Raw genomic sequence first — 115,343 nt, forward strand, 5'->3', positions numbered from 1 at the left:
GACGCATGGTTTTCATCCATGTAAGAGGGGTTCGATTCCCCTACGGGCTACAATTAGTTGTAAATAAGTTTTGTAAAATAAGAGTTAGTGTCTCTAGTTTTTATTTTATTAGTTAAAACCAAAGTGATTGTTTGTTCAATTATGGGAGGTTTTTCTTTTTTAACTAGTAGTTTATAAATAAAATTATTACAATTAAATTAAGAAAAAATGGCAAATCACAAGTCAGCATTAAAGAGAATTAGAACAAGCGAGAAGAAAAGAGTAATCAACAAATATCAGCATAAGACTACGCGTAATGCTATTAAAGCAATTCGTATGGCTACTGATAAAGCTGATGCAACAACAAAATTGAACGAAGTATTTTCAATGATTGATAAATTAGCTAAAAAGAATATTATTCATTCTAATAAAGCTTCAAACTTAAAATCTAAGTTAACTAAATATGTAGCTTCTTTATAAGAATTTACAAGTTTTAATAATATAAAGTCCTCTTTTTGAGGACTTTTTTTATGGATAAAAGTTAAGAAACAGTAAATATATCTAAAGTAATGCGTTGGTTTGTATTTTATTACAAAATAAGTATTACCTTTGCACCACTAAAAAAATAAGATGGAATCTATCAGAAACATTGCAATTATTGCACACGTTGACCACGGTAAAACTACTTTGGTTGATAAAATTATGTATCACTGTCAATTATTTCGTGACAACGAAAACACAGGTGATTTAATATTAGATAACAATGATTTAGAACGTGAAAGAGGAATTACGATTACCTCTAAAAACGTTTCTGTACAATATAAAGGAACAAAAATCAACATTATTGATACACCTGGCCACGCGGATTTTGGTGGAGAAGTAGAACGTGTATTAAACATGGCTGATGGTGTTTGTCTTTTAGTAGATGCTTTTGAAGGGCCAATGCCTCAAACGCGTTTCGTATTACAAAAAGCAATTGACTTAGGATTAAAACCATGTGTTGTAATCAATAAAGTAGATAAAGAAAACTGTACTCCAGAAGAAGTACATGAAAAAGTTTTTGACTTAATGTTTGAATTAGGTGCAGAAGAATGGCAATTGGATTTTCCAACTGTTTATGGTTCTGCAAAAAATAACTGGATGTCTGACCATTGGGAAAACGTAACTGATAATGTTGAAGCATTATTAGATATGGTTATCGAAAATGTACCAGCTCCTAAAGTTTCTGAAGGAACGCCTCAAATGTTAATTACATCTTTAGACTTTTCAAGTTTTACAGGTCGTATTGCTATTGGACGTCTTGAAAGAGGAGTTTTAAGAGAAGGAATGCCTATCTCTTTAGTAAAAAGAGATGGTACGATTTCAAAATCACGTATTAAAGAATTACATACTTTTGAAGGTCTTGGACGTAAAAAAGTACAAGAAGTTATTGCTGGAGACATTTGTGCAATTATTGGTGTGGAAGGTTTTGAAATTGGTGATACTATCGCTGATTTTGAAAACCCAGAAGGACTAGCTTCTATTGCAATAGATGAGCCTACAATGAGCATGTTGTTTACAATTAATGATTCTCCTTTCTTTGGAAAAGAGGGTAAATTCGTAACATCAAGACACATTAGAGATAGACTGACTAAAGAATTAGAGAAAAACCTAGCCATGAAAATGGGTGAGACTGATTCTGCTGATAAATTTATGGTTTTTGGTCGTGGTGTACTTCACTTATCTGTACTTATTGAAACAATGAGAAGAGAAGGATATGAATTACAAATCGGTCAACCACAAGTTATCATCAAAGAAATCGATGGTAAAAAATGTGAACCAATTGAAGAATTAACAATCGATTTACCTGAAAATCTTTCTGGTAGAGCTGTTGAATTCGTTACGATCCGTAAAGGTGAAATGCTTTCAATGGAAGGTAAAGGTGAACGTATGATTATTAAATTCAACATTCCATCTCGTGGAATTATCGGATTACGTAATCAATTATTAACTGCAACTGCAGGTGAGGCAATTATGTCACACCGTTATATTGGATATGAGCCTTTCAAAGGAGCAATTCCAGGACGTAATAATGGTTCGTTAATTTCTATGGAAAACGGAAAAGCAATTCCTTATTCTATTGATAAATTACAAGATAGAGGTAAGTTCTTCGTTGAACCAAATGCTGAAATTTATGAAGGTCAAGTTATTGGTGAAAACTCTCGTTCTGATGATATGTGTATCAACGTAACGAAAGCTAAGAAACAATCTAACGTTCGTTCTTCTGGAAATGATGAGAAAGCTAGAATTATTCCTCCAATCATTTTCTCTTTAGAAGAGGCTTTGGAATACATTCAAAAAGATGAATATGTTGAGGTTACACCAAAATCTATTCGTTTAAGAAAAATCTATTTGACAGAAACAGACAGAAAACGTTTCAAAATATAATTAAATTATTAAAATGTCTCACTTTTTTAGTGGGACATTTTTTTTATATGCCTATTTTTGCATTTCAACACAATTACTATGTATCGTTTATTAATTCGTCCTATCTTATTTAAGTTTGATCCAGAAAAAGTACATCACTTTACTTTTTCTTTAATTCGTTTTTTACATAAAATTCCTTTCGTAGGTACTTTAATCAATTCGTATTACGAAGTAAAAAGTCCAAAATTAGAAAGAGAAGTATTTGGATTAAAATTCAAAAACCCAGTGGGTTTAGCAGCAGGATTTGATAAAGATGCCAAATTATATAATGAATTATCAAATTTCGGATTCGGATTTATTGAAATCGGAACCTTAACTCCAAAAGCACAAGACGGAAATCCTAAAAAGCGACTTTTTAGATTGCAAGAAGATTCAGCAATTATTAATAGAATGGGTTTTAATAATGGTGGAGTTGAAGATGCAATAATTCGACTTAAAAAGAATAAAGGAGTTCTTATTGGTGGAAATATTGGAAAAAATAAAATCACTCCAAACGAAGAAGCAGTTAACGATTATGTAATTTGTTTTGAAGCTTTGTTTGATTATGTAGATTATTTTGTGGTGAATGTAAGTTCCCCAAACACACCAAATTTAAGAGAACTTCAGGAAAAGGAACCATTGAAAGCGTTGTTGAATACCTTGCAAAATCTTAATTTAAAGAAAGATAAACCAAAACCAATACTTTTAAAAATTGCCCCAGATTTAACAAACGAACAATTAGTAGATATTATTGAAATCGTAAATGAGACTAAAATTGCAGGAGTTATTGCTTCTAACACAACGATTTCACGCGATGGATTAGAATCTGCAAATAAATCAGAAATGGGTGGATTATCTGGAAAACCTTTAACTAATCGTTCTACAGAAGTCATTCGTTTTCTTTCGGAAAAAAGCAATAAATCATTTCCAATTATTGGAGTAGGAGGTATTCATTGTGCAAAAGATGCTTTAGAAAAATTAGATGCTGGTGCAAGCTTAGTGCAATTATATACAGGTTTCATCTATGAAGGTCCAAAATTGATTAAGAAAATCAATAAAGCATTGCTTAAGAAAAACTAATTCGAGTAAAAAATTCAACTACCAAACCAGCTAAAATTGCAATTCCAAAGCTTAATAACGTTCCAATAAGAACATACTCTGTGAGTTTTCTGTCTTTTGCTTCTTTCAAATCACCAAATCTAAAAATGGATTTTGCGGCCAATAAAAAGCCAATAGCTTCAAAATGATTGGTTATGATGAAACAAAATACAAATAAACGTTCTAAAATCCCAATGTAATTTCCAGCGTTTTGTAACGAATTATCTTCTTTATTCTTACTTTCTGGTGTCCAAATTGAAATAATATTCTTAATAATTATCGAAGTTGGTTTCGTCAATAAAACAATTCCAGTTATAAAAATCCAAATGTTACTGTTTAGATTTTGGAAATCAATTGAAGTATTATTATAAACCAAAACAATTATAAAAATCATTAGCAAATGCATTAGTTGATCTACTGAAAACCAAATTCGTTTCGTTTTTTTCTTTTGAAATTTTAGTTTAATTAAATCAATAATTCCATGTGAAACAGCTAATAAAACTCCATAAATTATAAAATCTGTTTTGGCTACAAAAAGCAATATCAATGCCAAATGTAGAGCAGTATGCAAATACAAATAAATACTTTTCTCTTTCTTTTTTTCTTTATCTGCAACCCATTTGTTAGGTTGTAATATAAAATCACCAATCAAATGAGCTAATAAAAGTTTTGTAAATAGAATCATACCTCAAGCATTTTTAATTTTTCAATATAAGCCGAATTTATTTCCATTAATAAATCAAAATTAGCTCTTTTTCGCCTTTTACTAACAGCTGCTTGGTTAATTTTTAGTATTTCACCAATTTCTTCTTGCGATAATTTTGAATTCTGAATAGCTAAAACAACAAATTCTGCTTGTTGACTTAACCAATTATCCATAAATGAAAGTCCTAAACGCAGTAATAAATTCATTTCTTTATTGAATGCTGCATTTGAAGATTGTAAAACTAAATTTGTTTTATTTTTCTTCATCAAGTCAAAAGCTTCTCCAGAATTTATAAAGGCACTTCCATTGCTTTCAGAAATTCGTTTGGCTTTATATGTTTTATCACCAATACCAATGCTCATTCTGGCATCTAAAGATATTTTTCGCAAATGTGCTTTTATTAGGAATGTAGCTAATAATGCTTCCTCGGTATTTTTTATTTCAATTTGAAATTCATCTCCACGATATATTTCCCAATCCATTGGGCTTTTCCCAAATTGAAGAAAAAGTTTCTTTAAACCTTCTAACCAATTGGCCGATTTTGCTCTGCGTGAACCTTTTACATCTCCTGTAATGATACAAATCATGACTTAAATTTTTATAACTCATTTTATGGTATGAGTTAAAATATAATTCAAATATATGTATTTATTTTAATTATTCCAATAAAAGGGAATATTATCAATTATTCCACATTTAAGGAATATATGCGTTTATTCCATATATAAGGAATGTTCTATTTTTTTTTATCAATCAAATTCTTCCTATCTTAGCACTTTAAAAGCAAATCATTGAATCCAAAAGTTAAAATAATCGAATGTCCAAGAGATGCTATGCAAGGCATCAAGGCATTTATTCCTACAGAAAAAAAAGTGCAATACATTCAAGCTTTGTTGCGTGTAGGATTTGATACAATTGATTTTGGAAGTTTTGTTTCTCCAAAGGCAATTCCACAAATGGTTGATACTGCCGAAGTATTAGCACAATTAGATTTGTCGCAAACTCAAAGTAAACTTTTGGCAATTATTGCTAACACACGAGGTGCAGAAATGGCTGCTAAACATAAAGAAATTCAATATTTGGGATTTCCTTTTTCGATTTCAGAGAATTTTCAAATGCGAAATACCCATAAAACTATTGCTGAATCGATTGTAACTTTAAGTGAAATTCTTGAAATTGCTGATAAAAGTAATAAAGAAGTTGTAGCTTATTTATCAATGGGTTTTGGAAATCCTTATGGTGATCCTTGGAATGTGGAAATCGTAGGAGAATGGACTGAAAAAATGGATAAAATGGGAGTAAAAATTCTTTCACTTTCTGACACTGTTGGTACTTCAAATCCTGAAGTAATTGATTATTTGTTTTCAAACCTAATTCCAAAGTATCCAAATATCGAATTTGGAGCACATTTGCATACAACTCCAGATAAATGGCATGAAAAAGTTGACGCAGCTTACAAAGCAGGTTGTCATAGATTTGATGGAGCTATTCAAGGTTTTGGTGGTTGTCCAATGGCTGCTGATGACTTAACTGGAAATATGCCAACGGAAAAATTATTATCGTATTTCACAGCAGAAAAAGTAGATACCAATTGTCATGCTATGAGTTTTGAAAGTTCTTATAATGAGGCTCTTAAAATTTTTACTAATTATCATTAAAATTTAATAAAGATTACTTTACACGATATCCAAATCTTCTCTTCTAAATAAAGTATAATAACTTCTTTTAAAAATTTAAACTAGACATTAAAATAATTTGTTAATATTATTTTAATTTATTCTAAATAAAGTTTGCGTAGTAGTTTTTAGCGTATTATTTTTGCATTATAATTTTTATGCAATCTAAATAACAATAACAATTTAAGAAATGAAGAAATTACTACTTTCATTAACTATTATGACAGCGGCATTTATAAATGCACAAACAGTTGGTGACTCAATTCAATTAGATCCTCAGAAACAACAAAATGCTGCTCAACGTATTTTATCAGGTAATTATGGTAAAGCTGTAACAATAGGTGGTTATGGTGAAATGTTATACAATCAGCCAGAAGGTGATAATGGAACGCTAGATGTTCAACGTTTAGTGATATTAGCAGGATATAAATTTGATGATAAAATTCAATTTGTAACTGAAATAGAGTTTGAGCACGTAGAAGAAGTATATGTAGAACAAGCTTTTGTTAATTATAATGTTGCTAATAATGTTAATTTACGTGGAGGACTAATGTTGGTTCCAATGGGAATCATAAATGAATACCATGAACCAACAACTTTTAACGGAACAAACCGTCCTTCTATGGATAAATCTATAATTCCAACAACTTGGAGAGAACTTGGAGTTGGTGTTTCTGGAAAATTTAATAGTTTGTCATTAGGATATCAAGCTTATGTTTTTAATGGTTTTAAATCGGTAAACTCAGATGAAAATGGAATCGTAACTGGTGGTTTATTAGGTGGTTCGAATGGTTTAAGAGGTGGAAGACAAAAGGGAATAGAATCAACTATTAATACACCTAACTTTTCATTAAAATTTGATTATTATGGTCTATCAGGTTTACGTTTAGGGTTATCAGGTTATTTTGGTAAGACTCAAGCTCCAGATGATGTTGATATGGTTGATGGAGCAGATGTTGGACTTACAATGGTAGGTTTAGATGCTCGATATGCTTATAAAAAATTTATGGCTAGAGGTCAATACATTATAGCTGATATTTCAGGAACTAATGAATATAATGCTCTTACAGGTCAAAACTTAGGAAGTCAATTATCAGGTTATTATGCAGAAGGTGCTTACAATATATTGCCTTCTAAAAAAGCTCAAAAATTATATGCATTTGCTCGTTACGAAAATTACGATACGCATGCAAAAGTGGGTGCAATTACAGAAAACTTAGGATACGATAAATCAGATATTACTTTAGGAATAACGTATCACTTAACTTCTGGAGTTGTTGCAAAAGCAGATTACCAATTTAAAGATAATGCAGCTTTATCAAGTAAAGATGTACCAAACCAATTGAATTTTGGATTAGGTGTTTGGTTCTAATAAAACATTAGTTTAGTTATAGTTATGAAACAACTAAAGAATAATGTTATTATCGTTTTTTAGTTGTTTCTTTTTAATAAATCAAGTATTTTTGTATCATGAAAATTAGAAGTCTTTTTACAATAATTTTATCGGTATTAATTTTTTTATTATGTTCTTTTGAGATACCAAAAAATCTCCAAAAGAAAGTAGCTAAAGAAATTAAAGCTAGTTATGGAATAGAAAATTATACATTGACTAACCTAACAGTAAATACTACAGTAAATAACACATTACCAATTAAAGTTACCAATGATAATTTTTATAAAGTTGTAGTTTCAAGTAAAGTTATAGGATATGTTTTTTTAGACAAAGCACCTAGTAAAACAGCTGAATTTGATTACCTAATTCTATTAGACGCTACTGGTACAATTAAAAAGTCTAACGTATTAATCTATAGAGAAGAATACGGTGGAGAAATAGGAAGTACGCGTTGGTTGCGTCAATTTATTGGAAAAAATATTAATGATGATTTAGTGTATAGAGATAATATTGATGCCATTTCTGGAGCAACAATTTCTGTTCGTTCAATGATAAATGCTACAAATAATGTGCTTAAAACAGTAAAAATTCTAAAAGAAAATAAAGTTATATAATGCAATTAGACGGACTTTTAGCTACTTTACCAAAACAGGCAAGAATATTTAGCGCTGCTTTTATTATTGTCTTAAGTATTGGTTTTTTTACTGGATTAACATTTGTTTCTCAAACAACTAACAACTCTTTAAAAGGAGTAGAAGAAAATTACCTAGGAAATGAAGAGGATTTAGAATCAGATATAATGATCTTCAAAAAGGGTGAAAGAGAAATGATAACGATTATTCACACGCATATTTTGTCACTTTCATTTATATTTTTTTTACAAGGAATTTTTGTTTTAATGACAAGTTTACCTAAAAAATTAAAAGGCTTTTTATTAGTAGAACCATTTGTTTCTATTATTGTAACTTTTGGGGGAATTTATGTTCTTTGGCTAGGTTTTACTTGGGCAAAATACTTTGTAATTCTTTCTGGAATAACTATGACTTTGTGTTTTACAATTAGTTCTATAGTTGTTTTGAAGCAACTATTAATAGTGAAGTCGAAAGAATAATTTTTTTTTATTTTAAAAAATTGACAACTAAATTCCTAATTCTGCCTTATTTTAATTAACTTTGCATGCAATTTAACTACAAATTGCAACATGAACGCACACACTACAAAAATCATCGGAGAAGGACTTACTTATGACGATGTATTATTAGTTCCTAATTACTCAGAAGTTTTACCACGAGAAGTTAGTATTAAATCCAAATTTTCTAGAAACATTACATTGAATACTCCAATTGTATCTGCAGCTATGGATACAGTTACCGAAAGTGCAATGGCAATTGCTATGGCTCAAGAAGGTGGAATAGGTGTTTTGCATAAAAATATGTCTATCGAAAAACAAGCAGCCGAAGTACGTAAAGTAAAACGTGCTGAATCTGGAATGATAATCGATCCTGTTACCTTACTTTTAACAGCAACAGTTGGTGATGCCAAAAGAGCAATGAAAGAACACGGAATTGGTGGAATTCCAGTTGTGGATGAAAGCATGACTTTAAAAGGAATTGTTACGAACAGAGATTTACGTTTTGAACGTAGAAATGATCGTCCAATTACGGAAGTAATGACCTCTGAAAATTTAGTTACTGCAAAAGAAGGAACAACTTTACAACAAGCCGAAGAAATTCTTCAAGATCATAAAATTGAAAAACTTTTAGTGGTTTCAGATAATAACAAATTGGCTGGATTAATCACTTTTAGAGATATTACAAAACTGACTCAAAAACCCAATGCTAATAAAGATAAATACGGACGTTTGCGTGTGGCTGCTGCTCTTGGAGTAACGGCTGATGCTGTAGAACGTGCAACGGCTTTAGTAAACGCTGGTGTTGATGCAGTAATTATAGATACAGCTCACGGACATACAAAAGGAGTGGTAGATGTTTTAAAATTAGTTAAAGCTTCATTTCCTAATTTGGATGTTGTAGTTGGAAACATTGCTACACCAGAAGCGGCTAAATATTTAGTTGAAAACGGTGCAGATGGTGTAAAAGTTGGAATTGGACCAGGTTCAATTTGTACAACTCGTGTTGTAGCTGGAGTTGGGTTTCCTCAATTTTCTGCTGTACTTGAAGTTGCTGCTGCTATAAAAGGTAGTGGTGTTCCTGTAATTGCTGATGGTGGAATTCGTTACACAGGTGATATTCCAAAAGCTATTGCTGCTGGTGCAGATTGTGTAATGTTAGGTTCGTTATTAGCTGGAACAAAAGAATCTCCAGGTGAAACAATTATTTTTGAAGGAAGAAAATTCAAGTCATATAGAGGAATGGGTTCTATTGAAGCTATGGAAGATGGTTCAAAAGATCGTTATTTTCAAGATGTGGAAGATGATGTTAAGAAATTAGTTCCAGAAGGAATTGTTGGTCGTGTACCTTATAAAGGAGAATTAAACGAAAGTATGCAACAATTCGTTGGTGGTTTAAAAGCCGGAATGGGTTATTGTGGTTCAAAAGATATTGCAACATTACAAGATACAGGTCGTTTTATTAGAATTACAACCAGTGGAATAGGGGAAAGTCATCCTCATAATGTTACAATTACTAAAGAAGCACCGAATTATTCAAGATAATTTAAGTTTTTTAAAACTAAATGGCTCGATTTAAAGAAAACGATTTACCTAAATCAAAGCTTAACGCTAGTACGTTAAGTAAAGCTCTTCAAATTTTTAAGTATGCAGATAATCATAAATGGAAATTTTATGTAGGGCTGCTATTTCTACTTTTAACTGGTGGAACTGCCTTGGCTTTCCCAAAGTTACTGGGAATGTTGGTAGATTGTGTGAACAATAAAGATTTAGTCAAAGCTAAAAACATTGCTTTAGGGTTAATGGTAATTTTGTTATTGCAATCCTTTTTTTCGTTTTTTAGATTATCCTTGTTTATTAATTTTACCGAAAATACCTTAGCTAATATTCGATTGGCTTTATATAGTAATTTGATTAAGTTACCCATGACGTTCTTCTCGCAAAAAAGAGTGGGAGAATTGAATAGTCGAATTAGTTCAGATATTACTCAAATTCAAGATACTTTAACGACAACTATTGCTGAGTTTTTAAGGCAATTTATTTTAATTATTGGTGGCGTTATTTTTCTAGCAACTATAAGTTTAAAACTAACCTTAATGATGCTTTGCATTGTTCCTGTTGTTGCGGTTGCAGCTGTAATTTTTGGTCGATTTATTAGAAAATTTTCTAAAGCTGTTCAAGATCAAGTAGCCGAAAGTCAGGTTATTGTGGAAGAAACTATGCAAGGAATTTCTAATGTAAAAGCGTTTGCTAACGAATGGTACGAAATTGCACGTTACAGGGGAAAAATTAACGAAGTGGTTAAATTAGCCATCAAAGGTGGAATTTATCGTGGTTATTTTGCTTCATTCATCATTTTTTGTTTGTTTGGAGCCATTGTAGTGGTTGTTTGGTATGGTGTTGTTTTGTGTATTGAAGGAGAAATAAAAGGAATTGGAGAATTAATTTCATTTGTGTTATACTCCACTTTTATTGGAGCTTCTTTTGGTGGAATTGCCGAATTGTATGCACAAATTCAAAAAGCCGTTGGAGCAACCGAACGTGTTTTTGAACTTTTAGATGAAGTGCCTGAAAAAATAAATGCTACTCAAAATCATTCTACTCAAAAAATAAAAGGTACGGTAAGTTTTAAAAACGTTGGTTTTTCATATCCTTCACGACCAGAAATTGAGGTTTTAAAAGACGTAAACTTTTCAGCAGGTTTTGGTCAAAAAATTGCCATTGTTGGACCAAGTGGTGCAGGAAAATCTACTATTTCGTCTCTTTTACTTCGTTTTTATGCTATTGATAAAGGAGAAATTTTAATTGATGATAAAAATATTTACGAATATGATTTAGAAAATCTTAGAGGAAATATGAGTATTGTTCCACAAGATGTAATTCTTTTTGGTGGAAGTATTCGTGAAAATATAACTTACGGAAAACCTGATGCGTCTGAAGAAGAAATTCTTATCGCTGCCAAACAAGCCAACGCTCTAGATTTTGTAAATGGTTTCCCTGAAAAATTTGATACACTTGTTGGAGAACGAGGCATAAAACTTTCTGGTGGACAAAGACAACGTATTGCAATTGCTCGTGCATTGTTAAAAAACCCAAGTATTTTAATTTTAGACGAAGCTACTTCTTCTTTAGATAGTGAAAGTGAAAAACAAGTACAAGAAGCTTTAGAAAATTTAATGAAAGGCAGAACAAGCATTATCATTGCGCACCGACTTTCAACGATTAGATCAGCTGATGCCATTTTGGTTTTAAACGATGGAAAAATAGTAGAACAAGGAACTCACAAAGAATTAATAGAAATTGAAAATGGAATTTATAAAAATTTAAGTAATTTACAATTTAGTGAATACTAGTTTTTGATTCAGTTGGCAGTGTTCAGTGAATAATACAAATAAAAAATCCTCTTGATTGAGGATTTTTTTTAGTTTTTATATTTTGTTTTTTATTAACCCGATTAAAAGAATTATACTTAAAAATGTTAAAGTAATTAGTATAATTGTTGTTATAACATCTCCATTTGTAAAATTATCTTTTTTATAAAATTTTACTTGTTCAAGTATTTCGAAAATAAAAATAAGAATTCCAATTAGAACTAATATTATACTAGATGAATTTAAAGTTTTTTTAATTACAGTTTCATTATTTGCTGTATTTTTAAATATCGTCAATACAATAGGTGTAAGTATAATAAATCCAAAAAAAGAAAAGTCTAAAAATTTTAAATTTGGATTATGTCCAGCAGTTCCAACAATAAAAACAGCAATAATATATAAAGGTAAAAAAAGAAATAATATTATTCTGTAAATTTGAAAAGTTAGTATGTATGTTTTTTTCATCGAAATTTTTATATAATAACTGCTGTTATACTCAGTCCCAGTGCAAGCTAATCAGTTTTGTTTTGGAAATTTTCAATAAATTAATTCTCGTTCATTTTTTTGTTTTAGATCGGTTTATGTCTTTTGTACCAACATGTTCGTGTATTGTTAGTTGCGTTGGCTAGAATTAAGTTAGTAAAATTGAGCGAACCAGAGGAATTTCCAAGTAGGCGAGAACCGAGCAATTAATTACACACGTTTTTTTATTCAATGGTTAATTCAATCGTTTCATTAGAGTAGCTTGAAAACCCTCCTTTTTCTCCTTTTGTTAAATCGACTTCCAATTTCAATTTCGAGTCATAATCTTTATACTTATCAATTAATTCTTTTGAAAATACTACTCTAATTTCAGTTTCTTCGTTTGGGTTGATTGTTTGTTTGTTCCAGCTTAAATAAGCAATCTGTTTGTCTATCTCAATATCAGAAATGTAAAATTCTTTTTTACCTCTGTTTTTTAAGATGAAAACGTAAGGTTTAGAGAAATCTTGCTTAAGTTTATTGAACTTTAATTTTCTGTCGGAAAACTCAAAACTAATCTCTTTTGAAGGTGCATTGTATTTAATTCCAAATTGGATTCTATTCCCATCATTTGAATTAATGCTCGTCATAGAATAACTTCTGTTTTCTGCTTGTTCAGCGATTAATATTATTTTTAATTCTCTTGTTTCTCCTACTTGCAAAGGTTTATCGCCTAAATCAAATTTAATGGCTTCGTCTCTGAAAAATGTTGGTCTGTCAAACGTAATTTCTTTATTTGAGTTGTTTTTTACTTGTATTATTTTAGTGATGTCTTCTTCTCCATTTGTTTTTCCAAAGTCGATTAGTAAATCTCCTATATTATTTTCTTGATCTATAGCGAGGTCAGTCAAGTTAAGAATTTGTAATCCGTATTTATCTTTAAACTCTTTTTCGAATTTTTCAAATTGTTCAGAAGTTGATTCATTTTTACCCCTATTTTCAATTTCCTCAATCACGTAAGAACCTAAATTTTGTGACCATTGCATCAAGGGTAAATTCAATTCCTCTAATATAATAGACTGTTTTTCTGTGATTAATTTTCCCGTTTTTGAATTAAAGAAATTTAGAAGGTTTTCGATTTCCGATTCTGTATAGTTTTTGGAATAAATAGGGCTAACTATTGTCTTAAGTTCATTGAGAGATTTTTTACGTACTTTTTTTTCCAATGAATCCCAAAAACTATCAGAAATTCCAGAATTATTTTGTTTCTGGTATTCGATAGTTTGAGTAATTAGTGTTTCGATATTACTAATAGTTCCGTCTAATTCTAAAAGGTTTTCAATTTTATCATCAAGAGATTGAGCGTTTATTTGAAATGCAAATAATGTTAAAAATGCTAAAATTAAATTGTTTTTCATATGTGTGGTAAATGGTAGATATTTATGACAATCATCAAACTTTTTTGTTATTCCAAATATAATAAAAATCCTGCAAATAAAACTAAACTAAAAAAAATATTTAATCTATATCTTTCCCTTTCAAACAACTACCTCTAGGTTGATTATTTTCTTGTAATACAATATCAGAATGTAGAAATTGTGCAGCTTCGGCTGAGTCTTTTACTTTTTTGGCACTTCGTTTTAGCATTTCAGTTTCAAAATCCGTTAAGATACTTTTTCTGATTCCAGCTTTTTTCCAATTTGAAAATGGGCCACAACCTTTGTAGATTCCTTTTGCTAATGAAAGTGCATCTAACAAAGCTTGGTTTGCTCCTTGTCCTTTAAATGGACTCATAGGATGTGCTGCGTCACCAATTAAGGTAATTTGTTTTCCTTTTTCTAATAATTCGGGTTTCAATAATTCTCGGTCATAAACAGGATAACCCGAAACTTGAGAAGCTTCAGTAGCTTTTAAAATCTGTGGAATAGGTGAGTGCCATTTTGTTCTTTGGCAAGCTTCTTCTTTTAAGGCTTCACAACCTTTGGCACTTAAGGCTTTTGCTTCTTCTTCTGCCATTGGAAAACTTAATTGCCACATCACAGAATTAGCATCATAAGGCATAATGTAAATTCGTTCGTTACCATTTCCTGTTTGGAAAACCGTTGCTGAATCTAACAATGAACTGTCAACACCTTCAAGAGCTGATAAAGGGCAAATTCCTAATATCACAATGCAATCTAAATAACGTAAAGGAGTAATTTCATCAGCGACTATTAGGTTTCTTACAGCACTTCGAATGCCATCTGCTCCAACTACCAAATCGGCTTTGGTGTTTTTTATAATTCCGTTTACTTGAAAACTTAAGTCAACCGTTTGATCGTCATTTTCCTTAAAATCAACTAATTGATGATTCCATTGTACAGCATCATTTCTTCCTAGTTGTTCTAATAAAGCTAAACGCAACGATTGTCGTGCAATATGAATATTAGTTCGTTTTGGAGTTTTTTTAGGTTCAGATTGCATCCATTTTCGCATTCCCCATTCACCTACAATTTTTCCTTCTGTAGTATGAACCAAATGTCTTGTAGAAACAACACCTTCTTCTAAAGAAAAAATTCCGAATCCTTCAATAGCTTTACTGGCTTGTTGTAAGGTCAGACCATAACCTTGAGAGCGTGCTTCAAAGTTAGCATCGCGTTCGTAAAGTATAAAAGGAATTCCACGATGTAAACAAGCAACTGCCAATGCTACACCACCAATTCCACCACCAATAATGGCAACATGTGGATAATTTTCTGAATCTGGAATAGGATGATTTTTACTTTGGATTAATCCAGAACCTGAACAATTTAAGCAAGAACTTAAATGTGCTTTTGGTTTAATTGGAGCAATTCCTTGATTATCCAATTTTTCAAATTCTTCTAGTTCTCTTTGGAAATTTAAACGCACTTTCTTTTTAAGCTTCTGACTTTTTTTGCCACGACCTTTACATTCGGGACAAATGGTCCAATTTGCTTTTTTGTTGGGTGCGTTTTTCATTTATGTTTTAAATTTTTACCGCAAATTCGCAAATTTTTTAAACAATTTACGAATTTGCGGTTTGTATTTGTTTCTTGTGAATTATCCAAAAAAAGCAGCAATCTTTTTGCGATCACCAACTACCCAAATAACATCATTTTTACTTAAAATAAAATTAGATTCTGGATTTAGAATTCGTTTTCCGTTGTGTTCTACACCAACAACTAAACCTTTTGTTTTTTCTCTTAATTCAGATTCTCTAATGGTTCTTCCGATAAAATCTTGTTGTTCTAATTCAAATTGTTGTAATACAATATCTGAATCTTCTTCATGAAGTACTTTAAATTCGTGTTTTTTTAAATAGTCACCAAATTCTTTAACTTGAATGTCTGTTCCTATTACATAAATTTCATCACTTGGATAAAGTTTTTCATATTTTGTAGGAACATTAATGTGTAGATTACCACGTTTTATGTAAGCAATATTAACTCCAATATCTTCTCTAATTTTAATTTCTTCCAAAGGTTTCCCAACCAAATCAGATTCTGGAACAATTAGAAAATTTGCCATGTGACCATCCCAAGGTGATAAATTATTTCGATTTATTTTTTTAACAGAAAGCTCTCTTTGATTATAATTTTTGACAAATCTATTTTCAATTTTTAAATATAGTTTATTAATTTTTTTTGGAAATAACATAATAATTACAACAGAAAGGACAAAAGCTAAAACTGCAATTCCTGGTGAAAGAAAGTTGTTTAACATCATTCCAATAAAAAATAAACCAATTACCATTCTAATGAAGATTAGGACTAAAATTGGACCGTGATGCTTTTTGTTTTTTAATAATTCTTGTACTTCTTCTGTAGCAATTCTACGTAAGGATACAGCCCATAGAAATGGTGCAATAATAATGAACGTTATAACAGCTGTAACAATATTTCCATAACTATAATCATCCATTAATGGCATTAAAAATCTTTTAGACAATTGAATAATTGCTAATAATATAATCGAATGAATAGCTACTTGAAAAACATATTCTTTAATTGCTTTTCTCCAAGTACTAACCGTTTTTATGGCTTGCGCATTGGCACTATAAATCTCAATTCGTTTAGCCCATCTTTTAGGTAATTTCTTTTCAATAAAACCAGCAACTGGAGTTGAGTATTTTATCATGTAAGGTGTTGTAAATGCTGTGACTGCTGAAACGGCAACAACAATTGGATACAAGAAATCACTAGTGACATTTAACGAAGCACCAAGTGTTGCTATAATAAACGAAAATTCACCAATTTGCGATAAACTCATTCCAGTCTGAATGGATTCTTTTAAAGGTTGACCAGAAATTATGGTTCCAATAGTGGAAGTTATAGATTGACCAAAAATGGTAATTAAAGTCAAAATCATTACTGGAAATGCGTATTCTATTAACGTATCAGGATTTATTAACATTCCAACAGATACAAAGAAAACAGCTCCAAATAAGTCCTTTACAGGTTTTACTAGATGCTCTATATGTTCAGCTTCATTTGTTTCAGCAATAATTGAACCCATTATAAAAGCACCTAACGCTGGAGAAAATCCGACACCAGCAGCAAAAATCACCATAAATAAACATAACGCTAATGAGATTATCAATAGTGTTTCATCTGTAAAAAGAGGTTTTAATTTTTTTAATAAAGTTGGAATAAAAAAGATTCCAGATACAAACCAAATGATTAAAAAGAAGCCTAATTTAAACAAAGATTGTATCAATTCTGTACCAGAAAACTGTTGACTTACTGCAATGGTTGAAAGTAAAACCATCATTAAAATGGCTACAATATCTTGAACAATTAAAGCACCAATTACGTTACCCGTAAATTTTTGAGATTTTACTCCTAATTCATCAAAAGCTTTCAAAATAATTGTTGTAGACGAAATGGATAATATTACACCTAAAAAAATAGAGTTCATTTCGTTCCAACCCATAAATTTTCCGGCATAATAACCCAAAATAATCATGGAGACGATTTGAGTTAATGCTGTAATAGAAGCAGTACCTCCAACTTTTAGTAGTTTTTTGAAACTAAATTCGAGTCCCAAACTAAATAAAAGAAATATTACACCAATTTCTGCCCAAACAGTTATGCTGTTCGTGTCCTTTACAGATGGGAAAAATGAAAAGTGTGAACTGGCTAAAAACCCTGCAACTAAATATCCTAAAACCAAAGGTTGTTTTAATTTTCTGAAAATCAACACAGCAATTGCTGCTGTTATCAGAATTAATCCTAAATCATTTATTAAATTTGGTATATGAACAGTAGTTGTCGCAACTAGAGATATCGGCATTTTTTTTCGTTTTGATAAAAATAATATTTTGCTTCTTTTGCTACAATTGATTTGCAAAAAATTAACATTCTAATATAATAAAAAAATCCACAAGTAATGCTAAGTGGTTTGTTGAATTTATAAATAAAAAGTATACTACTAAATCAATAGCATAATTTTTTAAACAAATTATATTTTTTACTTTTATAAAAAATATTTAACCAGTGAGATATATAATTTTTTGTACTTTTTTTCTAGTATGTTTATTTACACTAAATTCTTGTAATAGTTTAAATTATAAATATAGATCTCAAATTTTAATGAGGCCTTTAGATGTCAATCCATTAAAAGGAAAGTGGTTAATTGATAAGCCATATTTAAATAAAATTGATAAAAGTTATGAGGAATTAATTATTAAAGAATTTAAAGATAATCTAAGTAATAAAACAGAAAAAGTAGATTGTATTTTAGATTTTAATAATGTGATGACTTTTCAAAATTCTAATACAAAAATAGAAGATGTATTGGGCCTTTATAAAGAACAATTAGATTATGATTATTTAATTACAATTGAATTATCTTTAATAAAAAACATAACACCAGAAATTTCATATGCACCAGAAAAAGGACTGTATAGAGAATTAAATAGTAAGATATATGTTTATGATTTAAATTCTAAAAAATTAATCTTTGAAAAAGAATACTTTACTTCTGAAAAAATTTTGATGCAAAAAGATCGTATTAATATTATTGGAACTAAATTAGAAAAATTTATTTTTTGGACCGTTGAAAAAATGACTAAAGATTTTCAAGAACCTCATAATTGGTCTTTAGTGTTTTAAAATTAGGTAAAAAAAATCCTGCTAAATGAATAACAGGATTTTAAAAGTTCTAAGTAAAGTCTATTTATATACCTAAATAATTACTTGGAGTAATTTGTTTTAATTCGGTTTTAATTTCATCTGAAACATCCAACGTTTCAATAAACGCGTGAATAGATTCTTTATTGATTACCGTATTTGTTCTTGTTAAATTTTTTAAAGCTTCATAAGGGTTTGGATAAGCTTCTCTTCTTAAAATGGTCTGAATTGCTTCTGCAACAACAGCCCAATTCTTTTCTAAGTCTTCTGCAAATTTACTTTCATTTAGCAGCAATTTGTTTAAACCTTTTAAAGTCGCTTCAAAAGCAATTAAAGTATGACCTATTGGAACGCCAATATTTCTCAAAACTGTACTATCCGTTAAATCTCTTTGTAAACGAGAAACTGGTAATTTGTTTGAAAGATGTTCGAAAATCGCATTAGCAATTCCTAAATTTCCTTCACTATTTTCAAAATCAATTGGATTTACTTTATGTGGCATTGCTGAGGAACCAATTTCTCCAGCTTTAATTTTTTGTTTGAAATATTCCATAGAAACATAGGTCCAAATGTCTCTGTCTAAATCTAGAACTATATTATTAATACGCTTTAAAGCATCAAAAAACGCTGCAAAATGATCGTAATGTTCAATTTGTGTAGTTGGAAATGAATGATGTAAGCCTAAAGCATTTTCTACAAAATCAGTTCCAAATTGTTTCCAATCTTGGTTTGGATAAGCTACTTTGTGAGCGTTATAATTTCCTGTCGCTCCACCAAATTTAGCAGCAAAAGGCACATTGAATAACGAACGCATTTGTTCTTCTATTCGTTCTACAAAAACTAAGATTTCTTTTCCTAATCGAGTAGGAGAAGCTGGTTGTCCGTGCGTTCTTGCTAACATTGGAATATCTTTCCATTCAATACTTAATTCTTTTAATTTTTGAACTAATGAAATTAAAGTTGGTAAATAACAATCTTCAAACGCTTCTTTAGTGGAAAGTGGAATTGCAGTGTTGTTAATGTCTTGAGAAGTCAACCCGAAATGGATAAACTCTTTGTATTGTGATAACCCTAAAGCTTCAAATTTTTCTTTGATAAAGTATTCAACAGCCTTAACATCGTGATTTGTAGTTTTTTCAGTCTCTTTAATCCAAAGTGCATCTTCTGTACTGAAATTTTTGTATAAATCACGCAAAGCTTCGTATTTCTTAACGTCAACGCTTTCAAGTTGAGGCAAAGGCAATTCGCACAAAGCAATAAAATATTCTACTTCTACTAAAACTCTATATTTAATAAGAGCTTCTTCAGAAAAATAAGGTGCTAATGATTTTGTTTTGTTTCTATAACGTCCATCAATTGGAGAAATAGCGTTTAGTTCTGTAAGTTTTTGCATTTTTTTTGTGTTGTGATGTAAAGAAATGCAAATTTAGTTATAAGTTGTAAGTTATGAGTTATAAGTTCAAAACTTTTTATAACTAAGTAATTTTAATAGTAAGAAAGCAATTTAGTATTTCAAACTAAACTATAACCTATAACCCAAAATTATTTCAACCTTTTCAACTCCTCACGAACAATCTTGATTCCTTCTGTTGCAGAAAGCGGAATTACTTTTAAAGGATTATCTAAATCATAAATTGTTGCTGGTTTTGGGTCAATATAATAAACTAATACATCTTCAGAAACATAATTAATCAATCCAGCAGCAGGATACACTTGCAATGATGTTCCAATAACTATTAAATAATCGGCTTCTTCTAAGATTTCCATAGCTCTTTCAATTTCTGGCACTTCTTCTCCAAACCAAACAATGTGTGGACGCAATTGGATGTTATTACTATCGAAATCTCCTAGAATAATATCTTTTTTCCATTCAATTATTGAGTTTATATCTTGTTCATTTCTAGCTTTTAAAAGCTCACCGTGCAAGTGAATCACTTTTGTACTTCCTGCACGTTCGTGTAAATCATCTACGTTTTGGGTTATAATTGTGATGTCAAAATCAGTTTCTAATTCAGCTAGAATGATGTGGGCTAAATTTGGTTTTACTTCTAAAAGTTGTTTTCTACGTTTGTTATAGAAATCAAGAACTAATTCAGGATTATTAAGATATCCAATAGGAGAAGCAACTTCCATAATATCATGTCCTTCCCATAAACCATCTGCGTCTCTAAAGGTTTTAATGCCACTTTCGGCACTTACACCAGCTCCAGTAAGTACTACAATTTTTTTCATTTGCTACGATTTTGATATAAAGTTAAAAAAAAATCCCTCAGAATAATTAGAATTATAATGAGAGATTTTAAATAATCGTTGAAAGGTTTTAAACTTTACCTAAAGTGTATAATTGTTCTAATGTTGGAGATATACTTCCGCCAGCTGGTTCTAATGTAATTCCGAATGCTTCTGCATCTTGTGCGTTATCAACCTTAAAAACTTTTGAATTATCAGCAGTAAAGTTGTCTAAAACCCCAATACTTGTTGGCGTTAAAGGACTTAATTTTAATGCCCAAACTTGATAAACCTTTCCTTCTGGAGGAGCAGGTAAACCAGCCACATCAACATAAACTTCTTTTGTTACTTTATTATAATAGGCTTTTGCATAAGATTCTGGAGCAACAGCTTGTCCGGCTAAGGCAATAGCTTGATTGTTATTATCTCGAACAATGGCTAAAACAGTTTCAGCTTCTTTTTTCTTTAATTCTAAGTCAACTATTGATTCTTGCATAACTGATTTTTCAGCTCCTAATTTATCAATAACTTGATTAGATTCATTTAGTTTATTGAATTGTAATCCAAATCCAACTACAAGTACTGCAGCAGCTGCCCATCCAATATAAGTTGCCCAACCTGATTTAGGTTTCATGTCAATTACTTTGCGTTTTTCTAAGATCTGATTTCTAATTTTCTCATAATTTGTTGCAGATAGTCTAGGGGCAACGCTTTGTGATAAATCAATTACAGTGTCTTCAATGGCAATTACTTCTTGTCTTACAGCAGGATAATCTGCCATCATTTGTTGGACTTCATTATTTTCTGCTTCGGAAAGTTTTCCAAAAACATATAATTCTAAAATTCCAGATTCGATATATTCTTTACTAGTCATGGATCATTTTTCTTAATTCGTTCATACAATTTCTATTGTTTGTCTTCACTGTACCTAATGGCATTTCTAATTCATCTGACGCTTCTTGTTGGGTATAGCCCTGAAAGAACAAAAGATCAATTATTTGTACACACTTTGGTTTCAGCTTCATGATAAACTCTTTAATACCAATGGCATCGATTCTACTGGTTGTTCTCGAGCTATCTTCAAGTACATGTACGAAATTATCGGCAGATAAGTTTTTTTGACTGTTGTTAAAGTTTTTAGAACGTAATTTATCAATGGATGTATTCCTAGCTATATTAAGCATCCATGTATATAAACGTCCTTTAGATTCATTATAAGAATCTATGTTTTTCCAAATTTTAACGAATACTTCTTGAAGCACATCTTCGGCTTCTTCTGTATTTCTAATAAGATTATAAATCACTCCAAATAGACTTTTTGAATAGTTGTCATATAATAGAGTAAAAGATTTATCATCTTTTTTTAGTAATTCCTTTATTAATTCTTCTTGTTCCATGACGGTAAATGTAGTAAAAAAAATAAAGATTAAGTTTTTTTTGCTTTTTTTAAAACCAAAAAGAAAGTTATCTCGTAACTGTAGTTATAAATCTATTATTAAAATGTGTATCGCATACATTTAATAATGATGAAAAAATAAATTAATAATTTAAAAACTAACAAAATGAAAAAATCAAAAATTTTATTAGGGTTGGCTTTAACAGGAGTTTTAGCGATTACTTTAATTGCAGCGGATCACATTGATGCTCCAGCTGTTCAAGGTGGAAAATCAGACATTACTGATTTCTATGCATTTCAAGGTGCAAATACAGACAATATGGTGTTTGTAGCAAATGTTCAAGGTTTAATTACTCCAGGAGCAAGTTCTTCTGCATCTTTTGATGAAAATGTGATGGTAGAATTTAACATTGATAACAATGGAGACAATGTTGAAGATTTAGTAATTCAAGCAATTCCAAGAAATGGAGTAATGTTTTTCTTTGGTCCAGTAGCACCAGGAACTCCAGGAACATCTAGTATGGTTAAAACTGAAAGCCCTTTAGGAAGTATATCTATTACTCCATATGGAAGTGAAGCAATTATTACTTCAAACAATGGAGCAAAAATGTTTGCAGGTTTACGTGATGATCCATTCTTTTTTGACTTTGGCCAATATTCAGCTATAATTGGTGGAACAGCGACTTCATTTAATAATCCTGGAACAGATACTTTTGCAGGTTCAAATGTAATGTCAATAGTTGTTGAAGTTCCTAAATCTACTTTAGGTGGAACAGGTACTTTAAACACTTGGGTTGAAACTAAGAAAAAATAATTTTTAAAAATACTTAAAACAATAATATTATGAAAACAATAAAAAACATATTGGCTACGGCTACAATTCTTACTGCTACTTTATTTGTTGGATGTAGTGATGATGATAGTGTTGCTCTACAATCTACTGATATACAAACACAAATTGATTTTAGTGGAACTTATGCTCAACAAGATCAAATGGGTAGACCAGCGATTAATACAGTATTTGTGAGTTCTGGAAATAAAGATAGTTTCAATACTACTACACCTTCAACAATGGGAGCTAATTTTCAATCAGCTTTTCAATCGAGACTTTTAGCTTTAAACCCAGGATATTCTACAAATTTATTAGGGTTAGATGCTCCAACTTTTACAGGTGTTTTAGCTACTGATGTATTAAATGTTTCTACAACAGCTCCAACGACTTTCTTTGATGGTACAAACGTTTTAACTGGTAGAGCATTGGCAGATGACGTAATTGATGTTGAATTAATCTTAATTTTTGGTGGACCAAATGCTACAGCAAATCCAGGATTAACTTCGGATAATGTAGGTTCAAATGATAAAACGTTTTTATCGTCTTTCCCATACTTAGCATCTCCTTGGTAGAATTACCTTTTAAAAGAGCGTAGTTTTTAATTACGCTCTTTTATTTTCAAACAAAATAAAACAAAATAAAAACCTACCTACAATGAAAACTAATAAAATAATTAAACTGACTTTACTTTTAGTAATACCATTAGTTTTATCTAATTGTACTTCTAAAATTTCAAATCAAGTTACTAATAAAGAAGATTATAAAGCTTATTTAGAAGTAAATGATAATAAAAAATTACAAGACATAAATAAAGAAATCGAGTTTTGGCAAACGAAATTTGATGCTGCACCTAACCAATCTTCTTATTTAATCACATTAGCTTCACAATATTCTCAATTATTTGAAATATCAGGAAAAATTGATGATTTATACAAAGCTGAAAAATTATTACTAGAAGCAAATGAAAAATTTGTGGAACAAAATGCAGGAATTCACAGAGCAATTGCTCGTAACTATATTTCTCAACACCGTTTTAAAGAAGCTTTGACACATTTAGAAAAAGCAGATGAACTTGGAGAAAATAAAATAGGAACTCAAAAAATGCTTTTTGATGTTTACATGGAATTAGGAAACTATGATTTAGCTAAAGAAAAATTAACAGCTATTCAATTACCTAATGATTTTGATTATTTAATTCGTTCAGCAAAATGGAATGATCACAAAGGTGATTTAGATACAGCTATTTCTTCAATGGAAAAGGCTTTGAAAATTGCTGAAGACGAAAATAATAAAGGATTAAAAATATGGGTTTATTCAAATATTGGAGATTTTTATGGTCATGCTGGTAGAATTGAAGATTCATACAAATATTATTTAAAAACTTTAGAAGAAGATAACCACAACACTTATGCTTTAAAAGGAATTGCTTGGATTTCATTCTCACACGAAAGAAACCCAGAACAGGCTTTAGAAATTATAAATGCTATTGAATCAAAACATTTAGTGCCAGACTTGTATTTATTGAAAGCTGAAATTGCAGAATTTCAAAATAATAAAGTTGAAGAAACTAAAGCAATTAATAAATATAACGAAATTTTAGCTTCTCATGATTACGGTGATATGTACAACAAATACAATGTTTTACTTATGGCTGAAAACACAAATCAAGTTGATGCAGCCATAAAAATAGCACAAAAAGAAATTGAAAATAGACCCACTCCTGAATCTTACGATTTATTAGCTTGGACTTATTTTAAAATTGGTGAAAAAGAAAAAGCACTTGAAATAATTCAGAAATATACTATTGGAAAATCATTTGAACCTACAATCGTTTATCATAATGCAGAAATTCTAAAAGCAAACTCTCGAACAGCTGAAATTGTTCCCATGAAAAAAGAATTATTAGGAAGCATTTATGAATTAGGTCCAACTTTAGAAAACAAAATCAAGAACTTATAAACTAATCGTCATGAAATTTTATATAACAGTATTGCTGTTGTGTTGTTACTCGATAGTTTCAGCACAAATAGCGAAAGGGAAAATTATAGATTCTGATGAAAGTGTTTTAAGTGAGGCTTACATCATAAATTTAAATTCAGATTCACATTCACATACTAATGATTTAGGTGAGTTTAGTATCGAAAAAACGAATAATGGAGATGTTTTACGAATCAGCAAATTAGGATATAAAACTAGTATTGTTTCTGTTGATGATGTTAATAAAGGACTATCAATTACATTAGAAGATGATATCATTCAATTAAATGAAGTGGTTTTAAGTTCAGGAATAAATACAACCAATAACATCGCAAAAATTGATTTAATGACAAACCCAGTAAACTCTTCTCAAGAAATTCTTAGAAAAGTGCCAGGTTTATTTATTGGTCAACATGCAGGTGGTGGAAAAGCAGAACAAATATTTTTAAGAGGTTTTGATGTAGATCACGGAACTGATGTTGCATTAAGTGTAGATGGAATGCCAATTAATATGGTTTCTCATGCTCACGGACAAGGATATTCGGATTTACATTTCATAATTCCAGAAACGGTAAATAAAATTGATTTTGGAAAAGGACCTTATAAAGCCAATCAAGGAAATTTTGCAACAGCAGGTTACGTTGGTTTTCAAACTAAAGATAAATTAGAGTCAAGTTCGATTAGTTTAGAAGCTGGACAATTTAATACAACTCGTATGGTTGGACTTTTTAATCTGTTGGAAACTAATAAAAAACAAAACGCTTACATAGCGACAGAATACATTTTAACGGATGGACCTTTTGATTCGCCTCAAAACTTTAACCGATTTAATATTTTTGGAAAGTATAATATGCAATTAGATAATTCGTCAAAATTAACGTTACAAGCTTCACGATTTACAAGTCGTTGGGATGCTTCAGGACAAATTCCAAATCGTTTAGTTGAAAACGGAACAATATCAAGATTTGGTGCTGTTGATGATACAGAAGGTGGTTTTACTAGTAGAACAAATTTCATCGTTTCTCATCAAAAATCTATAGACGAAAATACCTATGTAAAAACAAATGTGTTTTACTCAAAATATGATTTTACGCTTTTTTCAAATTTTACATTTTTCTTAGTTGATCCTTTAAATGGTGATCAAATTAAGCAAAAGGAAAGCCGTAATTTATTTGGAGCAAATACAGAATTCAATAAAAAAATATTTTTAGATAATTCAGTTGTTTCCTTACAAAGTGGAGTAGGATTTAGAGCGGATGAAATTGATGGAATAGAATTATCTCGAACTTTAAACAGACAAGAAGTTCTTGAAAACATTCAATTAGGTGATATTGACGAATCAAATATGTATGGTTATTTTAATTCAGAATTCAAATTCAATAAATTTAAAATTGCTCCGGCCGTTAGATTAGATTATTTCAAATTCAATTACCAAGATGCTTTAGAACCAATGTTTAAAACCTTGTCAACTACAGCAGTTAAAGTTTCTCCGAAATTAAACTTGAGTTATTCTCAAAATAACAATGTAGAATATTTTATTAAATCTGGTTTTGGATTTCATTCTAATGATTCAAGAGTAGCCTTACAAGAAGATAAAGAAGTTGTGCCAAGTGTTTTTGGAGTTGATGTTGGAAATGTATGGAAACCAACCAACAATTTGATTGTAAATACAGCTTTATGGACTTTATATTCACAACAAGAATTTGTCTATGTTGGTGATGCTGGAGTAGTAGAAGCTTCAGGAAAATCAAGACGTTATGGTGTTGATTTAGGGTTTAGATACCAATTAAGTGATTATGTTTTTGCTGATTTTGATGGAAATTATGCGTTTGCAAGAACAGGAGATAATTATGAAGAATATATTCCATTAGCTCCAAAATTTTCTTCTACTGGAGGAATTACGTTAAAAGATTACAAAGGTTTTTCAGCTGGAATTAAATATAGATATTTAGGAGATAGAGCAGCAAATGAAGATAATTCAGTAGTTGCAAAAGGATATTTTGTTTCCGATTTTAATGTGAATTATAAAATAAATAATTTCAACATAGGAATAGTTGTAGAAAATATTTTCAACACAAAATGGAATGAAACACAATTTTTAACCGAATCAAGATTGAAAAATGAAACACAATCGGTTGAAGAAATACATTTTACACCTGGAACACCATTTTTTGCAAAAATAAAGATTGGATATAATTTTTAGTAGTCAGTAGGTGATTATTATAGATTAGTTTTTATTTTGTTTGCGTCAGTTTAAGTAATGTTTATTCATCTTAAGCTGACGTTTTTTTTTGTAATAAAACCGAATTATCTATCTTTGACCAAATGGAAAAATTAGATTTACTTACTTACCTAGAAGGTTTTCTTACTGATAATAGAAAACAACGTTTTTTAGATGTTTTATCAAAAAGAACAAAGCACTTTACAATTGCGGTTGAAGATGTTTTTCAAATGCATAACACAAGTGCTGTAATGCGCAGTTGTGAAGTTTTTGGTATTCAAGAATTAAATGTTGTAGAGCAAAGATTTGGAAAAGCTATTGATAAGCAAATTGCAATGGGTGCTCAAAAATGGGTAGATATTAATGAACATTCTTCTAGTCAGGCCTGTATTGATTCTTTAAGGCAAAAAGGGTATCAAATAATTGCTACAACGCCTCATAATGAATCATGTACAATAGAAAATTTTGACATTACTAAACCATCTGCTATTTTTTTTGGTACAGAAATCGACGGATTATCCGATGAGGTAATGCAACAAGCCGATGGTTATTTAAAAATTCCAATGGTTGGATTTACTGAGAGTTTGAATATTTCGGTTTCAGCAGCAATTATCATTCAAGATATTACAAATAGATTGCGTAATTCAAATATTGAATGGCAATTATCGGATGAAGAATTACTTGAAAAACGTATTGATTGGGCTAGAAAAACAATAAAAGACATTAAGAATGTTGAAGGTAGGTTTTATGAAAATCTATAAACGCTTCAACATTTTATATTCTTCATAACAACCACTAATTGCATCAAGAATTTGTAAATCATTGGCAGATTTTATAAAGTCTTGCGAATAATTACATTTTTCTAAAATTAATGGAATATCATCTTTACTAATTTCTAATAAAGAAGCTAAGGTTTCTCTGTCATATTTAGTGGCTAAAAGTTTTCTAATGTCGTCATTAGCTTTCATTTCTTTAAGCTTTTTCATTTCCTTAGTTTTTTTACTAAACGTATTATATAAAAAATCTGCAGGATTTAAAACTGAACGCACAACTCTTCCTAAAGCATTTGGAGAACGGTCACCAACTTCATAAGCAGCTAGTAAACCAGCAATGTTTGCTCTGTAATTTTCGTTAACCGGAATGATTTTAGTATCAACTTCCAAATAACCAGTAAGATTGTATTGCGAAAGCTTAATTTCGTCTAAGACATAAATTTTTTCGGTAAGTTTAATTTTTGTAGTGCTATTTTTAATCCAGTCGTTTGTGATTACTGTTTTTACAGTTTCAAAACCTAAGTAAGTAAAAATTATAGTATCATTTACAACGCCTTCTATTTCAAATTGTCCGCTACCGTTTGTAACAGAACCTTTTACTTGAGTCGTGTTAATAACATGCACATTATTCATTGGAAGTAATGTTTCAATATTTACGACTGTACCTTTAACTTTTTCAACAGTCGCTATAGTATCATTTTTAGTTTGAGAAAAACCAAAAGAGGTAACAAAAAGGCATAAAAAAACTACAAAATATCTCATATTTTAAATATTGATTCAAAAATACGAATCAATTAGAGATATTTTGCAGTTTTATAAGAATATTAACTATTTATTCGCTTCTTCTTGAGCGTTTAGCTTTTTCAAAAAATCCTTTTGATTCTCCTTCAGAGCTTCTTCTTTCTCTTTTTGGAGCATCTGATGAAGATGAAGAACTTCTTCTTCTTTCACCACTTCCAGAACTTGAATCTCTTTTAGTGAAATTTCTGCTTCCACCATCACGATTTCCACCGTCACGACTTCCTCTAAATCCACCACCAGAACTTCTTCCACCACCAGAACTTCTTCCGTTGTGATCTCTTCTTCCAGAATTTCTTCCGCCACCACCTTCGTTTTTAGAAATTTCAACGTTGATTCTTCTTCCGTTCATGTCGTAACCGTTGATTACAGACATAACTTTTTCCATGTGTTCAGCGTCTGTGTTAAAGAAAGAGAAACCTTCTTTTACATCTACTTTGAAAACATCATCACGACCTAAGTCAAGTGTTTCTTTTAAGAAATCTTTTAACTGCATCCAATCGAAATCATCTCTAGATCCAATGTTGATAAAATACCTTACATCATCACCAGCTTTAAATTCTCTTGGTTCAGAACTATTTCTTTCACTTCTTTCCCCAGAACCAGATAAATCACGTTTCTTTTTGTAATATTCTAAAAATCTATTGAATTCTACAGAAACTATTTTTTTAATTAATTCTTCTTTATCTAATCCAGATAAAACATCATTAATAGCAGGTAAATAGTTGTCAATTTCATGATCAACTTCTGTGTCGTTAATTTTATTAGCTAAATGCAATAATTGTATTTCGCATATTTCAATTCCAGAAGGAATAGTTTTTTCTTCAAATTTTTGTTGAATGATTCTTTCAATTGATGAAATCTTACGCAATTCACTTTTAGTAATAATTACTATTGAAGTTCCTGATTTTCCAGCACGACCAGTTCTACCTGAACGGTGATTATAAGTTTCAATTTCATCTGGTAATTGATAATTAACTACGTGAGTAATATCATCAACGTCAATTCCACGAGCAGCAACGTCAGTAGCTACAAGCATTTGAATTTGTCTACCTCTAAAAGATTTCATAACTCCATCACGTTGTGCTTGAGATAAATCTCCATGCAAAGCAGCAGCGTTATAACCATCTTCAATTAATTTTTCAGCAACAGATTGTGTATCACGTTTTGTACGACAGAAAACCACAGAAAATATATCTGGATTTGAATCGGCTAAACGTTTTAAGGCTTCATATCTATCACGAGCATTTACTACATAAAATTCATGTGATACAGTTTTTGATCCTGCATTTTTGTGTCCTACAGTAACTTCTGCTGGATCTTTCATAAACTTTTTAGCAATACGTGCTACTTCAGCAGGCATTGTTGCAGAGAATAACCATGTGTTTTTATCTTCTGGAGTATCTGATAATATAGAAACTATATCTTCATAAAATCCCATGTTTAACATTTCATCGGCTTCATCAAGAACACAAATATTTATGTTTTTAATGTTAACCAACCCACGATTAATCATGTCTTGCATTCTACCTGGAGTTGCTACAATTACATGTGCTCCACGTTTAATTTCTCTTGCTTGTTCTGAAATGCTTGCACCACCATAAATTGCAACGGTGTTTAAACCTTTAATGTATTTTGCATAATTCTTCATTTCGTTTGTTATTTGCAAACAAAGCTCACGAGTTGGCGATAAGATTAAAACTTGAGTGTTTCTATCTTCTACATTAATTTTTTGGATTGCTGGAAAACCAAATGCTGCTGTTTTCCCTGTACCTGTTTGTGCTAAAGCAACTAAATCTGTGTTTTTTTCTAATAAAACCGGAATCGCTTTTTCTTGCACTTCTGACGGATTTTCAAATCCTAGATCCTTAATCGCCAGCAGTAACGATTCATTCAGACCTAATTGTTCAAATTTATTCATAAGTATTTTTAAATTGAGTGCAAAGGTACTGATTATAAGTGAGATATGCTAATTGTTTGTAAAATGTTCAATTTCAGTACTTTTAATCTTTAAATTTGACATAATTGATACTTTATAAAGTAAAATATTATCTACTTTTGTTGGCTTTTAATTAATTGTTTTTAGAAATGTTTCAAATTTTAGATGTTATAGGTGTTTTTGTTTTTACGGTCTCTGGAGTTTTGTCTGGATTAAATAAAAAATTAGATGCTTTTGGCGTTTTTATTATTGCTTTTGTTACTGCACTAGGAGGTGGAACTTTGCGAGATATGCTTATTGGTAAAACCCCAGTAGGCTGGATGGAAGATCTAACTTATCTATATATAATTGTGTTAGCTTATTTTATAACCATATTTTTTAAAAGACATTTAGAAAAATTGAGAATTTCTTTGTTTCTGTTTGATTCAATAGGATTAGGTGTTTTTACCATAATTGGAATAGAAAAAGGAATTAAATTTGGATTGCATCCAATAATATGTATAGCACTTGGAACAATAACTGCAAGTTTTGGCGGTGTTATTAGAGATATACTTTGTAATGAAATTCCAGTTATTTTTAGAAAAGAAATTTATGCAACTGTATGTATTTTTGGAGGAATTATGTTCTTTGTGTTGCAAAAAATAAATTTAAATCATGATGTTTTGTATGTAATAACATCATTGTTTATGATTTCTTTTAGGCTTTTAGCTGTGAAATACAAATGGTATTTGCCTTCGCTGTATAAAAAAGGTTAAACTTTAGAAAGAAAATCTATAAGTTGTTTAACTGCGATTCCTCTGTGACTTATGATTGCTTTTTCTTTCATTGATAATTGCGCAAATGTTCGAGTATCATTTTCTGCTGCAAAAATGGGGTCATAGCCAAAACCTTGAGTTCCAATTTTTTCTTTGATGATGTTTCCTTTGACAATTCCAGTAAAAAGAAGCTGTTCTTTGTTAAGATTTAGAGCAACTACGGTTTTAAATTGAGCTTTTCTGTTGCTTTTGTTTTCCAAATTGAAAAGTAACTTATCCATATTGTCATTAGAATCCTTTTGTTCTCCTGCATATCTTGCCGAATAAACTCCTGGTTCACCGTTTAAAGCATCAACTTCTAAACCTGTGTCATCTGCAAAACAATCGTAACCATATTTTTCTGTGACATAATTTGCTTTTAAGATTGCATTCCCTTCAATAGTATCAGCAGTTTCTTCAATTTCTTCTGTGCAACCAATGTCTTCTAAACTTAAAATAGTAATCGATTCAGGTAGCATTTGCTGAATTTCTTTGATTTTATTTTTGTTGTTGGAAGCGAAAACGAGTTTCATGATATTAGATTTTCAGATATTGGATTTTCAGAAACAGAACTTACTATAAAGTACAAAAGCCGATCTGGAGCGATCGACTTTCATGATGAACGTGTAACCACATTGCTGTGTCGTTCGGGTGCAAATATACATTCATTATTTAATATAAATCTAATTTTTTATTCTTTTTTTCGAGTTAGTGATAGAAACGGCATCCTTTTGTAATTTATTTTTTTGATAAAATAAATAAATTATAAAAGATATAGTGTATAGCGCGTTGCAAAACAGTTGGTTAGTGTTTTTTAATAAATTTTGATGTTTTGCAAACTCCTAAAAATAAATTAGCATAAACTTTTTTTTATTTGTACTTTTGCCGAGTTTTTAAAACTATATTTTAAGATATTATGGTAAAAGATTTATTTGCAAGAATACAAGAAAATAAAGGTCCATTAGGAAAATGGGCATCGCAAGCTGAGGGTTATTTTGTTTTTCCAAAATTGGAAGGTGAACTTGGTCCAAGAATGACGTTTAAAGGAAAAGAGGTGCTTAACTGGTCGATTAATGACTATTTGGGTTTAGCAAATCATCCTGAAGTTAGAAAAGCTGATGCTGATGCTGCTGCTCAATATGGTGCTGCTTATCCAATGGGTGCTCGTATGATGAGTGGTCATACTGATATGCACGAACAATTAGAAAATGAATTAGCAGCTTTTGTACAAAAAGAATCGGCTTATTTGTTAAACTTTGGTTATCAAGGAATTATGTCATGTATTGACGCTTTGGTTACTAAAAATGATATTATTGTTTATGATGTAGATTCACATGCATGTATCATTGATGGTGTGCGTTTGCACATGGGAAAACGTTTTACTTACAAGCACAATGACTTGGAAAGTATGGAAAAAAACCTGCAACGTGCTACTAAAATGGCTACTGAAACTGGTGGTGGAATCTTATTCATCACAGAAGGTGTTTTTGGAATGCGTGGTCAACAAGGAAAATTGAAAGAAATTATTGCCATGAAGGAAAAATATAATTTCCGTTTATTGGTTGATGATGCTCATGGTTTTGGTACTTTAGGTAAAACTGGTGCTGGAGCAGGTGAGGAGCAAGGTTGTCAAGATGGAATTGATGTGTATTTTTCTACATTTGCTAAATCTATGGCAAGTATTGGAGCTTTTTTAGCTGCTGATAAAGAAATTATTGATTATTTAAAATACAACTTACGTTCTCAAATGTTTGCTAAATCATTACCAATGATTCAAACTGTTGGTGCTTTGAAGAGATTGCAATTATTAAGAGATAATCCAGGTTTAAAAGATAAACTTTGGGTGAATGTAGATGCTTTACAAAACGGTTTAAGAGCAAGAAATTTTAATATTGGTGATACTAATACTTGTGTAACTCCAGTTTATCTTGAAGGAAGTGTACCTGAAGCAATGGTTATGGTAAACGATTTAAGAGAAAATTATGGTATTTTCTTGTCGATAGTAATTTATCCTGTTATTCCAAAAGGAATTATATTGTTGAGAATGATTCCAACGGCTTCTCATACTTTAGAAGAGATTGAAACTACTTTAAGTGCTTTTGAAATTATTAGAGAAAAATTAGTTAACGGAACTTATAGAAAAATTGCAGATGCAACTAAGGTTGATATGGATGCGTAAATTATAGATTTTCTGATATTTGGATTTTAGATTTTCAGAAAGTCGCTTAAAAAAACCCAATGCTATTTATTTAGTATTGGGTTTTTTATTTCAAAAATTACATTGTTTAGGTTCCCTTCATCTTTTTTACCCAAAATAAGTTTGAAGTTATTTCTTGCTAATAAAGTTTTAGAATTCTCATTTTTTTGATGAGTATAGGCTTCAATTATATCTAAATTTAGATTTTTAAATCCATATTCGAGTACAGATTTTAACGATTCACTCATTATTCCTTTTCCTTGAAAATCGGGTTCTAAATCATATCCAACTTCTGCTACTTTATGGTTTTCAGAAAAATTCCACAAACAGATTGTTCCAATAATTTTAGGGTTATTTTTTAAAGTTATTCCCCAAGAAATTGATTTGTTTGTTTCAATATTTTCATTTAGTTGTTGGATGAATTTTATAGCATCAGAACTATTCCTAGTTTTTCTGTTTTCTGGTCTTTCAATGAATTTATTGATTGTTTCATCAGAACGTAGATATAAAATAGCTTCATAATCTGTTTCCAATATTTGTCTAAGAATAAGTTTTTTTGAATTTATTTCGGGAAAAGGATTAAATTTTATCATCTCATCTTGTTTTCTTAGATTGCTTATAATTTCTTACTATACGTTCTTCTCCGTTTGGTAATTTTAGTATTAAAATTTTTCCAAAGATTTTGAATAGCTGTATTTTCTTCTAATTCTGGTGTTCTTACGCAAGTTTCAATACCTTTTGCCTGACAAACAGTATAATATTCATCAAAAATAATAGCTGTTACACCTTTACTTTGATATTCAGGAGCAACACCAATTAAATAGAAAACAACCTCTTTTGAATTGTTTTTAGCTTTTAATAAATGATAAAATCCAAAAGGAAACAACTTACCATTTGCTTTTTTTAAAGCTTCACTAAATCCAGGCATAACAATAGCAAAAGCAATCATTTTATCATCTTTATCTACTATGAATTTGATAAATTCAGGATTTATGAAACTAATGTATTTCTTTTTAAAATATTCTTTTTGAACATCATTTATAGCCACAAATGATTGAAGTTTTGCATAGGTATCATTAAACAAATCAAACATTTTGTCTACATAAGACATTATGTCTTTTGTTTTAGTAAAATTAAGACATCGTAAACCGTAGCGTTGTTTGATTAAAGCGCTAGCTTTTTGAAAAGGTTCTGGATTGATGTTACTAAACGAAAAATTGCTTTCAATATATTCTTTTTCTTTTGTTAAGCCCAATTTTTCAAAATGGTCTTTATAGTAAGGCAAACTATACCAAGTCACCATATTACCTACTTGGTCAAAACCTTCAATTAGTACTCCAACTTTGTCTAGATTAGAAAAACCAATTGGCCCTTCAACCATCTCTAAATTATGTTTGTTACCTAATTCGTAAACTTTTTCTAGCAAAGCTTTAGTTACTTCAATGTCATCAATAACATCAAACCAGCCAAAACGGACTTTACTTTTTCCAGCAATTTTTACTTCATCCCAATTAATTATTGCTGCTAGTTTACCAACAATTTTGCTGTCTTTGTAAGCTAAATAAAAATGCGCTTCAGCACTTTGAAAAGCTGGGTTTTTATCTTTGTCAAAAGTTTCTAATTCTTCTGCAATAATTGGTGGAATCCAATAGGGATTATTTTTATATAATTCGAAAGAAAACATGACATAATCTTTCATTTCTTTTTTTGACTTGGCTTCTTTTATTTCAATCATTGTGGTTGGGTGAAATTATTCTTCGTCTTTAGACTTTTTTAATTTCTTTTCTTTATTCTTATTTAATTTAGGCTCTTTTTTCTTAGCACTTTTATTTGCTTTATCTTTCTTTCTGTCTTCAGGAGATTTTATTCTTACCTCTTGATAATTTTTATCAAAACGCCATGAAATTCCAACTCCACCGTACATTATTGAAGGTGTGTCTTTTATGTTCTTAGAAAATGAAGCGTCAACTTGCATGTTAGGCGAAATAAGATATGCTCCACCAGCTCTAAAAACAATATCACTATATAAATCCCCTTTATAACCTTGATTTTCAACAAAAACTGACCATTGTTGGTTTATTCCATGTGTAAGGGTTGCGATATATTCTAATGATTTAAAATCAGAAGTAAACTTGTTGTAGATTAAATTTCCAACTAATACCCAACGTGTACCAAAAGTGTTTTGTGTAATCAAAGCCACTTTAGGACTGATTTTATTTTCAATTAATTTCGAATTATAATTATAAGGATTATCAGAAAAATTTAGGTTTAGACCACCAAAAACACCAACAGAAGGAATTAATTGTCTCCATTTAAAACCTTGATTGGCCTTCCAACTTCTAATATTAACTTTCTGTTCATAATATTTATTTGGGTCATAAACTAAATATTTAGCACCTAGAACGGTAGTTCTTAAAGCACTTCTTTTATATTCTTCAAGTGGACTTGTATAGGTGTCATTTTGATATTGAATTTCTACAACAACTTCCATTTCTTCTTTAATAACACCCCAACGCAAAGCAAAATCTACTCCAAAACCATTGGCATCATAACCAATTAAGTCATGATTTTCTTTAATACCAAAAACTCCAGATTCTAGTTGAATAATCGATTTTCCAACAGAGAAAGCCATCATGGATTTTCCTGGTCGATTAGAATTAATTACATCTGTATATTGGGCAGAAGCCAATTCAACAAATAAAACAGAGATTAAAAGGAGAAATTGTGTTGATTTTTTCATAACTGGCTTAAATAAGTTTTTCAAAAGTAGTTATTTTATCATAAATTTAAGAAACAATTTATGGGTTTTTAGTACTTATAGTCGTATTTTTGAATTTTAAAATTAGATTATAATGATAGAAGCATCATTTACAGGTTTATTAAGAACGTTAGCTTACATAGTTTTATTTTATTATTTGTTTAAATTCTTAATTAGAATTTTTGCACCAATACTTATGAAGAAAGCTATGAGTAAAGTGCAACAAAAAATGGAAGACCAAGTTAGGCAGCAACAAAATTATCAACAAAATACGGCTCGAGATACTTCACAAGCAGAGGTTAATCCTCAGGAAAAGAAGAAAGTAGGAGAGTATATTGATTATGAAGACGTAGATTAATAACATTTAAACAATAACAGAAAGGATATTTTAACAATATCCTTTTTTTATTTACTTTAGCATCATTAAAATTTTAACTTGTAGCATGAAAAATTTGCAAAAATATTCTTCTCATTTATTGGCTGTTCTTGGTTTTGTGATTGTAGCCGTAATTTATTTTTATCCTGTTTTAAAAGGAGAACAAATTTACCAACATGACATTGCAGAATATACTGGAATGGCAAAAGAACAAAACGATTTTAGAAAAGAAACAAATCAAGAACCATACTGGACAAACAGTGCTTTTGGAGGAATGCCAACTTATCAATTAGGAGCAAAATATCCAAACGATTTTGTAGGTCATTTTGATGATGTTTTGCGTTTTTTACCTAGACCAGCAGATTATTTATTTCTATACTTTTTGGGGTTTTATATATTGTTATTAGTTTTAAAAGTCGATCCATTAAAAGCCTTTTTTGGAGCTTTAGCTTTCGGTTTTTCAACGTATATGATTATTATTATTGGTGCTGGACACAATGCAAAAGCTCATGCTATTGCATATATGCCAATGGTTTTAGCTGGTGCTTTGTTGGTTTTTAGACGAAAGTATATTGTTGGTGGATTACTAACTATGATTGCTGCAGCTTTAGAAATTCAAGCGAATCACTTTCAAATGACTTATTATTTATTGATTTTACTTTTAGTAGTTTCAATTTATTATTTTGTGGAATTTATTAAAGAAAAAGATTTTAAAGGTTTAGCCAAAGTGGTTGGAGTATTTGCCATTGCTGGAATTTTTGCAGTTGGTTCAAATGCAACCAGTTTATTAGCTACATCAGAATATGCTAAATTTTCAACAAGAAGTGATAGTGAACTAACTTATGAACCAGATGGTTCTAAAAAAGAAAGTTCTAACGCAATGAGTTACGAATACATAACAGATTATAGTTATGGAGTTGCAGAAAGTTTAAACTTAATTGCACCAAGACTTTTTGGTGGTGCTAGTTATGAAGATTTAGGAAAAGAATCAGAAATGTTTCAATATGTAATGTCACAAGGTGCAAGTGAAGCAGAAGCATTAGTCATAACTAAGCAATTAAGAACGTATTGGGGTGATCAACCAGGAGTTTCTGGACCAGCTTATATTGGAATTATTGTTTTCTTTTTAGCAGTTTTAGCTTTATTCGTCGAAAAAAGAAAAGTAAAATATGCATTAGTTGCTGGAATTTTGATTTCATTATTTCTTTCATGGGGAAAAAACTTCTCACTATTAACAGACTTTTTTATAGATTATGTGCCTTTGTATAATAAGTTTAGAGCTGTTTCATCTATCCAAGTTTTATTGGAATTATGTATGCCTATTTTAGCTATTTTAGGATTATATTCTTTTTATAAATCAGATGATTCTAAAAAATGGAATGCTTTGTGGAAATCGGGAGCAATCGTTGGTGGAATTTTAATTTCATTGTTACTTTTCAAAGGAATGTTTAATTTCTCTGGATCAGCAGATGGCTACTATGCTGAAGCTTATGGACATGATTTTATGAGTGTTCTAAAAGAAGACAGAGCAGCCATGTATTCTTCTGATGTATTTCGTTCTTTAGGTTTTTTAGCCATTGTTTTCATTGTTATGTATGCTTCACTTAAAAATAAATTAGCTCAAAATACTGCTATTATTTTAGTGGGATTGGTAATGGTTTTTGATTTGTTTTTAGTAGACAAAAAGTATGTAAATGACGAAAATTTCAAATCAAAAAGAGAAATTGATATGCCTTATCAAATGACAGAAGCAGATCAAAATATTTTACGTGATACGATGCATTTTAGAGTTTTTGAAACTGCAGGGAATATGAGTAGTGCACGAAGTTCGTACTTTCATAAATCGCTTGGTGGTTATAGTGCTGTTAAGCCTAGAAGAATGCAACAGTTATTTGATTATCAAATTGCCAATAACAATTTGCAAGTCTATAATATGTTGAATACTAAATATATTATCAAGGCAAATGAACAAGGGGAAGATGTAGCTTTATTAAACCCAGATGCAAATGGAAATGCTTGGTTTGTTGAGAAACTTAAAGTTGTAGAAACCGCTGATGCAGAAATGGAAGCTTTAGACAGTTTACGAACTAAAGATGAAGCAGTGATTCAATCAAATTTTAATAGTTATGTTGGTTCTTTAAGTCAAAATGAGTATAATAGTTTTGTTAAGAATCAAACTTATCAAAGAGATTCATTGGCTAAAATTGATTTAATTGAATATAAACCAAATCATTTAAAATATAAATCTTCAAACTTAAACAAAGGTTTGGCTGTATTTTCTGAAATGTATTATTCAAATGGTTGGATAGCAACAATTGACGGAAAAGAATCACCAATTTACAGAGTAAATTATGCTTTAAGAGGATTAGAAGTTCCTGCAGGAAAACATGCCATTGAATTCAAGTTTGAACCACAAGTTGTAAAAACAGGAAGCACAATTGTATTGTTTAGTTCGATTGGAATGTTGTTGTTATTGATTGGTGGAATTTATTTTGAGAGTAAAGAGCAAAGAACAAAGAAGAAAGAGTAAAGTTTTTTGCACAATCCCTTTTAACCTGATAACCTTTTAACCAAAAACTTGAAACCTGAAACAAATAAAACCTTAATCATCACTTATTATTGGCCTCCAGCTGGTGGACCAGGAGTGCAACGTTGGTTAAAATTTGTAAAGTATTTACCTGATTTTGGAGTTGAACCAATCGTTTATATTCCAGAAAATCCGACTTATCCTTTATTGGATGAGAATTTAGTTCAAGAAGTTTCTGATAAAGTAACAATTATTAGACAACCAATTTTTGAACCTTATGGTTTTGCTTCTTTTTTATCGAAAAATAAAACAAAGAAAATCAGTTCTGGAATTATTCCTAATAAGAAAAAGCAATCTTTTGTTGAACGAACTTTACTTTGGATAAGAGGAAACATGTTTATTCCTGACGCACGAATTTTTTGGGTTAAACCTTCTATAAAATTTCTTCAAAAATATATTGATGAACATAAAATCGAAACCATAATTACAACTGGTCCACCTCATAGTGTGCATTTAATTGGATTGGGTTTAAAAAAACAAAACAACATCAAATGGATTGCTGATTTTCGTGATCCTTGGACAACAATTGGGTATCATAAAGCATTAAAACTAACTAAAAAAGCTGCTCAAAAGCATAAGGATTTAGAAAAAGAAGTCATGAATAGTTGTGACCAATTAATTGTGACATCACCAACCACAAAAACGGAATTTGAGCAAATAACCTCAAAGCCAATTGAAGTCATTACAAACGGTTATGATGTTGAAAATGTTTCTAAAAAAGCAATGGATTCTAAATTCACATTAGCCCATATTGGTTCGTTCTTATCTGAAAGAAATCCACGAATTTTATGGAAATCTTTATCAGAATTAATCAAAGAAAATAAAGAGTTTGCCAACGATTTTCAATTGAAATTAATTGGAGCAGTTAGTAAAGAAGTTTTAGAAACCATCAAAGAATTTCGATTAGAAAATTATGTAAACCATTTGGGTTATGTATCACACAAAGAAGCTTTACAAGAGCAAAGAAGTTCGCAAGTTTTATTGTTAATCGAAATAGATTCTGAAGCTACAAATTGTATCATTCCAGGAAAATTATTTGAATATATGGTTTCAGAAAGGCCTATTTTAGCCATTGGACCAGAACATGCAGATTTTAAAAATATCATTAAAGAAACCAATACAGGAACTTTCTTTATTTATGATGAAAAAGAGGCTTTAAAATCGCAAATAGAAACTTATTACAATCAATTTAAACAAAATACGTTACAAGTAAATGCCATTGGTTTGCAAAAATTCAGCAGAAAAAAACTAACAGAACAGTTAGCCAATATTCTAACTGCCAACTAATAACTGAATACTGAATACTAAAAAATGGGAATCGTTCTAAATCAGTCCTTAAAAAACACGGTTATCACTTACATTGGTTTTGCCATTGGAGCGATAAATACGTTGTATATGTACGTTCAGTTTTTGGGCGATACTTATTATGGTTTGGTGGGTTATATTCTCTCAACAGCTAATATTATGATGCCTTTGATGGCTTTTGGTGTGCATAATACGTTGGTCAAATACTTTAACGAATATAAAACGGAAGAAGAGAAATCAACATTTTTAACTTTTGTGCTTTTTCTACCTTTAATATTGATTGTTCCGTTTTCGTTGATTGGATATTTTGGTTATCATCAAATAGCAAGTTTGTTGTCTCAAAAAAACCCAATTGTTTATGATTATGTTTGGCAAATTCCTGTAATCGGACTTTGTATGGGATATTTTGAAATATTTTATGCTTGGGTAAAAGTACACATGAAATCGGTTTTAGGTAACTTTATCAAAGAAGTTTTTATTAGAATATTAGTTACAATTAGTCTTTTAGCCGTTTATTTTAATTGGATTACTCCAAATGAATTTGTCTACACATTAATGGCAATTTATTTGGCATCCATGATTATTATGAAAGGTTTTGCATATAAAGTTAGATTTCCTTCTTTTAAGTTTAAGCTTCCTTCTAATTATAAAGCAATTATTACTTATAGTTTGTTTATTATTTTAACGGGTGGAATTGCTAATTTGTTTTTAGAAATAGATAAATTCATGTTGAATAGTTATGTTGATATTGAAAACATTGCTTACTATTCTGTGGCTATTTTTATTGCGACTGTAATTGCTGTCCCAAGTAGAGCGATGCATCAAATTACGTATCCTATCACGGCTAAATTGATGAGCGAAAACAAACATGACGAACTAAATGATCTGTATAAAAAGTCATCTATCACCTTGCAAGTTGTTGGAGGTTTGATATTTTTAGGCATTTTGGTTAACATAAATGAATTATACTTATTATTGCCACCAAAATATGCAGGAGGTGTTTTTGTTGTGTTTACAATAGGGTTATCGAAATATTTCGATTTGATATTAGGCAATAATAATGCTATTATTTTTAACTCAAAATATTATAAGACAGTTTTGTTTTTGGGAGTTATGTTGGTTGCTTTAACAGTAGTATTAAATATGATTTTTATTCCATTATACGGTTTAGAAGGTACTGCATTTGCAACTATGATTTCCATAACTTTATATAGTTTAGCCAAATTATTATTTGTTGTTAAACGCATGAAATTATTTCCGTTTACTTCAAAAACAATTGTAGCTTTTGGGATATTAATTGCTTGCTTTTTTGGCTTTTACTTTTGGGAATTTACTTTTCATCCCATAATTAATATCGTTTTAAAATCTATTCTAGTTTCAATAATTTATGTTGTACTTAGTTATAAAATGAATTTATCAACGGATATAAATTTAGTTATTGATAAGGTTTTGAATAAGTTTAAGTCATAAAAAAATCCTGCTTACATTTCTGCAATCAGGACTTTTAACAAACAAACTAAACTAATCTAACTATTTTCTTTTTCTTTCTTTTTCGTCTCTTTTAATTTCAATAACATCATCATCGTCCATTTTTACTTTGCTACCGTCTTTTTTGTAGTAGTAAAAATCTTCATCATCTGAATCGTTGTCATATCCATTATTATTACCGTTTCCATGTCCATTTCCGTTCCCAAATCCATGTCCATCAAAATCATAATGATTTCCATAGCTTGAACTGTTTACATATCCTACTATATCCATAATTTGACCTCTTCTGTTGTAGAAAATTTTCATTCCACCAACTTGTTTCAGTGCAAAACTGTTGTACTTCATGTATACAGAACCAACTCTTTTAACTCTACCGTAAGCGTCATAGTTAATGAATACATTTCCTACACGTCTCACACGACCTTGATAATCATGTTCAACTTTTACGCCTTTTACTGGACCATAATATGAATTTGCAACTGATACTGTTCTTACACCCGGTGCACCATGAGTTCTATTCATGTTTTCAGTGCGATTTCTTGTTGGGGCAGTTGTTGCTTGTGTATTAAAATCAAATTGACCATCTAAAAAGATGAAGAATTCGATTCCTCTTTCTTTGAAAACAATTGGGTCAGCATCTCTATAATCTGTAATAAAGCGATAACCTTCATCGTTTCCTGTAAATACATTTTTCTCTGATGCGATAGTTACATTACTCATAAGTAATAAACTTGCTACTAAAAGTGTAATTTTTTTCATGACTTCTATAATTTAAGGTTAAACAATTAATTTCCGAGAAATCGGAAATCTTTTTCTTGTAAGCTTAAATTCAATAGCTGTGCCAGAATACGTTAAGCAGTTGTCAATGAGTTGTTAATGAGTTCTAAGTGGTTGTAAGTTAGAATTTTGAAATTGTTTCAGAATGTTTTTTTGGTTTCAAATTGTTTCAAAATTACGTTTTAGAAATCTTTTTTGGATTTTGAGAAGTATGAAAAACAGCATTAATTAAAACATTTTTATTAGCTTCATCAATAATGTAAAAAACTATGTAAGGAAACTTTTTAAATGGAAGAAAACGATAATTTAAATCGTGGAATTGATAAAAAGGATTTTTTTCTAATGCTTTATAAACTTCTTTAAAGTCTTTTAAAAAGTTTTGAGCTACTTTTTTATTAGCTTCTAAAATATAATATTCAATTGAATTATCAATGTTTTTTATAGCATTATGTGAAAGAGAAACCTTAAAGTTCATATTTATCTTTCAAGTTTTCATAAACTTTTTCAGCTTTTGAATATTCTTTAATGTCAAGATTCACTTGTTCATTAAGAATTTTTTGCTGTTCTTCATTTAATATATATGGTTTGCTTTCCGGATTTTTTTCCATTATTGCATCAACATAACCAATTACACGCTCAATAACACTTTGAGGCGCGTTTTTTAATTTTTTTGTCAATGTGTCTAATGAAACAGTTTCCATATATAAAGTTTTAATAAATCAAATTTATGAAAAAATCATTTACTATTCATTATTTCAAACTAATATTAACATGAAATAATTTGTAACAAAACTTATAATTTCTCCTTCAAATATTTACCAGTAACCGAATTTTTGTTCTTTACAATTTCTTCTGGAGTTCCAAAAGCCATTAGTTTTCCACCAAATTCTCCACCTTCTGGACCAATATCAATGATATAATCGGCACATTTAATTAAGTCTAAATTGTGTTCGATTACGATTATTGAATGTCCTTTTTCTAATAAGGCTTCAAAAGAGGCTAATAATTTTTTAATATCGTGAAAATGTAATCCTGTTGTTGGTTCATCAAAAACAAATAAGGCTTTGTCTTTAATAGTTCCTTTAACTAAAAATGAAGCTAATTTAATACGTTGAGCTTCACCACCTGAAAGAGTAGAAGAGGATTGTCCCAATTGTACATAACCTAATCCAACATCTTGTAATGATTGTAGTTTTTGTGTAATTTTCTTTTGTTCAAATTTATTGAAGAAAGTTAAAGCATCATCAATGGTCATGGTTAAAATGTCATCGATGTTTTTTTCTTCAAATTTTACTTCTAAAACTTCTTTTTTGAAACGTTTTCCACCACAAGTTTCACATTCTAAATGAACGTCTGCCATGAATTGCATTTCGATAGTAACTGATCCATCACCTTTACAAGTTTCACATCTTCCACCATCAACATTGAAAGAGAAGTGTTTGGCTTGATAATTTCGTAATTTAGAAACGTTTTGTTTTGAATACAAATCACGAATATCATCGTATGCTTTGATATAGGTCACAGGATTTGAACGTGAACTTCTTCCAATTGGATTTTGGTCCACATATTCAATATGTTTTACGTTTGAATAACTTCCTGCTAATTCAGTAAATTGTCCAGCTTTTTCACTAATTCCTTCTAAACTCTTTTTTATAGCTGGAAATAATATCTTTTTCACCAAAGTACTTTTTCCACTTCCAGAAACTCCAGTAACTACTGTAAGACATTCTAAAGGAAACGTAAAGTTTTGGTTTTGAAGATTATTTTCTCTTGCTCCAATTACATCAATATGATTTTTGAATTTTCTACGTTTTTTAGGAACTTCAATTTGTTCTTCACCATTCAGATATTTCGCAGTTAAAGAATCTGCTTTTAAAATCTCCTCATACGTTCCTTGAGCTACTAAATAACCACCATTTGTTCCTGCTTCTGGACCAATATCAATAATCATATCAGCAGCTTTCATGATATCTTCATCATGTTCAACTACAATAACTGTATTTCCTAAATCACGAAGATTTTTTAAAACTTCAATCAATTGTTCAGTATCTCTAGGATGTAATCCAATACTTGGTTCGTCTAATATGTACATTGAACCTACTAAACTGCTTCCTAAAGATGTAGCCAAATTGATTCTTTGCGATTCTCCACCCGAAAGTGAAGCTGAATTTCGATTCAAGGATAAATAACTTAATCCAACTTTATATAAAAATTCTAATCTATTATTAATTTCGATTAATAGACGTTTGGCAACAATTGAATCGTATTCGTTTAATGTTAATTCTTTAAAGAAAGCCATTAATTTCAAAATTGGTAAATCAACCAAATCTGATATGTTTTTACCTGCAATTTTAACGTAAGTTGCTTCAATGCGAAGACGTTTTCCTTTGCATGTGTGACATTTTGTTTTTCCACGATAACGCGAAAGCATCACACGATTTTGAATTTTATAGTTTTTCTCTTCTAATTCTTTGAAGAAATCATTTAATCCAGTGAAATATTTATTTCCTTCCCAAATTAAAGCTTTATGCTCTTCTGAAAGTTCGAAATAAGGTTTATGAATTGGGAAATCAAATTTATGGGAATTGTTTACCAATTGATCACGATACCAACCCATACTGTCACCACGCCAAGGAAAAATTCCGTTTTCATAAACTGATAAAGCAGTGTTAGGAACAACTAAATCATCATCAATTCCGATTACACTTCCATAACCTTCACAAGTTGGACATGCTCCATATGGATTGTTGAAACTGAATAAATGAATATTTGGTTCCAAGAAATTCATTCCGTCAAGGTCAAAATTATTACTAAAACCAACTCTTTTATTTGTATTGACTTCTTGTAAATAACAAGTTCCTTTTCCTTCAAAAAAGGCAGTTTGAATTGCATCTGCTAAACGATTCATGAATTCCTCATCATCTTGCTTAACAACAATTCTGTCAATAATTAGAATTACTTCTTTTTTAGCAAAGTTCATTTCCTCGATAGCATCTAAACGAATCATTTCGTTATCAACTAAAATACGAGCAAAACCTTGTTGTAAAAGTACTTTTAGTTTGTCTTCTAAAGGTCTTCCTTCTTCTAGATGAATTGGAGCAATCAAAAGCCATTTACTATCTTGTTCTAAAGTTTGTATATGTTTAACAACATCAGCTAGCGAATCTTTTTTAACTTCATTTCCAGAAATAGGAGAGTATGTTTTTCCAATTCTTGCAAAAAGTAATTTTAAGTAATCATATATTTCTGTTGAAGTTCCAACAGTTGAACGAGCATTAGTTGTGTTTACCTTTTGTTCAATCGCAATTGCTGGAGCAATTCCTTTGATGTAATCTACTTTTGGTTTGTCTAAACGACCTAAAAACTGTCTTGCATAAGATGACAAACTTTCTACATATCTTCGTTGACCTTCTGCATAAAGTGTATCAAATGCTAAACTCGATTTTCCTGAACCAGATAAACCAGTAATTACTACTAATTTATTTCTAGGAATTGCTACATCAATGTTTTTAAGATTGTGTAATTGTGCTCCTTTTATTAGGATATTTTTTTTAGGTTCTAATTTTGAAAAATCGGTTTTAATCATAGCATTTTATAAAGAAGTGCAAATTTACGTAAATTAAACCTTTAGTCATAAATAATTGCGGTTGTATATTCCTAAAAAATACTTAAAAAATGAAATACTATTTATAAAAAGGAATTTGTTTTTTTGTTGTTTTCTACATAATTAAAAGAAACTAAGTAATGTTACTGCATAAATAACTAAAAACCTACATCAAAGCACCTATACATTACCTATACGAAACCGTTTTAACTACCACTTTTGTAAATTTATTAGAAGTTTCTGTAAAATTATAAAGCACTATTTTCTTAAGTTTAATGGTTTTTATAATGTTTTTTTTAAAAAAACATCTTGTATAGTTTCTATATCAATCATTATGATATTGATAATTATATTATAGATAAATTTATGATGTCGAAATTAATAACATAAATAAATCAATATTATGAAAAAAACTACTTTAATTCTATGTGCACTGCTAAGTTTTGGACTTGCGTTTGCACAGCCAACAACAAATGCACCAGTTCCCACTAAGGCTGCTGCAGATGTAAAATCAGTATTTAGTGATACTTACACTAATATTGCAACAAATTATAATCCAAACTGGGGACAAAGCGGTTTTGGTTCAGTAAACCCTACTTTTGATCCTACAGGTGGCGGTACAAACTTCGTTTTAGCCTATCCAAATTTTAATTATCAAGGAACTGAGCTTACTACTCAAAGTTTATCTAACATGGAATTCTTACATGTTGATGTTTGGACAAGCGCTAATCCAGCCAATTCTATTTTACAAGTTAGTCCAATTAATAATGGAACTGGAGCTGGAGAGACTTTAGTAACAATAAATCATACTGCAGGTTCTTGGTATAGTGTTGATATTCCAAAAAGTGCCTTTACCGGAATGACTTGGGATTCAGTGTTTCAAATGAAATTTGCTGCTAATGGTGCTGGAAGTACGGTGCCAATTACTATTTATTTAGATAATATTTACTTCTGGAAAACTCCAGTTGCTGCTGGTTCAGATGCAAATTTAAGTGATTTAAAAGTTGATGGAACAACTATAGCTGGTTTTTCTCCAAACACTATTGCTTACACAAAAGGATTGCCAGCTGGTACTACTGTTGTACCACAGATAACTAGTGTAACTACTAATGACACAAATGCAACTCAAGTTACAACTCAAGCAACTGCTATCCCTGGTAGTGCAACTGTTGTAGTTACGTCTCAAAATACTACGGTAACAAAAACATATACTGTTAATTATGTAATAGAAGGACCAGCGACAGCTGCACCAACTCCACCAAATAGACCAGTTGCCGACGTTAAATCAATTTTTAGTAATGCTTATGCTCCAATTGCAGTTCTTAATTATGCTGGTGTAGACGGTCAACCGTCAAATGATAATACCTTTAATACAAGTTGGTGTGGCGCTAATACTTCATTAGTATCTATACTTGGTAATGATACAAACAAAATTACAGGTTTAGGTTGTGAAGGTGTAGCTTTTTTAAGCGGTAGATTTGATGCATCAACGTTTACATATTTCCACATGGATATTTGGACAGCGACTCCAACTTTAGATAAAAGTTTTAATATTAAATTTTCTAATTGGAATGGTGGAGCTGGTGAAGCAAATGCAATTGAATTTTCAACTACTAATGCAAATTTCTTAACTAATCCTAATCCAGGAACATGGATTTCTTTAGATATTCCTTTAACTAATTTTACACCAGTTGTAAATGCAAACAGAAATGATTTAGTACAATTTGTAATTACTTCAGATCTAGGAACTGTTTATTATGATAACTTATATTTACATAAAAACACAGTGTTAAGTAACTCAAACTTTGAATTATCTTCATTTAATGTATATCCTAATCCAACTCAAAATGTATGGAATATTACATCAAAACAAACCATTATTTCAGTTGTTTTATTTGATGTAATGGGTAAAAAAGTTCAAGAAGTTTCACCAAATGCTACTTCTCTAGAATTAAATGCTGCTGAATTAGCAAATGGAATTTATTTTGCTAATGTTACTTCAGAATTAGGAACTAAGGTTATTAAGTTAATCAAAAATTAATTTTTTAATTCTTTCAGATTATGAAAAGACTGTCTAAGAAGACAGTCTTTTTTTTGTTTATTAGTAAATGAGTTGTTGCTTTTAATGTGTTTTTTTTATGACAATTAACTAAATATAAACACTTGTTAAAAAGAGTTTTTTTTTATGCATATTTATCATAAATCATTTTTATTATATATCTTTAAAGTTATTTATTAAGACAATGTACATCAAAAATATTTTTTCTAAACTTTCCTTTTTATTCCTTTTAATTTCAACGTATTGTTATGGACAAGAATTACCTCCAATAACAAAATATACACAAAGCACTTATCAGGCTGGTATTCAAAATTGGATGATTTCACAAGATGAAAATCATTTTATGTTCTTTGCAAACAATGAAGGTTTGTTGGAATTTAATGGTTCAATGTGGACTTTATATCCTTCACCAAATGAAGCAATTATTCGTTCAGTAAAATGTATAGAAGATAAAATTTATACAGGTTCTTATATGGAGTTTGGTTATTGGGAAAGACAAAAAAATGGTCAGTTAAAATATAATTCTTTAAGTGAAAAAATAAAAAATAAACTTGTAGATGATGAACAGTTTTGGGGGATTTTAAATTATGACAATTGGATTCTCTTTCAATCATTACAGAAAATATATGCTTATAATACAAAAACTAAGGAATTTTCTATAATTGCTCCTAAAACTTTTATCTTCAAAGCATATAAAACTTCAGATGGAATTTTCTTTCAAACTAATGAAGGTTTATTTGAAATTGAAAAAGGGAAAAGTAAACTTTTTTTAAATGATCCCATTGTAAGAGATAACAAAATTATTAATCTTATAGAATCAAATGATGGTTTGCTGTTTGTTACTCAAAGGCAAGGAATTTTTTCCTATAAAAATGGTGAACTAAATAGATATATAACTAATGTTGATAATGAACTAAAACAAAGTAGTATATATAATTCTGAAGTTTTAAATGATGGAAGTTTTACTTTAGGAACAATTTCAAACGGAATTTACATATTAGATAATAAAGGAGAATTAAAATATAAGATTACTCAAAATGATGGATTAAGTAACAATACTGTCCTTTCGTTGTTTGAAGATGTAGACAAAAATTTATGGATTGGTTTAGATAATGGAATTAATTGTATCAATTTGCAATCACCAATCAAAAGTTATACTGATAATACAGGTGTTATTGGAACGGTTTATACGTCTGCTATTCAGAATGATAAATTATACATTGGTACTAATCAAGGGTTGTTTTATAAATCCATAAATTCTAATGCTGATTTTACTTTTATTCAAGGAACTAAAGGTCAAGTATGGTCATTGTTTCTTCATAATGGAACTCTTTTTTGTGGTCACGATTCTGGAACCTTTGTTGTGAAAAATAATAGTGCCTCTTTGATATATAGTCAAACTGGAACTTGGAAATTCGAATCTTTGCCTAGTAATAAAAATATTATTCTTCAAGGGAATTATTTAGGAATTTCTGTTTTAGAATTTCAAAATGATAAATGGGTTTTTAAAAATAAAATAAAAGGTTTTGATTACTCTTCCAAATATTTTGAAATTTTAAACAATGACATATATGTAAGTCATGAGTATAAAGGTATTTATAGGTTTGACGTTAATAAACAACTAACAGCTAGTTCAAATTTATTTGAATATAAGAAACCTCTTAAAGGTAAAAATGCAAGTCTAATTAAGTATAATAACCAAATTTATTACGCTTCAAGAATAGGCGTTTTTAAATTAAATACAATAAGCAAAAAGTTTGAAAAAGATTCATTATTAAGTAGCGTTTTTGAAAAAAATGAATATGTAACTGGTAAAATGGTTGTAGATCAATCAAATAACTTATGGTTTTTTACAAAAAATTATATTCATTATTTTTCTTCAAGTAAAATGACACAGGATTTAAAGAAAAATAGTTTGCCTATTCCTTCATCATTAACAAACTCGATGCCTGGTTATGAAAACATTAATCAGATTAGTGATGAAACTTATTTAATAGGAACAACAGATGGTTATTATGTACTTAAAAACAAGGAAATAAAATTCACTAATTATAAAGTTTCAATAACTGGAGTTTCAACTAATTTTTTAAATAAAAAAGCAGTTAATTCTTCAATTTTAGATGAAGGTAGTTTTAAATATGACGATAATAATATAGTTTTCAACTTCACTGTCCCAGAATACGATAAATATATAAATGCTGAATATCAATATAAATTAGAAGGAATTCAAAACGAATGGAGCGAATGGAATTCCAAAACCAATGCAATTTTTAAAAATTTACCTTCTGGAGATTATGTATTTAGCGTTCGTGCAAAGGTTACCAATTCAATTACAAAAAACATTGCAACATATTCATTTACTATTAAAAAAGCGTGGTATTTAAATAATTTGGCTATGATGTTTTATATTATTTTGTTTCTAATAATAGTCTATTATATCAATAAAGTATATTATAATTTTCACGAGAAAAAACACGAAAAAATTATAGCCGAGAACAATCTTCTTCTTGAATTAAAAGAACTAGAAAGCGCTCAAGAAATAATGAAAATTAAAAATGAGCAGTTAAGCGAAACAGTGGATAAGAAAAACAAAGAATTAGCTGTTTCAACTATGAATTTAATTAAGAAAACAGAACTCTTAAATATCATAAAAGAAGACTTAAAAAGTTCAACTGAAGACACATCAAATAGAAGTATAAAATCTATAATTTCAACAATTACAAGAAATGTAAAAGAAGAAGATACTTGGAATGTTTTTAAAGAAGCATTTGATAATGCAGACAAGGATTTTATCAAGAAAGTAAAAGAACTTCATCCTAGTTTAACTCCAAATGATTTAAGACTTTGTGCTTACTTAAGACTGAATTTGTCTTCTAAAGAAATTGCTCCTTTAATCAATATTTCTGTAAGGAGTGTTGAAATTAAACGCTATCGTTTGCGTAAAAAAATGGAATTATCTCACGAACAAGGATTAGTAGAATATATCTTATCAATTTAGCCTATACAATTTGTACTTTTTACCTATACATAAGTACAACATTGTTAATTTCTAAGTGCTAAAACCCTTTTTTATATTTAAATTAGGTAAATATTAATTTATTGTTAATAAAGGGATTTTTATGAATTTATGACAAAAAAACACCTTATTTATTATAATGTATGTTTTTTGTTGTGGTTAATTTTATTTTTTTTATAATTATTAGATTAATTTTAAAATTCAATAATACTATCAAAAGGAGTCATTATTTCTGAAATCGCAATTTTGATAATTTTCAAAATCTTATAGAAGAAATTATAGCTTTTTTAAAAAAAAATTAAATTTTACTTTAAACTTTAAACACAAGCATATCAAATGAGAAAAATTATTTTATTACTAATCATCGGATGTTTTTCAACTACAATTTATGCACAAGCGGATAATGTAGTTGTCTTAAATAATGCAGATGGAATGAAATTAGTTGTCAATGGAAAAAATCTTATGATTAATGGGATGAATTGGGATTATACTCCAATTGGAACTAATTATTCATACAGTTTATGGACTCAATCAGATGATGTTATTAAAGCTGCTTTAGATGATGAAATGAGTTTGCTAAAAAACATGGGTGTAAATACAATACGTCAATACACTGGAGTTCAACCAAAATGGATTACATACATTTATGATAAGTATGGTATTTATACAATGCTTAATCACTCATTTGGAAGGTATGGTTTAACAATTAATGGAACTTGGACTCCTAACACAAATTATTCTAATCCAGCAACAAGAGAAATTTTACTTAAAGAAACTAAAGAAATGGTAGAAGAGTACAAAAATACTCGTGGTTTACTATTATTCCTTTTAGGAAATGAAAACAACTACGGATTATTTTGGGACGGAGCAGAAACAGAAGATATTCCTTTAGAAGATAGAAAGTCAACTTTAAGGGCCAAAGATATGTATGTGCTTTTCAATGAAGCTGTTGTTGAAATGAAAAAATCAGACAAAAATCACCCAATGGCAATATGTAATGGTGATTTATTATTTTTAGATATTATTGTTGAGGAATGTAAGGATATCGATATTTTAGGAACAAATATGTATAGAGGTGTTTCTTTTGGAAATGCTTTTGATGAAGTAAAAAATAAATTAAAAAAACCAATTTTATTTACTGAATTTGGTGCAGATGCTTTTAACGCAATTGATAATGCCGAAGATCAAAAATCACAAGCATATTATATGGTGAATAATTGGAAAGAAATATATGAAAATGCTGCGGGTTTAGGTAAAGCTAACAATTCATTGGGTGGTTTTACATTTCAGTTTAGTGATGGTTGGTGGAAATTCGGACAAACAAAAAACCTAGATGTTCACGATAACAATGCTTCATGGTCAAATGGTGGATATCAATCTGATTATAAAGTTGGTGAAAACAATATGAACGAAGAATGGTTCGGAATTTGTGCAAAAGGGCCAACTAATGCAAGAGGATTATATACTTTATATCCTCGTGCTGCTTATTATGCCTTAAAAGAAGCACATTATTTAAATCCTTATGAAAATGGGACTACTTTAGAGAGTGTTGATAGATATTTTAGTAATATTCAATTAATGGATGCTGTTTTAAGAGCAAGAGGTGATAAAGCGGCTTTAGGTGGTAATGATTCAGATATTTTAAAAATTAGTAATCTAAGAGCTGAATTTACAACATTTAATACAGGAGGAAGTTTAATTACAACTCCAGATGTTGCAGATCCAGACAACACAACTTATCCAAACAAACTTGGATTTGATCACATGCAATCTTACTATGTTGGTGTTGAAGGAAATCCAGCACCTAACATGAAAGCAAATGTGAACGTTAATATACTAGGTCATGTTGCAGAAAATCCAATTAATGAAATTTTCTACGAAAACAGAGGAAGACCAATAACAGTTAATACAGATAATGGAAATGTAACTTTAAATGATGTAAATAGAGTTCAAGTTTATAATGCAACATATTCTTGGAATGCTAAAGATTTTGAATTAAGAGGGTTTTACAGATCTGGTCACTACCATTGGGGCTATGAAGGTGATTTCTTCGCTTTATATTCAGAAGCTAATTACGGTCCTAATTTAGATATTTATAATGGTGAAACATTAGGTTTTGAAATTGATGGAAAAAGAAGTTTAAACGGATTAAAAGCGGCTTTTGGACCACAACTTTGGTGGGGAGCGAATCCAGCTTACTTATTAAAATATCAAAGAAAATTAGGTGTTTTTGATGCAGCAATTGTTTATCATGAAGATATCTCAAAAGCATCTGCAGCACTTACATCTATAGCAATTCCACTTCCTAAAACACGTAGAGCTACAATAGCTTTTAAAACTAAAGTTTCTGATTTTGGATTTGAATTTGGTGGTATTTGGGGAGGACAACCTTTAAATGGTAGAACTTTTCAATTTGCAACTGGAACTTCAGGAAACTATACAGTTTATGATGATACAGTAAAATCAAAAGACAATTGGGGAGGAAAAGCAAAAATAACTTTCTCTAGCGGAGCATTCAATGTTTATACTCAAGCAGCTGTAATGGGTCTAGTAGCAAATGGTGGTGCTGATAATACACAAACATTTACAGGATGGAGATTAAAAGATAGTGGAAGTGGAAATCAAGCTAATTTCTTAGCTGGTTTAACGTATGGTATTGGTAATTTTCAAATTGCACCAAACTTCTTGTGGCAAAAACCTTTATTAGATGCGATGCCGAATGATGTAAACGCACCAGGAAGATTAAGAAACATTCAAGATGATCCTTTTATAGTTAGAGCAAATAGAGAAACAGTTGGTGGTGAATTACTTTTTACTTATGATCCAACTCCAGGAACATGGTTTTATGAATGGGATAACGATAGATCTGAAGATGCAAAATTTGCTTTTAGTAATGATTTTGTTTTCCGTCATTTGCCTACTACACAAGATGCAGCCATTGGTTTTTTAAGTAATCGTTCTTCTTTTGCTTTTGCAAATTCTGCACCAGCACATGATTTATGGGAAAACAATACTCGTATAGTATCTAAGGTTAGTCCAGAATTGGGTTTAATTGCTAACTTCTATTTTGGAAATGCACAAGCTAATGGAAGCGATACTAGATTAATTGAAAGATTTGGTGGAGATATTAGAGTAATTTATAAAAAAGTTAAAGTAATTTCTTCATTAAAAATTAACGATTGGGGTCCTTATGATTATCATAGAGATTTTAACTTAACTTATCCTGTACAATCATCTATAGACATTTCAACTTCAGTTGGAAAACCAGATTGGTTTATTTTACCAGATACTAAAATTGGGATTATGGGAATTTGGAGATCACTTGATCAATATTCACCAAGATACTCTCCTAATTTAGTTGCATCAGAATTTGCAACTTCACCAACTATAAGTCCTGTAGGATTTGGAAATGGTTCAGAATGGGAAATAAGAACATACATTCATATCAATATTGGGAAATAATAAAAAAAAAATTGAAAAAATGAAAAATAGAAAAATTAATTATTTAAAAAACATTTTCCTTTTAGTATTAGTCTTATTGACTGGTATTAATTGTGAAAGAGATTTATCAGAAGATGCTAATTTATCAACCTTTTCTAAAGCGGGTGAAATATTTACAGATTCACCAGTTGGAATGGGAAGCAATTTTTACTTTCCTTATGATGGTTCAAAAGCAACAGCTTGGTCTGTGGATAATGAAGTTAGTTATAAAGGCACCTCTTCAATGCGATTTGACATACCTAATGCAAACGATCCAGAAGGAAATTATGCAGGAGCTATTTTTAGAATTGATGGAGCAGGCAGAGATTTAACAGGTTATGATGCACTTACATTTTGGGCTAAATCTTCTCAAGGTGTAAATATTGCTGAAATGGGGTTTGGTGAAGATTTTTTTCCAAATAAATATATGGCTACTGTAACAAATGTTAGTATAGGAACTATTTGGACAAAATATATAATTCCAATTCCAGATGCTTCAAAATTATTACAAGAAAAAGGAATGTTTAGATACGCTGCTGGAACTCAAGAAACTGGTGGTTTTGGATATACACTTTGGATTGATGAGCTTAAATTTGAAAAATTAGGCACTATAGGTCAATTAAGCCCTAAAATTTTAAATGGAAATTCAGAAAGCATCACTTCAGTTATTGGAGGAAGTACAACACTTAGTGGTTTTAACGCAACTTTTAATTTACCTTCTGGTCAAAATATTACTGTAAATTCGGCTCCAGCATATTTTGACTTTACATCAAGTGCTACATCTGTGGCAACAGTTAATGAAACAGGTACTGTTTCTGTTGTAGGATCAGGTAACGCTGCTATAACAGCAACTTTAGCTGGTATAAATGCAGTAGGAGTTTTGAATGTCGAATCTATTGGTGCTTTTGTTTCGGCTCCAACACCAACAGAAAATGCAAATCAAGTTATTTCTATCTTTAGTGATGCTTACACAAATCAACCTGTTGACTTTTTAACAAGTAACTATCAACCTTTTCAAACAACAACTTCAAGTCATTTTGAAGTTAATGGAGATAATGTATTAAATTATTTGAATTATAATTTTGTAGGTATTGAATTTAATCAAAATGTTCCTACAATCAATGCTGCATTAATGTCAACTATGCATTTTGATATATTTGTTCCAGGAAGTTTTCCAACAGGTTCTACAATAAGACTTAAACTAAGAAATTTGGGTGCTGACGGAGTAGTTAATAATGACTTTAATGGAAACCCGATAGGAGATGATACTCAAATAAGCTATACAGTAGCTGCACCAAATTTAGTTTCAGGTAATTGGATAAGTGTAGATTTTAATATCACTGGCTTAACTAATAGAAGTCAACTTGGACAAATAGTTCTAGATTCAACGACCGGAGTAGCACCATCTGCATTCTTTGTAGACAATATCTATTTTTATAATGATGGAAGTATTATACCAAGTACACCTACTGTTGCAGCACCAACACCAACCGTTCCTGCAGCAAATGTTATTTCACTTTTTAGCAATCAATATACTAATGTACCTGTTGACACTTGGAAAACATCATGGTCAGCAGCTACACTTACCGATGTTACAATAGCTGGAAATGCTACAAAAGAATATTCAAACTTAGATTTTGTAGGTATTGAAACGGTAAACAATCAAATAGATGCAACTACTATGACTCATATTCATATAGATGTTTGGTCACCAAATTTTACTTCTTTTTCTTTAAAACTTGTAGATTTTGGAGCAAATGCAGCGTTTGGTGGAGGTGATGATACAGAACACCAGGTGAACTTTACAGCTCCATCACAAGGTCAGTGGATTAGTTATGATATCCCACTAAGTAATTTTACAGGATTAACGGCCAAACAACATATAGCTCAGTACATACTTGTTGCTCAACCTTCTGGTTCTGCAAAAGTCTATATTGATAATCTATATTTCCATAATTAGTAGGTTGTTTTTAAATTTAAAAGAAAAAAAATGAAAGGGAAAAAATATAATTATTTTAGGCATAGTTTAATTATAGGCTTTGTACTGCTAATCAATATAAACTGTGATAGAGACTTATCTGATGACGCAGTTCAAACTGGTTTTTCATCAGCAGCAGAAATTTTCATAGATGGTTTTAGTAGTGGATTAGAGTATTATCCATATGAAAATTCAAAACTTGATGCTTTTACAGTTGATAGCCAAACAAAATACTCTGGTTCTTCGTCTATGCGTTTTGACGTTCCTAATTTTGGTGATGCGGAAGGTGCATTTGCTGGAGCAATATTTAGAGATGATAATGGAGGTAGAGATTTAACGCAGTATAATGCTTTAACATTTTGGGCAAAAGGTACTAAAGCAGGTAAAATCAATGAAATAGGTTATGGCCAAGATTTTGGAGAAAATAAATATGAAGTAAGCATACAAAACCTCCACTTAACAACCAATTGGAAAAAATATATTATTCCAATTCCAGATGCTTCAAAACTTACCCAAGAGAGAGGTATGTTCTGGTATGCAGAAGGACCCGAAGATGAAAATGGATATACTTTTTGGATTGATGAATTAAAATTTGAAAAACTAGGAACGATTTCGCAAGGGCAAGTGTCTATACTAAATGGCAATAATCAAACTGAAACTTCTTATGTTGGTGTAAATTCTCTAATTGATGGTGTTACTGCCACATATAATTTAGCAAATGGAAACAATCAAACAATATCAATTAGTCCATCTTATTTGCAATTTAATTCTTCAAATACAGCTGTAGCTACTGTAGATTCTTCCGGTTCTGTAACTTCTCTAAGTACTGGAACTGCTCTTATAAATGCAACATTCGGAGGAGCTTCTGTAACAGGAAGTTTAACAATCAATTGTGCTGGTGCATTTGTTCACGCTCCAACTCCTACAAAAAGTCAAGCAAATGTAATTTCACTTTTTTCAGATGCTTATTCAAACGTTCCTGTAAATTATTATAATGGTTACTGGCAACCTTGGCAAACAACTGTTTCTAATGATTTCTCTGTACAAGGAGATAATATATTAAATTATACAATATTTAATTTTGTAGGTATCGAATATAGTAGTCCAACAGTAGATGCAAGTGCAATGACTCACGTCCATTTAGATGTTTTCATTCCAGGATCAATTGCTCCAGGAAGACAATTAAGAGTTCTAGTTGTAGATTTTGGTGCAGATGGTGTGTTTGGAGGTGGCGATGACACAAGACATTCTACAACTTTCACAGCTCCAACTTTGGTATCCCAAAATTGGATATCCATAGATATTCCTTTTTCTGCGATGCCTACTTTAGCTAGTAGATCACATCTTGCTCAGCTTATTTTAGAAGGTGGAGATGGTTCGTTAATTTATGTAGATAATATTTATTATTATAATTGATTCTAATCCAAGTACTAATAAAACTTTTTAAAAAATAAAAAATGAATAAATATATTAAAAATAGTAGTAGATGTTTTTTCCTTTTTGGTGCATTTTCATTGTTGCTAAGTTGTTCTGCAGATGAAAAACAAACAGTAACAACCTTAAATAAATTAGTATTACAAGATGAATTTAGTGTTGATGGAGCACCAGACAGCGCTTTATGGAATTACGATACTGGAAAAGGACCCGGTGGAGATGGCTGGGGTAATAACGAGCTTCAATATTATACAGACAGACCTGAAAATATTAAAGTAGAAAATGGGATGTTAAAAATAACAGCCATTCAAGAACTTTACATGGGTTCTGGATATACTTCTGCAAGAATTACTACAAAAGGTAAATTTGAACAAAAATACGGTCGTTTCGAAGCTAGAATGAAATTGCCATCTGGTAAAGGATTGTGGCCAGCTTTTTGGATGTTAGGAAGTAATATTGATATCAATAGCTGGCCTCAATGTGGTGAAATTGATATTATGGAAAACAGAGGAAGTCAACCTTTAACTGTTTCTGGAGCACTTCATGGACCAGGTTATTCAGGAGGTACAGCAATAACAAAATCGTATAGTTTTACAAATAGTAGAGTTGACACTGATTTTCATATATATGGTGTAGAATGGGGGCCAAATTATGTGAATTTTTACATAGATAGTGTTTTATATAATCAAATTACTCCAGAGGATGCAAACGGAGAATGGGTTTTTAATTCTAATCCATTTTACATGCTTCTTAATCTAGCAGTTGGTGGAAACTTTGATGGTACACCAAATAGTAATACAGTTTTTCCTCAAGAAATGTTAATAGATTACGTAAGAGTATATCAATAATAAACCAAAATAAATATTTTATAAAGTTACTAAAAGGTAACAATCAGATTTTAATTAAAAGTCTGATTGTTGTTTTTTGGTAAAATAATATCAAAAATAGTAAAGAATTTTAAATAAATTATGAGTAATAGCCAAACCATAAGTGTCGAAAATGAAAAGGAAAATAAAAAGGTATCTATGGATATCATTTTATTAGAAGGTGAAAAATATTATAAAATAGCCAACAACGATACTATGCGTCCTTTTTTTATGAGTATTGTAAGTGATTCCAATCACTGGATGTTTATTTCTAGTAATGGAGGATTAACAGCAGGTAGAAAAAACGCCGAATTTGCACTTTTTCCTTATTATACAGACGATAAAATTACAGAATCTTTTGATTTAACAGGAAGTAAATCTATTTTTCAAATTCATTTCAATAATAAAATTTATGTTTGGGAACCTTTTTCAGAACGATTTTCAGTTAATAAATACGCAATTTCTCGAAATTTATACAAAAACCTTTACGGAAATAAAGTGATTTTTGAAGAAGTAAATCACGATTTAGAAATCACTTATCGCTACCAATGGAATTCTAGTAACAAGTACGGATTTGTTAGAAAATCTAAATTAATCAATGATTCTGAAAACGAATATAAAATTGAATTAATTGACGGAATCCAAAACATTATGCCCTATGGTGTGAGTAGTGATTTGCAAAATGCTGCTAGTAACTTAGTTGATGCCTATAAAAGAAGTCAATTGCATCAAAAAAGTGGTTTAGGAATTTTTGCTTTAAGTGCAATTATTGTTGATAAAGCAGAACCAAGTGAAGCCTTAAAGGCAAATGTTGTTTGGTCTTTAGGATTAGAAAATGTAAATTATTTAGTTTCGTCTTTGCAACTTTCAAACTTCAGAAATAAACTAGAAGTTACTCCAGAAAATGATGTTAAAGGTGAAAAAGGAGCTTATTTTTTAAATAGTGAAATCACTTTAAAAGAAAATTCAAATAAAGAATGGACAATTGTTGCCAATGTAAATCAAGATCAATCTGATGTGGCTCTAATTATTAAAACCATTCAAACCGAAAAAAATATCCAATCAGTATTGAATGAAGATATAGAATTAGGTACAAAAAAATTAATTGCTCTAAATGCTTCATCCGATGCTTTGCAATTAACAAACGATAATTTAAGAGATACACGACATTTTGCGAATACTTTATTCAATATTATGCGTGGTGGAATTTTCGATTTCAATTACCAAATTGAAAAACAAGATTTCTCAAAATACATTGAAAAAGCAAATACTAATATTTATAATAAAATAGAGAAAAACTTAAATTCGTTACCTGAATTATTTTCATTAGAAACTTTAAAAGAATTTGCTTCTAAACAAAAGAATTCAGATTTTGAACGTTTGAGTTTAGAATATTTACCCCTAAAATTTAGTAGAAGACACGGTGATCCAAGTCGCCCATGGAATAAATTTTCTATCAATACAAAAAGTGAAATTGATGGTTCAAAAATATTAGATTATGAAGGAAATTGGAGAGATATTTTCCAAAATTGGGAAGCCTTAGCGCACTCTTTTCCTGAATTTATCGAAAACATGATTCATAAATTCTTAAATGCAACCACTTTTGACGGTTATAATCCTTATCGTGTAACAAAAGATGGTTTTGATTGGGAAACCGTTGAAGAAGATAATCCTTGGTCATACATTGGATATTGGGGTGATCATCAAATTATTTATTTGTTGAAGTTTTTAGAAATAATTGAAAAACATCAACCTAAAAAATTAGAAAAATATTTCAACAATGATATTTTCGTATATGCAAATGTGCCTTATGTGATTAAATCATATGAAGATATTCTAAAAAATCCTAAGGACACGATTGAATTTAATCACAAATTAGATGAACAAATTCGTGAAGAAAGAAATAAAATTGGAGCTGATGGTGCATTATTAAAAGACTCAAATGGAGAAATTTATAAAGTGAATTTTATAGAAAAAATGTTGGCTACAGTTTTGGCTAAAATGTCAAATTTCATTCCAGAAGGCGGAATTTGGTTAAACACACAACGACCTGAATGGAATGATGCCAACAATGCTTTGGTTGGAAATGGAGTTTCAATGGTAACTTTATATTACTTGAGAAGATTCTTAGATTATTTCCAAAATTTAATTGCCAATTCTGAAATAGAAAGTATTAAACTTTCAAATGAAATGGTAGAATTTTACCATTCAATAAGAGAGAATTTAATTAAACACGAATCTTTATTAGAAGGAAAGTTTAGCGATACAGACAGAAAAACAATTTTAGATACTCTTGGAAAAGCAGCTTCAGAATATCGCAATCAAGTCTATCAAAATGGTTTTTGGGGTAATAAAAGAACCCATTCAATGGCTGGCTTAAAACGATTTATTGAAGTAAGTTTAAAATTTATCGATCATTCAATTGATGCAAATAAAAGAGAAGACAACCTATATCATGCTTATAATTTAATGACAGTTGAAAGCGAAAAAGAGGTTTCAATTTCATATTTAAGCGAAATGTTAGAAGGTCAAGTAGCTGTTTTGAGTTCAGGTTATTTATCTTCAAATGAAGCTTTAAAAGTACTTGATGGATTAAAAAGTAGTGCACTTTTCAGAAAAGACCAGTACAGTTACATATTATATCCAAATAAAGAATTACCAAAATTCATTGAGAAAAATATCATTTCAGAGGAAACGGTTTCAAAATCTGAATTATTAAAGGATTTAGTAGCTAACAATAATACTCAAATTATTGAAAAAGATTGTTTTGGAGAATATCATTTTAATGGAAACTTCAAAAACGCAGCTGATCTAGAAATTGCTTTAGATGCATTAGCAAAAACAAGCTTTGCATCACAAGTTGAAAAAGACAAAAAACAAGTTTTACAAGATTTTGAAGATGTTTTCAATCACAAAGCTTTTACAGGTCGTTCAGGAACTTTTTATGGATATGAAGGTTTAGGTTCAATTTATTGGCACATGGTTTCTAAATTGCAATTAGCAGTTCAAGAATGTTGTTTAAAAGCTGTAGAGGAAAAAGAATCACCAGAAATTATTGGAAGATTATTAGAACATTATTACGAAATTAATGAAGGAATTGGGGTTCATAAATCACCTGAATTATACGGTGCATTTCCAACCGATCCCTATTCTCATACACCAGCAGGAAAAGGAGCACAGCAACCCGGAATGACTGGGCAAGTAAAAGAAGATATTTTAAGCCGATTTGGAGAACTGGGTGTTTTTGTAACTAAAGGTAAATTATATTTCAACCCGTGCTTATTGCGTAAAGTTGAATTTCTTTCTGAAGTAAAAACATTCAATTATGTGGATTTGAATTTCAATCCAAAAACTATTGAATTAGAATCAAACTCACTTTGTTTTACTTATTGTCAAGTTCCAATAATTTATAAAATTGCTAACCAAGAGAAGATAGAAGTTATCTATAATGACAGTGCAAATAAAAAGTTTGATGCTTTAATGCTAGATGATAAAACAAGTAAACAAGTTTTTGAAAGAACAAACGAAATCAATCATATTGTAGTAAGTGTCATAGAAACCGAATTAAAATAGTAAAATGAATTGTAACTCTTTATTATATATAAGACTAGGAATTAAATCCATTGCTTTATTAGCATTGCTTTTGATTGTAGTTTCCTGTAAAAAAGAGAATAAGATTAACAACGCCCCAAAAACAAAAGAAGTGACTGCAAAAGCTATTCTAGGAAATCCAAATTATCAAGCCATTTGTTATGGTGGTTACAGAAAAAACTCAAGAGAAATTCAACCTACAGTAGCACAATTAAAAGAAGATTTACTGATTTTAGCTGCCATGAATATAAAGGTTGTTCGTACTTATAATGTTCATTTAGCACATGCTTCAAATGTTTTAAAAGCAATTGCTGAGTTAAAAAAAGAAAATCCTGATTTCGAAATGTACGTAATGTTAGGGGCTTGGATAGATTGTCTAAATGCGTGGACAGATTTAGAAAAAAATCATGAGGTAGAAAGTGAAAGAAATACAATTGAAATTGCTGAAGCTGTTCGGTTAGCCAACAAATATCCAGAAATTGTAAAAATTATCGCTGTTGGAAATGAAGCCATGGTCAAATGGGCAGAAGAATATTTTGTGCAACCTAAAGTAATTTTAAAATGGGTAAATCATTTGCAAAAGCTTAAAAAAGACAACAAACTTTCAAAAGATTTGTGGATTACTTGTTCTGATGATTTTGCTTCTTGGGGTGGATTAGACGATACTTATAAAGTCAAAGATTTAGAGGATTTAATTAATGCTGTAGATTATGTTTCGATGCATACTTATCCTTTTCACAACACACATTATAATCCAGAATTTTGGAAAATACCAAATCATCAAGGTAACTTACCAAAAAAAGATTTAACGGATGCAGCAATGAATAGAGCCGTATTATTTGCTAAAAATCAATACAATGCTGTTCAAAATTATGTAAGAAGTATTAGTCCTAACAAACCAATTCATATTGGAGAAACGGGTTGGGCTTCAAGTTCGGATGGTTTTTATGGAGATGAAGGTTCTAAAGCTTCAGACGAATATAAACAAGCCTCTTATTATAATGCCATGAGAGAATGGACCAACAAAGAAGGAATTTCATGTTTTTTCTTTGAAGCATTTGATGAACCATGGAAAGATAGTGGAAATCCTTTAGGATCTGAAAATCATTTCGGAATTTTTACTGTGGATGGAAAAGCAAAATATGCCTTATGGAAATATGTTGATGATAAGGCTTTTGAAAATTTACAACGAAACGGAAAATCAATAATTAAAACGTTTAACGGTAACAGCGAAAACCTATTGAAAACGGTTTTAACTCCACCAAGACATTAAGATTATGAACTATATAAAACACTTATTTTTCACCTTTTTAATTTTGACAATGATCAATTGTGATAAAAAAAATGATGCTTTACAAGTAGAGGTTTATGAAACTTCTAAAGCAGGAAATGCTTTAACAAAAGTTACAGAATTTGCTAAAAGTGATAGTCTAATTACTATTGACTTAAATTCAGATGAAAAATTTCAAACAATTACTGGTTTTGGAGGTTCTTTTACAGAATCTTCAGCTTATTTACTCAATCGTTTGAGCAAAGAAAATCGTAAAAAAGTACTAGATGCTTATTTTAGTGAAGAAGGTGCAAATTACTCGTTAACTAGAACTCATATAGCTTCTTGCGACTTTTCATTAAGCAATTATACTTATGCTAAAGTCGAAAACGACATGACTTTGGAAAATTTTACTATTGAAGATGATAGAGAAGATTTAATTCCAATGATTTTAGATGCAAAAGGAATTTCTAAAGACGGATTTAAAATTATTTCTTCACCATGGTCTTGTCCACCTTGGATGAAAGACAATAAAAATTTTGTAGGTGGAAAATTATTACCCGAATACAATGATGTTTTTGCTTTATATTTTTCTAAATATTTAACGGCTTATAAGAAAGAAGGAATTGATATTTGGGGTGTAACCGTAATCAACGAACCTCACGGAAATGGAAATAATTGGGAAAGTACTCATTTTTCTCCAAAAGAAATGACCGATTTTGTTCAAAATCATTTAGGTCCAAAATTAGAAAATGACGGCTGGGGAAACACTAAAATATTCGGTTATGACCAAAACCGAGCTGGAATTAAAGAATGGGCTGACGAAATGTATAGAGATGAAAAGTCTTCTAAATACTTTGCAGGAATGGCTATTCATTGGTATGAAAGTACTTTTGAAGTTTTTCCAGAATATTTGCAATATGCACATAAAAAAGCACCTAGCAAATACTTAATTGAAACAGAAGGCTGCATAGATTCTGAAATTCCACATTGGCAAGATGATGCTTGGTATTGGAAAAAAGAAGCTACCGATTGGGGTTGGGACTGGGCAAGTGAAAAAGACAAATATTTACACCCAAAATACGCTCCAGTAAATCGTTACGCCAATGATATCATAGGTTGCTTAAACAATCACGTAGACGGTTGGATTGATTGGAATATGGTTTTAGACCGACAAGGTGGGCCCAATTGGTTCAAAAACTGGTGTGTTGCTCCGGTTATTGTTGATCCAGAAAAAGATGAAGTATATTTCACACCTTTATATTATACGATGGCACATTTTAGTAAATTCATGCGTCCAGGTGCAGTTAAAATTGGATGTGTAATTGATTCAAATGAGGTAGTTTCTACAGCTGTGCAAAATCCAGACGGAAGTATTGCAGTAGCTATTTTTAATCCAACAGAAACTAGTTATTCAGTTGAAATTAAATTAAATAATAAGAAAAGTATCATCACAATTCCTGCAAAAGCTTTGCAAACGGTTGTGATTAAATAATAAAATAAAAAACAAATATGGCTCATCTTCCTTCAAATCAAACAAATAAAATACCACTGTTGCAAAAAGCAGCATTTGGTTCAGGACATTTAGTAAATAATTTATTACCAGGAGCATTAGGAGTTTTTTCATTTTTCTTAATTACAGCTTTTGGAATTGAGCCTGCAATAGCTGGATTATTAGCTGCAATTCCTAGATTTTTTGATGCATTATCCGATCCTATAATGGGATTCATTACTGATAATACAACTTCAAAATGGGGAAGACGAAGACCCTATATTTTTGTAGGGGCAATTTTATCAGCAATTTTATTTATCATACAATGGCAAATGTTTGAAGACAATGGATCAACTTATAATTTTTGGTATTTCTTATCATTTTCAATATTATTTATTTTTGCTAATACAATATTCTCAACACCACTTATTGGTATGGGTTATGAAATGACATCCGACACCAAAGAAAGAACTCGATTAATGGGAATTGCAAATAGTGTAGGTCAAGTTTCTTGGATGATTGTACCACTTTTTTGGGTTCTAATTGCCAATAAAGATTTGTTTGAATCTCAAGCTGATGGCGTAAGAACTTTATCAATTTTTGTTGGATTTACTTGTTTGTGTTTTGGAATATTGCCAGCTATTTTTTGTAAAGAATTAGACGTTTCAGATAATGAAAGTAAAGCAAAATTGTCATTTAAAGAATTAGGAAATAATCTTGTTATTTTATGGAATAACATAAAAAACATGACTAAAAATATGCCTTTTATGCGTTTGTGTGGAGCCACTTTTTTAGTGTTTAACGGTTTTCAATTAGTAGCCTCATTTAGTTATTTTATAATAGTTTTTTATATGTATAATGGAAGTTATGAGTTGGCTGGAACAGTTCCTGCAATATTTACAATTTTAGGTGCTTTTTTAACTGCTGTTTTAATAATTCCAATTGTTTCTTGGTTGGCTAATAAGTATGGAAAAAAGAATGCTTTTATAATTTCAACTTTTATTTCTATTATTGGTTACATTTTAAAATGGTGGGGTTTTGTAGTAGTTGATGAAAATACGGCAGTTCTTTTTAATGATGTAATTCTTCAAATTGGAGTTGTCAAATTTTCTCTAGAAATGCCAATAATTTTACTATTACCAATTCCTTTTATGGCTTTTGGATTAGGAGGGTTGTTTACTTTGATGATGAGTATGACAGCAGATGTTTGCGATTTAGATGAATTAAGAAATGGATTACCTAGACGTGAAGGAACATTTGGAGCTGTATATTGGTGGATGGTAAAAATCGGTCAGTCTATAGCACTTGCGTTAGGTGGTTTAGTTTTATCTCTGGTTGGATTTGATGCAGGAAATTCTGTACAAGCAGCTGACACTTTAAATAGTTTACGTATAGCTGACATTATAATCCCTTCCTTAACAGCTGGTTTGGCGGTTTGGATTATGTGGAATTATAAGTTAAATGAAGACGAAGTAAGTACAATAAAGAAAGAATTAGAAGAAAGACGTGCAGCAAAAAAAATAAAAACAGAAAAAAATGTCATTTAGAAGAGATTATATTGATTATTCAGAAAATGTTGATTATTCCAATCCAGATTATGGCGTAGGTTTAGACTTTTCAGATAAAACAGAAGAAGAAGTTCATAATTTATTTAAAGAAACTTTTGAAGAAGGTATGTATGGACTTTGTTTCAGCATGTATGAAGACGGTCAACAACCTGGTGATATTATTTCTGAAGATCAAGTAAGAAGAAGAATGAAAATCATTGCTCCTTATACCAAATGGGTGCGATCGTTTTCATGTACAGAAGGAAACGAACTAGTTCCCATAATTGCACGTGAGTTTGGAATAAAAACATTAGTTGGTGCTTGGTTAGGAGACGATGCAGAAAAAAACGAAAAAGAAATTGAAGCTTTAATCCAATTAGCCAAAGAAGGTTATGTAGATATTGCAGCAGTAGGTAACGAAGTAATGTATCGAAAAGATTTGTCGGAAGATGAATTGTTAGATTTTATCGCAAAAGTTAAAAAAGAAATCCCTTCCAATATTCCTGTCGGATATGTTGATGCTTATTACGAATTTACCATAAAACCTAGAATAACAGAAGCTTGTGATGTTATATTAACCAATTGTTATCCTTATTGGGAAGGAAGTGATATAGATTATTCATTGGCACACATGAAAAGTATGTATTATCAAGCTTTAGAAGCCGGAAAAAATAAAAAAGTAATTATTACCGAAACAGGTTGGCCTAGTAATGGGGAAAGTTTCAAAGGCTCTCATCCTTCAAAAGATAATGCTATGAAGTACTTTATCAATTCTCAACTTTGGTCAAAAGAAGCAAATATTGATATTTTCTATTTTTCTTCTTTTGATGAATCATGGAAAACAGGTCCAGAAGGCGAAGTTGGTGCTCATTGGGGAATTTGGGATAAAAACGAAAAATTAAAATTTTAAAATTTTAGTATGAAAAAAATTACTCATCTGTTTTACATCTTTTTATTTATAATTAATTTTCAACAGCTTTATGCTCAAGTAGATGTTGTTTATAATGATTTGGTTTGGTCAGATGAATTTGATGCTAACGGAGCTATTAATGCTACTAATTGGCATCATCAAACTCAAATTCCCGCAGGAGGAAATTGGTATAATGGAGAAGTGCAACATTATACTAATCAACTTGCAAATTCTTTTGTAGATGCAGGTTTTCTTAATATCGTTGCAAAAAAAGAATCTTATACAAATCAAGGAGTCACAAAACAATATACTTCTGCAAGATTAAATTCTAAATTCGCTTTTCTTTACGGAAGAATAGATGTTAGAGCAAAAGTTCCAGTGAGTCAAGGTACTTGGCCAGCAATTTGGACCTTGGGAAAAAACATAAATGAAGATGGTGGTTTTTTTGATGCCATCTATGGAACTACCAATTGGCCAGCATGTGGAGAAATTGATATCATGGAATATGGAATAACACCTTCACAACCAGTAAATTATATTCAAAGTGCACTTCATACACCATCATCTTTCGGAAATACAACAAATGTAGGTGGAATAAATGCTAATAATTTAGGAACTGATTTTCATATTTATTCCATGAACTGGTCACCAAATGAGATTTCATTTCTACTTGATGGTGTAGTTTTTTACACTTATAATCCTGCTGTTAAAAATGTAAGTAATTGGCCTTATAACGCAGAGCAATATTTTTTATTAAACATTGCAATGGGTGGAGTTGCAGGAACTATTCCTTCAAATTTTACACAAGCTACAATGGAAATCGACTACGTTAGAGTTTATCAAAATACTACAGTTGATACACAAGCACCAACAAATTTTACAGCTTCTGTCGGAAATATAACAAGTTCATCAATTGAATTGTTATTAAACGCAGATGACAATTCTGGTACAGCTAAATATGATATTACATATAACGGTATAACAGTTTCTTCAACAAGTGCTTCTGGAATTCAAAAATCTATAATTATTACTAATCTATTGGCAAATACAAATTACAATTTTTCTATTGCTGCAAGTGATTTAGCCGGAAATAATTATGTTTCTAATCCAATTCTTTTAAACGCTACAACTTTAGGAAATTTAAACTGCTCTGGAACAGACACAGAAGCTCAACAAGGTGCTTTTTCAATTGGTTATACTTATGATTTCGAAACTATTAGTACCGATGTAAAAATCACATTCGAAATGCTAGACACAGACAAAGTAGGTGTTGTTGCTTTTTTATGGAAACAAAGTCCTTTTGGAGAAACTCAAATGACAAATGTTTCAGGAAATAAATTTACACATACATTGACAAATCAATTAATTGGAACAACAATAACTTATGCCGTAAAATTTGCTTTTGCAGGTGGATTGTCTGTAACTAAATACTTTAATTATGTAGTTGGTGATAATTGTACTTTAGATAATCATATAGTTACAAATTCTTTAGATTTCAAATTTATAAACCCAGTAAATGACTTTTTAGAGATTTCTTTAAAGAATGAAATAGATAAAATCGAAATCCATAATATGACTGGAAATTTAGTTTTAAAGACTTCATTAGATACAAATAGAGTAGATGTGAGAAATTTATCAAAAGGAATTTATATTTTAACTGTTTATTCAGAAAATAGAAGAATAGTTAAAAAAATGATTATTAATTAAAATTAGTTAATATTCTATTTCTTTCTCTTATGTCTTTCAGTAAAAATGTTATTTTTCTTAGTAAAAAGTGCGTTTTTATCACTGTTTTGAATAAAAGTTTGAATTATATTTGGATTTTAAGAAAAAATTATGTTACATTTGGTCCATATATAAACACAAAAATTAGCCTATAGCAAAAAAATACTTTTTAAAATTTACTTAACCCCAATTTAAAAGGTATTATTATGGCTAATAATCAACTCCCTGACGGAATTTTAGTGCAGCAGTATGTCGCAGGAAATGAACAAGCCCTGTCACAATTAATTGAAAGACATCAATCAAGAATTTACGGTTTCATTTATTCTAAATTAAATGATCGTGATTTGTGTGATGATATTTTTCAAGACACTTTTATCAAAGTAATTAAAAATCTTAAAACAAAATCATACAACGAAGAAGGTAAATTTCTTCCGTGGGTAATTCGTATTGCTCATAATCTTATTGTTGACCATTATCGCAAGAACAAGAAAATGCCGATGACAAGAGAAACAGAAACCTATTCTATTTTTGAATTTATCAAAGATAATTCTTCAACTATTGAAGGACAAATGATAACAGAACAAGTAGAAGAAGATTTAAAACGGTTGATTGAAGAGTTACCAGGTGATCAAAAAGAAGTTTTGGTAATGCGTATGTACGAAGATTTGAGTTTCAAAGAAATTTCAGAACAAACGGGTGTAAGTATTAACACTGCACTTGGAAGAATGCGTTATGCTCTAATGAATTTGAGAAAATTGATTGAGAAAAACCAGATTGTTTTGACAAATTAGAATTTGTTTAGTTATGTTATATAATTTTTTGAACCATTTTGATATTCTCAAGATGGTTCTTTTTTTTTAAGAATTAAATAAATTTAACCTATATACAATATTTAATTCTCATTCTCGTTATAATAGAAACAAACAAATATTTATGGCAAAAATTTACTCTAAAGAAAAATTAGCGTCTTCAAAAATGTTACCAAAAAAAGAAACAATTCGGTTAATTTTAAGTTATTCTGCAGCATTTAATGTTGTTAAAATACGAAAACAAAATTTTGAATTTATGGCTAATTAAAAAAAATCCTGATATAACTTATCAGGATTTTTTATTGTAAATGATATACTATTTCTTATAATAATCATCCAAAACACTCTTTCTTCCAATTGTTTTTGTAATAATATCTTTTTCTAAATCCCAGCCACGAGCTTGCGAATATTCTCTTCCATACCAAATGATTTGTAAGTGCAATTCGTTCCATAATTCTCTTGGAAATATAGTTTTAGCATCTTTTTCAGTTTGAACTACATTTTTTCCATTAGTTAAATTCCAACGATACATTAATCTGTGAATATGAGTATCAACAGGAAAAGCTGGAACTCCAAAAGCCTGACTCATAACAACACTCGCTGTTTTATGTCCGACAGCAGGAAAAGATTCTAAAGCTTCAAAACTTTGAGGAACTTCACCATTATATTTATCGATTAAGATGTGTGATAATCCATGAATTCCTTTCGATTTCATCGGAGACAAACCACAAGGACGAATAATTTCTTTAATTTCTTCCACAGACATTTTTATCATATCATAAGGATTATCAGCTTTAGCAAATAGTAGTGGAGTAATTTTATTCACACGAACATCTGTACATTGTGCAGACAACAAAACAGCAATCAAAAGGGTATAAGGATCTTTGTGATCTAACGGAACCGGAATTTCAGGATATAAGTCATTTAACGTATTTATAACAAAAGTTGCTCGTTCTTTCTTAGTCATTTTTGTAAATTTGAAATGTAAAATTAAACAATTGCAAGTTCAAGTACAAGTTCAATAACAATTCATAAACTACAATATAATGACAACTTTAAAAACAGGAGACAAAGCACCAAACTTTTCAGGATTAGACCAAAACGGAGAGAAACATGAATTAGCTGATTACAAAGGGAAAAAATTAGTAGTTTTCTTTTATCCAAAAGCAAGTACACCTGGTTGTACAGCAGAAGCATGTGACTTAAGAGATAACTTCAATAGATTTGAAGCACAAAATTATGCTTTATTAGGAGTTAGTGCCGATAGTGCTGCTAGACAAACTAAATTTAAAGAAAAGTACGATTTGCCTTTTCCATTATTAGCTGACGAAGACAAAAGTGTCATAAACGCATTCGGGGTTTGGGGACCAAAAAAATTCATGGGAAAAGAATACGATGGTATTCATAGAACCACTTTTATTATAGATGAAAACGGAATTATTGATGAAGTTATTGAAAAAGTAAAAACTAAAGAACATGCTGCTCAGATTTTAAAGTAGTTTTTTTGGTAATTTTTTAAGTAACATTTATTGTAGCAATTGCCCATTGATTTAGCGTAAATGATTTAACTAATACAAAAAATTTTGTACCACTTGTATTAAAAAAACCAAAATATCCCGAGGAATCATGAAAATTAATTTCCCCACTACTGTTTGTGGACATAAAATCAGGAATTTCAACTTCACTTATATATGAAAATTGAGTATTATATTTTCTAATTTTATTGCTTGGTATATATACATAAGAATGAGGATCATAAATAAAAAGGGCATAAATCATTTGTGAATTAGTGTGAATGTCCATTATGTCTATAACTTTATTATTATCTCCAACTAATTCTTCCAATGAATTAATATAAATCATATCACTATATTGAGTTGAAGAACTACTAAAAACATTTTTACCTTGGCCAAATATTTTATCCCCATTTTCTGAAAACCAGAGATTTTCTCCAAATTCATAATCACCATGATATATTGAGTCATAAAGAAATTCAGCAATACCATTTGAAATATTATATTTATAAAAGTCTGAAGGAAGTATATAATAAGAAGTTAAATAAATATAATTACCGGAAGGATGCAGCTTGATTTTGCATTTAGCAGAAGGGGTGTTATATTGACTAAATAATTCTTGACCATTTGTCAAATTTATACATCTCATTTTTTCATATTGATTAATAGAGGTAATATAAGCCCAGTTATTTGGAGCTAGTACAATATCATAAACATCAGTTGTGACTACAAAATTATTTTCAATTGTCATTGATGATAAATTTATATGACTTAAACTACCGTTATGCCCAACAACAGCATAATTTCCTGATTGACTTATTGAAAGACATTTAGGAACATAGTTTAATAATAAAGTTTCTACAACATTATTTGACATATTAAACTTTCTAATTTGATTTGGATTTTCTGAAACTACTATCATTACATCATTAACTCTGTCATATTCTGCATCGATAACATTACCTCCAATTAACCATTTTTCTTCAGTGTAATTACTTATTTCAATAATTTGAGTCAATGATTGGCCTTTATTATTATTTATTTTGGTGGCTACATTATATACTTGTGTAGTCATATTTGATCTGTCTAAAGTCAAATATATTTCAATAGAACTACCAGCTGCTAATGTTCCTGAACTTGGACTTGCTGATAAAAATGTAGTAGAAGAGATTTCTGTCCAATTCCAGTCAAAAGGAGTATCACCTATGTTTGTTAATAAAAAAGAATGAGTATTTTCAATATAACCAAAATTTATAGTACTCTTAGAAACTGACATATTTATTTGAGATTCTACTACTGGATTGTTAGTTTCTATAATATTATTCTTTTCATCTTCATCGCTAGTGCATCCTAAAAACAAAAGAGTAAAAAGTAATACAGAAAAATAAAATGTTAACTTAGTTCCTTTTTGTTTTTTCATTGATGTTTTTTTAATCTTAATAGTTGTTAAAATATAATTTGATAAATTCAAATCAAATATAAAAAAAAATCCTTATTATTATTTTAAATAAGGATTTTGTAAAAATATATTTTAAGGTTCTAATTTTTCACTTCACAATGTTCATGAAAACCAAAAAGATTATCTTTCTTTATTAATTCTGGTACACCTTCTGGTACGTTATTTTCCCAACCAGGTTCATTAGAACAAATTTGCTTTAAAACATCTCTTGAGAATATTTTTAGGTTTTTCTTGTCAAAATCTTCAATATCTACGACTTTTCCATTGTAAGCAAAGAATTTATATAACTCTTTCATACGTGGATGAACTTTTAAGTTTTGAGAATTAATGATTTCACCATCTTCTCCTTCCATTGGATATAAATATACTTTTAAATCTCTATAGAATAGTTTTCCAAAAGCTTCCAAAATTCCACCACTTAAATGACGGTAATATTTTTCATCAAAGATGTCGACTAGGTTATTTACACCCATGGCTAATCCCATACGAGCTTTCGTAAATGTAGAGAAATATTCAACCACTTTATAATATTCTTGGAAATTTGAAATCATTACCGTTTGTCCTAATGAACAAAGCAATTCTGCTCTATCCATAAAGTCACGTTCATCAATTTCTCCTTCAGAACGTAAATTAGATAACGTAATCTCAAAAATCACATATGTATTGTCTTTATCAACTTTGTTTTCTTGCACAAACATTTCTAACGATCGTTTGTACATGTTCATGTTTACTTTAGTAACAGGTCTAAAACTTCCTCTTAATGCAAGGATGTTTTTCTTGTATAAAACAGCTGCAGGAAGGATGTTTTTTCCTTCTGGATTAAACATTACGGCATCAGTCATTCCGTTTTTAACCAATTGCAAACTCATTAATCGATTGTCAACATTTTCAAAACGTGGTCCAGAAAAGTTTACAGAATCAATCTCTAATTGATCTTTATCTAAATGGTCATATAAATAACGCAATAATTTTTTAGGATCGTCATATTTATAAAAAGCACCATAAATTAAATTCACACCTAATGTTCCTAGTGTTTCTTGTTGTAATTTTGCATCCGTTTCTTTAAAACGAATGTGTAAAATTATTTCATTATAGGCTTCATTTGGTTCAACTTGGTAATTAATACCAACCCAACCGTGACCTTTAAATTTTTTAGCAAAATCAATTGTTGCAACTGTATTTGCATAACTAAAAAATAATTTATTTGGATGAGTCTCACGATTTAAACGTTGTTCCATAAGCTCAGTTTCATGAGCTAACATTTTGCGCAAACGACTTTCAGTTACATACCTACCATCTTCTTCATCACCATAAATGGCATCACTAAAGTCTTTGTCATATGCAGACATTGCTTTTGCAATTGTTCCCGAAGAACCACCTGCTCTAAAAAAATGACGAACAGTTTCTTGTCCAGCACCAATTTCCGCAAAAGTTCCATAAATGTGTTCGTTCAGATTTATGCGCAATGCTTTATCTTTTAACGAAGGTATTTGTTCTATCTCTTTGTCTCCTCTTAATTTAATTTCAGTCACAATAGTTGTTTTTATAGTAAAACGTTTTACAAAGGTACTTATTATATAATTTTTTTTTAGTTATTTTTACATAAAAATTATAAATTGAAGATCTATTTTTTAGGAACAGGAACATCACAAGGAATTCCAGTTATAGGAAGCAATCATTCCGTCTGTTTAAGCTCAGATAGTAAAGATAAAAGGTTACGTGTGTCTGTTTGGATACAAGATGAAGACTTTTCAGTCGTAATTGATTGTGGACCAGATTTTAGGCAACAAATGTTAACTTCAAAATGTACCCAAATTGATGCTATTTTATTTACCCATGAACATGCAGACCACACAGCTGGTTTAGATGATATTCGTCCATTTTTTTTCCGACAAGGCAATATTCCAGTTTATGGGCATCAACGCGTTTTAGATAATTTATCCAAAAGATTTGATTATATTTTTAATGATGAAAATAAATATCCTGGTGCACCATCCGTTTTAAAAAAAGAGGTTTTAAAAAATCAGAATTTCCAAATAAACTATAAAACTATTACTCCAATTAACGCTATGCATGGAAATTTGCAAGTTTTTGGATATAAAATTGATGAATTTGTCTATTTGACAGATATTAAAACCATTGAAAAAACTGAAATTCAAAAAATAATTGGTGTCAAAGTTTTAGTAATTAATGCATTAAGAGAAGAACAGCATAATACACATTTTAATTTAAAAGAAGCGTTAGATTTTATACATTTGGTCCAACCCAAAAAAGCTTATTTAACACATATAAGTCATTTGTTAGGTTTTCATGAAGAAGTGCAACAAAATCTTCCTGAAAACGTTTATATAGCCTATGACAATTTAGAAATCAAAATATAATACATTTATAGTTATGAAGAATACAATTTTATACTTATTCATTTTTTCTTTGTTGATTAATATTTTTCAATATGTTAATTCTAATAAGATTTTAGATGCTAAACAAAAGCAAGTAGTGGATTCAAAAAAACATTTAAAAATTTCTCGTGATTCATTAAAATTATTCTCTGAAAATAATTCATTTGATTTGAAGAATAATGATAATGCACAAGAATATTTTTATAATAAAGACATGGATTATACTAAAGTTATTGAAAGAGTTAACAACGATATCAATGCTTTAAATGCAAACAAAGCAGGGAATCCATTAATTCCGTATGATATGATTGACGGAAAACCTTTTTTAGTAAGTAGAATTAAAATGGTGAATCATAGATGGGTAATTGCCGAATTTTCTAATGGAAAAATTTGGGGGGAACTTCTTTTAAAATACTTCATTGTTGGCGATAAACCAACTGAATTTGAAACGATTGATACCGTTTTATTTACGTCAACTTTATAAAAATTAATTAAAATATTAATTTTTTTTTACTAAATTTAGCATTCAATTATTAGACCATGAAAAAGTTTTTGCTTTTATTTTTTTTATTTTCTTTCTTGACTTCTTGCGATTATGTATTGAAGAAAAAGGAAATTAATACTATGGTTAAAATTGATTCGGTACCAGAATTAGGAATTGCAATTGAAAAAGATAAAAACGGTTGTATTAAAGAAGCTGGTTATAAATGGTCAATTATTAAAGACGACTGTATTCGAATTTCAGATGAAGGTTATCGACTAAATCCAATTGATGATTTAGCTAATTTAGAACCATCTAAAAGTGCTTATGTTCTTTTGAATGAAGATAAATTAAAAGCAGAAGTTTTTTTACAAGACTTACCTAAATCAATTTATTTTACAAGAAAATCAGAAAAAGAGGATTTCTTGCAAAAAAACTACAAGCTTTCTATAAAAACAGGTTACACTTTATCTGTAAATGACTCAATTATTTACAGAGCTGCCGAAACAGCCATTAAAGCAGTTGTTGGTTCAGATGTTGAAGAAAAATAATTAATTCTTCAGCAACCAATCTTTAAAGTCATAAAAATTTTGTGGTGAAACTCCATGTCCAATTGGATACTCTTTGTAGACTACATCAATTCCTAAATTTTCTAAAGTAGGTTTAGTTTTTCTAGCCCAATCAACTGGAATTACTTGATCAACAGTTCCATGAGAAACAAAGAATTTTACTTTTGAAACATTATTTTTTAGATAATCTTCTGTAGCAATTTCTTTATTCAAATAACCACTTAAAGCGGCAACTTTATTAATTTTTTCTGGATAAGATAAAGCTATAGCTGAACTCAAAATTGCTCCTTGACTAAAGCCAAAAAGAGTTATATTTTCAGCATCAACAGCATATTTTGAAACACATTCATCTATAAATTCAACAATCAAATCACGTGAACTTCTAGCTTGATCTAAATCGGAAAACTTATTTTCATCAGCATCAAAATTTATGGCATACCAAGCGTAACTTCCATACATCATGTCATAAGGTGCACGAGCAGAAATTACGTAATATTCTTCTGGAATTTCGGTTGCAAAGGAGAATAAATCTTCTTCGTTACTTCCATAACCATGTAATAAAATTATGGCTGGATTTTTTGCTAACTTAACTTTTGGTTCTCTAACTAAGTGATGTAATGACATAAATTATAAGCTTTTAAAAATATTTTGAAAGAATGGACCAACAATTGGCATTTCTTTTTTTTCTCCATTTAATGCAGCAATAAATCCGTAAACCCAAAGCACAAAAATAAAAACCCAAAAAGCTGAAGTTATCATCCAACTATCAAAATAACCAATAAAATAGCCTAGTAAAAAGAATGAAATAAAAACACCTAATGCTTGTCTAATATGGAATCTAGCAAATTCTGATTTGTCTTCGTTATTCATTAATATAGCAATTATAGTTCCAATAATAGTTAAGTAACTTACAATTGCGATGTTTTTCCCTTTGTTGATGTCTTCTTGATTTTCCATTATAATTCTAATTTTCCATTATTATAAATTCCGTACACTTTTCCTTTTAAAGTTTGTCTTAAAAATGCTGAATTTTTTGATTTTGAAAGGATATTTTTTTTTGTAAAAACTGATTTATCATTTGGATTAAATAAACTTATACTAGCTTTATTTCCAACTTCAATAGTGTTTTTTTCTATTCCAAAAACTGTTTTTCCATTCACTAGTTTTTCAACTATGCTTTCTGTTGAAAGAACATTTTGAAGCATTCCAAAAGCAGTTTCTAAACCAATAGTTCCATTTTTAGCTAAATCGAATTCTAGTTTTTTATGTTCAATGTCAATGGGATTATGATCTGATGTTACCATATCAATTGTTCCATCAGTTATTCCTTTAATTAAAGCTTTTCTATTGGCTTCTGTCTGCAAAGGTGGTGCAACTTTATATCTTGAGTCAAATCCTTCTAAAACCGTTTCATTCAACGTTAAATGATGAACAGAAACACTACAAGTCACATTCAATCCTTTCTTTTTAGCTTCTTTAATCAAAGCTACAGATTTTGCTGTCGAAATGGTTGGAACATGCATTTTCCCACCAGTATATTCTAAAATAGACAAATTTCGAATCAAATCAATTTCTTCTGCCATGGCTGGAATTCCTTTTAAACCTAATCTTGTACTTACAATTCCTTCATTAACAACTCCATTTCCTCTCAACGATTTTTCTTGGCAAAATGAAATTACTAAACCCTCAAAATCTTGTACATATTGTAAAGCAATTTTCTGAATATTAGCTTTATCCATTGACTTGTTATAATCACCAAAAGCGATTGCTCCAGCGTTTTTCATATCGAATAATTCAGCTAAATCATTGCCTTCGCTATTTTTTGTTAAAGCTCCAATTGGATGCAAATTTGTTGCAAAACCATTCGATTTATTCCTCACAAAAGAAATAGCTGACTGATTGTCCAAAATAGGATAGGAGTTTGGTTGCAAAGCCACATCGGTAAAACCGCTTTTTGCTGCAACTTTTAATCCATTGCTTATAGTTTCTCTATCTTCAAAACCTGGTTCTCCAAAACTTACTGAAGAATCAAACCAACCTTGTGAAACATGAAGATTATCTAACGATATTTCTTCTAATTTGTTAGGATTTTTTGCTGATTTGTCAATGGAAGTTATGGTTCCATCTTCGATAGTAATGTCCATTTTTTGATGGTGAAATTTACTTTCAGAATCAATAATGGTTGCTTGTTTTAGTATAACATTTTTCATTTGAAAATTGTTTAGTTGTGTTGTTGTTTTAGTTATAATTACTATTTAACGAATTTCTGAATCAGCATTTCACTAACCAAAAACAGTAAGGCTAAGATAATAAACCATTTCCAAAATTCTTTAGAACTTCGTGATGATTCTATTTCATTAAAAACTGTTGAAATATCATTTACTTTAGTGAAATCTTCAAAAGTCGTTTCATTTTTCGCCTCTAAATCACTTTCTGTTCTGGAGTAATTGAAACTTATATTTTTTAACTTATTTTCTTTCTTTTCGACTGCAAAATTCCCTGAATTTTCTGGCAACTCACCTAAGGATAATTTGATTTTTGTATTCAATACTTGTTGCATTGGAATAAAGCTTTCATCTTCATTTTGAATGGAAATAACTTCATCTTTACTCGTAATTGCATCAATTAAAAGAACTTCGTTTTCTCCAATTATGTGTGATAATTTACCTGAATTTCCTTTTGTTTGAGCCATATTGTAAAATGTTGGAACAATTAAAGGTGAATTCTGAAAATTTGAATTTTGCTTATTAATCGGTGCAGAAAAAGTATAAATACTTCCCATTTGATTGCTTGTTGATTGTAAAAACGAACTTCCATCTTCAAATTGTAAAATAGGAAAACCTTTTGAATTTATGACAAAACTTTGTTTGACTTCTGGATATTGAAAATTTGTGATTTTCTTCTCAAAAACATTCTGATATAATGGATGTGAAAAGCTGATTTTAGTAATCTTCTTTTCTTGATTTTGAAGAGCTGTAAAGTTTGAATTCCCAACTTTATTCGTCAAACTATTTAATTTTTCAACTGAAATTGAAGCTGATGGAATTATAATCACGTTTCCACCTTTGGCATAAAAATCATTCAAATTTGTAGCTAATGAACTCGGAATTTCATCTAATTCATTCAAAACAATTGTATGTTGATTTTCTAATTCACTATAATTAATTTCTGAAAGAGTATAATTAGTTACATCAAATTCTTCTGAAATATAAATCTTAGATAGAAAAGCATTTTTATCAGCTGCTCCAATTGTTGTGACTTTAATTTTCTTAGGTTTTTCGATGCTGAAATAAAACGTATTATCATAATTCAGCCCTTTATCCTGAATTTGAGCATATCCATGAAAATCCGTTTTAGGTAAAGTAAAAATTACAGTTTGTTCGTTTTCTTTAAAATTCACAATAGTTTTGGCTACATTTTTTGCACCATTTACAATTGAAAGTGGAATTCCGTTTTCTTGTTCACCAAAAGATTTTAAGGTGACTTTTATTTCATAAAACTGATCTAAATTTTGCGAAAGCGTAACATTTTCAATACTTACATTGTTTTTGTTTTGAACAACGGCATCCATAAAGTAAAGAGAATTTCCTTCAGCTAGCGAAGTCGTTTTCTTTGACTCTACATTTATTGCATCAGAAATAACCACATAATCAATAGATGTATTTGGTTTTTTAGCTTGCACTTTTGTAATTAGGTTGTCAATTTCAAAAGGTGTTCCACTATATTTTAAATTCAGTAATTCTTTTTGAATGGATTTGATATCGGTGTCCCAAAAAACATCAGTACTTGTCAATAAAGATAAAGTTTTGGTTTCTGGAGTTTCTTCAATCAATTCTTGAATAGCTCTTTTTAGCAATTCACCTTTATTTCCTTTGGCTTGCATCGAAAAAGAATTGTCCAATAAAATAACCAATTCGTTGTTCTTTTTGTCATCCTCTTTTCCTTTAAAGAAAGGTTGAGCAAATGCAAAAATTAAAGCTGCGAGTAATAATAAACGAGTAGCAAGAAGCAACCATTTTTTAATTGTAGAACTTTTTTGAGTTTGAATTTGGAGTTCTTTCAGCAATTTAACATTCGTAAAAAACTCTTTTTTAAATCGTCTTAATTGGAATAAGTGAACGATAATTGGAATTACCAATAAAAAAAGAAAGTATAGAATTTCTGGGTGTTTAAATTGCATCAAAAATTTAATTTTTCAAAAGTACCGATTTAAAATTCAATTACAAAATTCAAGGGCAATTTCAATTGCAAAAATCAATTTCAATTTCAATTGCAAAATTCAATACTAATACCAATTATAAAATTCAAAAATAGATCATTTATCTTTTGGCTAAAGCCTTTTTTCTAAAACTTTATAAACCGTGGCTAAAGCCGAACGGCAATTCAAATTTTTATCTGAACATCTTATGTCTGAAAATCTAAAATCTAAAATCTGTATTCTGTCAACTGATTACTACTTTTTATTTCTTCTCTTGGCATCACGTTTTCGTTCCATATTTCGATTCGTTGAACCTGAAACTTTTTTATATCGTTTTCCTGGTCCTCCAAGATTTACTTTACTGTTTTTCTCACTTTTTTCATGAAAAGAAGCACCTCTTTCGTTGTCTTCTTTCTTTTTCTTCACTTTCATTTTGACTTTGTCTTTCTCGAACTCTAATTTTCGAACTTCAACGACAACGTCTTTAGGAATTTCAAGGATTTCAATTTCTTGATTCATCAATTTTTCCACTTCAAAAAGCATATCTTCTTCTTTTGGTGCAATGAAACTTATGGCAACACCTTCTTTGTCTGCTCGACCTGTACGACCAATTCTGTGAATATAACGTTCTGGTTCATCAGGAAATTGTAAATTGAAAATGTGTGTAATATCAGTAATATCTAATCCACGAGCCATAATATCGGTCGTAATTAAACCACGTAATTCACCATTTTGAAAACTTTCCATAGTATTCAAACGATAATTTTGTGTTTTATTGGAATTAATCACACCAAATTGACATGGAAAATGTTCTTCTAAAAAGTCATCCACTAATTCAGAAATACGCTTACTATTGATAAAAATTAGCACACGAGAAGTAGTTTCCTCGCTTTCTAAAATATGTTGTAGGATGTTTAACTTCGTAAGGAAATTGGGAACACTATAAATGTATTGGCTAATTTGCTCTAATGGAGTTCCACTTGGAGCTAAAGAAACTTCTAATGGGAAATCGAAATATTGTTCTAACAATTCATCAACTTCTTCTGTCATAGTTGCAGAAAATAAGATGTTTTGTTTTTTAGATCGCATCATTGATAAAATAGCTGTCAATTGTGTTCTAAAACCTAAGTTTAAGATTTCATCAAACTCATCAATAACTAATTTCTGTAACGTGTCAAAACGAACAACGTTATCCAAAGCCAAATCCATAATTCGACCTGGAGTTGCTACTAATATATCTGTTCCAGTATAAACTGAAGTTTTTTGTGTATTAATGTTTACACCACCATAAATTCCTAATGTTCGGATATTCATGTAGGTTGTCAATTTTTCAATTTCTTCTACAACTTGCACTACTAATTCACGCGTTGGAACTAAAATTACAACTCTTGGCGTATGTAAATCTGCTACGAATTTCCATTGTTTTAGAATTGGTAAAAGGTAAGCAAATGTTTTTCCTGTTCCAGTTTGAGCAATTCCCATAACATCTCTTCCCGAGAGAATAACTTTATAGGCTTTTGCTTGAATTGGAGTAGGCTTTTCAAAACCTAATTCATCAAGGGCTTTTTGTAGTGATTTTGGTAAATCAAATTCAGAAAATGAATTCATTTTTTTGTATTTTGTGCAAAGTTACAACTTTATTTTTTGTGTATTAGCCATAAAAAAACCTTTCGGTTAGGAAAGGTTTTGATTTTTTTATGTCGATAATTTTATAATTTCCCCATATTTGATGCTAATGTTTCAATAAATTTTCCAATTGGTCCTTTTATCATCATAGCCATCATTGGATTAAACTCTCCGTCGAATTGCAATTGTACTTCACATTTTGAATCGTCAATTGGAGTAATGTTCCCTGTTAAAGTAAATGGTAACTTACTACTTGCTGCTCCTAAAACAACTTTTGTAGGTTCAATTTTATCTTTCATTACCAATTTAATTTCAGGCATACCTTTTAAACCAAATTCGAAACAATTTTCATCAATTACTTCAAATTTTGCAATGTTCTCTGGCATTAACTTTTCAAAACTTTTAACATCAGTTAATTTTTCGAAAATATATTGAGCTGATTTTTCAACACTTACTTTTGGACTTTCTAAATTCATTTTATTTTTATTTTTACTACAAAGGCACTTTGGCACAAAGTATTTTTATTATTTTCCCTATAACCTAAAACTATTCCTGATTCCAAGTTGAAGGACTTTTTGACCATTCTACTAAAGATTCCATTTCTTTTTCTGTTACATATTGTTTTTCAATAGCTTTTGCTAAAAGAGTGCTGTAATCACTTAAAGTATAAACATCGATGTTTGCTTTCCTAAAGTTGTCTTTTGAAATATCAAAACCATAAGTAAATATGGCAGCCATTCCTTTAACGTTTGCACCTTCGTTACGTAAAGCTTCAACAGCCATGAGACTACTTCCACCAGTGCTAATTAAGTCTTCAACGACTACAACGTTTTGACCTTTTTGTAAAAAACCTTCAACTTGATTTTGTCTACCATGTTTTTTAGCTTCTGGTCTAACATAAACAAAAGGTAATCCCATTACTTCGGCAACAAGTATACCAATTCCAATGGCACCAGTTGCAACACCTGCAATGACATCTGGCTTTCCAAATTGGTTTTCAATTTGTTTCGCAAATTCATCACGAATGTAATTTCGAATAGGTGGAAAAGACAATACCAAACGGTTGTCACAATAAATTGGAGACTTCCAGCCAGAAGCCCAAGTAAAATAATTTTTTGTATTTAATTTAATTGCGTTAATTTGCAAAAGCAATTCGGCTGTTTTTTGTGCTGTGTTGTTATTAAAAATCATATTGCAAATGTATAAAGTTTTTGTGAACGATAAGCCACTTTTCTTAACAAATATTGTCGAAAAAGAAACCGATTTTCAGTTATTTCTATTGGAAAGTATTGATATCAAAAAACTTATCATTAAAATTTTTCAGAATAAAATTCAAAAAGCTTTTTTGTATCATCCTGATGAGTCCTTATTATTAAAGACTTTGAAGTCAAAAATACCTGTCGTAAAAGCGGGTGGTGGATTGGTAAAAAATGCAAAAGGTGACATATTATTTATTTTTAGAAATGGAAAATGGGATTTACCAAAAGGAGGAACTGAAAAAAACGAATCCATGGAACAAACGGCCATGCGAGAAGTTGAGGAAGAAACAGGTGTAAATGGTTTGTCAATTGTAGAGAAATTACAAAAAACGTATCATGTTTTTAAACGAAATGGTCGTTATAAATTAAAAATAACAACTTGGTATGAAATGAATTCTTCATTTGAAGGAACTCCAAAAGGTCAAGAAGATGAAGGAATTGAAAAAGTAGTTTGGGTTGATCCAAAAGAAATTCCAGCACTTTTAGAAAATTCTTATGAGAACATTAAGTTATTATTTGAAGATAAAAAATAAACACTTTTTTTAATTTGAAAATAATTCATTAATTTTATGGATTAATAACGCAGTATCATTTAAGATGCTGGAATAAATTTAGTTTAAAATGAAAAAATCAATTGTACTATTTGTTTTCGCTATTGCAACTTTGACATTTGTGTCTTGTAAAGAAGAAGCAAAAGAAGAAGTGACCACAGAAACTAGTGTTGAAGCTACAGGAGAAATGCCAGCAGAAGAAATGCACATGGCAAGTTATGCTTGTCCAATGGATTGTGAAAAAGGGAAAACGTATGACGCACCAGGGAAATGTCCAGTTTGTGAAATGGATTTAGTTGAAAATACTGAAAGCCATGAAGGTCACGATCATTAATATTTTATAGAAATTTTACACAGATTTCACTAATTCACATAGATTAATTAGTGAAATTTGTTTTTTAAAACCGGTTGTAACTTATGAATTCAGAGGAAAATAAAGCCTTTAAAACTAAAATTGGTTTTTGCCACGTATTTAATGATAAAATTATTTTATCTAAAGATGGAAAAATAGGGGACATTAGTAAAGTTGTTGTTAGTAATAACATAAATAGAGTTTTAATCATTTATGGATTGATTTCAATTTTTTTATTATATAAATCTTATACAGTCTTTATTAATAAGGACTATGTTTTTTCGCTGCTTTTCCTTTCTCTTGGATTGTATTTAGTTTATGGAATTATAACAAGTAGAAACTCTTCAACAACTCCACTTATATATAGAAGTTCAATTGAAAAAGTTATTTTTATTAAGGCTAAACCTTATTTAACTAGAGCTTACTTTGAGGTTTATTTTAAAGACGAAAATAATATATTAAATAAAAGATTAATAATGCTTCCAGGATCATTTTCAGATGGAAAAAATGAAACAGAAAAAGCTTTAAAAATTTTTAAAGAAGAAAATTTAATTTAGTTATTAATTTTACTTAACCCTATAAACAGGATACTGTAAATACGCTTTTTCAAAGTAAACAGAATGTCTGTAAACCCAATCCAATTGTGCTTCACCACTTTTTTCAAAATTTTCATCTGATTTCTTTTTAGCTTCAAATTCAGCTTTTAAAGTTGGATTTTTGTCTAAAATTTCTTTGGCTAAATCTTCAAAAACATAAGCCGAAAAATATTCTTTTTGCTGTAAAATTGGATCAAAATAATTCCAATTAAAATAACTGTCAACGGCTTCTGGCTCTAAGGTTTCCATTAAATACTTGACCCCTTTTTGTTGGGTTTTGATTAGAAAATCTCCTTTTCTGAATTTTAACTTTTCTACTTTTGAACTGACAACGGTATTGTAATGACCATAATGTCCTTCATAAGGATTCTTAGAGGTTTTATAATCAGCAATTTTATAACTTTCGACTTCAATTACTGAATCACTTTGAATTTCTATCATTTCAATTTGGTTGACTTGCAATAAATCTAAAATTGTCCATTGTGATTTTGGAACCACATAATAAGCTGGAATCACAACATCTTTAGTCGATTTATAATCATTATAAAACGGAATATTTTTGGTAAAAGGCTTTGCTCTATCGTAAAATAATCTTGGTTTTCCTGAAACATCACTTGGTTTGTAAGCTCCTTCATAACCTTTAAAATCTATGTATGATATTTTTGTAGAATCAAGTTCCCAATGTAAAGGATAAAGATTACCCACTTTATAATTCTCTAGATTTTCAGCTTTTAAGGCTTTGATTTTTTGATAGTTTTTATCCACATAATTCATACTCGAAACCATGTATTCATAAGTGACTTTTACACGACTTGAAAAATCTTTTAACATATGCGTTTCAGGAACTGAACCGATAGCATTAAATAGAGTAGTGTAACCTGTTGCATATCTTGGTGTATCCATAAATTGAGCAAATCCATCATCAGGTTTGTCACCGTGAATGTTTACATAAGGAACACTTTCTATCTTTTTTTTCTGCAAATCTTTTACGATGGCTGGATGCATTTCGGTTTTATAAAATTCTCCTAATTTCCCACCTAAACGTTGATGTTGTGTAGCAATACACGTAAAAGTATATTGATAATCAGCACCATTACTCACATGATTATCAATAAACATATCTGGATTTACCAAATGAAAAATTTCTTGAAAACTCTTAGAATTTTTGGAATCTGTTTTAATAAAATCACGGTTCAAGTCATAATTTCTCGAATTACCTCTAAAACCATATTCTTCTGGACCATTTTGATTGGCTCTCGAATGCGAATTTCGATTCAAACTTCCACCAATATTATATACTGGAATAGCTACTAAAACTGTGTTCTTAGGAACAGAAACTTTTTTGGTAGCCAAATCTCTAATTAACATCATGGTTGCGTCAATTCCGTCTGGTTCACCTGGATGAATTCCGTTGTTGACAAGAATCACCGCTTTATCTCTGTTAATTTGCGTAAAACTAAATTGTTTATCTGGGTTAAATATCACAATATGCAAAGGTTCACCGCTATCGGTTTTACCCATTTCTTTTAGATAAACCGTTTCAAAAGCACTGTCTAATTGCTGATAATAAGCAATACATTCTTCATAAGTTGTCGATTGATTGCCGTTTCCTTTTTCAAAAGGTGTCAAGTATTTTTCTTGTGAATAGGAAAACAATGAGCTTAAAAGCAATAATGTAATTATGTAACGCATGATTTTTGGTTTAGTAGTTCAAAAATAGTGTTTTTTTAGTTTTAATTAGTTTCAGTTGTTTCATTTTGTTTCATTTTGTTGTTGTAAATCATTTAAAACTTCATAATTCACAATTCATAATTCATAATTTATAATTCAAAGCTTATCTTTGCCAAATGAATACAAATCACCATTCGACAAATTTACTTGTCAATTTAGGAATCGAAAGCCTAAATGAAATGCAAGAAGTAGCACAAACTACTATTCTTCAAGATAATAATGTTTTATTACTTTCTCCAACAGGTTCAGGGAAAACCTTGGCTTTTTTGATGCCAATTTACCAACTTTTGGAAGAAAATATCAATACTGTTCAGTGTTTAATTTTAGTTCCTTCGCGTGAATTGGGACTTCAAATTGAGCAAGTTTGGAAGAAAATGGGAACGAATTACAAAGTAAATATTTGTTATGGTGGTCATTCATTAGATACAGAAATTAAGAATTTAAGCAATCCACCAGCGATTTTAATTGGAACTCCAGGAAGAATTGGAGATCATTTAGACAGAAAATCGTTTGATGTGGAAAATATCACGACTTTAGTTTTAGACGAATTTGACAAATCCTTACAACTGGGTTTTCATGAAGAAATGTCTTATATCATTAGTCGTTTACCAAAATTAAATAAGCGTATTTTAGTTTCCGCTACAGCAGGAATTGAAATTCCGAAATACACACGAGTTGTAAATCCAACGGTTTTAGACTTTATTGTGGAAGAAGAGGAAAACTCAAATTTAGATGTAAAATTGGTTATTTCTAAAGAAAAAGATAAGATAAATACGCTTTTTCAGTTGATTTGCTCTTTAAAAGGAGAAAGTGCGATTGTGTTTTGCAACCATCGTGATGCTGTGGAACGCATTAGTGATATGCTAAACGAAAAGGGAATTTACGCTACATTTTATCATGGAGGAATGGATCAAGATGAGCGTGAACGTGCTTTGATTCAGTTTAGAAATGGAAGTATGAGCTATTTGATTACGACCGATTTAGCGGCTCGTGGTTTAGATATTCCAGAAATGAAGCATGTTATTCATTATCATTTGCCTTTAAAAGAAGATGAATTTACCCACAGAAATGGTCGTACGGCTCGTATGTTAGCTTCTGGAACGGCTTATGCTTTGATTCACGAAAGTGAAAAAAAATTGGAATACTTTGATTATAATTTAGAAAAATTAGTAGTTACCGAAACGACAAAATTACCAAGACCACCACAATTTCAGACTATTTATATTAGTGGTGGAAAGAAAAATAAGTTGAATAAATTTGACATTGTTGGGTTCTTTTCGCAAAAAGGAAAATTGGAAAAAGGAGATTTGGGTTTAATTGAAGTAAAAGATTTTATTTCGTTCGCAGCCGTAAAATACGGAAAAGTAACTGAATTTTTAAAGAACATCCAAGATCAAAAAATGAAAGGAAAGAAATTTAAAATTGAAGTGGCCAGAAAAGTTGTGAAGAAAGAAGAGGAAGAGGATAGGTCTTATTAAGAGAAATTCAGATTATATTTTATATGAGAAAACCTCCTTTTTGAGAAGGTTTTTTTTAACGTTTTGCGGCTTTGTTTCAGTGGCTTGTGATTAAGCACTGACCAAAACAAATATAAAACAAAATTACGACTCATAGAGGTTTTTCCGAAGGAAAAACCAAGCCCAAGCCATTGAACAAAAACGTTGTTAGCAGTAGTTATTTTGTAAGAATATCTCTCAAACCTACTTCTAATTCTTTTCCATTCATTGATTTTTCTTTCCAAATAAGTGACTTATAACCACGATTGTATTTTAGACCTTGAACATTTAAAAAACAAAATAGTCCTTTGGTAAAAAACCTAGTATAGTCTTCATATTTTTTACTTTTATTGTTTTCTTGAAATGAGTAAACTTCTTCTTTATTATAAATAAATTTATTCTCATCAATTAACTTCAAATATCTTAATGTTTTAATATTATCAAATAAATCTAGTTCACTATTTTCAAAATTATCTGGAATATAATCAATATCATCTGATTCAATAAATACGATTGGAGATTTATCATCGCCAATAGCAGGAATATAAATAATTATACTTTTAAGTTTGAATTCATAATAATTATTATTATCAGCAGTATATAACGCAAATATATTATCCTCTTTTCTAATAATTTCTTTCACTGCACCAGAACAATATCCATTATATAAATCAGTTCCAAAATTTAATTCAGAGTTAATAATTTCTTTTAGAAATTCAAAGCAGTTATTAACATTAGTTATCCTTTTAACCTCATTACTTCCTAAACTTATTTTAGCTTTTTTTAAAGCAGATAATATTATTTCTACTGTTTTTATTTTATGTTCAAATCCTTTTTCTTTATATATCTCTTTGAAACTTTCCATACTTTGAGTTAAACTATCATAACCACTTATCATTTTATATTTTTTTCCAATACTTTGTGAAAAAAATAAATCTAGTTCATCTGAAAGGCCATCAAAAGTTTCATTAATGTCATATTCGTTTAAATGTGGTTCTGAATGCATAATTATGTTTCTATATGACTCTAATTCTTTAAGTCGTTTTTCTAATTCTTTGGAAATTTTAACATTAGGAATAATTTTTAATCTTTCAATTGATTCTAAAAATGTAACAGTATGTATTTTATGTTTTAAATCTGATTCAAAGACGCTATTTAATTTTTGCTCATTCTTTTGTCGAATAGCTGCTTTGACATTACTATCAATTTGTGAAAATATAAGATATTCACTGTGATTTTGAATAATACTTTTTACTAAAATTTCAATGCCATGTTGAATAAATAAAATTGCATCTTTTAAATGATAAAATCTTACTACATCATTGTTATCTTCTTTTAGATAAAATGTTGTTTTTTCATATTCAATTAAATGTTGAAATCCTTTTTTTAATGAATCAAGACCGCTGTCTAAAAAGTTCAATTTCATACGTTTTTTCTATAATTTCTGCCAACTTATGTATATATTCCACTAAAAAACACTTACAATTGTTTAGTATCGTTTGTAATCAATCGTAAATATATAAAAACAAAATTTATAATTAATACGGTTTTTCGCATAAAGCAAAAAAAAGCTAAAAATTAGTTCTAACTTTTAGCTTTCTGTTTTTTAAAAATGGTGTTTCTTATTATTAAAAGAAGTACCCTAAAGAAACTTGTAATACATTGTTTTTAACTTTGTCTGAGTCACCTTGTACATCATTAATGTTAGATAAACCTAAATTGTAGCGCACTCCAAAATTAATTCCGTTGTCTAGTTTATAGCCTAAACCTACATTTGCACCAAAATCTAGTTTTTTGTAGTTGTCTTTAAGATCTACACCATCATAGTCTGCACCAACTAAATAGCCAATTTGTGGACCAGCTTCAAGGCTTAAACCTTTAGTAACATAATACTTTCCAATTAAAGGTAGATTAATGTAACTTAAGGCAACGGGATTGTCGTCATTTTTAAAACTAAAACCTTGACCTGAATACATAAGCTCTGGTTGAAACGAGAATTTGTCTGTAATAGCAATTTCGCTCATAACACCAAAATTAAAAGCTGTCACTGGTTCTAAGTCACCAGTACTGTCTCCGCTAAGGTTCGCAAAGTTAAGTCCACCTTTTACCCCAAATTTAATGTCTTGAGCCTTAACATTCGAAAATCCAAAAATCGCTAAAGCAGTTACTAAAAGTAATTTTTTCATAATATAGATTTGTTTTTATTTTGAATAAAAGTAGCATGATTTTAGGTTTCAAAAATTTAATTTAATTTGCTTTTAACTTTTTTAACACAGAAAGAGGAATTGCTTAACAAAGCCTTAAGTTTTAATTTAGAAATTATTTTGAGTGGCACAAAAAAAGCTAAAAATCAAAGGTAGATTTTTAGCTTTTTTTTATATAAGCACTTCGACAAGCTCAGTGTGACAATAGTGTAATCAATTGTTTATGAATTAATAGAAGATACTTTGACTTATTTTCCAGTTACAACTTGATACGTTGGATCTTCCATAATGTTAACATCAATAATGGCTTCAGCGTTTTTAAGTAAGTCCACACAATCACTACTTAAGTGTTTTAAATGAACCACTTTGTTTACGGCAGCATAACGTTCTGTAATTTTATTTACAGCATCGATAGCACTCATATCAGCAATTCGGCTTTCAGCAAAGTCAATAATAACTTCATTTGGATCGTTTTGTACATCAAATTTTTCTGCAAATGCTGTTGTTGAACCAAAGAATAAAGGGCCAAAAATTTCATAATGTTTCACTCCATTATCATCAGTATATTTTCTAGCACGAATTCTTTTGGCATTTTCCCAAGCAAAAACTAAAGCTGAAATAATAACTCCAATTAAAACGGCTAAAGCTAAATTGTGCATTAAAATCGTAACTAAAGTCACAACCAACATTACAAAAATATCTGATTTTGGCATTTTGGTAAACGCTCTAAAACTTGCCCATTCAAAAGTTCCAATGGCAACCATAATCATAACTCCAGTTAAAGCAGCCATTGGTAATAATTCAATTACGGGTGCTCCAAATAAAATGATGGCTAAAATGGTTAAAGCTGCTACAATCCCGGATAATCTAGCTCTTGAACCAGACGATAAGTTCACTAAAGTTTGAGCAATCATTGGGCAACCACCCATTCCAAAGAAAAATCCGTTGGCAATATTGGCTGTTCCTTGTGCTAAACATTCGCGGTTACTGTTTCCTTTTGTTCCTGTGATTTCGTCTACTAAATTCAACGTTAATAAACCTTCCGTCAAACCAACAGCTGCCATAATTAAACCATAGGGCAAAATGACTTTAAAAGCTTCAAACGTAAAAGGAATTTCAGGAATATGAAAAGGAGGGAAGCTTCCACTAATAGAAGCAATATCTACTACTTGTTTGGTATCAATGTTGAAAATTAAAACTATTGCAAAAACCACGATAATTGCCACTAACGAAGCCGGAACAGCTTTTGTAATTTTAGGAAATATAAGGATAATGGCAATTGTTAATGCAACTAATCCAGCCATAACGAATAACGGAGAACCCATTAACCATTCTTTTTGACCGTTTATTATAGTTTTAAATTGCTCTAATTGCGACATAAAAATAATTACGGCTAATCCGTTTACAAAACCAAACATTACAGGTTGTGGCACTAATCGAATAAATTTACCTAATTTTAGTAATCCTACAATTATTTGAATAATTCCTGCTAAAGCAACAGCTCCAAAGACATATTCTAAACCGTGAGAATTCATTAAGGCAATTAAAACGATAACAGTTGCACCAGCACCGCCAGAAACTAATCCAGGACGACCTCCTAAAATTGCAGTTATTATTCCCATGATAAAAGCTCCGTATAATCCAACTAATGGGGGAAAACCAGCTAATATAGCAAACGACAATGATTCTGGAATCATAGTCATGGCTACGGTTAAACCTGCTAGAATTTCGATTTTATAATCTACTTTTTGTTTGAAATCGAAAAGATTTAGTACTTTTTGCATTATAATTTTGGCTTTGAAAAAAAATTAGCTGCAAAGGTAAGGTTTTGTATTGGATATTCAGATTTTCAGATTTTGGAACACAGATTTTAGAAATTAGAGAAATCTGAAGAATGGAACGCAGATTTAACGGAATTTCACAGATTTATTTTAACGCAAAGTGGCAAAGTTATTTCGCAAAGTTTGCAAAGAGAATAAGAGGGATTCTGAATAAAGGACAGAATGACAAAGATTAACGGAGATATATCTGAAAATCTAATATCTGAAAATCTAATAATCTATTTTAAAACAGCTTCTGGAACTAATTTAGTAACATCACCACCATTTCTAAGAACATCTCTTACTATGCTTGATGAAATATAAGAAGTGCTTGCTGCTGTTAATAAGAAAACAGTTTCTATTTTTGACATCGCTCTGTTTGTGTGAGCAATCGCTTTTTCGAATTCAAAATCTGCTGGATTACGTAATCCTCTTAAAATGAATTGGGCTTTTTCTTTTTTACATAAATCAATTGTTAACCCTGTGTAAGTAATCACTTTTACTTTTGGTTCGTCTTTGAAAGATTCTTCTATGAAGCGTTTTCTGTCTTCAAGCGAGAACATGTATTTTTTTTCAGCATTTACACCAATGGCTACAATAACTTCATCGAATAGGGAAATTCCTCTTTTGATGATGTCAAAATGTCCGTTTGTAATGGGGTCAAATGATCCTGGGAAAATTGCTTTTTTCATTTTTGCTAATTTTATTTTATTTCTAAGCAACTAATCTCTTCATATAAAGGATTTTGAAGAAAGTCAGTTAAAATTTCTTTTTTGCTTATTAATATTTCAATTATATTATTTGTTGTTAAATTACCTGTTCTTAACCAAATTATTTTTGGAGGATGACCTTTTAAATTTGAAATTTCAAAAAAGTCAGCATCGAAAGTTACTACAGAAAAATCAGTGTCTTTTGCATACTTCCATATTTCATTATCCGAATAGTTTTCAATTCCAATTTGTCTAACTTGATTTGAATTTGGAAAAAATGTTTCAATCTTTTTAACAATTCTAAATGAAATATTTTGGTCAAATAACAATTTCACGAGGCAACTCTTGTTTTATGTTCCTTATCAGCTGCATAAGCTAAAGCCGCTTTGATATGCTCATCAGTAAGTTCAGGAAAATCATTAATAATTTCTTCAAATGTCATTCCGTTAGCTAACCAATTTAAAATGTCATAAACAGAAATTCTCGTTCCAATAATAATTGGTTTTCCAAATCTTAATTCTGCATTTATTTCAATATATTTTTGATAATTTATCATAATTTATTTTATTTTTTCCAAATTGGTTTGTTCTGTAAAGCTAATTCAATTTCACTATCTAGCAAATCACTCATTGGAATATTAGCATAAGTAGCTTGTTGTGGAAATATACTTTGTGGACTTAATCCTGGATTTGTGTTTATTTCTATAAAATGTGGTTCATCATTCATAATAATGTATTCTGCTCTTGAAAAACCTTTCATTCTTAACGATTCATAGACTTTTATCGCTGTTTTTGTAACTTTTTCAGTCATTTCTGGACTAATTCTAGCTGGAGTTATTTCTTCGGATTTACCTAAATATTTGGCTTCATAATCAAAAAAGTCATTGTGAGAAACGATTTCAGTTAAACCTAAAACCGTAGTTTTTCCTTTGTAATTTAAAACGCCAACCGAAATTTCCGTTCCATCTAAAAAACTTTCAATTAAAATATCTTTGTCTTCTGCAAAAGCAAAAACTAAGGCTTTTTCATATTCTTCTTTCGAATTTACTTTTGAAATTCCTAAACTACTTCCAGATTGATTCGGTTTTACAAAGAAAGGTAAAGCTAAATCTTCAACAACATCTTCATAAGTAAAATCAATATTTCCTTCTGAAACATAAATAGATTTTGCTCTAGGAATATTAAATTTAGATAGTACTGAAAGCGTATCACGCTTGTTAAACGTTAAACTAGATTGATAATAATTACAACCAGCGTATGGAATTTCTAATAGTTCCCAATAAGCTTGTAAATGTCCGTCTTCACCAGGAGTTCCGTGTACGGTATTTAAAATCACATCAAAATGAGTAGTAGAAAAACCATCTGAAAATGAAAAATCTGCTTTGTTAATAGGTAGTTTTTCTCCTTCAACAATTGCATACCAACCTTCTAACAAAATATGAATTTCATAAATGTTATATTTTTCTTTATCTAAATTATTTAGAATTAACTGTCCACTTCGAAGAGAGATTACTGACTCATCAGAATATCCACCCATTACAACTGCTATGTTCATATTAAATTGAATATATACTTCCTTACAAAAATATCATATTTTATTTATTTGAAGGTTAGTAATTGTGGTTTTATTAAAAATAAATGAATAAATAATAAAATGGTACTTTTGTGGTTATTATTTGATAGGGAAATCAAACTATAAATTTATATCTTTGCTAAAATTAAAATTTATGAGAATTTTTGAATTTTTAAAGAGTTGGGCTTTTGTTAGACAGTTATTAATTGCAATGATAATTGTAGGCGTATTTGGCTTTTTATTGGTAAATTTTTTGGATTTTAGAACCAGACATGGTGAAGAAATTGATGTGCCAGATTTAAAGAAAATGAAAATTGAAATTGCTGAAGAAAAGTTAGCTGACCTTGGTATTGAAGCTCTAGTTCTTGATACAGTTGATTATAATAAGGATTTTCCACCATTTTCTATTGTAGAACAAGATCCTGAAGCAGGTGAAAAAGTAAAAGATGGTCGAAAAATATATGTAAAAATAAATTCTGGTGGTTATGCAATGATCACTTTGCCGGATTTAGAAGAAAAAACATATAGACAAATACAAGCTACATTTAGAGCATTAGGTTTACAAGAAGGTGAAATTACCTATAAGCCAAATTTAGCAAAAGACTTAGTTTTAGTAGTAAGACATAACGGAAAAACATTAAAAAAAGGAGATAAAGTTCTTAAAAATTCTGTAATTGACCTAGATTTAGGTGATGGAAAAAGAACTTTTGAAGAATCAGATTTAGATGGAATGTTAGATTCATTGCAAATTAACAAACCTGAAATTGATGCTGATGTTCCAAAAACAGAAGGAGAATACTAATGATAGAAGAAGGAAAAAACATAGAAGCCGAATTAGAAGACGATAATTTATTTGAACATTTTAAATTTGAAGCGACTAAAGGTCAAGCACCATTAAGAGTTGATAAATTTTTAATGAATTATATTGAAAATGCTACTCGTAATAAAATCCAACAAGCAGCTACAAACGGAAATATCTTTGTAAATGATATTCCAGTAAAATCAAATTATAAAGTTAAAGCTTTTGATGTTGTTCGTGTTTTATTAGCGCATCCACCTTTTGAAAACCTTATCGTTCCAGAAAATATTCCTTTGGATATTGTTTATGAAGATGATCAATTATTGGTTGTAAACAAGCCTGCAGGTTTAGTAGTTCATCCTGGTTACGGAAACTATACAGGAACGCTTGTAAACGCTTTGGCTTATCATTTTGATAACTTACCGATGAACAGCTCTGAACGTCCTGGTTTAGTGCATAGAATTGATAAAGACACTTCTGGTTTATTAGTAGTTGCGAAAACTGAATTTGCTATGACTTATTTAGCAAAACAGTTTGCCGACAAAACTTCCGAAAGAGAATATATTGGTATCGTTTGGGGTAATGTAGAAGAAGATGAAGGAACAATTGAAGGTAATATTGATAGACACGTTACAAATAGAATGCAAATGTCTGTTTATGATGTGGATGGCGATAAAGGAAAACCTGCTGTAACACATTATAAAGTTTTAGAACGTTTAGGTTATGTTACTTTAGTTTCTTGTAAATTAGAAACAGGTAGAACACACCAAATTAGAGTTCATATGAAACACATTGGTCATACTTTATTTAATGATGAACGTTATGGTGGAAATTTAATTCTAAAAGGTACAACTTTTACCAAATACAAGCAATTTGTAGATAATTGTTTTAAAGTGCTACCAAGACAAGCGCTTCATGCTAAAACATTAGGTTTTGAACATCCAAGTACTAAAGAATTTATGCGTTTTGATACAGAAATTCCACAAGATATTCAAGAATGTATTGAAAAATGGAGAACCTATTCTACAGCTAAAAATTACGATGATTTAGAAGACTAAACTATTTATAGTATTCAACTTTTCTAGAAGTATATAAAACTAACTGATCAATTGTTGATTTTCTTGTGACCCAATTTCCATTTTTGTCATAAGTATATTCGACAATTTTTTTGTGTAATTCTTTTCCATCAGGAGAAGTAGTAGTTTCAGAGGTTAGATTGTTTTTTAAATCGAACGTGTAAGTAGTTTTAGAAAGTAATTTTTGGTTTTTGTAAATTTTCCAAGAGGTTGTATTGTCATTTTCGTCATATTCAAAATCTTCTTTGTTGTTTGAATTATCAAATACTTCAAAGCTTCCTTTAGAAATTAAACGATTTTTGTCATCATAAGTTCTGAATTGTTCAGCATCTAAACTTCCATTGTCAGTGTAAGTTTTAGTATAGATCAGCTGATTAGAACCATCATATTCATAGGTTGTTTTGGTAATGACTTTAAAGTCTTTATTGTATATTATCTCTATAGATTTATTACCATTATTATCATATTCAATAGAAAGTCTTGATTGCATTATAGGTTTGCCTTGAAAATAAATTTCTTCTGTAACTCTATTGTCATTGTCATAAGAATAGCTAGTTCTATCTGCTTGGTTTTCATGACTATCATATTTGTATTTTTCAATTTTCTTGCCATTTTCAAATAGAAAAACTTCTTTGTCTAACATTTGTAGTCCATTGAAACGTCTTGTAATAATAGTGTTTTTGTTATTATCCCAAGTGTATTTTGTTTCTACGAAATCTTTAGCATTAGTAAAGTTCTTAATTGAAATAATCTTGTCTTTTCCATCATAGATAATGTCTTCAGAAACATTTCCGTCTTCACTATAAGAGATCTTATTTACTAATTTTCCTTTTTCGTCAAATTTTAAAGCAATATCAGGACTAAATTGATTTTCAAATTTACGAACTGAACTTGTGTTTTCATTATCTCTTTTCTCTTCTGTAGTGTATTCTAAAGTAGATTTTACATTTCCATTTAATTCAAAATCAACCCATTGTGAGTTGGTTTTTTCTGAATCAACTTCTTCACTTACTGTTTTTTCATCTTTTTTACAAAAAAATAATAAAGTAGTAAAGCAAAGTAAAAAGATAATTTTCTTCATAATTATAGTTTTGGAGCTATAGAATTGTCGTATTTTTTTGAAACAATTTCCCAGTTTATAATGTTAAAAAGGCCTTCAAGATATTCTGTTCTATTATTTTGATATTTTAAATAATAAGCATGTTCCCATACATCGATAGCTAAAATTGGAGTCCCTTTTTCTACAGCATTTAGCATTAGTGGATTATCTTGATTAATAGTATTTGTAATCTTTAATTTACCATCTTTATCAACAATTAACCAAACCCAACCCGAACCAAAAAGACCAGTTGAAGCTTCTACAAGTTTAGAAGTCATAAGATTGAACGAACCGAAATCTCTATTTATAGCTTCGCCAAAAGTAGTGCTTGGTTTAGTTCCTTTTTTTGGACTTAAAATTTCAAAGAATAAATTGTGATTGTAATAACCACCAGCATTATTGCGAAGAAATGAATTGTTTAGGTCTAATTTATTTAGAATTTCCTCAATTGTATTTGTTTTAAATTCAGTGTCCTTGATGGCTGTATTTAATTTATTGGCATATCCTAAATGATGTTTTGAATAGTGAATTTCCATTGTTCTAGCATCAATATAAGGTTCTAAATCATTATATTGATAAGCTAATCCTTTCATTTCAAAAGGTTTTTCTTTTGTTTTTACATCAGCAGGATTGGCATATATAATTTCTTCAACCACATTTGGATCTGGTAATTGAACTTCTTGAAGTACTTTTTCTTTTTTACAAGAAAATAAGAATGAAATAAAAAACAAACTAGATAGTACTATTTTTTTCATTTTTGAGAGAATAGGTTTGTTGAAAATTAGATTTTTCTTTCCTTTAATAAAGAGTTTATTAAATCAATATATTGTTTTTTTGCCTCATCAATAGATAAATGATTGACCTGCATCCATGCATTCATTTTAAAAGCATTTTTTAAGTCATTAGCATCTTGTGAGGCTTCAATATTTAATGAAGGTCGAGTTGAAGTAGCATGTTTATACAAACCATAAAGAACTAGTTGCATATTTGGTGGAACCGACTCTTTTTCGATTTTATTAGCATTTTCAAATGCATCATCAAATAATATATTTAGTTCTTCGCTATTCAATTTTATTATTTTTTTGTTAATACAGTAACTCCGCCAATTGCTTTTTGACCTAATTTTACATCAATAGGTGTTCCAATTGGGAAATATATATCTACTCTTGAACCAAACTTGATAAAACCTGCATCTTTTCCTTGAACAGCTCGCATTCCTACTTCAGCATAGTTTACGATTCTTCGTGCTAATGCACCAGCAATTTGTCTGTACATTACTTCACCATAAACACGGTTTTCTATAACTACTGTTGTTCTTTCGTTTTCTTCACTTGCTTTTGGGTGCCAAGCTACTAGGTATTTTCCAGGGTGATATTTGCTGTATTTTACAATTCCGTTTAAAGCATAACGTGTTACGTGAACATTAATTGGTGACATGAAAATAGAAACCATTAAACGTTTTTCGTTAAAATATTCTGGTTCAAAAACTTCTTCAATAACTACAACTTTTCCGTCTACTGGAGCAATTATATGGTTATCACTATTGTCAACATCTCTTTTAGGGTTTCTAAAAAATTGTAATACAAGAATTAGAATTGCAAATGCTAAAACTTGGATGATTTTTTGTATCCAAAAATTAGTTACAACTGTATCTGATAATAATAAAAGCGCTACAGTAATGATAACTGTAATTAAAATGATTTTTCTTCCTTCTTTATGAAACATAATATAAAATTTGATAAAATAAATAAACAAATGGTGCTACAAATATAATACTATCTAGCCTATCTAGCACGCCACCATGACCAGGCATAATATTTCCGCTATCTTTTACTTGTGCAATTCTTTTAAATTTGGACTCAACTAAATCTCCAATAGTCCCAAAAATACTTGCAATAAAGGCTATCCCTATCCAAATATACATGGTGCTATTGCTAGATGAGCCTATAAAGTATTTTGATATTAAAATGCTTGCTAAGATACTAAATACTAATCCACCAAGGAACCCTTCAATGGTTTTTTTTGGCGAAATTCGTTCAAAAAGTTTGTTTTTTCCAATTGATTTGCCAACAATGTAGGCAAAAGTATCATTTGTCCAAATAAGAATAAAAATTCCTATAATAATTTTGGGATTATAACCATTTATTCCAAAAGGTATCTTAGTAATAAATACAAATGATAAAATGATATAACCAAGTGTATAAAGGTATTTATCTATTGTTGGACATGGAATACTTTCCTTTGAAAATAAAAATGCCATTGCTTTTATTGAAACAACTAAAGTGATTGCTAAAAATGAATTTACTATGCTAATAGTGTTAATATCTCCAAAAGTAAAGAAATAGTAAATTAGTATACCAAAAAGAAAGGGAGCTATTTTAGAAATTTGAACAAGATTACAAAATTCGTTAATTGCAATAACCATAAAAACACCAAATAGTATAAAAAAACTAGTGGTCGAATAGGAAATAGCAGACAGTAATAAAACTATATAAACTATACCCGATAATAATCTGGTTAGAGTTTCATTCATTTTATAAATCTTCTAATAGCAATAAATATAAGTTTTTGTGACTACTTCCGTAATGAAGAAAGTCTTCTTCTTTTGCTTTTTCAAAATATTTTATAGTTGTTATATTAGATGGGTAATCTTTGTCGTATCTCTTTTTGATATTTCTTAAACCATCACTTTTATTACCAACGATTTGACTTGTAGTGGCAAAAACTACCATATCACAAGGCAATTCGTTTGCTTTATATTGTTTAAATTGTTTTGAAGAAAATAAAATAGAACCATCATCAGAAATTAAATCTTCACAAATTGTAAAAAAGAATTTAGGTGTTTCGATGTCCTTATATACTAGCTTATTCTCGTCTAAAAGGGAAAATAATTTATCGTCATGACATAAAACTTGGCTTTCAAACCAATCGTTTTCTTCTAATATATTTTCAAATTGTTCTCTTAATTCATTAAGGTTTTCGCAGTATAAAAACTTGCCGCCATTATTTTTAAAATTAAAAGTAAACTTTTCGTCAATAGGAGTATTTATTTCTGGTTCATAAGGGCTTCCTTGTGAATCTTTATCGTCTTCAGATGTGTTGCCAAATATTTTTTTGAATATGTTCATGTATGGCTGGAATTTTGAATTTAACCAAAGATAAAAAATCTTAACTCATATTAAATATGAATTAAGATTTTTTATTAATAAACAATTGTTAATAACCTTAGGCTATATCTTCGTTTGTTGGGTTTGTAATTTCCTCTAAAGGTTTAAAGTTTCTTTTACCAAAAATGGCTTCTAAATCATCTTTAAAGATTACTTCTTTTTCAATTAGGATATCAGCTAATTGATTTAACTTATCTATATTTTCTTCAAGTAGTTTTAAAGCTCTTTCGTACTGACCCTCAATTAAAATTGAAATTTCGTCATCAATAACTCTTGCTGTTTCTTCAGAATAGGGTTTAGAAAAATTATAATCATTTTGCCCTGATGAATCATAATAGGTTATGTTTCCTAATTTTTCATTTAATCCATAGATAGTAACCATTGCTCTGGCTTGTTTTGTTACTTTTTCTAAATCACTCAATGCACCTGTAGAAATTTTATTGAAAACAACTTTTTCTGCAGCTCGACCACCCATAGTGGCACACATCTCATCTAACATTTGTTCTGTACGAACAATTTGTCTTTCTTCTGGCAAATACCAAGCAGCTCCAAGACTTTGTCCACGAGGAACAATAGTTACTTTTATTAAAGGTGCTGCGTGTTCTAGCATCCAACTTACAGTAGCGTGACCAGCTTCGTGAACTGCAATAGCTCTTTTTTCATCTTTAGTGATGATTTTGTTTTTCTTTTCTAAACCACCAATGATTCTATCCACTGCATCCAAGAAATCTTGTTTGTCAACAGCTGTTTTGTTGTTTCTTGCTGCAATTAAAGCAGCTTCATTACAAACATTAGCAATATCAGCACCAGAGAAACCTGGAGTTTGTTTTGCTAAAAATTCTGTATCTAAACCTTCAACTTTTTTAAGAGGCTTTAAATGTACTTCGAAAATCTCTCTACGTTCTCTAATATCTGGTAAGTCAACATAAATTTGTCTGTCAAAACGTCCTGCTCTTAATAAGGCTTTGTCTAAAACATCAGCTCTGTTAGTTGCTGCTAATACAATTACATTTGAATTAGAACCAAAACCATCCATTTCGGTCAAAAGTTGATTCAACGTATTTTCTCTTTCATCATTTCCACCTGACATGTTGCTTTTTCCTCTCGCTCTACCGACAGCATCAATTTCATCAATGAAGATAATTGAAGGGGCTTTTTCTTTAGCTTGTTTGAATAAATCGCGAACACGTGAAGCACCAACACCAACAAACATTTCAACAAAATCAGATCCTGATAAAGAGAAGAAAGGAACTTTAGCTTCACCTGCAACCGCTTTTGCTAATAATGTTTTACCTGTTCCAGGAGGACCAACTAATAAGGCTCCTTTTGGAATTTTTCCACCTAGTGCTGTGTATTTTTCTGGAGTTCTTAAGAATTCAACAATTTCTTGTACTTCTTCTTTTGCTCCTTCTAAACCGGCTACATTAGCAAATGTCGTTTTTACATCTGTTTTTTCATCAAATAATTTAGCTTTAGATTTTCCAATACTAAAAATTTGACTTCCACCTCCACCAGCGCCTCCACCAGACATTCTTCTCATCATGTAAATCCAAACACCTACTATAATAAGTATTGGTAAAAATGAAAAGAAAATCTCAGTCCAATCACCAGTTGATTTAAAATCATAATTAGTTATTAAACCTTTATCAGAGGCTTCTACAAGTTTCTTTTGAAATAATTCTTCATTACCAATATTTTCTAATAAGTAATGTGGTCCTTTTTCGTTAACTTTTCCTAAAACATCTTTGTTTACGCCATCGTATTTCTTATCGCTTAAAACATCTTTTTTTAAGTAAATCTCAGCTGTTTTTCCATTAAATACAACAACTTTTTCAACTTGAGATGAATCTAAAAGTTGATTGAATTTTGAAATTGTAGATGGTTTAGGGTTGCTTAAATCAACACCAGATGAAGCCAATTGAATAATGAAAAATAAGGCAAGTACTGAAAGGAATATATACCAAGGGCTAAATTTAAAGCTTGGTTTTTTATTATTATCTTTTGACATATTTAATTTTTATTTTCTAATGAAATTATTTTGGCATCACCCCATAAACCCTCGATGTTATAATATTCTCTAATGTGCTTTTGGAAGACATGAACTACTACATTAACATAATCCATAAGAACCCATTCGGCATTATCAGAACCTTCTACATGCCAAGGTTTATCTTTTAATTCTTTTGAAACTACTTTTTGGATTGAGTTAACAATTGCGTTAACTTGTGTGTTAGAATTTCCGTTACAAATAATATAATAATCGCTTACGGTGTTGTCAATTCCTCTTAAATCAAGAATATTAATATCGTTTCCTTTTACATCTTCTATACCTTTAATGATATTTGCTATCAAATCATCATTATTCACTTTCTTTTTAGTCATCTAATTTTTTTACTTTATGCAAATTTAACAAAATTTGTCTTTACATTTGAACGTTAACAAAAGTTTACAAAAATTATTTTTGCATATGAATATCATCAAACTAAATGCCACAAACTCAACTAATGACTATTTAAAGGATTTAATGCGAAAACAGTTTGTTGATAACTTTACAATTGTGGTAGCAAACAACCAAGAAAAGGGTAGAGGTCAACGTGATGCTGAATGGTTAAGTGAATCGGGTAAGAACTTAACGTTTAGTGTTTTAGTGAGGGATTTAATAATGAGTCCGACTGAGTTATTTACATTAAATATTGCTGTTGCTTTAAGTGTTTTTGAAACCTTAAATCAACTGACAAGTAAAAAATGTGCTGTTAAATGGCCAAACGACATTATGGCAGATAATAAGAAAATTGCTGGAATTTTAATTGAAAATGCAATTCAACAAAATGGTGAAATTTATTCTGTAATAGGAATTGGTATAAATGTGAATCAAATTAACTTTAATTCTATTAGTAATGTTACTTCTTTAAAACTGCTAGAGAACTTAGATTTTAATTTAGATAACGTATTAAATGTTTTATTAGAAAACTTAAAGCAAACTATTTCTTTAGTTCGAATTAAAAGTGATTTGTTGTGGAAAAATTATTTAGATAACTTATTTAAAAAAGAAATTCCCACAACTTTTGAAGATGCGAATCAACAAAAATTTATGGGAATTATTAAAGGTGTTTCTTCTATTGGTCAACTTCAAGTTTTGCTTGAGGATGATTCCATAAAAAATTATGGCATAAAAGAAATCAAAATGTTGTATTAGTTAACGATAATTTTTTTGGTAACAGATTGATTTTCTGAACTTAACCTCAACAAATAAAATCCTTGTGGTAAATTATCTAAAGTATATGTATTGTTGTTAAATATTGGTTTTTGAATTACTTGAATCAATTGTCCGTTAAGGTTAATTAATTGAATTTCGTCTAAAGCTACTTCAGATTGAATATTAATTCTATGATCATTTGATGGATTTGGATAAACTGATATACCTTCTAAACTAACAAAATCTTGGGTAGAAAGTGCTGCACATTGTGTTGGCCAAATTTGGCACACATATTCAGGATGATCTATGTATGGATTTCTATTGTTTTGAAAAGAATAAACAGCATTATTTTTAGCAATTTCATATGCACTTACTGGGTCTTGATTATGCCAAGTAATTAAAATGTTTAGAAAGGCATTTGTGTAAACTTGATTGTTGGTGTTGTTGAACATATCATAACTCCAACTCGTAACTTCATTTTGATAGCGAGTTGCAAAATATAACATTGCTCTAGCAACATCTCCTTTAAATTCATTTATAGGTTCAAAAACGGTGCCTGAATATCCAGCTGAATATCCAGAATTTAAGTTGCTTCCTCTTTTAGAGCCATTTGTAGAAGTATATGCTACAGAACTTACAACTCCAAAAGGAAAATTACCTCTTGCTCCATTAACAGAACCATCACTAGGAACAACAAAATGTGCATCAGAATACATTGGATAATTGCTGTTAAAAACAGATTGTGGCATTAAATGCTCTCTGTTGTAACAAGAACCTTCGCCAGAATAATTTCCACATTGCTGGTTTGTACTTGTGTATTCATAAGAGTCTGGACCAGAAGGCTTTTCAGAATAAATATCCAGTAAAGAGCTGTTGTTTTCGTAATAATTATCTCTAAAAGCGGTATTAGTATACAGCGTCCATAAATCACCATAGTCGGCTGAACTGTTGGAATTCGTGTTATTGGCAATTATGTTTCTTAAATTAGTCTTAAGTGTATAGCCTGTTCCTGTTGCAGAATTGTAATAACCTGTCGGAATTTGAGCAAAACCAGTGGTTACGCTCAATAAAAATAATAAAATGTAATTCTTTTTCATATCAATATAATTATATTTTTTTTTCCATTAATGCCATATAAAACCCATCAAACCCTGATTGATGCGCTAATACGCTTTGATCTTTCACTAATTTGAATTTTTGTCCTTCTTCTGTTTTTAAGAACTTTTGAACCTGTTCTTGATTTTCTGAAGGTAAAATCGAACAGGTAGCATATACCATTTTTCCGCCTGGTTTTACTATTCTTGAATAATTATGTAAAACTTCTTCTTGAACTTTTTTGATGTTTTCAATAAATTCAGGTTGTAATTTCCACTTACTATCTGGGTTTCTTTTTAAAACTCCTAATCCACTACATGGTGCATCAATTAATACTCTGTCTGCTTTATCATAAAGTTTTTTAATGACTTTTGTAGAATCAATAACTCTAAATTCAGCATTAAAAACACCATTTCTTTTGGCACGAATTTTTAATTGTTTCAATTTACTTTCATAAATATCCATAGCAATTAATTGTCCTTTGTTTTCCATTAAAGAGGCCAAGTGTAGTGTTTTTCCACCTGCACCTGCACAAGTATCAACAACTCTCATTCCTGGTTTAACATCTAAATAATAAGCTACTAACTGAGACGAGGCATCTTGTACCTCATAGAAACCTTCTTTGAAAGCAGGAATCATAAAAACATTTGCTCTTTCTTTTAATACAAGTGCATCTGGTTGATCTTTTATCAATTCTGTTTCAATGTTGTTGTCCATTAAAATAGCACGTACTTTTTCTTTAGTAGTTTTTAAAGTGTTAACTCTTAAAATTACTTTAGCTTGTTCGTTTTGAGCCGTAAGTTCTTTTTCCCAAACTTCTAGTCCTAATTCTTTTAAACCTAATTCGTCTATCCAATCTGGAATAGCTTCTTTGAATTTTCTAATTTTAGTTAATTCATCAAAACGGCCTTTGATTTTTCGGGTTGGAGTAGCTTCAAAATATTTCCAATCTGGTAATTTAATTCCTCTTAAAACTGCCCAAACTGCAAAAATTCTCCAAATATCATCCCTTGTAAAAGGATCTTTTACTTCGGCAATTTCGGTGTATAATCTTTTCCAACGAACTATTTCGTAGATAGTTTCGGCAACAAATTTTCGGTCATGACTTCCCCAACGTTTATCTTTTTTTAAGGCTTGTGCTACCATTTTATCGGCATAAGCACCTTCATTAAAGATGGCCATTAATGAATCAATAACTGTAAATACTAAATTTCTGTGTAATCTCATTTCTTTTTTAATCAGCTTGCAAAGATAGTATTAATAATGTGTTTATGGAATTTTTTAATCATAAAAAAAGACCACAATTAATGCGGTCTTTTCTTTTGGATGATTGATGATTATTTTATTCTCTTCCACCTCTTGATGAACCACCTCTTGATGAACTTCCTTTTGAAGAAGAACCTCTAGAACTTCCTACTGATGAAGATGAACTTCTTGACGGTGAACTAACTCTTGGACTTGAGCCAGAATTTGAACGAGAAGAAGTATTTACTCTAGGAGATGATTTAGTTCTTGATGAACTAGTTGCTCTCGGAGAAGATGAAGTGTTTCTTGGACTCTCATTTCTTGTAGAAGTGTTACTTCTTGGTGAAGAAGTCGTCGTTCTTGGGTTTTCGTTTCTTGTAGAACTATTTACTCTTGGCGAAGATGAAGTGTTTCTTGGACTTTCATCTCTTGTAGAAGTGTTGTTTCTTGGCGAAGAATTAGTTGTTCTAGGATTCTCATCTCTTGTAGATGGGTTTACTCTCGGAGAAGATGAAGTGTTTCTAGGATTTTCGTCTCTAGTAGAAGTAGTTGCTCTTGGTGATTTTGTACTTCTAGGACTTTCATCTCTTGTTGAAGCATTATTTCTAGTACCTCTTGGCGAAGATTCAATTCTAGGTTGAGTATTTCCTCTTTCTCTTGTATTTACGGTTCTTACATCTCTTGTTCTATCTAACTCATGTCTGTTTGAAACAGTTGCGTTTCTATGAGAAAATGAACGATTTGGATATCTTGTTTCATAACCATGTGCTCTTCTTCCGTGATAAGCATTATATGAAACTCTACAGTTTCTATAATTAACGTAGTTGTAAGAGTGACCATATCCACCAATATATACATTTATGTGATTTCTATACCTGAATATTGGGAATGGACTCCAATATGAATAATAAGAAGGATAATAATTCCAATACCAACTAGAATAATATGGACGATAGTTATTTACCCAAAATGTTGTGTAAATTACAGGTGTGTGAACATAAACTGGTTCATAAATGTAATTATCACCATACATATATACGTCTCCAACAACTTGTACTTGTACTTTATTATTTTTATCTCTTTGCACTTCTATTGAAGCTACATCTTGATATAAATCTTTGTCAATTACAGATTGAATTACAATAATGTGATCGTTTCCTTCAATAGATTCGATAACACGTAAATAATCAACATAATTATCGTCGTTTAAGTCTAGATTACTAATTTGAGCTTTTGGATCGTTTATTCTTTTTTCAAAATCTTCTAAGTCAGAAGATTCTCCAAATATAGTGGCAATAGCTCTTAAATCTAAATTATCACTAATTTCAGATGAATTGGCTGTAACAGTTGTTTTATCTTGAGCGTTAACAAACATAGTTGTTAAACTAAATAAAAGGGCGAGGGTAAATAATTTTTTCATAATATATAGTATTAAGTTACTAAACTGTTTGAATTTTTACATTCGATTAGTAATATTCAATATTCGTGCCAAAGTTTAATTTAAACAGTTAGTAATCTGTTAATCAATGTTTTGTGAAATTTTATTTTTATAGTTTGAATTTAGAATTGTTTTCTAACTTTACAAAAAACAAATTAAGATGAAATATTTTCAATACATTTTTATTCTATTAATAATAAATGCATGCAGTTCTCAAAAAGAAATAAACACTAACTATTCTAACGTTGAAATACAATCAATTTTAGAGGATAAAATAAGCATTAGGGCTATTTTAACGGATGAAAATTATCTTTGGTATGCAGGAAATGAAGGTAATTATGGAAAAGTAAATTTGAAAACGAATGAAGTTTCAAAATTTAAAATTCAATCAGATACAATTGTTAATGAAATACGAAGTATAGCTCAAACTAAAGACTTTATATTTTTGTTAGCAGTTGCAAATCCAGCGAATGTTTATAAAATTTCAAAGAAAGACAATTCGCAACAAATTGTTTATTCAGAAATTAATGAAAAAGTATTTTATGATTCCATGCAATTTAAAGATGAACTTAATGGAATAGCAATGGGTGATCCAACAGAGGATTGTTTATCAGTAATCATAACTAATGATGGTGGAAATATTTGGGAAAAATCTTCTTGTAAAAGGTTACCAAAAGTTGAGGAAGGAGAAGCCGCTTTTGCTGCAAGTAATTCGAACTTAATTATAACTAATTCTAAGGTGTTTTTGGTTTCAGGTGGAAAGAAATCAAGAGTTTTTGTAAGTGATGATTTTGGAAAGAATTGGCAAGTTTATGAAACACCAATCGTTCAAGGAGAAGCTATGACCGGAATATTTTCAGCAGATTTCTATAATGATAAAATCGGATTTATAACGGGTGGAAATTATGAAAAACCAAATGATAACTCAAACAACAAAGCCATAACTTTTGATGGTGGAAAAACATGGAAATTAGTTGCAAATGGTCAAGGTTTTGGATATGGTTCTTGTGTGCAGTTTGTTCCAAATAGTAAAGGGAAATCATTAGTTTCTGTTGGTGCAAACGGAATTCAATATTCAAGCGACTTTGGAAATTCTTGGAAGCAATTAAATGAAGATAAAGAACTTTATACAATTCGTTTTTTAGACCATAAAACTGCTTATGCAGCTGGAAGAAATAAAATCATCAAGCTTAATTTTAATGAATAAAAAAGGGAAAGGCTACTCATATATTATGAATAGCCTTTTTCAATAGCAATTTTCCCAATCTTAAATTATTATTAGAATACTAAAACTACATTTAAAGTAAAATCATCATAAATAACTTTATCTCCTAAACCATCAAAAATACTTCCTGAATTATATTCGATTCCGTATTTAGTTCTGTCTATAACTACTTCAGCAGTTGCAGTATTGTCTTTTACAACTATATCAAAAACTACTTCATTTGTTTTGTCTTTGATAGTTAAATCAGCATAAATAGTATAAGTATTATTTTCTTTTGTAGCGATTTTTTTGAAAACTAATTTTGAAGTTGCATATTTATCTGAACCAAAAAAGTCATCAGCTTTTAAATGTCCTTCTAATTTTCCTTTCGATCCACCTTGTAAATCAGTAACTGTAATACTTGTCATGTCTACAGTGAAATTTCCACCTACTAATTTTTTTGCTTCAAATACTAACGCTCCTTCTTTTAAATTTATAGTTCCTTCATGTTTTCCTGTAACTTTTTTTCCAACCCAGTTAATGGTACTTTTTGAAGCATCTACTTTTGTTGTTTTTTGAGCTGTTGCTGAAAAGGTCACAAAAGCTACTAATACTAATGCAATTGATTTTAATTTTTTCATTTTTTTGTTTTTAGTTATTGTTTTTATTAAATTGTTTCGAATAATTCGTTAATTGGTTTTCTTACTTTCGGATAATGTTGTGTTGCATCTTCTCCATGACGATAACCAATAGTTGCAACTAAAGAAGCATTAAGTCCTAATTTATCTAAGCCTAATATTTCATTGTATTTTGCTGGCTCAAAACCTTCCATTGGTGTAACGTCAATTTTTAATTCAGCTGCAGCATTTAACAGATTTCCAAGTGCTAAATAGGTTTGTTTTGCTGACCAAATTGATTTTTGTTCAAGGTTTAAACCAGTAGCAATATTAGTATTCATCATATCGCTATAGCCTTTTAAATCTTCGATTTTTAGGCCTCTAATATTTGCCATGTTAATCAAATAGTCACTAATATGATTTGCTTGAAGATCAATTATATTTGCAAAAACAAATAGGTGAGAAGCATCTGTAATTTGTTCTTGATTCCACGAAAAAGGTTTTAACTGCTTTCTAATTTCTGGATTTTCAATAATTAGTACTTTATAGGGTTGTAATCCATAAGAAGAAGCACTTAGTTGAATAGCTTCTTTAAGCGTTTCTAAGTCTTGACTTGATATTTTTTTCGTAGCATCAAATTTCTTAGTTGCATAACGCCAATTTTGATTTTCTAAAAATGTATTCATTTAATTGTTTTTATTTATTTTATACTGTTCTAAATTTTTCTAATAATTCGTTTAATGTAATTAATTCTGATTCTGTTAAGTTTTTTGCAAAACACTTTTCGTGATTAATAACTAAAGGGTCTAATTTTTTTAATAATCTTAATCCTTTTTGAGTTATGGTGATTTCCATTTTTCTTCTGTTATTTGGACAGATTTCTCTAGTAACAAGTTCTTTTGCTAATAATTTATCAACCAATCTAGTTGTGTTACTTGTTTTTGCAATCATTCGTTCTTGAATGTTACACATGTTAGTAGCTTTTCCATTTTGGCCTCTTAATATTCTTAATACATTAAATTGTTCGGCTGATAAATCAAAAGGTTTTAATAATTCATTAAATTTTTCTGATATAACATTTTGAGAATACATCACGTTTAATAATGTTTTCTTTTCAATGGCTAAATTTAAATTACTTTTAATAACATCTTCAATTTTCATAATTGTATATACAAATATTAACACGACAAATGTAGTGTCTTTTTTTAATTGTATATACAAATGTTGATTAATTTTTTGTTAAAGTTTTGAAATTATATTTTTGAGTGTAACTTTGACAAAAATTAATAAGAATATGAATTTAGATAAAAAAGACTGGTGGAATAACTTTTTAGCTGATGAAAATGGTGTTATTCTTGACGTTAGAACAGATGATGAGTTTAACAGTGGTAAAATTCCGGGTGCTTTAAATATAGATATATATAAAGGCCAAGGATTTATTTACATGGTTGAAGAGTTAGATAAAAACAAAAACTACTATATATATTGTGCAGCTGGTGGAAGAAGTGGACAAGCATGTGGTATAATGAATCAATTAGGTTTTGAAAAAACTTATAATTTATTAGGTGGAATGTCCGAATGGGATGGGCCTAAAGAATAATAAAAAAGAGCTAATATTAATTAGCTCTTTTTTATTTATGATATTTTTTTAAGTAAATTTTTTTCTAACAATGTAATCTTCTTTCCGGCCAATTCAATTAGTCCATTTTTATTAAATTCTGAAAGTAATCTGATGCAACTTTCAGTGGCTGTTCCAATTAATCCAGCTAATTCTTCTCTCGATAATTGTAATCGTAAAGAATTATCTTCATTAACTCCAAAGTTTTCTTCTAAATATAATAGGGTTTCAGCTAAACGTTGTTTAACAGTTTTTTGAGCCATATTAACCATATGATCATCAGAATCTTTTAAATCGCCACAAATAGCTTTCATCATATTCATAGAAAACTGATTGTTTTCATTAAAAAAGCCCATTAGTTCTGTCTTTGGAATAAAACAAACTTCCATGTCTTCTAAAGCTATTGCACTTAAATTTGCAGCTTCTTCACTAATCATAGAACGTTGCCCTAAAAGTTCTCCAGGTTTTGCTAGTTTTACTATTTGATCTTTTCCATTGTCAGAGAGTTTAGTCATTTTACAGACTCCTTCTTTAATACAAAAAACACCATTTACTGTTTCTCCTTCTTCAAAAAGAGGTTCTCCTTTTTTAATAGTGTATGATGTTTTGCAATTAGCCATCTTTATTAATTCCTCTTTGTTAAGAGCATTTAATGAACTAAATTGCCTAACAATACACTGTTCGCATTTACTCATAGATAATTTTTTTATCCTTTTTACAAAGATACTTAAAGTATGACAAATATCATATTTTATTTTATCAACAATTATAACCTTTGCAACAGGTAAAATGAGCAAATTATGGACACAAATAACTGTTTCCATTGTGGTAATGATATCATAAAAAAAGAAGAAGTTATTTTTGACGATAAGAGTTTTTGTTGTAATGGTTGTAAGACCGTCTACGAAATTTTTAGTCAGAATGATTTATCTTGTTATTATGATTTTGAAAATGCACCTGGTGCAACACCACAGGAGATTAAAGGAAAATATGATTTTTTAGATGATGAAAAAATTATCGCAAAACTGTTGGAGTTTCAAGAAGATACAACTTCTATTGTTTCACTTTACATTCCTCATATACACTGTAGTTCGTGCATTTGGATTTTGGAAAATTTACAAAAACTTCAAAGCGGAATAAATACTTCGCAAGTAAACTTCCCAGAAAAGAAAGTTAGGGTTACATTCAATCCTACAAAAACTTCACTTAAAGATATAGTTTATCTATTAGGTTCAATTGGTTATGAACCATATATAAGTTTAGATAATTTTGATGAAGGTAAAAAAGTTATTGATAGAAGTCTAATTTACAAGGTTGGAGTTGCTTTTTTCTGTTTTGGAAATATTATGTTGTTATCATTTCCGGAGTATTTTGAAGTTGATGAATTTTGGATAAATCAATACAGAGGATTTTTTAGATGGTTGATTTTTGCATTGGCTTTACCATCATTTTTATATTCAGCATCAGATTACTATATTTCGGCTTATAAAAGTATTAAATCTAAAATGCTAAACATTGATATTCCTATTGCTTTAGGAATTTTGGTAATGTTTGTTAGAAGTACAGTTGATATTCTTTTTGATTATGGACAAGGTTTTTTTGATAGCTTAACGGGTTTGATTTTCTTTATGTTATTAGGGAAGTTATTTCAACAAAAAACATACAGCTTTCTTTCGTTTGAACGTGATTATAAGTCTTATTTTCCAATTGCAATTACAAAATTAAATTCAGATGGAACAGAAATTCCTGTTCAAGTTTATGATATAGAAAAAGGAGATAGATTGTTAATTAGAAATCAAGAATTAATTCCAGTTGACGGAATTTTAATTTCCGAAAAAGCTTCAATTGATTATAGTTTTGTAACAGGAGAAGCCATTCCAATCGAAAAAAAATCAGGAGATAAATTATTTGCTGGTGGAAGAATGATAGGAAGTGTCATCGAAATGGAAGTTTTATTTTCCGTTTCTCAAAGTTACTTAACGCAATTGTGGAGTAATGATGTTTTTCAGAAAAAAATAGAACAAAAACATAAAACGATCACAGACAAAGTTAGCCAATATTTTACACCAATATTATTGTTACTAGCTTTAGTTTCATTTGTTTTTTGGTTATTTATAGATGTTTCAACGGCTTTTAATGTGGTAACAGCGATATTGATTGTTGCTTGTCCTTGCGCAATGGCTTTGACAGCTCCTTTTACATTAGGAAACGTATTGCGAATTATGGGAAAACAAAAATTATATCTCAAAAATGCAACTGTAATTGAACAACTAGCCAAAGTTGATACAATAGTTTTCGATAAAACAGGGACCATAACATCTAATAAAAAATCAACTATAGAGTTTGAAGGAAATGATTTATCTAGTGACGAAAAAGCTTTAATTAAAAGTGTAATTAGAGGTTCAAATCATCCTTTAAGTAGAAAGATTTATGAATTTTTACCCAATTCTGCTAAAATTGAAATCCAAGAATTTGAAGAAATTACTGGAAAAGGAATTATTGCTAAGGCAGATGATTCGAAAGTAATAATTGGTTCATCTTCTTTAGTAGAAAACCAAATTGAAGAGATCGCAAAACAAACGAAAGTTCACCTAAAAATCAACGATGTTTACAAAGGATATTTTGTTTTTGACAATCAATATAGAAATGGAGTAGAAGAGTTGTTTGAAAGGTTAAAGACTAAGTATGAATTAATAATTCTTTCAGGAGATAATGAAGGAGAAACAGAAAATCTTCAATCTTTATTGCCCAATAAAACGGAATTAATATTCAATCAAAAACCAGAGCAAAAACTAGAATATATAGAACAATTGCAAAAAGAAGGTAAGAATGTAATGATGATTGGTGACGGTTTAAACGATGCAGGAGCATTAGCACAAAGTAATGTTGGAATTTCTATTTCAGAAAATGTAAATGTCTTTTCTCCAGCCTGTGACGGAATTATAGATGCTTCTCAATTTTCTAAAATTGGTTATTTCTTAAATTATTCCAAAAATTCAATGCGAACTATTTACATGAGTTTTGGATTGTCTTTGCTGTATAATATTGTTGGATTGTCTTTTGCAATTACTGGAAACTTATCACCTTTAGTAGCTGCAATAATAATGCCTTTGAGTTCTATTACTGTGGTGAGTTTTGTAACTCTAATGAGTAATTATTATGCAAAGAAAAAGTATTAAAAGCTTTTATTATTTAACTATATTTTGTTGGTTTTTGGTGAATTATTATTAACTTCATCAATTGAAAATAGAATAATTTTAACAAAATTTTAAAGTATGACATTTGTCATATTTTATGAGTGTAATCAGTGGTAAATTTGCTACTTAAACTTATGGTATGAGTGTAATTTATATTTTAATCACAGTAAGTATCGTGGTTGCAGTAGTTTTCTTAATTGCTTTTATAAAAGCAGTTAAAAGTGGTCAGTATGATGATGACTATACACCATCGGTCAGAATGTTATTTGACGATGAATTAGTAAAGAGTACAAACAAAATAACAAAAACAGATAAACAAAAACTGAATTAATTATGGAGAAAGAACAATTTTATTACGACAACAAAATTGTGAGAAACTTCCTTTATGCTTCAATTGCTTTTGGAGTTATAGGAATGTTGGTAGGTCTTATAGTAGC

Annotated in this window: 104 protein-coding genes (1 of these 104 running past the window's edge); 51 read left to right on the forward strand and 53 right to left on the reverse strand. The window is 29.9% G+C overall.

Features of this window, described 5'->3' with window-relative positions; all coding sequences use genetic code 11:
* Nucleotides 1–207: 207 nt before the first annotated feature.
* From rpsT to AAC008_RS07300, 3 genes are all read left to right on the forward strand, one after another.
* Nucleotides 208–459 carry a 30S ribosomal protein S20 gene (rpsT, locus tag AAC008_RS07290; RefSeq protein ID WP_339888388.1) on the forward strand — a complete coding sequence of 84 codons (252 nt, stop codon included), beginning with the start codon at nt 208–210 and terminating at the stop codon, nt 457–459.
* A gap of 150 nt (nt 460–609) precedes the next feature.
* On the forward strand, nt 610–2,406 hold the full coding sequence (gene typA / locus AAC008_RS07295; protein ID WP_339888389.1) for a translational GTPase TypA: 1,797 nt from the start codon (nt 610–612) through the stop codon (nt 2,404–2,406).
* 78 nt (nt 2,407–2,484) lie between these two features.
* Nucleotides 2,485–3,504, forward strand: a complete 1,020-nt coding sequence (locus AAC008_RS07300; protein WP_339888390.1) for a quinone-dependent dihydroorotate dehydrogenase — start codon at nt 2,485–2,487, stop codon at nt 3,502–3,504.
* Here AAC008_RS07300 and AAC008_RS07305 read toward each other — a convergent pair.
* Both AAC008_RS07305 and AAC008_RS07310 read right to left on the reverse strand, forming a co-directional pair.
* A complete protein-coding gene (locus AAC008_RS07305) occupies nt 3,491–4,207 on the reverse strand; it encodes a DUF3307 domain-containing protein (RefSeq protein WP_339888392.1) in 717 nt (238 codons plus the stop codon). The two genes, AAC008_RS07300 and AAC008_RS07305, sit on opposite strands and share 14 nt — an antisense overlap.
* The gene (locus AAC008_RS07310; RefSeq protein ID WP_339888393.1) at nt 4,204–4,815 is read right to left on the reverse strand and encodes a hypothetical protein; all 612 of its coding nucleotides are present in this window, start codon (nt 4,813–4,815) and stop codon (nt 4,204–4,206) included. The genes AAC008_RS07305 and AAC008_RS07310 overlap by 4 nt, the downstream gene beginning before the upstream one ends.
* A 204-nt stretch (nt 4,816–5,019) precedes the next feature.
* Here AAC008_RS07310 and AAC008_RS07315 point away from each other — a divergent pair, with 204 nt between their 5' ends.
* The 6 genes from AAC008_RS07315 to AAC008_RS07340 all read left to right on the forward strand — a co-directional run bounded on the left by AAC008_RS07315 (nt 5,020) and on the right by AAC008_RS07340 (nt 11,779).
* Nucleotides 5,020–5,886, forward strand: coding sequence for a hydroxymethylglutaryl-CoA lyase (locus AAC008_RS07315; protein ID WP_339888395.1), 867 nt, complete (start codon nt 5,020–5,022; stop codon nt 5,884–5,886).
* Between the two features lie 208 nt (nt 5,887–6,094).
* Complete coding sequence (locus AAC008_RS07320) at nt 6,095–7,276, forward strand: hypothetical protein (RefSeq protein ID WP_339888396.1); 1,182 nt, start codon at nt 6,095–6,097, stop codon at nt 7,274–7,276.
* A 98-nt stretch (nt 7,277–7,374) separates the two neighbouring features.
* Nucleotides 7,375–7,911 (forward strand): FMN-binding protein, encoded by a 537-nt coding sequence (locus tag AAC008_RS07325; RefSeq protein ID WP_339888397.1) that lies wholly within the window; start codon nt 7,375–7,377, stop codon nt 7,909–7,911.
* Nucleotides 7,911–8,408, forward strand: coding sequence for a hypothetical protein (locus tag AAC008_RS07330; protein ID WP_339888399.1), 498 nt, complete (start codon nt 7,911–7,913; stop codon nt 8,406–8,408). The genes AAC008_RS07325 and AAC008_RS07330 overlap by 1 nt, the downstream gene beginning before the upstream one ends.
* A gap of 90 nt (nt 8,409–8,498) precedes the next feature.
* Complete coding sequence (guaB, locus tag AAC008_RS07335) at nt 8,499–9,971, forward strand: IMP dehydrogenase (protein ID WP_339888401.1); 1,473 nt, start codon at nt 8,499–8,501, stop codon at nt 9,969–9,971.
* A gap of 20 nt (nt 9,972–9,991) precedes the next feature.
* Entirely contained in the window at nt 9,992–11,779 is a 1,788-nt protein-coding gene (locus AAC008_RS07340) for an ABC transporter transmembrane domain-containing protein (protein ID WP_339888403.1), read from the forward strand.
* 75 nt (nt 11,780–11,854) lie between these two features.
* Here AAC008_RS07340 and AAC008_RS07345 read toward each other — a convergent pair whose 3' ends face one another.
* The 4 genes from AAC008_RS07345 to AAC008_RS07360 all read right to left on the reverse strand — a co-directional run bounded on the left by AAC008_RS07345 (nt 11,855) and on the right by AAC008_RS07360 (nt 17,551).
* Nucleotides 11,855–12,262, reverse strand: coding sequence for a hypothetical protein (locus AAC008_RS07345; protein WP_339888405.1), 408 nt, complete (start codon nt 12,260–12,262; stop codon nt 11,855–11,857).
* 242 nt (nt 12,263–12,504) lie between these two features.
* Nucleotides 12,505–13,677: a DUF1573 domain-containing protein gene (locus AAC008_RS07350; protein WP_339888406.1), complete on the reverse strand. Its 1,173-nt coding sequence runs from the start codon at nt 13,675–13,677 to the stop codon at nt 12,505–12,507.
* Between the two features lie 100 nt (nt 13,678–13,777).
* Nucleotides 13,778–15,238 carry an NAD(P)/FAD-dependent oxidoreductase gene (locus AAC008_RS07355; RefSeq protein ID WP_339888407.1) on the reverse strand — a complete coding sequence of 487 codons (1,461 nt, stop codon included), beginning with the start codon at nt 15,236–15,238 and terminating at the stop codon, nt 13,778–13,780.
* Nucleotides 15,239–15,319: 81 nt separating this feature from the next.
* A complete protein-coding gene (locus AAC008_RS07360; RefSeq protein WP_339888408.1) occupies nt 15,320–17,551 on the reverse strand; it encodes a cation:proton antiporter in 2,232 nt (743 codons plus the stop codon).
* A gap of 299 nt (nt 17,552–17,850) precedes the next feature.
* Between AAC008_RS07360 and AAC008_RS07365 the strand changes: the two genes are divergently transcribed.
* Nucleotides 17,851–18,372 carry a hypothetical protein gene (locus AAC008_RS07365; RefSeq protein ID WP_339888409.1) on the forward strand — a complete coding sequence of 174 codons (522 nt, stop codon included), beginning with the start codon at nt 17,851–17,853 and terminating at the stop codon, nt 18,370–18,372.
* 64 nt (nt 18,373–18,436) lie between these two features.
* Here the strand turns inward: AAC008_RS07365 and purB are convergent, their stop codons facing one another.
* The 4 genes from purB to AAC008_RS07385 all read right to left on the reverse strand — a co-directional run bounded on the left by purB (nt 18,437) and on the right by AAC008_RS07385 (nt 22,016).
* Nucleotides 18,437–19,783, reverse strand: a complete 1,347-nt coding sequence (gene purB, locus AAC008_RS07370; RefSeq protein WP_339888410.1) for an adenylosuccinate lyase — start codon at nt 19,781–19,783, stop codon at nt 18,437–18,439.
* A 149-nt stretch (nt 19,784–19,932) separates the two neighbouring features.
* Complete coding sequence (locus AAC008_RS07375; protein ID WP_339888411.1) at nt 19,933–20,622, reverse strand: NAD-dependent deacylase; 690 nt, start codon at nt 20,620–20,622, stop codon at nt 19,933–19,935.
* Between the two features lie 88 nt (nt 20,623–20,710).
* Nucleotides 20,711–21,493, reverse strand: coding sequence for an anti-sigma factor (locus AAC008_RS07380; protein WP_339888412.1), 783 nt, complete (start codon nt 21,491–21,493; stop codon nt 20,711–20,713).
* On the reverse strand, nt 21,486–22,016 hold the full coding sequence (locus tag AAC008_RS07385) for an RNA polymerase sigma factor (protein WP_339888414.1): 531 nt from the start codon (nt 22,014–22,016) through the stop codon (nt 21,486–21,488). The genes AAC008_RS07380 and AAC008_RS07385 overlap by 8 nt, the downstream gene beginning before the upstream one ends.
* A 165-nt stretch (nt 22,017–22,181) precedes the next feature.
* Here AAC008_RS07385 and AAC008_RS07390 point away from each other — a divergent pair, with 165 nt between their 5' ends.
* The 5 genes from AAC008_RS07390 (at nt 22,182) to AAC008_RS07410 (ending at nt 27,806) form a co-directional block, all read left to right on the forward strand.
* A complete protein-coding gene (locus AAC008_RS07390) occupies nt 22,182–22,829 on the forward strand; it encodes a DUF4331 family protein (RefSeq protein WP_339888416.1) in 648 nt (215 codons plus the stop codon).
* A gap of 29 nt (nt 22,830–22,858) precedes the next feature.
* Nucleotides 22,859–23,419 carry a DUF4331 family protein gene (locus AAC008_RS07395; RefSeq protein ID WP_339888418.1) on the forward strand — a complete coding sequence of 187 codons (561 nt, stop codon included), beginning with the start codon at nt 22,859–22,861 and terminating at the stop codon, nt 23,417–23,419.
* An 82-nt stretch (nt 23,420–23,501) separates the two neighbouring features.
* Nucleotides 23,502–24,806 carry a hypothetical protein gene (locus AAC008_RS07400; RefSeq protein ID WP_339888419.1) on the forward strand — a complete coding sequence of 435 codons (1,305 nt, stop codon included), beginning with the start codon at nt 23,502–23,504 and terminating at the stop codon, nt 24,804–24,806.
* Nucleotides 24,807–24,816: 10 nt separating this feature from the next.
* On the forward strand, nt 24,817–27,027 hold the full coding sequence (locus AAC008_RS07405) for a TonB-dependent receptor plug domain-containing protein (RefSeq protein ID WP_339888421.1): 2,211 nt from the start codon (nt 24,817–24,819) through the stop codon (nt 27,025–27,027).
* A 122-nt stretch (nt 27,028–27,149) separates the two neighbouring features.
* A complete protein-coding gene (locus AAC008_RS07410; protein ID WP_339888422.1) occupies nt 27,150–27,806 on the forward strand; it encodes an RNA methyltransferase in 657 nt (218 codons plus the stop codon).
* Here the strand turns inward: AAC008_RS07410 and AAC008_RS07415 are convergent.
* The gene (locus AAC008_RS07415) at nt 27,801–28,580 is read right to left on the reverse strand and encodes a carboxypeptidase-like regulatory domain-containing protein (protein ID WP_339888424.1); all 780 of its coding nucleotides are present in this window, start codon (nt 28,578–28,580) and stop codon (nt 27,801–27,803) included. The genes AAC008_RS07410 and AAC008_RS07415 overlap by 6 nt on opposite strands.
* Before the next feature lie 70 nt (nt 28,581–28,650).
* Complete coding sequence (locus tag AAC008_RS07420) at nt 28,651–30,537, reverse strand: DEAD/DEAH box helicase (protein WP_339888426.1); 1,887 nt, start codon at nt 30,535–30,537, stop codon at nt 28,651–28,653.
* A gap of 167 nt (nt 30,538–30,704) precedes the next feature.
* Between AAC008_RS07420 and AAC008_RS07425 the strand changes: the two genes are divergently transcribed.
* Entirely contained in the window at nt 30,705–31,310 is a 606-nt protein-coding gene (locus tag AAC008_RS07425; RefSeq protein WP_339888427.1) for a trimeric intracellular cation channel family protein, read from the forward strand.
* On the opposite strand, the gene AAC008_RS07430 is transcribed toward AAC008_RS07425, so the two are convergent.
* Nucleotides 31,307–31,882 (reverse strand): non-canonical purine NTP diphosphatase, encoded by a 576-nt coding sequence (locus AAC008_RS07430; protein ID WP_339888429.1) that lies wholly within the window; start codon nt 31,880–31,882, stop codon nt 31,307–31,309. The genes AAC008_RS07425 and AAC008_RS07430 overlap by 4 nt on opposite strands.
* Nucleotides 31,883–32,265: 383 nt before the next feature.
* Between AAC008_RS07430 and AAC008_RS07435 the strand changes: the two genes are divergently transcribed.
* The gene (locus AAC008_RS07435; RefSeq protein WP_339888430.1) at nt 32,266–33,528 is read left to right on the forward strand and encodes a pyridoxal phosphate-dependent aminotransferase family protein; all 1,263 of its coding nucleotides are present in this window, start codon (nt 32,266–32,268) and stop codon (nt 33,526–33,528) included.
* 62 nt (nt 33,529–33,590) lie between these two features.
* Here the strand turns inward: AAC008_RS07435 and AAC008_RS07440 are convergent, their stop codons facing one another.
* Genes AAC008_RS07440 through AAC008_RS07450 form a run of 3 tightly spaced genes read right to left on the reverse strand, consistent with a single transcriptional unit; the run spans nt 33,591 to nt 36,286 of the window.
* Nucleotides 33,591–34,139, reverse strand: a complete 549-nt coding sequence (locus AAC008_RS07440; RefSeq protein WP_339888431.1) for a GNAT family N-acetyltransferase — start codon at nt 34,137–34,139, stop codon at nt 33,591–33,593.
* A 23-nt stretch (nt 34,140–34,162) separates the two neighbouring features.
* A complete protein-coding gene (locus tag AAC008_RS07445) occupies nt 34,163–35,281 on the reverse strand; it encodes a GTP cyclohydrolase (RefSeq protein ID WP_339888432.1) in 1,119 nt (372 codons plus the stop codon).
* 15 nt (nt 35,282–35,296) lie between these two features.
* A complete protein-coding gene (locus AAC008_RS07450) occupies nt 35,297–36,286 on the reverse strand; it encodes a transporter (protein WP_339888434.1) in 990 nt (329 codons plus the stop codon).
* 112 nt (nt 36,287–36,398) lie between these two features.
* On the opposite strand from AAC008_RS07450, the gene AAC008_RS07455 reads away from it, so the two are divergent.
* The 4 genes from AAC008_RS07455 (at nt 36,399) to AAC008_RS07470 (ending at nt 42,042) form a co-directional block, all read left to right on the forward strand.
* The gene (locus tag AAC008_RS07455; RefSeq protein WP_339888435.1) at nt 36,399–36,662 is read left to right on the forward strand and encodes a DUF4834 domain-containing protein; all 264 of its coding nucleotides are present in this window, start codon (nt 36,399–36,401) and stop codon (nt 36,660–36,662) included.
* An 85-nt stretch (nt 36,663–36,747) separates the two neighbouring features.
* Entirely contained in the window at nt 36,748–39,210 is a 2,463-nt protein-coding gene (locus AAC008_RS07460) for a YfhO family protein (RefSeq protein ID WP_339888437.1), read from the forward strand.
* Nucleotides 39,211–39,258: 48 nt separating this feature from the next.
* On the forward strand, nt 39,259–40,554 hold the full coding sequence (locus AAC008_RS07465) for a glycosyltransferase family 4 protein (protein WP_339888439.1): 1,296 nt from the start codon (nt 39,259–39,261) through the stop codon (nt 40,552–40,554).
* A 24-nt stretch (nt 40,555–40,578) separates the two neighbouring features.
* A complete protein-coding gene (locus tag AAC008_RS07470) occupies nt 40,579–42,042 on the forward strand; it encodes an oligosaccharide flippase family protein (RefSeq protein WP_339888441.1) in 1,464 nt (487 codons plus the stop codon).
* A 60-nt stretch (nt 42,043–42,102) separates the two neighbouring features.
* Here the strand turns inward: AAC008_RS07470 and AAC008_RS07475 are convergent, their stop codons facing one another.
* The 4 genes from AAC008_RS07475 to uvrA all read right to left on the reverse strand — a co-directional run bounded on the left by AAC008_RS07475 (nt 42,103) and on the right by uvrA (nt 46,423).
* On the reverse strand, nt 42,103–42,819 hold the full coding sequence (locus AAC008_RS07475) for a hypothetical protein (RefSeq protein WP_339888442.1): 717 nt from the start codon (nt 42,817–42,819) through the stop codon (nt 42,103–42,105).
* 193 nt (nt 42,820–43,012) lie between these two features.
* Nucleotides 43,013–43,312 carry a type II toxin-antitoxin system RelE/ParE family toxin gene (locus AAC008_RS07480; protein ID WP_339888444.1) on the reverse strand — a complete coding sequence of 100 codons (300 nt, stop codon included), beginning with the start codon at nt 43,310–43,312 and terminating at the stop codon, nt 43,013–43,015.
* Nucleotides 43,302–43,538: a hypothetical protein gene (locus AAC008_RS07485; RefSeq protein ID WP_339888446.1), complete on the reverse strand. Its 237-nt coding sequence runs from the start codon at nt 43,536–43,538 to the stop codon at nt 43,302–43,304. Before AAC008_RS07485 ends, AAC008_RS07480 begins: the two co-directional genes overlap by 11 nt.
* Nucleotides 43,539–43,630: 92 nt before the next feature.
* Entirely contained in the window at nt 43,631–46,423 is a 2,793-nt protein-coding gene (gene uvrA, locus AAC008_RS07490) for an excinuclease ABC subunit UvrA (protein ID WP_339888447.1), read from the reverse strand.
* A gap of 421 nt (nt 46,424–46,844) precedes the next feature.
* Here uvrA and AAC008_RS07495 point away from each other — a divergent pair, with 421 nt between their 5' ends.
* The 14 genes from AAC008_RS07495 to AAC008_RS07560 all read left to right on the forward strand — a co-directional run bounded on the left by AAC008_RS07495 (nt 46,845) and on the right by AAC008_RS07560 (nt 70,886).
* On the forward strand, nt 46,845–48,482 hold the full coding sequence (locus AAC008_RS07495; RefSeq protein ID WP_339888449.1) for a T9SS type A sorting domain-containing protein: 1,638 nt from the start codon (nt 46,845–46,847) through the stop codon (nt 48,480–48,482).
* A 202-nt stretch (nt 48,483–48,684) separates the two neighbouring features.
* A complete protein-coding gene (locus AAC008_RS07500; protein ID WP_339888450.1) occupies nt 48,685–51,498 on the forward strand; it encodes a triple tyrosine motif-containing protein in 2,814 nt (937 codons plus the stop codon).
* A gap of 354 nt (nt 51,499–51,852) precedes the next feature.
* Nucleotides 51,853–54,978: a glycoside hydrolase family 2 TIM barrel-domain containing protein gene (locus AAC008_RS07505; protein ID WP_339888452.1), complete on the forward strand. Its 3,126-nt coding sequence runs from the start codon at nt 51,853–51,855 to the stop codon at nt 54,976–54,978.
* A 19-nt stretch (nt 54,979–54,997) separates the two neighbouring features.
* Nucleotides 54,998–56,956: an Ig-like domain-containing protein gene (locus AAC008_RS07510; protein WP_339888454.1), complete on the forward strand. Its 1,959-nt coding sequence runs from the start codon at nt 54,998–55,000 to the stop codon at nt 56,954–56,956.
* A 30-nt stretch (nt 56,957–56,986) separates the two neighbouring features.
* Entirely contained in the window at nt 56,987–58,390 is a 1,404-nt protein-coding gene (locus AAC008_RS07515; RefSeq protein WP_339888456.1) for a glycosyl hydrolase family 16, read from the forward strand.
* Between the two features lie 41 nt (nt 58,391–58,431).
* Entirely contained in the window at nt 58,432–59,256 is an 825-nt protein-coding gene (locus AAC008_RS07520) for a glycoside hydrolase family 16 protein (RefSeq protein WP_339888458.1), read from the forward strand.
* A gap of 120 nt (nt 59,257–59,376) precedes the next feature.
* Complete coding sequence (locus AAC008_RS07525; RefSeq protein ID WP_339888460.1) at nt 59,377–62,847, forward strand: hypothetical protein; 3,471 nt, start codon at nt 59,377–59,379, stop codon at nt 62,845–62,847.
* Between the two features lie 4 nt (nt 62,848–62,851).
* A complete protein-coding gene (locus AAC008_RS07530) occupies nt 62,852–64,138 on the forward strand; it encodes a glycosyl hydrolase family 17 protein (protein ID WP_339888462.1) in 1,287 nt (428 codons plus the stop codon).
* Nucleotides 64,139–64,142: 4 nt separating this feature from the next.
* A complete protein-coding gene (locus AAC008_RS07535; protein WP_339888464.1) occupies nt 64,143–65,630 on the forward strand; it encodes a glycoside hydrolase family 30 protein in 1,488 nt (495 codons plus the stop codon).
* A 17-nt stretch (nt 65,631–65,647) separates the two neighbouring features.
* The gene (locus AAC008_RS07540; protein WP_339888466.1) at nt 65,648–67,174 is read left to right on the forward strand and encodes an MFS transporter; all 1,527 of its coding nucleotides are present in this window, start codon (nt 65,648–65,650) and stop codon (nt 67,172–67,174) included.
* Complete coding sequence (locus AAC008_RS07545; protein WP_339888468.1) at nt 67,164–68,084, forward strand: glycosyl hydrolase family 17 protein; 921 nt, start codon at nt 67,164–67,166, stop codon at nt 68,082–68,084. The genes AAC008_RS07540 and AAC008_RS07545 overlap by 11 nt, the downstream gene beginning before the upstream one ends.
* A gap of 9 nt (nt 68,085–68,093) precedes the next feature.
* Nucleotides 68,094–69,791 carry a family 16 glycosylhydrolase gene (locus AAC008_RS07550; RefSeq protein WP_339888470.1) on the forward strand — a complete coding sequence of 566 codons (1,698 nt, stop codon included), beginning with the start codon at nt 68,094–68,096 and terminating at the stop codon, nt 69,789–69,791.
* 224 nt (nt 69,792–70,015) lie between these two features.
* On the forward strand, nt 70,016–70,600 hold the full coding sequence (locus AAC008_RS07555) for a sigma-70 family RNA polymerase sigma factor (protein ID WP_339888472.1): 585 nt from the start codon (nt 70,016–70,018) through the stop codon (nt 70,598–70,600).
* Nucleotides 70,601–70,742: 142 nt separating this feature from the next.
* A complete protein-coding gene (locus AAC008_RS07560; protein ID WP_339888474.1) occupies nt 70,743–70,886 on the forward strand; it encodes a hypothetical protein in 144 nt (47 codons plus the stop codon).
* A 48-nt stretch (nt 70,887–70,934) separates the two neighbouring features.
* On the opposite strand, the gene nth is transcribed toward AAC008_RS07560, so the two are convergent.
* A complete protein-coding gene (gene nth / locus AAC008_RS07565) occupies nt 70,935–71,585 on the reverse strand; it encodes an endonuclease III (RefSeq protein ID WP_339888475.1) in 651 nt (216 codons plus the stop codon).
* 79 nt (nt 71,586–71,664) lie between these two features.
* Here nth and bcp point away from each other — a divergent pair, with 79 nt between their 5' ends.
* Nucleotides 71,665–72,117, forward strand: a complete 453-nt coding sequence (bcp, locus tag AAC008_RS07570; protein ID WP_339888477.1) for a thioredoxin-dependent thiol peroxidase — start codon at nt 71,665–71,667, stop codon at nt 72,115–72,117.
* 16 nt (nt 72,118–72,133) lie between these two features.
* Here the strand turns inward: bcp and AAC008_RS07575 are convergent, their stop codons facing one another.
* On the reverse strand, nt 72,134–73,552 hold the full coding sequence (locus tag AAC008_RS07575; RefSeq protein WP_339888478.1) for a hypothetical protein: 1,419 nt from the start codon (nt 73,550–73,552) through the stop codon (nt 72,134–72,136).
* 119 nt (nt 73,553–73,671) lie between these two features.
* On the reverse strand, nt 73,672–75,126 hold the full coding sequence (locus AAC008_RS07580) for a TonB-dependent receptor (protein ID WP_339888677.1): 1,455 nt from the start codon (nt 75,124–75,126) through the stop codon (nt 73,672–73,674).
* Between the two features lie 81 nt (nt 75,127–75,207).
* Here AAC008_RS07580 and AAC008_RS07585 point away from each other — a divergent pair, with 81 nt between their 5' ends.
* The 3 genes from AAC008_RS07585 to AAC008_RS07595 are packed head-to-tail and all read left to right on the forward strand — an operon-like array spanning nt 75,208 to nt 77,022.
* Nucleotides 75,208–75,972, forward strand: coding sequence for an MBL fold metallo-hydrolase (locus AAC008_RS07585; RefSeq protein ID WP_339888479.1), 765 nt, complete (start codon nt 75,208–75,210; stop codon nt 75,970–75,972).
* A 13-nt stretch (nt 75,973–75,985) separates the two neighbouring features.
* On the forward strand, nt 75,986–76,474 hold the full coding sequence (locus tag AAC008_RS07590) for a hydrolase (RefSeq protein ID WP_339888481.1): 489 nt from the start codon (nt 75,986–75,988) through the stop codon (nt 76,472–76,474).
* 56 nt (nt 76,475–76,530) lie between these two features.
* The gene (locus tag AAC008_RS07595; protein ID WP_339888482.1) at nt 76,531–77,022 is read left to right on the forward strand and encodes a hypothetical protein; all 492 of its coding nucleotides are present in this window, start codon (nt 76,531–76,533) and stop codon (nt 77,020–77,022) included.
* On the opposite strand, the gene AAC008_RS07600 is transcribed toward AAC008_RS07595, so the two are convergent.
* The 7 genes from AAC008_RS07600 to pyrE form a co-directional block, all read right to left on the reverse strand.
* Nucleotides 77,023–77,664: an alpha/beta hydrolase-fold protein gene (locus tag AAC008_RS07600; RefSeq protein ID WP_339888484.1), complete on the reverse strand. Its 642-nt coding sequence runs from the start codon at nt 77,662–77,664 to the stop codon at nt 77,023–77,025. It lies immediately after the preceding gene.
* Between the two features lie 3 nt (nt 77,665–77,667).
* Nucleotides 77,668–77,997 (reverse strand): hypothetical protein, encoded by a 330-nt coding sequence (locus AAC008_RS07605; protein WP_339888486.1) that lies wholly within the window; start codon nt 77,995–77,997, stop codon nt 77,668–77,670.
* Entirely contained in the window at nt 77,997–79,250 is a 1,254-nt protein-coding gene (locus AAC008_RS07610; RefSeq protein WP_339888488.1) for a dihydroorotase, read from the reverse strand. Before AAC008_RS07610 ends, AAC008_RS07605 begins: the two co-directional genes overlap by 1 nt.
* A gap of 41 nt (nt 79,251–79,291) precedes the next feature.
* The gene (locus AAC008_RS07615) at nt 79,292–81,220 is read right to left on the reverse strand and encodes a BatA and WFA domain-containing protein (protein WP_339888489.1); all 1,929 of its coding nucleotides are present in this window, start codon (nt 81,218–81,220) and stop codon (nt 79,292–79,294) included.
* A 273-nt stretch (nt 81,221–81,493) separates the two neighbouring features.
* Nucleotides 81,494–82,846: a DEAD/DEAH box helicase gene (locus tag AAC008_RS07620; RefSeq protein WP_339888490.1), complete on the reverse strand. Its 1,353-nt coding sequence runs from the start codon at nt 82,844–82,846 to the stop codon at nt 81,494–81,496.
* 101 nt (nt 82,847–82,947) lie between these two features.
* A complete protein-coding gene (locus AAC008_RS07625) occupies nt 82,948–83,340 on the reverse strand; it encodes an SRPBCC family protein (protein ID WP_339888491.1) in 393 nt (130 codons plus the stop codon).
* Between the two features lie 70 nt (nt 83,341–83,410).
* Nucleotides 83,411–84,055: an orotate phosphoribosyltransferase gene (pyrE, locus tag AAC008_RS07630; protein WP_339888492.1), complete on the reverse strand. Its 645-nt coding sequence runs from the start codon at nt 84,053–84,055 to the stop codon at nt 83,411–83,413.
* 7 nt (nt 84,056–84,062) lie between these two features.
* Here pyrE and AAC008_RS07635 point away from each other — a divergent pair, with 7 nt between their 5' ends.
* The 3 genes from AAC008_RS07635 to AAC008_RS07645 all read left to right on the forward strand — a co-directional run bounded on the left by AAC008_RS07635 (nt 84,063) and on the right by AAC008_RS07645 (nt 85,583).
* The gene (locus AAC008_RS07635; RefSeq protein WP_339888494.1) at nt 84,063–84,656 is read left to right on the forward strand and encodes an NUDIX domain-containing protein; all 594 of its coding nucleotides are present in this window, start codon (nt 84,063–84,065) and stop codon (nt 84,654–84,656) included.
* Nucleotides 84,657–84,744: 88 nt separating this feature from the next.
* Nucleotides 84,745–85,008, forward strand: a complete 264-nt coding sequence (locus AAC008_RS07640) for a heavy metal-binding domain-containing protein (protein ID WP_339888496.1) — start codon at nt 84,745–84,747, stop codon at nt 85,006–85,008.
* Between the two features lie 83 nt (nt 85,009–85,091).
* The gene (locus AAC008_RS07645; RefSeq protein WP_339888498.1) at nt 85,092–85,583 is read left to right on the forward strand and encodes a phosphoribosylaminoimidazolesuccinocarboxamide synthase; all 492 of its coding nucleotides are present in this window, start codon (nt 85,092–85,094) and stop codon (nt 85,581–85,583) included.
* 9 nt (nt 85,584–85,592) lie between these two features.
* Here AAC008_RS07645 and AAC008_RS07650 read toward each other — a convergent pair whose 3' ends face one another.
* Complete coding sequence (locus tag AAC008_RS07650) at nt 85,593–87,314, reverse strand: M14 family zinc carboxypeptidase (RefSeq protein WP_339888500.1); 1,722 nt, start codon at nt 87,312–87,314, stop codon at nt 85,593–85,595.
* A 155-nt stretch (nt 87,315–87,469) separates the two neighbouring features.
* On the opposite strand from AAC008_RS07650, the gene AAC008_RS07655 reads away from it, so the two are divergent.
* A complete protein-coding gene (locus AAC008_RS07655; RefSeq protein ID WP_339888502.1) occupies nt 87,470–88,831 on the forward strand; it encodes a DEAD/DEAH box helicase in 1,362 nt (453 codons plus the stop codon).
* 196 nt (nt 88,832–89,027) lie between these two features.
* On the opposite strand, the gene AAC008_RS07660 is transcribed toward AAC008_RS07655, so the two are convergent.
* The 7 genes from AAC008_RS07660 to AAC008_RS07690 all read right to left on the reverse strand — a co-directional run bounded on the left by AAC008_RS07660 (nt 89,028) and on the right by AAC008_RS07690 (nt 95,137).
* Nucleotides 89,028–90,275, reverse strand: coding sequence for a hypothetical protein (locus AAC008_RS07660; protein WP_339888504.1), 1,248 nt, complete (start codon nt 90,273–90,275; stop codon nt 89,028–89,030).
* A gap of 202 nt (nt 90,276–90,477) precedes the next feature.
* Nucleotides 90,478–91,035 carry a porin family protein gene (locus AAC008_RS07665; RefSeq protein ID WP_339888506.1) on the reverse strand — a complete coding sequence of 186 codons (558 nt, stop codon included), beginning with the start codon at nt 91,033–91,035 and terminating at the stop codon, nt 90,478–90,480.
* A 266-nt stretch (nt 91,036–91,301) separates the two neighbouring features.
* Complete coding sequence (locus AAC008_RS07670; protein ID WP_339888507.1) at nt 91,302–92,837, reverse strand: SulP family inorganic anion transporter; 1,536 nt, start codon at nt 92,835–92,837, stop codon at nt 91,302–91,304.
* A gap of 275 nt (nt 92,838–93,112) precedes the next feature.
* Entirely contained in the window at nt 93,113–93,565 is a 453-nt protein-coding gene (gene coaD / locus AAC008_RS07675) for a pantetheine-phosphate adenylyltransferase (protein WP_339888509.1), read from the reverse strand.
* Nucleotides 93,566–93,576: 11 nt separating this feature from the next.
* A complete protein-coding gene (locus AAC008_RS07680; RefSeq protein ID WP_339888511.1) occupies nt 93,577–93,918 on the reverse strand; it encodes a DUF5615 family PIN-like protein in 342 nt (113 codons plus the stop codon).
* Nucleotides 93,915–94,139: a DUF433 domain-containing protein gene (locus tag AAC008_RS07685; protein WP_339888513.1), complete on the reverse strand. Its 225-nt coding sequence runs from the start codon at nt 94,137–94,139 to the stop codon at nt 93,915–93,917. The genes AAC008_RS07680 and AAC008_RS07685 overlap by 4 nt, the downstream gene beginning before the upstream one ends.
* Nucleotides 94,140–94,147: 8 nt before the next feature.
* Complete coding sequence (locus AAC008_RS07690; RefSeq protein ID WP_339888515.1) at nt 94,148–95,137, reverse strand: D-alanine--D-alanine ligase; 990 nt, start codon at nt 95,135–95,137, stop codon at nt 94,148–94,150.
* A gap of 172 nt (nt 95,138–95,309) precedes the next feature.
* Between AAC008_RS07690 and AAC008_RS07695 the strand changes: the two genes are divergently transcribed.
* Both AAC008_RS07695 and AAC008_RS07700 read left to right on the forward strand, forming a co-directional pair.
* Nucleotides 95,310–95,957 (forward strand): PASTA domain-containing protein, encoded by a 648-nt coding sequence (locus AAC008_RS07695; protein ID WP_339888517.1) that lies wholly within the window; start codon nt 95,310–95,312, stop codon nt 95,955–95,957.
* The gene (locus AAC008_RS07700) at nt 95,957–97,012 is read left to right on the forward strand and encodes an RluA family pseudouridine synthase (RefSeq protein WP_339888519.1); all 1,056 of its coding nucleotides are present in this window, start codon (nt 95,957–95,959) and stop codon (nt 97,010–97,012) included. The genes AAC008_RS07695 and AAC008_RS07700 overlap by 1 nt, the downstream gene beginning before the upstream one ends.
* A 1-nt stretch (nt 97,013) precedes the next feature.
* On the opposite strand, the gene AAC008_RS07705 is transcribed toward AAC008_RS07700, so the two are convergent.
* From AAC008_RS07705 to rsfS, 8 genes are all read right to left on the reverse strand, one after another.
* Nucleotides 97,014–98,111: a hypothetical protein gene (locus AAC008_RS07705; protein ID WP_339888520.1), complete on the reverse strand. Its 1,098-nt coding sequence runs from the start codon at nt 98,109–98,111 to the stop codon at nt 97,014–97,016.
* Nucleotides 98,112–98,113: 2 nt separating this feature from the next.
* Complete coding sequence (locus AAC008_RS07710) at nt 98,114–98,884, reverse strand: superoxide dismutase (RefSeq protein ID WP_339888521.1); 771 nt, start codon at nt 98,882–98,884, stop codon at nt 98,114–98,116.
* Nucleotides 98,885–98,910: 26 nt separating this feature from the next.
* Nucleotides 98,911–99,198, reverse strand: coding sequence for an acyl-CoA-binding protein (locus AAC008_RS07715; RefSeq protein WP_339888522.1), 288 nt, complete (start codon nt 99,196–99,198; stop codon nt 98,911–98,913).
* A gap of 5 nt (nt 99,199–99,203) precedes the next feature.
* Entirely contained in the window at nt 99,204–99,854 is a 651-nt protein-coding gene (locus AAC008_RS07720; protein WP_339888524.1) for a phosphatidylserine decarboxylase family protein, read from the reverse strand.
* Complete coding sequence (locus tag AAC008_RS07725; protein ID WP_339888526.1) at nt 99,844–100,662, reverse strand: phosphatidate cytidylyltransferase; 819 nt, start codon at nt 100,660–100,662, stop codon at nt 99,844–99,846. Before AAC008_RS07725 ends, AAC008_RS07720 begins: the two co-directional genes overlap by 11 nt.
* A 1-nt stretch (nt 100,663) precedes the next feature.
* A complete protein-coding gene (locus AAC008_RS07730) occupies nt 100,664–101,257 on the reverse strand; it encodes a lactate utilization protein B/C (RefSeq protein ID WP_339888528.1) in 594 nt (197 codons plus the stop codon).
* Nucleotides 101,258–101,354: 97 nt separating this feature from the next.
* A complete protein-coding gene (gene ftsH, locus AAC008_RS07735) occupies nt 101,355–103,304 on the reverse strand; it encodes an ATP-dependent zinc metalloprotease FtsH (protein WP_339888530.1) in 1,950 nt (649 codons plus the stop codon).
* A 2-nt stretch (nt 103,305–103,306) separates the two neighbouring features.
* Nucleotides 103,307–103,678, reverse strand: coding sequence for a ribosome silencing factor (gene rsfS / locus AAC008_RS07740; RefSeq protein WP_339888532.1), 372 nt, complete (start codon nt 103,676–103,678; stop codon nt 103,307–103,309).
* An 85-nt stretch (nt 103,679–103,763) separates the two neighbouring features.
* Between rsfS and AAC008_RS07745 the strand changes: the two genes are divergently transcribed.
* Complete coding sequence (locus AAC008_RS07745) at nt 103,764–104,492, forward strand: biotin--[acetyl-CoA-carboxylase] ligase (RefSeq protein ID WP_339888534.1); 729 nt, start codon at nt 103,764–103,766, stop codon at nt 104,490–104,492.
* On the opposite strand, the gene AAC008_RS07750 is transcribed toward AAC008_RS07745, so the two are convergent.
* The 3 genes from AAC008_RS07750 to AAC008_RS07760 form a co-directional block, all read right to left on the reverse strand.
* Entirely contained in the window at nt 104,489–105,589 is a 1,101-nt protein-coding gene (locus AAC008_RS07750) for an endonuclease (RefSeq protein ID WP_339888536.1), read from the reverse strand. The genes AAC008_RS07745 and AAC008_RS07750 overlap by 4 nt on opposite strands.
* A 10-nt stretch (nt 105,590–105,599) precedes the next feature.
* Complete coding sequence (locus tag AAC008_RS07755) at nt 105,600–106,814, reverse strand: RsmB/NOP family class I SAM-dependent RNA methyltransferase (RefSeq protein ID WP_339888538.1); 1,215 nt, start codon at nt 106,812–106,814, stop codon at nt 105,600–105,602.
* A gap of 115 nt (nt 106,815–106,929) precedes the next feature.
* On the reverse strand, nt 106,930–108,252 hold the full coding sequence (locus AAC008_RS07760) for a hypothetical protein (protein ID WP_339888540.1): 1,323 nt from the start codon (nt 108,250–108,252) through the stop codon (nt 106,930–106,932).
* A gap of 178 nt (nt 108,253–108,430) precedes the next feature.
* Here AAC008_RS07760 and AAC008_RS07765 point away from each other — a divergent pair, with 178 nt between their 5' ends.
* On the forward strand, nt 108,431–109,477 hold the full coding sequence (locus AAC008_RS07765; RefSeq protein ID WP_339888542.1) for an oxidoreductase: 1,047 nt from the start codon (nt 108,431–108,433) through the stop codon (nt 109,475–109,477).
* Between the two features lie 71 nt (nt 109,478–109,548).
* Here the strand turns inward: AAC008_RS07765 and AAC008_RS07770 are convergent, their stop codons facing one another.
* Genes AAC008_RS07770 through AAC008_RS07780 form a run of 3 tightly spaced genes read right to left on the reverse strand, consistent with a single transcriptional unit; the run spans nt 109,549 to nt 111,252 of the window.
* Nucleotides 109,549–110,115, reverse strand: coding sequence for a YceI family protein (locus tag AAC008_RS07770; protein WP_339888544.1), 567 nt, complete (start codon nt 110,113–110,115; stop codon nt 109,549–109,551).
* A gap of 26 nt (nt 110,116–110,141) precedes the next feature.
* Nucleotides 110,142–110,777 (reverse strand): NAD(P)H-dependent oxidoreductase, encoded by a 636-nt coding sequence (locus tag AAC008_RS07775; protein WP_339888545.1) that lies wholly within the window; start codon nt 110,775–110,777, stop codon nt 110,142–110,144.
* 19 nt (nt 110,778–110,796) lie between these two features.
* Nucleotides 110,797–111,252 (reverse strand): MarR family transcriptional regulator, encoded by a 456-nt coding sequence (locus AAC008_RS07780; protein WP_339888547.1) that lies wholly within the window; start codon nt 111,250–111,252, stop codon nt 110,797–110,799.
* A gap of 133 nt (nt 111,253–111,385) precedes the next feature.
* Here AAC008_RS07780 and AAC008_RS07785 point away from each other — a divergent pair, with 133 nt between their 5' ends.
* A complete protein-coding gene (locus AAC008_RS07785) occupies nt 111,386–111,691 on the forward strand; it encodes a rhodanese-like domain-containing protein (protein WP_339888549.1) in 306 nt (101 codons plus the stop codon).
* A 35-nt stretch (nt 111,692–111,726) separates the two neighbouring features.
* On the opposite strand, the gene AAC008_RS07790 is transcribed toward AAC008_RS07785, so the two are convergent.
* Nucleotides 111,727–112,404 carry a Crp/Fnr family transcriptional regulator gene (locus AAC008_RS07790; protein WP_339888551.1) on the reverse strand — a complete coding sequence of 226 codons (678 nt, stop codon included), beginning with the start codon at nt 112,402–112,404 and terminating at the stop codon, nt 111,727–111,729.
* Nucleotides 112,405–112,509: 105 nt separating this feature from the next.
* On the opposite strand from AAC008_RS07790, the gene AAC008_RS07795 reads away from it, so the two are divergent.
* The 3 genes from AAC008_RS07795 to ccoN form a co-directional block, all read left to right on the forward strand.
* Complete coding sequence (locus AAC008_RS07795) at nt 112,510–114,888, forward strand: heavy metal translocating P-type ATPase metal-binding domain-containing protein (RefSeq protein WP_339888553.1); 2,379 nt, start codon at nt 112,510–112,512, stop codon at nt 114,886–114,888.
* A 157-nt stretch (nt 114,889–115,045) separates the two neighbouring features.
* Complete coding sequence (ccoS, locus tag AAC008_RS07800; RefSeq protein ID WP_339888555.1) at nt 115,046–115,237, forward strand: cbb3-type cytochrome oxidase assembly protein CcoS; 192 nt, start codon at nt 115,046–115,048, stop codon at nt 115,235–115,237.
* A 2-nt stretch (nt 115,238–115,239) separates the two neighbouring features.
* A protein-coding gene (gene ccoN, locus AAC008_RS07805; RefSeq protein WP_339888557.1) for a cytochrome-c oxidase, cbb3-type subunit I crosses the window boundary here: on the forward strand, nt 115,240–115,343 show its start. Its footprint extends 2,080 nt past the window's final position; only the first 104 of its 2,184 coding nucleotides appear in the window; it begins with the start codon at nt 115,240–115,242; its stop codon lies off the right edge, out of view.

Origin of the sequence: uncultured Flavobacterium sp. (genome assembly GCF_963975515.1) — a bacterium.
GTDB lineage: Bacteria > Bacteroidota > Bacteroidia > Flavobacteriales > Flavobacteriaceae > Flavobacterium.

What these genes read in the sequence shown, in the direction of transcription:
- rpsT (WP_339888388.1), top strand. Translation starts at nt 208, where the DNA reads ATGGCAAATCACAAGTCAGCATTAAAGAGAATTAGAACAAGCGAGAAG.
- typA (WP_339888389.1), top strand. Translation starts at nt 610, where the DNA reads ATGGAATCTATCAGAAACATTGCAATTATTGCACACGTTGACCACGGT.
- AAC008_RS07300 (WP_339888390.1), top strand. Translation starts at nt 2,485, where the DNA reads ATGTATCGTTTATTAATTCGTCCTATCTTATTTAAGTTTGATCCAGAA.
- AAC008_RS07305 (WP_339888392.1), bottom strand. Translation starts at nt 4,207, where the DNA reads ATGATTCTATTTACAAAACTTTTATTAGCTCATTTGATTGGTGATTTT.
- AAC008_RS07310 (WP_339888393.1), bottom strand. Translation starts at nt 4,815, where the DNA reads ATGATTTGTATCATTACAGGAGATGTAAAAGGTTCACGCAGAGCAAAA.
- AAC008_RS07320 (WP_339888396.1), top strand. Translation starts at nt 6,095, where the DNA reads ATGAAGAAATTACTACTTTCATTAACTATTATGACAGCGGCATTTATA.
- AAC008_RS07325 (WP_339888397.1), top strand. Translation starts at nt 7,375, where the DNA reads ATGAAAATTAGAAGTCTTTTTACAATAATTTTATCGGTATTAATTTTT.
- AAC008_RS07330 (WP_339888399.1), top strand. Translation starts at nt 7,911, where the DNA reads ATGCAATTAGACGGACTTTTAGCTACTTTACCAAAACAGGCAAGAATA.
- guaB (WP_339888401.1), top strand. Translation starts at nt 8,499, where the DNA reads ATGAACGCACACACTACAAAAATCATCGGAGAAGGACTTACTTATGAC.
- AAC008_RS07340 (WP_339888403.1), top strand. Translation starts at nt 9,992, where the DNA reads ATGGCTCGATTTAAAGAAAACGATTTACCTAAATCAAAGCTTAACGCT.
- AAC008_RS07345 (WP_339888405.1), bottom strand. Translation starts at nt 12,262, where the DNA reads ATGAAAAAAACATACATACTAACTTTTCAAATTTACAGAATAATATTA.
- AAC008_RS07350 (WP_339888406.1), bottom strand. Translation starts at nt 13,677, where the DNA reads ATGAAAAACAATTTAATTTTAGCATTTTTAACATTATTTGCATTTCAA.
- AAC008_RS07355 (WP_339888407.1), bottom strand. Translation starts at nt 15,238, where the DNA reads ATGAAAAACGCACCCAACAAAAAAGCAAATTGGACCATTTGTCCCGAA.
- AAC008_RS07360 (WP_339888408.1), bottom strand. Translation starts at nt 17,551, where the DNA reads ATGCCGATATCTCTAGTTGCGACAACTACTGTTCATATACCAAATTTA.
- AAC008_RS07365 (WP_339888409.1), top strand. Translation starts at nt 17,851, where the DNA reads ATGAGGCCTTTAGATGTCAATCCATTAAAAGGAAAGTGGTTAATTGAT.
- purB (WP_339888410.1), bottom strand. Translation starts at nt 19,783, where the DNA reads ATGCAAAAACTTACAGAACTAAACGCTATTTCTCCAATTGATGGACGT.
- AAC008_RS07375 (WP_339888411.1), bottom strand. Translation starts at nt 20,622, where the DNA reads ATGAAAAAAATTGTAGTACTTACTGGAGCTGGTGTAAGTGCCGAAAGT.
- AAC008_RS07380 (WP_339888412.1), bottom strand. Translation starts at nt 21,493, where the DNA reads ATGACTAGTAAAGAATATATCGAATCTGGAATTTTAGAATTATATGTT.
- AAC008_RS07385 (WP_339888414.1), bottom strand. Translation starts at nt 22,016, where the DNA reads ATGGAACAAGAAGAATTAATAAAGGAATTACTAAAAAAAGATGATAAA.
- AAC008_RS07390 (WP_339888416.1), top strand. Translation starts at nt 22,182, where the DNA reads ATGAAAAAATCAAAAATTTTATTAGGGTTGGCTTTAACAGGAGTTTTA.
- AAC008_RS07395 (WP_339888418.1), top strand. Translation starts at nt 22,859, where the DNA reads ATGAAAACAATAAAAAACATATTGGCTACGGCTACAATTCTTACTGCT.
- AAC008_RS07400 (WP_339888419.1), top strand. Translation starts at nt 23,502, where the DNA reads ATGAAAACTAATAAAATAATTAAACTGACTTTACTTTTAGTAATACCA.
- AAC008_RS07405 (WP_339888421.1), top strand. Translation starts at nt 24,817, where the DNA reads ATGAAATTTTATATAACAGTATTGCTGTTGTGTTGTTACTCGATAGTT.
- AAC008_RS07410 (WP_339888422.1), top strand. Translation starts at nt 27,150, where the DNA reads ATGGAAAAATTAGATTTACTTACTTACCTAGAAGGTTTTCTTACTGAT.
- AAC008_RS07415 (WP_339888424.1), bottom strand. Translation starts at nt 28,580, where the DNA reads ATGAGATATTTTGTAGTTTTTTTATGCCTTTTTGTTACCTCTTTTGGT.
- AAC008_RS07420 (WP_339888426.1), bottom strand. Translation starts at nt 30,537, where the DNA reads ATGAATAAATTTGAACAATTAGGTCTGAATGAATCGTTACTGCTGGCG.
- AAC008_RS07425 (WP_339888427.1), top strand. Translation starts at nt 30,705, where the DNA reads ATGTTTCAAATTTTAGATGTTATAGGTGTTTTTGTTTTTACGGTCTCT.
- AAC008_RS07430 (WP_339888429.1), bottom strand. Translation starts at nt 31,882, where the DNA reads ATGAAACTCGTTTTCGCTTCCAACAACAAAAATAAAATCAAAGAAATT.
- AAC008_RS07435 (WP_339888430.1), top strand. Translation starts at nt 32,266, where the DNA reads ATGGTAAAAGATTTATTTGCAAGAATACAAGAAAATAAAGGTCCATTA.
- AAC008_RS07440 (WP_339888431.1), bottom strand. Translation starts at nt 34,139, where the DNA reads ATGATAAAATTTAATCCTTTTCCCGAAATAAATTCAAAAAAACTTATT.
- AAC008_RS07445 (WP_339888432.1), bottom strand. Translation starts at nt 35,281, where the DNA reads ATGATTGAAATAAAAGAAGCCAAGTCAAAAAAAGAAATGAAAGATTAT.
- AAC008_RS07450 (WP_339888434.1), bottom strand. Translation starts at nt 36,286, where the DNA reads ATGAAAAAATCAACACAATTTCTCCTTTTAATCTCTGTTTTATTTGTT.
- AAC008_RS07455 (WP_339888435.1), top strand. Translation starts at nt 36,399, where the DNA reads ATGATAGAAGCATCATTTACAGGTTTATTAAGAACGTTAGCTTACATA.
- AAC008_RS07460 (WP_339888437.1), top strand. Translation starts at nt 36,748, where the DNA reads ATGAAAAATTTGCAAAAATATTCTTCTCATTTATTGGCTGTTCTTGGT.
- AAC008_RS07470 (WP_339888441.1), top strand. Translation starts at nt 40,579, where the DNA reads ATGGGAATCGTTCTAAATCAGTCCTTAAAAAACACGGTTATCACTTAC.
- AAC008_RS07475 (WP_339888442.1), bottom strand. Translation starts at nt 42,819, where the DNA reads ATGAAAAAAATTACACTTTTAGTAGCAAGTTTATTACTTATGAGTAAT.
- AAC008_RS07480 (WP_339888444.1), bottom strand. Translation starts at nt 43,312, where the DNA reads ATGAACTTTAAGGTTTCTCTTTCACATAATGCTATAAAAAACATTGAT.
- AAC008_RS07485 (WP_339888446.1), bottom strand. Translation starts at nt 43,538, where the DNA reads ATGGAAACTGTTTCATTAGACACATTGACAAAAAAATTAAAAAACGCG.
- uvrA (WP_339888447.1), bottom strand. Translation starts at nt 46,423, where the DNA reads ATGATTAAAACCGATTTTTCAAAATTAGAACCTAAAAAAAATATCCTA.
- AAC008_RS07495 (WP_339888449.1), top strand. Translation starts at nt 46,845, where the DNA reads ATGAAAAAAACTACTTTAATTCTATGTGCACTGCTAAGTTTTGGACTT.
- AAC008_RS07500 (WP_339888450.1), top strand. Translation starts at nt 48,685, where the DNA reads ATGTACATCAAAAATATTTTTTCTAAACTTTCCTTTTTATTCCTTTTA.
- AAC008_RS07505 (WP_339888452.1), top strand. Translation starts at nt 51,853, where the DNA reads ATGAGAAAAATTATTTTATTACTAATCATCGGATGTTTTTCAACTACA.
- AAC008_RS07510 (WP_339888454.1), top strand. Translation starts at nt 54,998, where the DNA reads ATGAAAAATAGAAAAATTAATTATTTAAAAAACATTTTCCTTTTAGTA.
- AAC008_RS07515 (WP_339888456.1), top strand. Translation starts at nt 56,987, where the DNA reads ATGAAAGGGAAAAAATATAATTATTTTAGGCATAGTTTAATTATAGGC.
- AAC008_RS07520 (WP_339888458.1), top strand. Translation starts at nt 58,432, where the DNA reads ATGAATAAATATATTAAAAATAGTAGTAGATGTTTTTTCCTTTTTGGT.
- AAC008_RS07525 (WP_339888460.1), top strand. Translation starts at nt 59,377, where the DNA reads ATGAGTAATAGCCAAACCATAAGTGTCGAAAATGAAAAGGAAAATAAA.
- AAC008_RS07530 (WP_339888462.1), top strand. Translation starts at nt 62,852, where the DNA reads ATGAATTGTAACTCTTTATTATATATAAGACTAGGAATTAAATCCATT.
- AAC008_RS07535 (WP_339888464.1), top strand. Translation starts at nt 64,143, where the DNA reads ATGAACTATATAAAACACTTATTTTTCACCTTTTTAATTTTGACAATG.
- AAC008_RS07540 (WP_339888466.1), top strand. Translation starts at nt 65,648, where the DNA reads ATGGCTCATCTTCCTTCAAATCAAACAAATAAAATACCACTGTTGCAA.
- AAC008_RS07545 (WP_339888468.1), top strand. Translation starts at nt 67,164, where the DNA reads ATGTCATTTAGAAGAGATTATATTGATTATTCAGAAAATGTTGATTAT.
- AAC008_RS07550 (WP_339888470.1), top strand. Translation starts at nt 68,094, where the DNA reads ATGAAAAAAATTACTCATCTGTTTTACATCTTTTTATTTATAATTAAT.
- AAC008_RS07555 (WP_339888472.1), top strand. Translation starts at nt 70,016, where the DNA reads ATGGCTAATAATCAACTCCCTGACGGAATTTTAGTGCAGCAGTATGTC.
- AAC008_RS07560 (WP_339888474.1), top strand. Translation starts at nt 70,743, where the DNA reads ATGGCAAAAATTTACTCTAAAGAAAAATTAGCGTCTTCAAAAATGTTA.
- nth (WP_339888475.1), bottom strand. Translation starts at nt 71,585, where the DNA reads ATGACTAAGAAAGAACGAGCAACTTTTGTTATAAATACGTTAAATGAC.
- bcp (WP_339888477.1), top strand. Translation starts at nt 71,665, where the DNA reads ATGACAACTTTAAAAACAGGAGACAAAGCACCAAACTTTTCAGGATTA.
- AAC008_RS07575 (WP_339888478.1), bottom strand. Translation starts at nt 73,552, where the DNA reads ATGAAAAAACAAAAAGGAACTAAGTTAACATTTTATTTTTCTGTATTA.
- AAC008_RS07590 (WP_339888481.1), top strand. Translation starts at nt 75,986, where the DNA reads ATGAAGAATACAATTTTATACTTATTCATTTTTTCTTTGTTGATTAAT.
- AAC008_RS07595 (WP_339888482.1), top strand. Translation starts at nt 76,531, where the DNA reads ATGAAAAAGTTTTTGCTTTTATTTTTTTTATTTTCTTTCTTGACTTCT.
- AAC008_RS07600 (WP_339888484.1), bottom strand. Translation starts at nt 77,664, where the DNA reads ATGTCATTACATCACTTAGTTAGAGAACCAAAAGTTAAGTTAGCAAAA.
- AAC008_RS07605 (WP_339888486.1), bottom strand. Translation starts at nt 77,997, where the DNA reads ATGGAAAATCAAGAAGACATCAACAAAGGGAAAAACATCGCAATTGTA.
- AAC008_RS07610 (WP_339888488.1), bottom strand. Translation starts at nt 79,250, where the DNA reads ATGAAAAATGTTATACTAAAACAAGCAACCATTATTGATTCTGAAAGT.
- AAC008_RS07615 (WP_339888489.1), bottom strand. Translation starts at nt 81,220, where the DNA reads ATGCAATTTAAACACCCAGAAATTCTATACTTTCTTTTTTTATTGGTA.
- AAC008_RS07620 (WP_339888490.1), bottom strand. Translation starts at nt 82,846, where the DNA reads ATGAATTCATTTTCTGAATTTGATTTACCAAAATCACTACAAAAAGCC.
- AAC008_RS07625 (WP_339888491.1), bottom strand. Translation starts at nt 83,340, where the DNA reads ATGAATTTAGAAAGTCCAAAAGTAAGTGTTGAAAAATCAGCTCAATAT.
- pyrE (WP_339888492.1), bottom strand. Translation starts at nt 84,055, where the DNA reads ATGATTTTTAATAACAACACAGCACAAAAAACAGCCGAATTGCTTTTG.
- AAC008_RS07635 (WP_339888494.1), top strand. Translation starts at nt 84,063, where the DNA reads ATGTATAAAGTTTTTGTGAACGATAAGCCACTTTTCTTAACAAATATT.
- AAC008_RS07640 (WP_339888496.1), top strand. Translation starts at nt 84,745, where the DNA reads ATGAAAAAATCAATTGTACTATTTGTTTTCGCTATTGCAACTTTGACA.
- AAC008_RS07645 (WP_339888498.1), top strand. Translation starts at nt 85,092, where the DNA reads ATGAATTCAGAGGAAAATAAAGCCTTTAAAACTAAAATTGGTTTTTGC.
- AAC008_RS07650 (WP_339888500.1), bottom strand. Translation starts at nt 87,314, where the DNA reads ATGCGTTACATAATTACATTATTGCTTTTAAGCTCATTGTTTTCCTAT.
- AAC008_RS07655 (WP_339888502.1), top strand. Translation starts at nt 87,470, where the DNA reads ATGAATACAAATCACCATTCGACAAATTTACTTGTCAATTTAGGAATC.
- AAC008_RS07660 (WP_339888504.1), bottom strand. Translation starts at nt 90,275, where the DNA reads ATGAAATTGAACTTTTTAGACAGCGGTCTTGATTCATTAAAAAAAGGA.
- AAC008_RS07665 (WP_339888506.1), bottom strand. Translation starts at nt 91,035, where the DNA reads ATGAAAAAATTACTTTTAGTAACTGCTTTAGCGATTTTTGGATTTTCG.
- AAC008_RS07670 (WP_339888507.1), bottom strand. Translation starts at nt 92,837, where the DNA reads ATGCAAAAAGTACTAAATCTTTTCGATTTCAAACAAAAAGTAGATTAT.
- coaD (WP_339888509.1), bottom strand. Translation starts at nt 93,565, where the DNA reads ATGAAAAAAGCAATTTTCCCAGGATCATTTGACCCCATTACAAACGGA.
- AAC008_RS07685 (WP_339888513.1), bottom strand. Translation starts at nt 94,139, where the DNA reads ATGATAAATTATCAAAAATATATTGAAATAAATGCAGAATTAAGATTT.
- AAC008_RS07690 (WP_339888515.1), bottom strand. Translation starts at nt 95,137, where the DNA reads ATGAACATAGCAGTTGTAATGGGTGGATATTCTGATGAGTCAGTAATC.
- AAC008_RS07695 (WP_339888517.1), top strand. Translation starts at nt 95,310, where the DNA reads ATGAGAATTTTTGAATTTTTAAAGAGTTGGGCTTTTGTTAGACAGTTA.
- AAC008_RS07700 (WP_339888519.1), top strand. Translation starts at nt 95,957, where the DNA reads ATGATAGAAGAAGGAAAAAACATAGAAGCCGAATTAGAAGACGATAAT.
- AAC008_RS07705 (WP_339888520.1), bottom strand. Translation starts at nt 98,111, where the DNA reads ATGAAGAAAATTATCTTTTTACTTTGCTTTACTACTTTATTATTTTTT.
- AAC008_RS07710 (WP_339888521.1), bottom strand. Translation starts at nt 98,884, where the DNA reads ATGAAAAAAATAGTACTATCTAGTTTGTTTTTTATTTCATTCTTATTT.
- AAC008_RS07720 (WP_339888524.1), bottom strand. Translation starts at nt 99,854, where the DNA reads ATGTTTCATAAAGAAGGAAGAAAAATCATTTTAATTACAGTTATCATT.
- AAC008_RS07725 (WP_339888526.1), bottom strand. Translation starts at nt 100,662, where the DNA reads ATGAATGAAACTCTAACCAGATTATTATCGGGTATAGTTTATATAGTT.
- AAC008_RS07730 (WP_339888528.1), bottom strand. Translation starts at nt 101,257, where the DNA reads ATGAACATATTCAAAAAAATATTTGGCAACACATCTGAAGACGATAAA.
- ftsH (WP_339888530.1), bottom strand. Translation starts at nt 103,304, where the DNA reads ATGTCAAAAGATAATAATAAAAAACCAAGCTTTAAATTTAGCCCTTGG.
- rsfS (WP_339888532.1), bottom strand. Translation starts at nt 103,678, where the DNA reads ATGACTAAAAAGAAAGTGAATAATGATGATTTGATAGCAAATATCATT.
- AAC008_RS07745 (WP_339888534.1), top strand. Translation starts at nt 103,764, where the DNA reads ATGAATATCATCAAACTAAATGCCACAAACTCAACTAATGACTATTTA.
- AAC008_RS07750 (WP_339888536.1), bottom strand. Translation starts at nt 105,589, where the DNA reads ATGAAAAAGAATTACATTTTATTATTTTTATTGAGCGTAACCACTGGT.
- AAC008_RS07755 (WP_339888538.1), bottom strand. Translation starts at nt 106,814, where the DNA reads ATGAGATTACACAGAAATTTAGTATTTACAGTTATTGATTCATTAATG.
- AAC008_RS07760 (WP_339888540.1), bottom strand. Translation starts at nt 108,252, where the DNA reads ATGAAAAAATTATTTACCCTCGCCCTTTTATTTAGTTTAACAACTATG.
- AAC008_RS07765 (WP_339888542.1), top strand. Translation starts at nt 108,431, where the DNA reads ATGAAATATTTTCAATACATTTTTATTCTATTAATAATAAATGCATGC.
- AAC008_RS07770 (WP_339888544.1), bottom strand. Translation starts at nt 110,115, where the DNA reads ATGAAAAAATTAAAATCAATTGCATTAGTATTAGTAGCTTTTGTGACC.
- AAC008_RS07775 (WP_339888545.1), bottom strand. Translation starts at nt 110,777, where the DNA reads ATGAATACATTTTTAGAAAATCAAAATTGGCGTTATGCAACTAAGAAA.
- AAC008_RS07780 (WP_339888547.1), bottom strand. Translation starts at nt 111,252, where the DNA reads ATGAAAATTGAAGATGTTATTAAAAGTAATTTAAATTTAGCCATTGAA.
- AAC008_RS07785 (WP_339888549.1), top strand. Translation starts at nt 111,386, where the DNA reads ATGAATTTAGATAAAAAAGACTGGTGGAATAACTTTTTAGCTGATGAA.
- AAC008_RS07790 (WP_339888551.1), bottom strand. Translation starts at nt 112,404, where the DNA reads ATGAGTAAATGCGAACAGTGTATTGTTAGGCAATTTAGTTCATTAAAT.
- AAC008_RS07795 (WP_339888553.1), top strand. Translation starts at nt 112,510, where the DNA reads ATGGACACAAATAACTGTTTCCATTGTGGTAATGATATCATAAAAAAA.
- ccoS (WP_339888555.1), top strand. Translation starts at nt 115,046, where the DNA reads ATGAGTGTAATTTATATTTTAATCACAGTAAGTATCGTGGTTGCAGTA.